The 109,392-nt window shown below is 73.0% G+C and carries 118 protein-coding genes and 1 pseudogene; 61 read left to right on the top strand and 58 right to left on the bottom strand.

What is annotated here, in order from left to right:
- Positions 1-225: 225 nt before the first annotated feature.
- From J4709_RS00005 to J4709_RS00025, 5 genes are all read right to left on the bottom strand, one after another.
- The gene (locus tag J4709_RS00005; RefSeq protein WP_208235574.1) at positions 226-885 is read right to left on the bottom strand and encodes a hypothetical protein; all 660 of its coding nucleotides are present in this window, start codon (positions 883-885) and stop codon (positions 226-228) included.
- Positions 886-1,171: 286 nt separating this feature from the next.
- Entirely contained in the window at positions 1,172-1,615 is a 444-nt protein-coding gene (locus tag J4709_RS00010; protein WP_208235575.1) for a VOC family protein, read from the bottom strand.
- Between the two features lie 249 nt (positions 1,616-1,864).
- Positions 1,865-2,596, bottom strand: a complete 732-nt coding sequence (locus J4709_RS00015) for an HAD family hydrolase (protein WP_208235576.1) — start codon at positions 2,594-2,596, stop codon at positions 1,865-1,867.
- Positions 2,597-3,429: 833 nt separating this feature from the next.
- Positions 3,430-3,729 carry a hypothetical protein gene (locus J4709_RS00020; RefSeq protein WP_208235577.1) on the bottom strand — a complete coding sequence of 100 codons (300 nt, stop codon included), beginning with the start codon at positions 3,727-3,729 and terminating at the stop codon, positions 3,430-3,432.
- Between the two features lie 857 nt (positions 3,730-4,586).
- A complete protein-coding gene (locus J4709_RS00025; protein ID WP_208235578.1) occupies positions 4,587-5,663 on the bottom strand; it encodes a hypothetical protein in 1,077 nt (358 codons plus the stop codon).
- A gap of 668 nt (positions 5,664-6,331) precedes the next feature.
- Here J4709_RS00025 and J4709_RS00030 point away from each other — a divergent pair.
- The gene (locus J4709_RS00030) at positions 6,332-6,496 is read left to right on the top strand and encodes a hypothetical protein (RefSeq protein WP_208235579.1); all 165 of its coding nucleotides are present in this window, start codon (positions 6,332-6,334) and stop codon (positions 6,494-6,496) included.
- Between the two features lie 305 nt (positions 6,497-6,801).
- Here J4709_RS00030 and J4709_RS00035 read toward each other — a convergent pair.
- Positions 6,802-7,691, bottom strand: a protein-coding gene (locus J4709_RS00035; RefSeq protein WP_208235580.1) for an IS5 family transposase whose coding sequence is annotated in 2 segments (ribosomal slippage) — positions 6,802-7,334 and positions 7,334-7,691 — 891 coding nt in all. Because the reading frame shifts where the segments join, the coding sequence is not laid out codon by codon here.
- A 36-nt stretch (positions 7,692-7,727) separates the two neighbouring features.
- Between J4709_RS00035 and J4709_RS00040 the strand changes: the two genes are divergently transcribed.
- A complete protein-coding gene (locus J4709_RS00040; protein WP_208235581.1) occupies positions 7,728-8,357 on the top strand; it encodes a class I SAM-dependent methyltransferase in 630 nt (209 codons plus the stop codon).
- Between the two features lie 170 nt (positions 8,358-8,527).
- On the opposite strand, the gene J4709_RS00045 is transcribed toward J4709_RS00040, so the two are convergent.
- Complete coding sequence (locus J4709_RS00045; RefSeq protein WP_208235582.1) at positions 8,528-9,091, bottom strand: dihydrofolate reductase family protein; 564 nt, start codon at positions 9,089-9,091, stop codon at positions 8,528-8,530.
- Between the two features lie 725 nt (positions 9,092-9,816).
- A complete protein-coding gene (gene rox, locus J4709_RS00050; RefSeq protein WP_208235583.1) occupies positions 9,817-11,259 on the bottom strand; it encodes a rifampin monooxygenase in 1,443 nt (480 codons plus the stop codon).
- A 241-nt stretch (positions 11,260-11,500) separates the two neighbouring features.
- On the opposite strand from rox, the gene J4709_RS00055 reads away from it, so the two are divergent.
- Positions 11,501-12,187: a hypothetical protein gene (locus tag J4709_RS00055; protein ID WP_208235584.1), complete on the top strand. Its 687-nt coding sequence runs from the start codon at positions 11,501-11,503 to the stop codon at positions 12,185-12,187.
- On the opposite strand, the gene J4709_RS00060 is transcribed toward J4709_RS00055, so the two are convergent.
- Positions 12,168-12,848 carry a TetR/AcrR family transcriptional regulator gene (locus J4709_RS00060; protein WP_208235585.1) on the bottom strand — a complete coding sequence of 227 codons (681 nt, stop codon included), beginning with the start codon at positions 12,846-12,848 and terminating at the stop codon, positions 12,168-12,170. The genes J4709_RS00055 and J4709_RS00060 overlap by 20 nt on opposite strands.
- Here J4709_RS00060 and J4709_RS56345 point away from each other — a divergent pair.
- Positions 12,771-13,652: a poly(ethylene terephthalate) hydrolase family protein gene (locus J4709_RS56345; RefSeq protein ID WP_443608284.1), complete on the top strand. Its 882-nt coding sequence runs from the start codon at positions 12,771-12,773 to the stop codon at positions 13,650-13,652. The two genes, J4709_RS00060 and J4709_RS56345, sit on opposite strands and share 78 nt — an antisense overlap.
- Positions 13,653-13,671: 19 nt before the next feature.
- Here the strand turns inward: J4709_RS56345 and J4709_RS00070 are convergent, their stop codons facing one another.
- Together J4709_RS00070 and J4709_RS00075 are read right to left on the bottom strand one after the other, a co-directional pair.
- Positions 13,672-14,982 (bottom strand): chloride channel protein, encoded by a 1,311-nt coding sequence (locus tag J4709_RS00070; protein WP_208235587.1) that lies wholly within the window; start codon positions 14,980-14,982, stop codon positions 13,672-13,674.
- A 101-nt stretch (positions 14,983-15,083) separates the two neighbouring features.
- Positions 15,084-15,827, bottom strand: a complete 744-nt coding sequence (locus J4709_RS00075; RefSeq protein WP_208235588.1) for a hypothetical protein — start codon at positions 15,825-15,827, stop codon at positions 15,084-15,086.
- Between the two features lie 607 nt (positions 15,828-16,434).
- Here J4709_RS00075 and J4709_RS00080 point away from each other — a divergent pair.
- On the top strand, positions 16,435-18,009 hold the full coding sequence (locus tag J4709_RS00080; protein ID WP_208235589.1) for a sensor histidine kinase: 1,575 nt from the start codon (positions 16,435-16,437) through the stop codon (positions 18,007-18,009).
- Here the strand turns inward: J4709_RS00080 and J4709_RS00085 are convergent.
- Positions 17,996-18,346, bottom strand: a complete 351-nt coding sequence (locus tag J4709_RS00085; protein ID WP_208235590.1) for a response regulator transcription factor — start codon at positions 18,344-18,346, stop codon at positions 17,996-17,998. The genes J4709_RS00080 and J4709_RS00085 overlap by 14 nt on opposite strands.
- 237 nt (positions 18,347-18,583) lie before the next feature.
- Here J4709_RS00085 and J4709_RS00090 point away from each other — a divergent pair, with 237 nt between their 5' ends.
- The gene (locus J4709_RS00090) at positions 18,584-19,294 is read left to right on the top strand and encodes a response regulator transcription factor (RefSeq protein WP_208235591.1); all 711 of its coding nucleotides are present in this window, start codon (positions 18,584-18,586) and stop codon (positions 19,292-19,294) included.
- Here J4709_RS00090 and J4709_RS00095 read toward each other — a convergent pair.
- Positions 19,251-20,033 carry a hypothetical protein gene (locus J4709_RS00095; RefSeq protein ID WP_208235592.1) on the bottom strand — a complete coding sequence of 261 codons (783 nt, stop codon included), beginning with the start codon at positions 20,031-20,033 and terminating at the stop codon, positions 19,251-19,253. The genes J4709_RS00090 and J4709_RS00095 overlap by 44 nt on opposite strands.
- Positions 20,034-20,571: 538 nt before the next feature.
- Here J4709_RS00095 and J4709_RS00100 point away from each other — a divergent pair.
- The gene (locus J4709_RS00100; protein ID WP_208235593.1) at positions 20,572-21,468 is read left to right on the top strand and encodes a sigma-70 family RNA polymerase sigma factor; all 897 of its coding nucleotides are present in this window, start codon (positions 20,572-20,574) and stop codon (positions 21,466-21,468) included.
- Between the two features lie 41 nt (positions 21,469-21,509).
- Here J4709_RS00100 and J4709_RS00105 read toward each other — a convergent pair whose 3' ends face one another.
- Positions 21,510-22,151 carry a hypothetical protein gene (locus J4709_RS00105; RefSeq protein WP_208235594.1) on the bottom strand — a complete coding sequence of 214 codons (642 nt, stop codon included), beginning with the start codon at positions 22,149-22,151 and terminating at the stop codon, positions 21,510-21,512.
- Positions 22,152-22,648: 497 nt separating this feature from the next.
- On the opposite strand from J4709_RS00105, the gene J4709_RS00110 reads away from it, so the two are divergent.
- Positions 22,649-23,719, top strand: a complete 1,071-nt coding sequence (locus tag J4709_RS00110; RefSeq protein WP_208235595.1) for a hypothetical protein — start codon at positions 22,649-22,651, stop codon at positions 23,717-23,719.
- Between the two features lie 73 nt (positions 23,720-23,792).
- A complete protein-coding gene (locus J4709_RS00115) occupies positions 23,793-24,191 on the top strand; it encodes a hypothetical protein (RefSeq protein ID WP_208235596.1) in 399 nt (132 codons plus the stop codon).
- A 24-nt stretch (positions 24,192-24,215) separates the two neighbouring features.
- Here the strand turns inward: J4709_RS00115 and J4709_RS00120 are convergent, their stop codons facing one another.
- The 3 genes from J4709_RS00120 to J4709_RS00130 form a co-directional block, all read right to left on the bottom strand.
- Positions 24,216-25,574 (bottom strand): hypothetical protein, encoded by a 1,359-nt coding sequence (locus J4709_RS00120; RefSeq protein ID WP_208235597.1) that lies wholly within the window; start codon positions 25,572-25,574, stop codon positions 24,216-24,218.
- A gap of 49 nt (positions 25,575-25,623) precedes the next feature.
- On the bottom strand, positions 25,624-26,049 hold the full coding sequence (locus J4709_RS00125; RefSeq protein ID WP_208235598.1) for a hypothetical protein: 426 nt from the start codon (positions 26,047-26,049) through the stop codon (positions 25,624-25,626).
- A 131-nt stretch (positions 26,050-26,180) separates the two neighbouring features.
- Complete coding sequence (locus J4709_RS00130; protein ID WP_208235599.1) at positions 26,181-26,765, bottom strand: TetR/AcrR family transcriptional regulator; 585 nt, start codon at positions 26,763-26,765, stop codon at positions 26,181-26,183.
- Between the two features lie 161 nt (positions 26,766-26,926).
- On the opposite strand from J4709_RS00130, the gene J4709_RS00135 reads away from it, so the two are divergent.
- From J4709_RS00135 to J4709_RS00150, 4 genes are read left to right on the top strand one after another with little or no spacing between them, the layout of a single operon-like run.
- Entirely contained in the window at positions 26,927-27,091 is a 165-nt protein-coding gene (locus tag J4709_RS00135) for a hypothetical protein (protein ID WP_208235600.1), read from the top strand.
- Positions 27,091-28,026 carry an ABC transporter ATP-binding protein gene (locus tag J4709_RS00140; RefSeq protein ID WP_208235601.1) on the top strand — a complete coding sequence of 312 codons (936 nt, stop codon included), beginning with the start codon at positions 27,091-27,093 and terminating at the stop codon, positions 28,024-28,026. The genes J4709_RS00135 and J4709_RS00140 overlap by 1 nt, the downstream gene beginning before the upstream one ends.
- A gap of 11 nt (positions 28,027-28,037) precedes the next feature.
- The gene (locus J4709_RS00145) at positions 28,038-28,844 is read left to right on the top strand and encodes an ABC transporter permease subunit (protein WP_208235602.1); all 807 of its coding nucleotides are present in this window, start codon (positions 28,038-28,040) and stop codon (positions 28,842-28,844) included.
- A gap of 52 nt (positions 28,845-28,896) precedes the next feature.
- Entirely contained in the window at positions 28,897-30,477 is a 1,581-nt protein-coding gene (locus J4709_RS00150) for a cytochrome P450 (RefSeq protein ID WP_208235603.1), read from the top strand.
- 74 nt (positions 30,478-30,551) lie between these two features.
- Here J4709_RS00150 and J4709_RS00155 read toward each other — a convergent pair whose 3' ends face one another.
- The 5 genes from J4709_RS00155 to J4709_RS00175 all read right to left on the bottom strand — a co-directional run bounded on the left by J4709_RS00155 (position 30,552) and on the right by J4709_RS00175 (position 34,507).
- Positions 30,552-31,943, bottom strand: a complete 1,392-nt coding sequence (locus J4709_RS00155) for an FG-GAP-like repeat-containing protein (RefSeq protein WP_208235604.1) — start codon at positions 31,941-31,943, stop codon at positions 30,552-30,554.
- A 284-nt stretch (positions 31,944-32,227) separates the two neighbouring features.
- Positions 32,228-32,719 (bottom strand): hypothetical protein, encoded by a 492-nt coding sequence (locus tag J4709_RS00160; RefSeq protein ID WP_208235605.1) that lies wholly within the window; start codon positions 32,717-32,719, stop codon positions 32,228-32,230.
- On the bottom strand, positions 32,706-33,191 hold the full coding sequence (locus J4709_RS52755) for a hypothetical protein (RefSeq protein ID WP_208235606.1): 486 nt from the start codon (positions 33,189-33,191) through the stop codon (positions 32,706-32,708). The genes J4709_RS00160 and J4709_RS52755 overlap by 14 nt, the downstream gene beginning before the upstream one ends.
- Positions 33,181-33,711: a COG4315 family predicted lipoprotein gene (locus tag J4709_RS00170; RefSeq protein WP_208235607.1), complete on the bottom strand. Its 531-nt coding sequence runs from the start codon at positions 33,709-33,711 to the stop codon at positions 33,181-33,183. The genes J4709_RS52755 and J4709_RS00170 overlap by 11 nt, the downstream gene beginning before the upstream one ends.
- Positions 33,712-34,009: 298 nt before the next feature.
- A complete protein-coding gene (locus J4709_RS00175; protein WP_208235608.1) occupies positions 34,010-34,507 on the bottom strand; it encodes a hypothetical protein in 498 nt (165 codons plus the stop codon).
- A gap of 237 nt (positions 34,508-34,744) precedes the next feature.
- On the opposite strand from J4709_RS00175, the gene J4709_RS52760 reads away from it, so the two are divergent.
- The 5 genes from J4709_RS52760 (at position 34,745) to J4709_RS00195 (ending at position 40,130) form a co-directional block, all read left to right on the top strand.
- Entirely contained in the window at positions 34,745-35,677 is a 933-nt protein-coding gene (locus J4709_RS52760) for an NAD-dependent epimerase/dehydratase family protein (RefSeq protein WP_232382765.1), read from the top strand.
- Positions 35,674-36,597 (top strand): RNA polymerase sigma-70 factor, encoded by a 924-nt coding sequence (locus tag J4709_RS00180; RefSeq protein WP_307800818.1) that lies wholly within the window; start codon positions 35,674-35,676, stop codon positions 36,595-36,597. The genes J4709_RS52760 and J4709_RS00180 overlap by 4 nt, the downstream gene beginning before the upstream one ends.
- Before the next feature lie 67 nt (positions 36,598-36,664).
- Positions 36,665-37,411 (top strand): hypothetical protein, encoded by a 747-nt coding sequence (locus J4709_RS00185; protein WP_208235610.1) that lies wholly within the window; start codon positions 36,665-36,667, stop codon positions 37,409-37,411.
- A gap of 217 nt (positions 37,412-37,628) precedes the next feature.
- Positions 37,629-39,440 (top strand): S9 family peptidase, encoded by a 1,812-nt coding sequence (locus J4709_RS00190; RefSeq protein WP_208235611.1) that lies wholly within the window; start codon positions 37,629-37,631, stop codon positions 39,438-39,440.
- Between the two features lie 51 nt (positions 39,441-39,491).
- Positions 39,492-40,130: an SIMPL domain-containing protein gene (locus J4709_RS00195; protein WP_208235612.1), complete on the top strand. Its 639-nt coding sequence runs from the start codon at positions 39,492-39,494 to the stop codon at positions 40,128-40,130.
- A gap of 10 nt (positions 40,131-40,140) precedes the next feature.
- Here the strand turns inward: J4709_RS00195 and J4709_RS00200 are convergent, their stop codons facing one another.
- Positions 40,141-41,409, bottom strand: a complete 1,269-nt coding sequence (locus tag J4709_RS00200) for an MFS transporter (RefSeq protein WP_208235613.1) — start codon at positions 41,407-41,409, stop codon at positions 40,141-40,143.
- Positions 41,410-41,484: 75 nt separating this feature from the next.
- Complete coding sequence (locus J4709_RS00205; protein WP_208235614.1) at positions 41,485-42,966, bottom strand: amidase; 1,482 nt, start codon at positions 42,964-42,966, stop codon at positions 41,485-41,487.
- Between the two features lie 96 nt (positions 42,967-43,062).
- On the opposite strand from J4709_RS00205, the gene J4709_RS00210 reads away from it, so the two are divergent.
- Positions 43,063-43,677 (top strand): TetR/AcrR family transcriptional regulator, encoded by a 615-nt coding sequence (locus tag J4709_RS00210; RefSeq protein ID WP_208235615.1) that lies wholly within the window; start codon positions 43,063-43,065, stop codon positions 43,675-43,677.
- 19 nt (positions 43,678-43,696) lie between these two features.
- Here J4709_RS00210 and J4709_RS00215 read toward each other — a convergent pair whose 3' ends face one another.
- Both J4709_RS00215 and J4709_RS00220 read right to left on the bottom strand, forming a co-directional pair.
- On the bottom strand, positions 43,697-44,305 hold the full coding sequence (locus tag J4709_RS00215; RefSeq protein WP_208235616.1) for a dihydrofolate reductase family protein: 609 nt from the start codon (positions 44,303-44,305) through the stop codon (positions 43,697-43,699).
- 110 nt (positions 44,306-44,415) lie between these two features.
- The gene (locus tag J4709_RS00220; protein WP_307800820.1) at positions 44,416-45,855 is read right to left on the bottom strand and encodes an MFS transporter; all 1,440 of its coding nucleotides are present in this window, start codon (positions 45,853-45,855) and stop codon (positions 44,416-44,418) included.
- A gap of 264 nt (positions 45,856-46,119) precedes the next feature.
- Here J4709_RS00220 and J4709_RS00225 point away from each other — a divergent pair, with 264 nt between their 5' ends.
- The 4 genes from J4709_RS00225 to J4709_RS52765 all read left to right on the top strand — a co-directional run bounded on the left by J4709_RS00225 (position 46,120) and on the right by J4709_RS52765 (position 49,704).
- The gene (locus tag J4709_RS00225; protein WP_208235618.1) at positions 46,120-47,010 is read left to right on the top strand and encodes a hypothetical protein; all 891 of its coding nucleotides are present in this window, start codon (positions 46,120-46,122) and stop codon (positions 47,008-47,010) included.
- 3 nt (positions 47,011-47,013) lie between these two features.
- Positions 47,014-48,579, top strand: coding sequence for an outer membrane protein assembly factor BamB family protein (locus tag J4709_RS00230; RefSeq protein WP_208235619.1), 1,566 nt, complete (start codon positions 47,014-47,016; stop codon positions 48,577-48,579).
- A 60-nt stretch (positions 48,580-48,639) separates the two neighbouring features.
- Positions 48,640-49,047: a DUF6153 family protein gene (locus tag J4709_RS00235; protein WP_208235620.1), complete on the top strand. Its 408-nt coding sequence runs from the start codon at positions 48,640-48,642 to the stop codon at positions 49,045-49,047.
- Between the two features lie 69 nt (positions 49,048-49,116).
- A complete protein-coding gene (locus tag J4709_RS52765) occupies positions 49,117-49,704 on the top strand; it encodes a DUF305 domain-containing protein (RefSeq protein ID WP_208235621.1) in 588 nt (195 codons plus the stop codon).
- A 56-nt stretch (positions 49,705-49,760) separates the two neighbouring features.
- Here J4709_RS52765 and J4709_RS00245 read toward each other — a convergent pair whose 3' ends face one another.
- Positions 49,761-50,900: an MFS transporter gene (locus tag J4709_RS00245; protein ID WP_208235622.1), complete on the bottom strand. Its 1,140-nt coding sequence runs from the start codon at positions 50,898-50,900 to the stop codon at positions 49,761-49,763.
- Positions 50,901-50,956: 56 nt separating this feature from the next.
- On the opposite strand from J4709_RS00245, the gene J4709_RS00250 reads away from it, so the two are divergent.
- A complete protein-coding gene (locus tag J4709_RS00250; RefSeq protein ID WP_208235623.1) occupies positions 50,957-51,538 on the top strand; it encodes a TetR/AcrR family transcriptional regulator in 582 nt (193 codons plus the stop codon).
- A 46-nt stretch (positions 51,539-51,584) separates the two neighbouring features.
- On the opposite strand, the gene J4709_RS00255 is transcribed toward J4709_RS00250, so the two are convergent.
- Complete coding sequence (locus J4709_RS00255; RefSeq protein WP_208235624.1) at positions 51,585-52,892, bottom strand: carbohydrate-binding protein; 1,308 nt, start codon at positions 52,890-52,892, stop codon at positions 51,585-51,587.
- A gap of 150 nt (positions 52,893-53,042) precedes the next feature.
- The gene (locus J4709_RS00260; protein ID WP_208235625.1) at positions 53,043-53,543 is read right to left on the bottom strand and encodes a GNAT family N-acetyltransferase; all 501 of its coding nucleotides are present in this window, start codon (positions 53,541-53,543) and stop codon (positions 53,043-53,045) included.
- A gap of 165 nt (positions 53,544-53,708) precedes the next feature.
- Between J4709_RS00260 and J4709_RS00265 the strand changes: the two genes are divergently transcribed.
- The gene (locus J4709_RS00265; RefSeq protein WP_208235626.1) at positions 53,709-54,020 is read left to right on the top strand and encodes a hypothetical protein; all 312 of its coding nucleotides are present in this window, start codon (positions 53,709-53,711) and stop codon (positions 54,018-54,020) included.
- Between the two features lie 2 nt (positions 54,021-54,022).
- On the opposite strand, the gene J4709_RS00270 is transcribed toward J4709_RS00265, so the two are convergent.
- Together J4709_RS00270 and J4709_RS00275 are read right to left on the bottom strand one after the other, a co-directional pair.
- Positions 54,023-55,429: an MFS transporter gene (locus J4709_RS00270; protein WP_208235627.1), complete on the bottom strand. Its 1,407-nt coding sequence runs from the start codon at positions 55,427-55,429 to the stop codon at positions 54,023-54,025.
- A gap of 97 nt (positions 55,430-55,526) precedes the next feature.
- Positions 55,527-56,402 carry an NAD-dependent epimerase/dehydratase family protein gene (locus tag J4709_RS00275; protein WP_208235628.1) on the bottom strand — a complete coding sequence of 292 codons (876 nt, stop codon included), beginning with the start codon at positions 56,400-56,402 and terminating at the stop codon, positions 55,527-55,529.
- A gap of 87 nt (positions 56,403-56,489) precedes the next feature.
- On the opposite strand from J4709_RS00275, the gene J4709_RS00280 reads away from it, so the two are divergent.
- Positions 56,490-57,062 carry a TetR/AcrR family transcriptional regulator gene (locus J4709_RS00280; RefSeq protein ID WP_208235629.1) on the top strand — a complete coding sequence of 191 codons (573 nt, stop codon included), beginning with the start codon at positions 56,490-56,492 and terminating at the stop codon, positions 57,060-57,062.
- A 122-nt stretch (positions 57,063-57,184) separates the two neighbouring features.
- Positions 57,185-57,946 (top strand): SDR family NAD(P)-dependent oxidoreductase, encoded by a 762-nt coding sequence (locus J4709_RS00285; protein WP_208235630.1) that lies wholly within the window; start codon positions 57,185-57,187, stop codon positions 57,944-57,946.
- 98 nt (positions 57,947-58,044) lie between these two features.
- Here J4709_RS00285 and J4709_RS00290 read toward each other — a convergent pair whose 3' ends face one another.
- On the bottom strand, positions 58,045-58,614 hold the full coding sequence (locus tag J4709_RS00290) for a TetR/AcrR family transcriptional regulator (protein WP_208235631.1): 570 nt from the start codon (positions 58,612-58,614) through the stop codon (positions 58,045-58,047).
- 84 nt (positions 58,615-58,698) lie between these two features.
- Here J4709_RS00290 and J4709_RS00295 point away from each other — a divergent pair, with 84 nt between their 5' ends.
- The 5 genes from J4709_RS00295 (at position 58,699) to J4709_RS00315 (ending at position 62,962) form a co-directional block, all read left to right on the top strand.
- Positions 58,699-59,628 carry an NADP-dependent oxidoreductase gene (locus J4709_RS00295; RefSeq protein ID WP_208235632.1) on the top strand — a complete coding sequence of 310 codons (930 nt, stop codon included), beginning with the start codon at positions 58,699-58,701 and terminating at the stop codon, positions 59,626-59,628.
- Between the two features lie 190 nt (positions 59,629-59,818).
- The gene (locus J4709_RS00300; protein ID WP_307800821.1) at positions 59,819-60,241 is read left to right on the top strand and encodes a lamin tail domain-containing protein; all 423 of its coding nucleotides are present in this window, start codon (positions 59,819-59,821) and stop codon (positions 60,239-60,241) included.
- A gap of 86 nt (positions 60,242-60,327) precedes the next feature.
- The gene (locus J4709_RS00305; protein WP_208235634.1) at positions 60,328-61,128 is read left to right on the top strand and encodes a hypothetical protein; all 801 of its coding nucleotides are present in this window, start codon (positions 60,328-60,330) and stop codon (positions 61,126-61,128) included.
- 14 nt (positions 61,129-61,142) lie between these two features.
- Positions 61,143-62,330, top strand: a complete 1,188-nt coding sequence (locus tag J4709_RS00310) for a sensor histidine kinase (protein WP_208235635.1) — start codon at positions 61,143-61,145, stop codon at positions 62,328-62,330.
- Positions 62,327-62,962, top strand: a complete 636-nt coding sequence (locus J4709_RS00315; protein WP_208235636.1) for a response regulator — start codon at positions 62,327-62,329, stop codon at positions 62,960-62,962. Before J4709_RS00310 ends, J4709_RS00315 begins: the two co-directional genes overlap by 4 nt.
- Here J4709_RS00315 and J4709_RS00320 read toward each other — a convergent pair.
- Positions 62,959-64,149, bottom strand: a complete 1,191-nt coding sequence (locus J4709_RS00320; protein ID WP_208235637.1) for a CaiB/BaiF CoA transferase family protein — start codon at positions 64,147-64,149, stop codon at positions 62,959-62,961. The genes J4709_RS00315 and J4709_RS00320 overlap by 4 nt on opposite strands.
- On the bottom strand, positions 64,146-64,781 hold the full coding sequence (locus tag J4709_RS00325) for a GntR family transcriptional regulator (RefSeq protein WP_208235638.1): 636 nt from the start codon (positions 64,779-64,781) through the stop codon (positions 64,146-64,148). The genes J4709_RS00320 and J4709_RS00325 overlap by 4 nt, the downstream gene beginning before the upstream one ends.
- Positions 64,782-64,806: 25 nt before the next feature.
- Here J4709_RS00325 and J4709_RS00330 point away from each other — a divergent pair, with 25 nt between their 5' ends.
- Positions 64,807-65,748, top strand: a complete 942-nt coding sequence (locus J4709_RS00330; RefSeq protein WP_208235639.1) for a hydroxymethylglutaryl-CoA lyase — start codon at positions 64,807-64,809, stop codon at positions 65,746-65,748.
- A 17-nt stretch (positions 65,749-65,765) separates the two neighbouring features.
- Here J4709_RS00330 and J4709_RS56065 read toward each other — a convergent pair whose 3' ends face one another.
- Positions 65,766-66,089 carry an MBL fold metallo-hydrolase gene (locus J4709_RS56065; protein ID WP_372442026.1) on the bottom strand — a complete coding sequence of 108 codons (324 nt, stop codon included), beginning with the start codon at positions 66,087-66,089 and terminating at the stop codon, positions 65,766-65,768.
- On the bottom strand, positions 66,089-66,502 hold the full coding sequence (locus J4709_RS56070; RefSeq protein ID WP_372442027.1) for an MBL fold metallo-hydrolase: 414 nt from the start codon (positions 66,500-66,502) through the stop codon (positions 66,089-66,091). Before J4709_RS56070 ends, J4709_RS56065 begins: the two co-directional genes overlap by 1 nt.
- On the opposite strand from J4709_RS56070, the gene J4709_RS00340 reads away from it, so the two are divergent.
- From J4709_RS00340 to J4709_RS00355, 4 genes are all read left to right on the top strand, one after another.
- Positions 66,410-66,781: a hypothetical protein gene (locus J4709_RS00340; RefSeq protein ID WP_208235641.1), complete on the top strand. Its 372-nt coding sequence runs from the start codon at positions 66,410-66,412 to the stop codon at positions 66,779-66,781. The two genes, J4709_RS56070 and J4709_RS00340, sit on opposite strands and share 93 nt — an antisense overlap.
- 184 nt (positions 66,782-66,965) lie before the next feature.
- Complete coding sequence (locus J4709_RS00345) at positions 66,966-68,501, top strand: MFS transporter (protein ID WP_208235642.1); 1,536 nt, start codon at positions 66,966-66,968, stop codon at positions 68,499-68,501.
- Between the two features lie 74 nt (positions 68,502-68,575).
- Positions 68,576-69,550: a GlxA family transcriptional regulator gene (locus J4709_RS00350; protein WP_208235643.1), complete on the top strand. Its 975-nt coding sequence runs from the start codon at positions 68,576-68,578 to the stop codon at positions 69,548-69,550.
- Positions 69,551-69,611: 61 nt separating this feature from the next.
- Positions 69,612-70,214: a cysteine hydrolase family protein gene (locus tag J4709_RS00355; protein WP_208235644.1), complete on the top strand. Its 603-nt coding sequence runs from the start codon at positions 69,612-69,614 to the stop codon at positions 70,212-70,214.
- Between the two features lie 147 nt (positions 70,215-70,361).
- Here the strand turns inward: J4709_RS00355 and J4709_RS00360 are convergent, their stop codons facing one another.
- From J4709_RS00360 to J4709_RS00385, 5 genes are all read right to left on the bottom strand, one after another.
- Positions 70,362-71,933 (bottom strand): purple acid phosphatase family protein, encoded by a 1,572-nt coding sequence (locus tag J4709_RS00360; RefSeq protein ID WP_208235645.1) that lies wholly within the window; start codon positions 71,931-71,933, stop codon positions 70,362-70,364.
- Between the two features lie 274 nt (positions 71,934-72,207).
- Positions 72,208-73,152: a hypothetical protein gene (locus J4709_RS00365; RefSeq protein WP_208235646.1), complete on the bottom strand. Its 945-nt coding sequence runs from the start codon at positions 73,150-73,152 to the stop codon at positions 72,208-72,210.
- 68 nt (positions 73,153-73,220) lie between these two features.
- Positions 73,221-74,540, bottom strand: a complete 1,320-nt coding sequence (locus tag J4709_RS00375; protein WP_232382766.1) for a phosphotransferase family protein — start codon at positions 74,538-74,540, stop codon at positions 73,221-73,223.
- Complete coding sequence (locus J4709_RS00380; protein WP_208235647.1) at positions 74,537-74,947, bottom strand: nuclear transport factor 2 family protein; 411 nt, start codon at positions 74,945-74,947, stop codon at positions 74,537-74,539. Before J4709_RS00380 ends, J4709_RS00375 begins: the two co-directional genes overlap by 4 nt.
- A gap of 11 nt (positions 74,948-74,958) precedes the next feature.
- The gene (locus J4709_RS00385; protein WP_208235648.1) at positions 74,959-75,612 is read right to left on the bottom strand and encodes a TetR/AcrR family transcriptional regulator; all 654 of its coding nucleotides are present in this window, start codon (positions 75,610-75,612) and stop codon (positions 74,959-74,961) included.
- A 129-nt stretch (positions 75,613-75,741) separates the two neighbouring features.
- Between J4709_RS00385 and J4709_RS00390 the strand changes: the two genes are divergently transcribed.
- The 7 genes from J4709_RS00390 (at position 75,742) to J4709_RS00420 (ending at position 79,832) form a co-directional block, all read left to right on the top strand.
- Positions 75,742-76,323: a VOC family protein gene (locus J4709_RS00390; protein WP_208235649.1), complete on the top strand. Its 582-nt coding sequence runs from the start codon at positions 75,742-75,744 to the stop codon at positions 76,321-76,323.
- Positions 76,307-76,954, top strand: coding sequence for a carboxymuconolactone decarboxylase family protein (locus tag J4709_RS00395; protein WP_208235650.1), 648 nt, complete (start codon positions 76,307-76,309; stop codon positions 76,952-76,954). Before J4709_RS00390 ends, J4709_RS00395 begins: the two co-directional genes overlap by 17 nt.
- On the top strand, positions 76,954-78,123 hold the full coding sequence (locus J4709_RS00400) for an acyl-CoA dehydrogenase family protein (protein WP_208235651.1): 1,170 nt from the start codon (positions 76,954-76,956) through the stop codon (positions 78,121-78,123). The genes J4709_RS00395 and J4709_RS00400 overlap by 1 nt, the downstream gene beginning before the upstream one ends.
- Positions 78,124-78,186: 63 nt before the next feature.
- The gene (locus J4709_RS00405) at positions 78,187-78,567 is read left to right on the top strand and encodes a hypothetical protein (RefSeq protein WP_208235652.1); all 381 of its coding nucleotides are present in this window, start codon (positions 78,187-78,189) and stop codon (positions 78,565-78,567) included.
- Between the two features lie 59 nt (positions 78,568-78,626).
- Positions 78,627-78,881 (top strand): hypothetical protein, encoded by a 255-nt coding sequence (locus J4709_RS00410; RefSeq protein WP_307800824.1) that lies wholly within the window; start codon positions 78,627-78,629, stop codon positions 78,879-78,881.
- Between the two features lie 81 nt (positions 78,882-78,962).
- On the top strand, positions 78,963-79,391 hold the full coding sequence (locus J4709_RS00415; protein WP_208235653.1) for an ATP-binding protein: 429 nt from the start codon (positions 78,963-78,965) through the stop codon (positions 79,389-79,391).
- Between the two features lie 72 nt (positions 79,392-79,463).
- Positions 79,464-79,832, top strand: a complete 369-nt coding sequence (locus J4709_RS00420) for an STAS domain-containing protein (protein WP_307800825.1) — start codon at positions 79,464-79,466, stop codon at positions 79,830-79,832.
- Between the two features lie 25 nt (positions 79,833-79,857).
- On the opposite strand, the gene J4709_RS00425 is transcribed toward J4709_RS00420, so the two are convergent.
- The 3 genes from J4709_RS00425 to J4709_RS00435 form a co-directional block, all read right to left on the bottom strand.
- Entirely contained in the window at positions 79,858-80,508 is a 651-nt protein-coding gene (locus J4709_RS00425) for a choice-of-anchor P family protein (protein WP_208235654.1), read from the bottom strand.
- A gap of 111 nt (positions 80,509-80,619) precedes the next feature.
- Positions 80,620-81,465 carry a L,D-transpeptidase gene (gene ldt-CoaP, locus J4709_RS00430; RefSeq protein ID WP_307800826.1) on the bottom strand — a complete coding sequence of 282 codons (846 nt, stop codon included), beginning with the start codon at positions 81,463-81,465 and terminating at the stop codon, positions 80,620-80,622.
- A gap of 288 nt (positions 81,466-81,753) precedes the next feature.
- The gene (locus J4709_RS00435) at positions 81,754-82,227 is read right to left on the bottom strand and encodes a MarR family winged helix-turn-helix transcriptional regulator (protein ID WP_208235655.1); all 474 of its coding nucleotides are present in this window, start codon (positions 82,225-82,227) and stop codon (positions 81,754-81,756) included.
- A gap of 75 nt (positions 82,228-82,302) precedes the next feature.
- On the opposite strand from J4709_RS00435, the gene J4709_RS00440 reads away from it, so the two are divergent.
- On the top strand, positions 82,303-83,565 hold the full coding sequence (locus J4709_RS00440) for a PP2C family protein-serine/threonine phosphatase (protein WP_208235656.1): 1,263 nt from the start codon (positions 82,303-82,305) through the stop codon (positions 83,563-83,565).
- Here J4709_RS00440 and J4709_RS00445 read toward each other — a convergent pair.
- The 3 genes from J4709_RS00445 to J4709_RS00455 are packed head-to-tail and all read right to left on the bottom strand — an operon-like array spanning position 83,549 to position 86,863.
- The gene (locus J4709_RS00445; protein WP_208235657.1) at positions 83,549-83,986 is read right to left on the bottom strand and encodes a response regulator; all 438 of its coding nucleotides are present in this window, start codon (positions 83,984-83,986) and stop codon (positions 83,549-83,551) included. The two genes, J4709_RS00440 and J4709_RS00445, sit on opposite strands and share 17 nt — an antisense overlap.
- Positions 83,979-85,667, bottom strand: a complete 1,689-nt coding sequence (locus J4709_RS00450) for a sensor histidine kinase (RefSeq protein ID WP_208235658.1) — start codon at positions 85,665-85,667, stop codon at positions 83,979-83,981. Before J4709_RS00450 ends, J4709_RS00445 begins: the two co-directional genes overlap by 8 nt.
- A complete protein-coding gene (locus J4709_RS00455) occupies positions 85,664-86,863 on the bottom strand; it encodes a PP2C family protein-serine/threonine phosphatase (RefSeq protein WP_307800827.1) in 1,200 nt (399 codons plus the stop codon). The genes J4709_RS00450 and J4709_RS00455 overlap by 4 nt, the downstream gene beginning before the upstream one ends.
- A 211-nt stretch (positions 86,864-87,074) precedes the next feature.
- Between J4709_RS00455 and J4709_RS00460 the strand changes: the two genes are divergently transcribed.
- On the top strand, positions 87,075-87,683 hold the full coding sequence (locus J4709_RS00460) for an RNA polymerase sigma factor (protein ID WP_307800828.1): 609 nt from the start codon (positions 87,075-87,077) through the stop codon (positions 87,681-87,683).
- Complete coding sequence (locus J4709_RS00465; RefSeq protein ID WP_208235659.1) at positions 87,680-88,846, top strand: CU044_5270 family protein; 1,167 nt, start codon at positions 87,680-87,682, stop codon at positions 88,844-88,846. The genes J4709_RS00460 and J4709_RS00465 overlap by 4 nt, the downstream gene beginning before the upstream one ends.
- Before the next feature lie 125 nt (positions 88,847-88,971).
- Here J4709_RS00465 and J4709_RS00470 read toward each other — a convergent pair whose 3' ends face one another.
- Positions 88,972-89,322: a hypothetical protein gene (locus J4709_RS00470; RefSeq protein WP_208235660.1), complete on the bottom strand. Its 351-nt coding sequence runs from the start codon at positions 89,320-89,322 to the stop codon at positions 88,972-88,974.
- A gap of 83 nt (positions 89,323-89,405) precedes the next feature.
- Positions 89,406-90,956 (bottom strand): pentapeptide repeat-containing protein, encoded by a 1,551-nt coding sequence (locus J4709_RS00475; RefSeq protein ID WP_208235661.1) that lies wholly within the window; start codon positions 90,954-90,956, stop codon positions 89,406-89,408.
- 192 nt (positions 90,957-91,148) lie between these two features.
- On the opposite strand from J4709_RS00475, the gene J4709_RS00480 reads away from it, so the two are divergent.
- The 3 genes from J4709_RS00480 (at position 91,149) to J4709_RS00490 (ending at position 94,753) form a co-directional block, all read left to right on the top strand.
- Complete coding sequence (locus J4709_RS00480) at positions 91,149-91,715, top strand: hypothetical protein (RefSeq protein ID WP_208235662.1); 567 nt, start codon at positions 91,149-91,151, stop codon at positions 91,713-91,715.
- A 73-nt stretch (positions 91,716-91,788) separates the two neighbouring features.
- The gene (locus J4709_RS00485; protein WP_208235663.1) at positions 91,789-93,876 is read left to right on the top strand and encodes an RNA degradosome polyphosphate kinase; all 2,088 of its coding nucleotides are present in this window, start codon (positions 91,789-91,791) and stop codon (positions 93,874-93,876) included.
- Positions 93,869-94,753 carry an NUDIX hydrolase gene (locus tag J4709_RS00490; RefSeq protein WP_208235664.1) on the top strand — a complete coding sequence of 295 codons (885 nt, stop codon included), beginning with the start codon at positions 93,869-93,871 and terminating at the stop codon, positions 94,751-94,753. The genes J4709_RS00485 and J4709_RS00490 overlap by 8 nt, the downstream gene beginning before the upstream one ends.
- A 58-nt stretch (positions 94,754-94,811) precedes the next feature.
- On the opposite strand, the gene J4709_RS00495 is transcribed toward J4709_RS00490, so the two are convergent.
- Positions 94,812-96,323, bottom strand: coding sequence for a CYTH and CHAD domain-containing protein (locus J4709_RS00495; protein WP_208235665.1), 1,512 nt, complete (start codon positions 96,321-96,323; stop codon positions 94,812-94,814).
- Positions 96,324-96,433: 110 nt separating this feature from the next.
- Here J4709_RS00495 and J4709_RS00500 point away from each other — a divergent pair, with 110 nt between their 5' ends.
- Positions 96,434-97,132, top strand: coding sequence for an HAD family hydrolase (locus J4709_RS00500; protein ID WP_208235666.1), 699 nt, complete (start codon positions 96,434-96,436; stop codon positions 97,130-97,132).
- Positions 97,133-97,136: 4 nt separating this feature from the next.
- On the opposite strand, the gene J4709_RS00505 is transcribed toward J4709_RS00500, so the two are convergent.
- Positions 97,137-97,769 carry a TetR/AcrR family transcriptional regulator gene (locus J4709_RS00505; RefSeq protein ID WP_208235667.1) on the bottom strand — a complete coding sequence of 211 codons (633 nt, stop codon included), beginning with the start codon at positions 97,767-97,769 and terminating at the stop codon, positions 97,137-97,139.
- Positions 97,770-97,867: 98 nt separating this feature from the next.
- Here J4709_RS00505 and J4709_RS00510 point away from each other — a divergent pair, with 98 nt between their 5' ends.
- A complete protein-coding gene (locus J4709_RS00510) occupies positions 97,868-98,797 on the top strand; it encodes a zinc-binding dehydrogenase (RefSeq protein WP_208235668.1) in 930 nt (309 codons plus the stop codon).
- Position 98,798: 1 nt separating this feature from the next.
- Here J4709_RS00510 and J4709_RS00515 read toward each other — a convergent pair whose 3' ends face one another.
- Positions 98,799-99,359, bottom strand: a complete 561-nt coding sequence (locus tag J4709_RS00515) for a TetR/AcrR family transcriptional regulator (protein WP_208235669.1) — start codon at positions 99,357-99,359, stop codon at positions 98,799-98,801.
- 255 nt (positions 99,360-99,614) lie between these two features.
- Between J4709_RS00515 and J4709_RS00520 the strand changes: the two are divergent.
- From J4709_RS00520 to J4709_RS00535, 4 genes and pseudogenes are all read left to right on the top strand, one after another.
- Positions 99,615-99,827, top strand: a pseudogene (locus J4709_RS00520) (nuclear transport factor 2 family protein); the annotation flags it as partial.
- A 28-nt stretch (positions 99,828-99,855) separates the two neighbouring features.
- Entirely contained in the window at positions 99,856-100,506 is a 651-nt protein-coding gene (locus J4709_RS00525) for a TetR/AcrR family transcriptional regulator (protein ID WP_307800829.1), read from the top strand.
- Positions 100,507-100,538: 32 nt separating this feature from the next.
- Positions 100,539-100,940 carry an ester cyclase gene (locus tag J4709_RS00530; protein ID WP_208235671.1) on the top strand — a complete coding sequence of 134 codons (402 nt, stop codon included), beginning with the start codon at positions 100,539-100,541 and terminating at the stop codon, positions 100,938-100,940.
- 42 nt (positions 100,941-100,982) lie between these two features.
- Complete coding sequence (locus J4709_RS00535; protein WP_208235672.1) at positions 100,983-101,528, top strand: GNAT family N-acetyltransferase; 546 nt, start codon at positions 100,983-100,985, stop codon at positions 101,526-101,528.
- Here the strand turns inward: J4709_RS00535 and J4709_RS00540 are convergent.
- A complete protein-coding gene (locus J4709_RS00540; RefSeq protein ID WP_208235673.1) occupies positions 101,507-101,971 on the bottom strand; it encodes a GNAT family N-acetyltransferase in 465 nt (154 codons plus the stop codon). The two genes, J4709_RS00535 and J4709_RS00540, sit on opposite strands and share 22 nt — an antisense overlap.
- Positions 101,972-102,078: 107 nt before the next feature.
- Here J4709_RS00540 and J4709_RS00545 point away from each other — a divergent pair, with 107 nt between their 5' ends.
- Positions 102,079-102,405: a hypothetical protein gene (locus J4709_RS00545; RefSeq protein WP_208235674.1), complete on the top strand. Its 327-nt coding sequence runs from the start codon at positions 102,079-102,081 to the stop codon at positions 102,403-102,405.
- Positions 102,406-102,440: 35 nt separating this feature from the next.
- Here the strand turns inward: J4709_RS00545 and J4709_RS00550 are convergent, their stop codons facing one another.
- Positions 102,441-103,655, bottom strand: coding sequence for an NsdA family TPR-like regulatory protein (locus tag J4709_RS00550; RefSeq protein ID WP_208235675.1), 1,215 nt, complete (start codon positions 103,653-103,655; stop codon positions 102,441-102,443).
- Positions 103,656-103,782: 127 nt separating this feature from the next.
- Between J4709_RS00550 and J4709_RS00555 the strand changes: the two genes are divergently transcribed.
- Together J4709_RS00555 and J4709_RS00560 are read left to right on the top strand one after the other, a co-directional pair.
- Positions 103,783-104,058: a hypothetical protein gene (locus tag J4709_RS00555; protein ID WP_208235676.1), complete on the top strand. Its 276-nt coding sequence runs from the start codon at positions 103,783-103,785 to the stop codon at positions 104,056-104,058.
- Positions 104,052-104,330, top strand: a complete 279-nt coding sequence (locus J4709_RS00560; RefSeq protein ID WP_208235677.1) for a hypothetical protein — start codon at positions 104,052-104,054, stop codon at positions 104,328-104,330. The genes J4709_RS00555 and J4709_RS00560 overlap by 7 nt, the downstream gene beginning before the upstream one ends.
- Positions 104,331-104,474: 144 nt before the next feature.
- On the opposite strand, the gene J4709_RS00565 is transcribed toward J4709_RS00560, so the two are convergent.
- Positions 104,475-104,924, bottom strand: coding sequence for a GNAT family N-acetyltransferase (locus tag J4709_RS00565; RefSeq protein ID WP_173101392.1), 450 nt, complete (start codon positions 104,922-104,924; stop codon positions 104,475-104,477).
- A gap of 157 nt (positions 104,925-105,081) precedes the next feature.
- Here J4709_RS00565 and J4709_RS00570 point away from each other — a divergent pair, with 157 nt between their 5' ends.
- Complete coding sequence (locus tag J4709_RS00570; protein ID WP_173097163.1) at positions 105,082-105,411, top strand: WhiB family transcriptional regulator; 330 nt, start codon at positions 105,082-105,084, stop codon at positions 105,409-105,411.
- A 16-nt stretch (positions 105,412-105,427) separates the two neighbouring features.
- Here J4709_RS00570 and J4709_RS00575 read toward each other — a convergent pair whose 3' ends face one another.
- Positions 105,428-106,354 carry an NADPH:quinone oxidoreductase family protein gene (locus J4709_RS00575; protein WP_208235678.1) on the bottom strand — a complete coding sequence of 309 codons (927 nt, stop codon included), beginning with the start codon at positions 106,352-106,354 and terminating at the stop codon, positions 105,428-105,430.
- Positions 106,355-106,461: 107 nt separating this feature from the next.
- Here J4709_RS00575 and J4709_RS00580 point away from each other — a divergent pair, with 107 nt between their 5' ends.
- Positions 106,462-107,082 (top strand): rhomboid family intramembrane serine protease, encoded by a 621-nt coding sequence (locus J4709_RS00580; RefSeq protein WP_208235679.1) that lies wholly within the window; start codon positions 106,462-106,464, stop codon positions 107,080-107,082.
- Here J4709_RS00580 and J4709_RS00585 read toward each other — a convergent pair.
- Both J4709_RS00585 and J4709_RS00590 read right to left on the bottom strand, forming a co-directional pair.
- Complete coding sequence (locus J4709_RS00585) at positions 107,066-108,487, bottom strand: hypothetical protein (protein WP_208235680.1); 1,422 nt, start codon at positions 108,485-108,487, stop codon at positions 107,066-107,068. The genes J4709_RS00580 and J4709_RS00585 overlap by 17 nt on opposite strands.
- A 91-nt stretch (positions 108,488-108,578) precedes the next feature.
- Complete coding sequence (locus J4709_RS00590) at positions 108,579-109,340, bottom strand: SDR family oxidoreductase (protein ID WP_208235681.1); 762 nt, start codon at positions 109,338-109,340, stop codon at positions 108,579-108,581.
- Between the last annotated feature and the right edge of the window lie 52 nt (positions 109,341-109,392).

Here is a 109,392-nt window from a genome sequence, read left to right on the forward strand (position 1 = left end):
ACGCGCGACGCCCGCAAACGAACACGCGACAGCCAAGCCGAACAGGCACCCGTCAAGCATGTGATGGGACAGAGGTGTCAAGCATCTCCCGGGACAGGACACAGGTGTGATGTCTGGGCCGGACGAGAACTTTCTTTACGTCTTCAAGGGCGCCCGCCCCGGCGCGCCGGGCGTGCGGCCTGTACCGTCCGGTCCCGCCGCGCCGCGTCGCCCGTCCGCCAATGCCTAACGGCGCTTTCCCTGACCGGGGAGCCCACCGTAGATGATCCGTGGATCCCGGCCGCGCCATGGAGGAATGGGCGCCTTGGTCTCCGTAGTCCACCCGCGACCTTGCGCCAAGGGGTCGGCAACTGTATGAGTTCGACGACGAGTCCTCGGTTTGCCGAAGCGGTCCCGGTCGCGATCGCGTTTACCAAGAACGCGACTAGCCTCCGCGTAATCTCGGATGCCTGTGAGACGGCACGTGGCCTCTTCTACGAGCACGTCCAGGTCCCACACAAGGTCAGGATCACTGGGAAAAGGCATCGTGTAGGCATCGTCAAGGTGGTGCTCGTCATCGCGACGACCACCGATGGTGACCTTCTTGTCTCGATGCGTGAGCCGATACGGCAGTACAGGCCACCCGGGTCGGGAAGCGGCATCCACACATAAAAGAGAGGTGTCCTCCATTTCCAGGATGGATACACCACGCATGTAATCGGACTGTCCCGTAAGTAGCTGCACAGCAGTGCGGGCGACGACACCGAGCCATACAAGCGGACGCGGTTCGTTAGTGATCAACGCAGTTACTTCTATGCGGCCAGGCGAAGCGGTGAAGGCCAGGGTGTCGTCTTGGGGATGGCGTCCAAGCCACACTTGCAAGTTCGGCCAGTCGGGGTCGGTCATACATCCGCACGATAGCGTTGATGGAAGACAAACCACCTGTTCTGGCCGCGCTCGGCCAGGAACGGACGATTAACGTATACCTGGGCATGATTTCAGGCTCGGCGTGCCTGAAGCGGGGGCTTCGCGGCCCCCAGCCCTCGCGAGCCGGGGCACTCGTTCGCGCGAAACCCTCTGTCACGGGGTTGCGCGCCGTTCGCGCGAACAAGCACCCCGGAGCATCGTGCGTCAGTGCGGGACGGTGCCAGGCTTAAGGCGATGAATGCTCGTAGGCGGCGCAGTAGCGCTCCTAGTCGCCCTCGTACGCGTTCTGGGGGCGGTGGAATAGTTCGAGCGCGATGCCGTCGGGGTCACGGAAACTGAGGGCGAGGCCACCGCGGCCCGCGTCGGCGATCGGCGAGTAGTCGACGCCCAGTTCGGCGAGACGTTCCTGCCACTCCTCCAGTTCGGCGAGACGTTCCTGCCACTCCTCCAGTTCGGTTCGGGTGGCGACGCCGAGAGCGAGGTGGTCCAAGCCTGGCCGCCGCTCGTCGAACCTCTCGACGGCGCCGGGGAGATGTTGTTGCAGGACGAGGATTGCGCTGCCGTCACGGTGCATGCACAGGGTGCGAACCCAAGACGGCCGATGCTGTGTAGCGGTCGGCTCGAACCCGAGAACCTGCTCGTACCAGCCGACACTGCGATCGTGGTCGGTCACCGTCAACGTCACGTGAGCCCAGCCGAGAATGGCCATGGCGACCATCATAGGGAATCTTGTTGCTATCGGTGGTGGCGTGGCTTCCAGCGGGGCCGAGCTTAAGCGGCTTCCGGATTCAAGTGCACGCCTGATGTCGACGGTGACAGCGTTGGATGAATTCGCGACGTCGTCTACCGTTGGGACTTGGATGAGCGGAGTTGAGTCGGCGACCCTCGTGCGATCGGGTATGCAAGGGTGCGCTGGCCTGCCAAGGCGATCACCATGAGCGATCGGCGAACAAACGCCTCAGGAGGGAGGTTTATGTGTTGGGCTCAATACGATGTCGACGGTGGCTCGGAGGCTGACGGCGTGTCTTGTAGCCCTTTGTGGAGGGTGTAGGCCATTGCGGCAGAGAAGGATTCCGCGAATGCCGTTGCGTTCTGGTCCAAGGGCATCCGCTTCTTCGCTATCACCGATCATCCACAGGTCCGTGGCGGTTGGCAGGATGTTCCGCGCCGCTGCGTAGGAACCTGGATGGGGCTTCTCGAAGCCGATGAGCGCGGAGGTCAGAATAGCGTCGAAGTAGTCGGCGAGGCCGAGATGCCCGACCAGGGCGGGCAGTTCAGGGCTGTGGTTCGACAAGATCACTTGACGGCACTGCAGATCTCTGAGCCGCTGTAGTTCGTGTCTGACCTCAGGGAACACACGCCAGCCTATGCCGGCGTCAATGTAGTGTTCGTGAACGCGCGATGCCAACTGCCGTGCGGTAGTGGGCGAGAAGCCGAGCCGGTGGAGGACACTCGCCAGGAGGCTGGTCATCTCGCGCCACCAGGCGTTCGGCTCGCACAACTGTGGATGGGGGCGCTCGGGGGTGTGCCATGGAAATCCGGTGTGCATGAGTGCCGCGATTTCGGAGCGGCTGATACCGTGATGGGGATCATGGTCGGAGATGATCTCCAGCAGGCAGCCCGACCACAGTCCGGGCCGTTCGGCCAGAGTTCCGTCGAAATCCCAGATGATCCCCACGTCCCTCGACATGGTTCCCCTTCTCTGCAGCCGGCACAGCGAGCCACAGCGTTGCGTCGGAGCACGTTTCTGCCAAGCCCATGTTGCCAGTGATGGACTGTTGGAGTCCGCGAGTTGGCCACACGCGGGCACAGGCCGCGAGGAGCCACCGATCGAGTCGGGGGTCACTCACCGTTCGAGCCTCACATTGAGGAGGGCGGCGACGAGGGATTCGCCGCCCGGAGGTTGGTGGGCAGTACGGGCGTAGCGGTCTGTCATTTTTCGAGATCATCGGATGCGAAGGAGGCCGGCCAACTCACCGCGATCCGTCCCCGTGACGGCTACCGAAGACCGGGTGATGGGAAGGCTGAGACGGCTGGAGCGCCGCAGGCCAGCGAGTGGGTGGCGTGCAATTAGCCAGGGTGATCAAGGGGCAACCGCGGTGACTTACGGTACGAGCGGAGGCCTGGTCAGCCGCTATGACGGCCCCGGATCGGTTTGGTTCCCAAGCTGACAGCGCGGATTCGATTCCCGTCGCCCGTTCACCGTAAAGGCCCAGGCCAGGGACATGATCCCGCCCCTGGGCCCTGATCGTTTTTATGGCCGGCATCGACTGCCGCGCGGCTTCCGGTGCTCGGGCCGTGGCCGGCCCTGCGCTCCGGGGCCACTCGCCCTCCTGGTGACCGGGGTGCTCGGTGCGTTCGGACTGGTAACGGCAGCGCTAGCAACAGTCCTGGATCGGGTCGGGGTGGTATGCGCAGCGATGCTTCCGTGGTGGGCCAGCGGACGAGCACGGACGATCGTGGACGGGGCTGATCTTGATGCGGATCAAATGTGCCACGAGATCGAATGATCTCGTAGAGGGTTCACTTGTTGATCAGGAACCAGGCGGCCTCTCGTCCTGAGTGCTCACCGAGTTGGTGCGTGACGGTGGCGATCACGGCATCGGCGATATGGCTGTCGAACTCACCCTCGAAAGAGATCTGCCAGCCTGGGGGTTCACCCGAGAACGCGATCTCAACTTCACCGAGACGGAGTCGATGGTCGCCCCATCCGTCAACTGGAGCGCACTCCCATCCGGCAGGCGTGAGCACCTGGGCGAGGTCGTCATGGTGAAACGCGATCCAGCCATCCCCAGTCCGCGCCTGGATCAAATACTCTCGCATTCCTCCATCGTGGCAGACGGCGGACGATTCGATCACTGTAGGCCGTGCCGCTGCGTGCCCGTCACGTCGGTCGCGATCGGTCGGCAGCGGTCGTTGACGGTCTTGTGGATGGGAGCGTGCTGGTCAGAGAGGCAGCTAGGGAGGGCACGGCTGGGACAGAATTCCTAAGTTGACAGCGCGGGTCCGATTCCGTCACCCACTCACCGCAAAGGCCCAGGCCGGGGGACACGATCCCCGAACCTGGGCCTTGATTGTTTTCGCGGTCGTCGTTGGCGGGTCATGAGGTCACCGGCACCAGTGCCCTGACCTCGTTGCCCGGCCGCCCGCCGATCGGAGAAGCGTGGCCGAGCGCTCAGCAATGACCTGGTCGGATGTGTCGAAGGTCATGGATGTGCAGGTCCCGCACACCTCACCATCGACGACCGCCTAGGCGCAGCTGTCAGCCTCGCCGACCAGACCGCGCTAGCCCTCGCCAAGCTCATCTCGTGATCCGGCTTGCCTGACGGTGCCACGCGGCCCTTGGCGCCGGGTGCTCTATCGCTTCAGTGCGCGATAGCGCCGGAGTAGCGCAGTCACCTTCTGGTAGTCCGCATCGCCGTTGAGTTCGGCGAGAAGGTCGTCTGGGCACAGCTCGTACACGTCGCCCCACCACTTGCGCCCGCGGTTGTCCCAGATGCGGTAACCGCCAGGGACGCCGCGCGCGACGTACCGCCGCCTAGCCACGTGTCACCTGATCGAGATCCACGGCCCGCATCACCGCCCAGCTCACGAGACCGAGGGTACGAGCAGCGACCGAGGCAGGCCAACGGATCTCTTTGAGGCTTCCGCTACGCGGGCGCCGACGGTAGCGAGCGAGATCAGCGTTCGCGGGGGGTGCTGAGGCGCAGCGCTGTGCGTATCATCGCGGCGCGCTGGCCGGGGCAGTGCCACAGTGCTTCGTCCACCGGCTCGTCATCGTCGAAGCGCATCGGCTTGTACAGGTACACAACTCCCGCAAGCCACGCATCGGGGTCGACGTCGTGGCGCTCGCCATGCGCGCACGCCGGGTCCGCGGCGACCCGGGTGAGAACCTCCCGCAGGTGGGTCGGGACGGCCGGCGGTGCGGTCGCGTCCTGTCTGACCAGGGCGAAACAGGCCGCCGCCGTCAACGGCAGCAGTTCGCTCTGTGGAACGTCACCGAGCAGCCTCTGGGCTGCCCAGAGGCTCGCGACCTGCGACGGCGTTTCCTGAGGATCAGAGCCGACGTTGATGGCGAGCTCGATGACGTCCAGGGTTCCGTCGACCACGTACGCAGGCGCCAGCAAGCTGAAATCCGGCATTCCGAACTCGGTCGGGCGCCGTGCCAGCAACGCCCCCATGGTCTCCTGGGCCATCAACCGGAGCCAGGCCGGGCAGGAGAACAGTGCGATCTCGTCGCGGTCCGCGAGTCCGGCGGCGGCGGCGACCTCGGGGTCCTCGATCGCCGGGATCCACCGCACGATGCGTTCGAGGTCGTCGAGATCGGCGTTGCCCGGATGGTCCTCCTCGCAGGTGTCCAGTGTGGCGTCGGCCAGCGCCGCCGCGGCGATCAGCGAGTCGTAGATCCGCTGGTCGCGGAGCCGGTGGACGGCCCAGAACCTGGTCGAGTAGAGCGCGAGGACCTGCCCCGCCCGCATGCGGGGATCGGGGTCCTCGGCGAGGATCTCGGCGACCAGCTCCAGCAGTCCCGCCGGATCGCCGGTCGGATAGTCGTTGACGATCCCAAGCAGGTTCTGGACGAACCCGGTCGTGGGAGGAAACCGATTCATCGACATGGGATGTCGGCCGCAGCGCCGAGGTTCCCCATCGTCATGATCCGATCGGGCACGTGGTCCGACGAGGAGCACGGCCAGGCCGATGCCGGTGCCGATTGTCGCCGCAAGCCACATGCCCAGCCCATCCACGAGGCGCGGCATGGGTCAACTCGCCATGCCCGTTCAGCGGGACGCCGGGCGAGCAACTGGTCGAGGGCGCGACGGGCACGCAGGCAAGAGGCTGCTCGGCGGGCAGTTAGCGGGCGTTTGGGCAGGATGATCAAGTTGCCGTAGGGGGCACTTGCCGTACGACCGAACGCCAGGCCAGGGCGGCTGGGGGAGGCGGATCGGTTCGGTTCGGTTCGGTTTCCGAGCTGACAACGCGGGTTCGATTCCCTCGCCCGCTCCACGCCAAAGGCCCATTCGCGCCAGCAGGTTCTTGGTGGAGAAGCCCATGTCAGCGGCGAGCTGGTTGCCCGTGTGCCAGGGGTCGTGAGAATGCGGATTCGGCACACACGGTGCGGCCACCACATGTCGCCGTTCGTGACCTTGTTGAACCCCCTCCGCCCGGCCGTGCATCGGTGCGCGGCCGCGCCGCCGCTCGGCCTCACGCATCGGTCACGATGCGGGCCATGTCAGCCCAGAAACCGCCGACACCCGCGGGCGCCGATGCCTGAACTCGCGGGCCGAACTCGCCGCCTGAGTGTTCTAGATCATTTTTGCTTGCCGAGCGAGACAAGACGCGGACTGTACCTGGTGCCGCGAGCAAGGTTCGCGGTGCGCCAAGGGCTGTGGCCTACGGCGCGACAAAGCGAGCAAAGGACACAATCATGCAGTGCAGCAAGGGCCACCAGATGTTCCAGCCCGGCGGCAGTGGCAGCGGCTCCATGTGGGTCTGTCCGACCTGTGGAGAGGTCAAGCAGAGCTTCGACGAGATGCCCCAGACCTGGAGCGTCTTCGCGGAGCGGATGATTCGGCTCCTGCTGGTCGGCTAGTCGGCTGACCCAGCAGGGGTAAACCCCTGCCGGCCGTCCCTGGGCACCCCCAGGGACGGCCAGTTCTCTGTGCTGCGATGCTGCCGGCCGCGGACCAGCAGCTTCAGCGCGCGCGACCGGGGAACTTTGTGGCTCCCGGCCAAAGTCGATCTTGAGAGTGGTTTCCTAACTGACGGCGCGGGTTCGGTTCTCGTCACCCATTCCACGACGAGGGTGCAGGTCAGGACGCGAATTCCGATCCGGGCTTCGATCTTGTTAGAGCCCTGAATGAGCCCTCGTGCCATTAGGGCCTGTCTGACAAATGATCACCTGGCCGTTTCACGGAGCCAGAGGATCATGGAGGCCAGGACAACTCCCGCGCGGTAGCGGTCCGCAAGCTTGTCGAACCTGGTTGCGATCGCACGGAACTGCTTGAGGCGGGCGAAGCATCGTTCGACCACGTTGCGGTCGCGGTAGATCTCCGTGTCGAAGGCGGGTGGCCTGCCACCGCGGCGCCCTCGGCGGCGGCGGTTGGCCACCTGGTCGCGGCGCTCGGGGATCGTGGCGGCGATGCCCCGACGCCGCAGCAGATGGCGGATGACCCTGCTGGAGTATGCCTTGTCACCCAGCACACGGTCCGGTGTCGTGCGCGGGCGGCCCGTGCCGGCGCGCGGGGTGCGGATCCCGTCGAGGACGTCGGCGAACGCGGTGGCGTCGTTGGCGTTTCCGGGTGTGAGCACGATCGACAGCGGCAGCCCCCGGCCGTCGACGGCGAGGCGGACCTTGGTGGTCAGCCCGCCCCGGGACCGGCCGAGGGCCTGGTGCACCTGCGAGCGGCCCGGATCTTCCAGTTCGTCCCCGTCCGCGTCCCCCTTTTACGGGCGCCCGCGGCGTGCTGGTGGGCCCGGTTGACCGTGGAGTCGACGGCGACAGTCCACTCCACCTGGCCCACCGCGTCGTCACGGACCTGGACGTGCTCCAGCAGCTTCGCCCACGTGCCATCGGCCTCCCAGCGGGCGAACCGCTCGTAGACGGTCTGCCACGGCCCGTACCGCTCGGGCAGGTCGCGCCAAGGAGCCCCGGTCCGCAGCCGCCACAGCACCCCGTTGACCACCTGCCGGTGATCACGCCACGGACGTCCGCGTCCGTCCACCTGCGGCAACAGGGGCTCTATTCGCTCCCATGCCGCATCCGTCAACTCACCTCGACCTGCCATAAGATCAATTATCAGACCGGCGATAGAGTCCTGCCCGTGGCGAACCATCAGGACGAGACCAGTGCGGCCTACGACGGAGTCGTCGAGCTGTACGCATCGCTGTTCGCAGACCGGCTGGAGACACAGCCGTTCACCCGGGCCATGATCGGCACCTTCGCCGAACTGGTGCGCGCGACGGGCAACCTGCGGGCAGCGGACGTCGGGTGCGGGCCCGGACATCTGACGGCCATGCTGCACGAACTGAGCCTGGACGCCTTCGGACTCGACCTCTCCCCCGGCATGGTCAACCACGCACGGCGGGCCCATCCGGCGCTGTGCTTCCAGGAGGCGCGGATGGAATCCCTTCCGATCAAGGACGGCGCGCTCGGCGGCGTACTGGCCCACTATTCGATGATCCACACCCCTCCGGGAGAACTGCCGGAGCTGCTCGCCGAGCAGGTACGCGTCCTGGCGCCGGATGGCCTGCTCCTGGTTTCCTTCTTCGGGACCGACGGACAAGAACCGGTCCGGTTCGATCACAAGGTGGCGCCTGCCTACAGCTGGCCGGCGGATCGCCTCGCTGAACTGCTGGCCGATGCCGGGCTCGTTCCCTTCGCCCGGCTGCTCCACGATCCGGCCTCCGAGCGAGGCTTCCTCGACGCCCATCTGCTGGCCCGCCGATCGTAGGTCTTGCCCGGTAATACCCGCCAGCCGGTCGGCGCACCTCCGGACTGCCAGCTCGGCGGACGCTCGCTGATCCGACTGGAATTGTCAGACAGGCCCTAGGCCAACCGGCACCAGGCGACCATGGGTGGCCCAGGCCCTCGCGTACGTCGAGTGGTGGGACGAGATGGTACTCAGCGCTTGGTCTCGTACCTGGTCAGGAGTACGCCGTCGGGGAACGTCCGGGTCTCGACGAGGGTCAGGTTCACCCAGTTGTCCAGGGCCGTGAAGAACGGCGTGCCGCCGCCCAGCAAGACCGGTGCGGTGACCAGCACATACTCGTCGATCAGCCCGGCCCGCATCGCCGCTGCCGCGAGGGTGGCGCCGCCGATGTCCATGGGGCCACCGTCCTCGGCCTTGAGCCGGGTGATCTCGGTGACCGCGTCGCCGGTGACCAAGCGGGTGTTCCAGTCGACCGTGTCGGTCGTCGAGGAGAACACCACCTTCGGCATGTCCCGCCAGCGGCGGGCGAACTCGACCTCCGCCGGCGTGACGCCGGGCTGTTGGTCGGCGGTCGGCCAGTGGGAGCTCATCGTCTCCCACAATCTGCGCCCGTACAGCGCCAGGCCCGTCGCCCCCACCCGGTCGGACCACCACTGGAACAGTTCGTCGCTCGGCACGCTCCAGCCGAGGTCGTCACCGGGCGCGGCGATGTAGCCGTCCAAGCTCAGGTTCATGGCGAAGGTCAGTTTCCCCATGGCGTCAGCCTCCTGTGAGTCGGTACCCGGCGTACAGACCAGCCCGGCGCGGAAAAATCACCGGTCAGGCCACACCGAGGGCCGGTTTACCTGTCAAGCGGATGCTGTGGACGGGAAGGCGTTGCACGTCGACCTAGGCTCCCGGCAATGACGTGGCGTTCTTCGCTTCCGGAGCCTGTCACGTCCTCGCCTGCGCGTTCACGGAGACCTACCCGGACGTCGGATTGGGGGCACCTGCCGCGACACCATCGACTGCACCACCACGACCATCGCTCTGCGACGAGCAGGCGTTGCCGGTTCTACGTCTAGGCGCCGTCTGACGGCCGGGGGACTAGGGGCTTGAGGTGGCCGCTTCCTCCGGGCGACCTATCAACTCCGCCAGGCGGATCAAACGGCGCATGTAGTGCGCCCCCTCACCGCTCAAGCGGAGAAGGATCTTTTGAAGGTCGCGGGCGCGGTCCGGGATATCGCCGGGGACGTAGTTTCCGATCATGCCGCACCGGGTGGTCATCAGGTTCCACAGCGGAGACGAAGACTCCCTCACTCTTGGCCGCTGGGGCGACGCGGCCGTCGCCGAGTTGGTGAACGACCTTCAGGGCAGCCGTCATGAGAACGGCAGCGGCACCGCGCATGATTGCGGGAGCGGTTTCAGTCCCGATTCCTACTATCAGTGCCCTGATGCCCGCCTCCGGCCGCATGCCCCGCGGGGCATGCGGCCGGGCAGGTCAGGCGGCGGGGGCGCCGAACCAGCGGGACAGGTGGGCTTCCAGGTCCTGCTGGTCGTCGCCGATCCAGGCGACGTGGCCGTCGGGGCGTAGCAGGACGCACGGTGCGTCCAGTGCCGCGGTGGGGTCCGCGAGGTGGTCGACCCGGTCCGTCCAGCCGGCCGTGGTCAGGCGTTCAGTGCGGTCGAGGAGGAGGCCGCGGCCGCGGTGCAGCAGGTCGTAGAGGCGGCCCCGCTTCAGGTCGAGGTCGCGCATGCGGCGGCCGAGCAGGTCGGGGCCTTCGCCGAAGTCGTAGCGGATGTCGATCGCGGTGATCTTCTCGATCAGGTGGCGGTTCACCTCGTTGAAGTCCATCAGTTCGGTGAGCAGCCTGCGCAGGGCCCGCGGGCCCGGTTCGGTCGAGTGCAGTTCCGTCTGGGCGCGGGTGTTGTCCAGGACGTCCGCGGCGACCGGATGGCGTTCGTCGTGGTAGGTGTCCAGCAGGGTGCCCGGCGCCCAGCCGCGGACCTGCGCGGCCAGTTTCCAGCCGAGATTGAACGCGTCCTGGACGCCCAGGTTGAGGCCCTGGCCGCCGGCGGGCGGGTGGATGTGCGCCGCGTCGCCGGCCAGCAGCACCCGGCCGACGCGGTAGCGATCGGCGAGCCGGGTCGCGTCGCCGAAGCGGGACAGCCAGCGCGGGGAGTGGACGCCGAAGTCGGTTCCGGCGATGGCGCGCAATCCCTGCTTGAAATCGTCGAGGGTGGGTGATTCCGCGCGGTCGCCGACTCCCGGGACGGGGACGACGACGCGATAGGCGCCGCCGGCGAAGGGCCTGAGGCTGAACACCTTGTCGGTCTTCTGGATCTCGGCCACCTTGGCGGCGATCTCCTCCTGCGGCGCGCCCGCTTCCATCTCGCCCATCAGCGTCTCGTTCCGCGACGGCTCGCCGGGGAAGCCGACGCCGAGGAGTTTGCGCACCGTGCTGCGCCCGCCGTCACAGCCGACGAGGTAGCGCGAGCGGAGTCGCTCCCCGCCGGCCAGCTCGACGGTGACGCCGTCGTCGTCCTGCGAGATACCGGTCACCGCGCGACCGCGCCGGACCTGCGCGCCCAGGGCGACCGCATGTTCTTCGAGCAGGCGGTCGACGACCGGCTGGGGGATGCCCAGCAGGTAGGCGTGCGCGGAATCGAGGCCCTCGGGGACGGGCTTGTCGATGGCGGCGAAGAAGCCGCCGGCCGGGCGCCGCCGTCCGTGTTCGAGAAGGCGCTCCAGGAGTCCGCGCATCGCCATCAGTTCGAGGCTGCGGATGTGCAGGCCGACGATGCGGACGAACGACGCGGGCTCGGTCTCCTTCTCCAGGACGAGGACCCGCACGTCGTGGAGGCGGAGTTCGGCGGCCAGCATCGCGCCGGTCGGCCCGCAGCCGGCGATGATCACGTCGGCGTTGAACTGCGGAGAGTGCATAGGTGTTGCCTTTCGGGAGTGCCTGTGGTGAGGCGCTCCCGGCGACACCTACGTCAATCGCCCGGCCGTGACGGGAGGGGGAGCACCCACAGCGATACAGCGTTCATGGGTCTCACCTCCTCGGGCGGTGTCACGGGCACCTGCAAGCTACAAGCCCGAGCGTCACCTCGTCCAATCCTTTCCCCGCCGGCCGGGAGGCGTGCGCGGTGGAATGTCGTCGAGCGGTGTTAGGTTCGCGCGCGTGAGCACGAGATACCTGTCGTGGGACGAGGCCGTGGAGCTGTTCGAGCGGCGGGGTCTGCCGAAGAGCGCGTACGAGAACCTGTACGAGGAGGAGTACATCCTCGTGGAGGGTCCGGTCGTCGTGGACGGGCACCTGCCGCTGGACGATCACGACCAGACCCCCTGGGCGCGGGACACTCCCGACGCCGCCACCGGATACATCGTCGACGGGGACCTGACCGTCGAGGGGAACCTGGTGGACGTCGACGACGGGTCCGCGGCGCTGATCGTGCTGGGGAGGCTCACCGCGCACGACGTCTACTTCGAGGGGGACGTCAAGCTCATCACGCTCGGGGACGTCGCGGTCCGGGCGTTCGTCGGCTACATGACCGAGAAGCTGGTCATGATCCACGGGGACCTGCGCACGTCGGTGGCGGTGTTCCTCGACGAGTTCGCCCCCGACCTGGTCACCGGCACCCTGGTCGGACGGCTCATCGCCCCCGGTCATCTGGACCTCGCCGGGGCGCTGTCCGACCCGTCCGCTGGCAAGCCGCTGGCCGACCTTGTCGTGCCCGAGGTTCTGGCCGCGGACGGTTCCGCTCCCGGCGACTTCGCCGGCTTCGCGAAGGTCGGGCTCGACGGGCAGGCCGTTCGCGACCGCGTCATCGGCGGTCTTCCTCTCTCCCTCACCCCGGTCGCCGGGTAGACGATCGCTCGTGTCGTTCCAGGAGGAACTGCTTGTAGACGATCTTGAAGAGCGTCTTGCAGACGTCGGTGAGCTCGTCGATGTCGGTCGAGTGCTGCCGGGTGGACCAGTGGTTGATGAGCTGCCGGACGGCTCCGATGATGGCCAGTGCCCCGTACTCCATGCGATCGGTGCGGGGGGCGGGGCCGTCGAGGTGCTCGGCGAGCAGGGCCAGGACGAGGTCGGACAGTTCGTGGATGACCTCGTCGGCGCGGGCGCGTAGCGCCGGGCCGCTGCTGATCGACTCGAGGAAGACGATCCGGGCCGTGCGGGCGTCGGCGGTGAGGCCGTCGACGAACAGCGCGACACCGGTGTCGATCTGTTCGTCGATGCTCATACCGGGCCGGGACAGGGCCGTGATCAACCGGTCCTTGAGCGGTTCGATCTGCGCGTCGTAGACCGCCCTCAGCAGGGCTTCGCGGTCGGTGAACGACTCGTAGAAGTAGCGCTTGGTCAGTCCGGCGCGCTCGCACAGGGCCTCGATGGTGGTGTCGGCGTACCCGGCGGTGCCGAAGAGTTCGAGACCGGCCTCCATGAGCGCGTCATGGCGCTGCCGGCGCCGTTCGTGCGCCTCCTTGCCGCCGTAGCGGCGACGACCATTACCTGGGGCAGTGCCGGTCACCGAGTTTTCGTCCTCAGGTTCGTGGTTGCGCCCGGCCCGCATCTGACACCGTTCCGTATCACATCATCTGATACGCGGGGGTGTCAGAACGGATCGAGGTGGACGTGTGCCGCTCGCGGGAGCGGCCCCGGATTCGGGAACGGCACGATCTACTACCCGACCGACGACAGCCAGGGCACCTTCGGCGCGGTCACGGTCATCCCCGGCTTCCTCGGGTGGGAGGGGACCCTGCAGTGGCTCGGCCCGCGGCTGGCGTCCCAGGGCTTCGTCGTGATGACCCTCAACCCGCTCACCCCGCTGGACCCGCCGTTCACCCGCGGCGACGAGCTCGTCGCCGCGCTCAAGTACCTGACGGGCAACAGCCCGGTCAAGGACCGGATCGACCCGCACCGGCTCGGCGTCATCGGCTGGTCGATGGGCGGCGGAGGCGCGCTGAGGGCGGCCGCCGCCGACCCCGACATCAAGGCCGACGTCGCCCTGTCCCCTTGGGACATCGGCGGCGTCGCCGGTCAGGTGAGCACACCGACCCTCGTCTTCGGCGGGGACTGGGACGCCATCGCCCCCACCGGCGTCTTCGGCCGGCCCTTCTACGACGGGCTCAAGACCAAGGACAAGGCGCTCATCCAGCTCAGGAACGCGACCCACTTCCACTACATGGTCCCCAACACCCCCACGGCGGAATACTCCCTCGTGTGGCTCAAACGGTTCATCGACGATGACACGCGCTACGACAAGTTCCTGTGCCCTGCCCCCGGCACCGGCGACGCCATCTCCGAATTCACCGTCCAATGCCCGCTGCCCTGAACCTCGGAGTGCGAGGCGCCTACGCGCCGGACGGTTCCGTCTCGCGGGCCGGAAGGAAACGCGTGCGGCGCGAGGGGCTCGCCGGCTGGCTGGGGTAAAGGGTCCTGTCTCCCATGATCAGCGTCGCGAGGGCGACGGCGATCGCGGCCGGTAACAGGTGCCCGACGGCGCCGGACATCTCGACGGCCATGATCATCGCGGTCAGGGGCGCGCGGGCGGCGGCGGCGACGCAGGCCGCCATTCCCACGATGACGAAGGACGCGGGCCGCCCCGCCGGGCCGCCCGCCATCTCCAGGAGCCGCCAGGACGCCGCCCCCGTCGCCGCGCCGATGACCATCGCGGGTCCGAAGACGCCGGCGACGCCGCCCGACCCGACGGTCAGCGACGTCCCCGCGATCTTGGCGAGCGGCAGTGCCAGCAGCGCCCACAGCGGAACGCCGAGCAGCCACCCGGCGTCCGTCGCCGACTGGATCATGCCGTAGCTGGTGCCGAGTACCCCGGGCAGCAATAGGCCGAGCAGGCCCACGGCCAGACCGCCGACGGCGGGCCTGGCCGCCCGCGGGATCCTCCGCCGCGCGTCGAAGAACGCCTTCGTACGGTGGAGGGTCCAGCAGTAGCAGCGGGCGGCCAGCCCGGCGAGCACACCGAGGAAGAGGAAGTACGGCAGCCGGACGAGGACGAGCGGTCCGGCCGGCTGGTCCCCGAACATCGGCCCGAAACCCAGGACCGCGGCGAACTCCGCGTACGCCACGGCCGACGCGATCAAGCCGGGGAACAGCATCTCCGGGGCCAGGCCCCGGCGGTAGAGCAGCTCGGCGCCGAGGAGCGCCCCGCCGAGTGGTGCCTTCAGGAGCGCGCCGACACCGGCGGCCATGCCCGCCGTGGCCGCGATCCGCGCGTCGGCGTCGCCGAGGCGGAAGACCCGGGCCGACACCGACCCGAAGGCCGCGCCGATCCGGGTGATCGGTCCCTCCGTCCCGCCGCAGCCGCCGGTTCCGAGGGTCAGGGCCGAGGCGGCCGTCGTCACGAAGGCATCGCGGCCGGTCAAGCCGCGAGGCCCCTGATGCACGGCCCTGATTGTCGCGTCCGTGCCGAGCCCGCCCGGGGACGGCGCCAGCCGGTGGCCCAGCACGGCGCCGAGCACGGCGCCACCTGCGACCAGCGCGGGCACGGCCTCGGGAACGCCGATCCCGCTCGCGGGCGCCACATGCCCGTCGCCCGCGTCCGTCGCCGGGGAGAAGCCGGCCAGCATTCCGAGCGCGCCGTGGGTGATCAGCGCGAGCAGCTCGTGCAGGGCGAGGGCGCCGAGCCCCGCCGCGGCCCCGATCACCGCCCCGATCGGCAGCCATTTGAGCAGATAGGGCCAGTCGCGAACGGGAGTGCGCCACCAAGTCCGCGCGGTAGCGGGACGGCCCGGGTCCGCGCGGGCGATCACCCGTGCCGGTTCCCTCCGGCGGGGGAGGCGGACGGTGCCGGCGGGGGAGGCGCCACCGAGGGCTCCGGCGCGACCGTCGGAGCATGACCGATCCCGTCGTCTCCGGACTCGAGTATCCGCAGCGCCCTCTCCGTCAGCAGCCCGCCCGCCCGCCGCTCGACGGCGGGGGCCAAAAGGTCCTTTTCTCTGGCCAGGCGGACCCAGTTCGCCGCGACCCGCCATTTGCAGTCACAGGCGTCCGCCAATTGACGTACCGGGTCGCTGTATCCGGAGTCCACGTACCAGGAATAGACAGCGGCGACGAGCGCGAAGAATTCATCCGGCCGTCCGGCGCGCCCCGGACGTGGATTCTCCTGCACTTCCCGGCCGATTTTCTGGGCCATGCAGACAATGGCCTCCGCGAGCGCGTCGCCTCCTTGCGCTCTCGATACCGCGCTCGATATCGCCCTTGCCTCACGGGAGAGCTGCGTCAGCGGGATGGCCCGCAGAGTGCTGACGGTGATGCCGCGTGTGGTGGCATCGGACGAGGTCGCCGGCGCCGGCTTGATGGTCATCTCCGTCGGCCCGCCCGTGACGGCCGAGGACCAGCGCATGGTGATCTGCCACGGGCCGATGACCAGATCCTGCTCGACGCCGTCCATTGGTTGCTCTTGCTCGCCGCCGCCATCCTCGGCCGCCATCTCCGGAGAGACGCTCCCGGAATTGACGACCGTCCGTTCCAGGCTCTGCAACATGCTCATTTCTGCTCCCCATGAACGGGCCGATCGACCTGGGTCTTCTCCCTACAGTCCTGGCGGATGCCTGATCGGCAAGTACGGGTCCTCGGCCCGCGCCGACAAAGCGAATCCGAGAATCGGCCGGCGGCGCGGCGGAAGCGGCCGCGCCCGCCGCCGCGACGCCGCGGCGGGCGGCGAGCACGCCGGGCGGCCCGGCGCGGGCCGGATCCGGCGCGGGCGGTTGCGGGCCCGGCCGACCGCAGGACGATCAGGTACGTGCGCCCCGGCTGCAGACGGAAACGGGAGGGATGAGCGCCTCATGGCGATCAGCGACCGGAACGGCGTCAGCGGGTGCCTTCGGGCGGGTCGCTCGCCTCGCACACCGCCACCGCGTGGCACAATGACCGCAACCTCGAGCCGGTCTCCCGGCCCGGTATGCCGCAGCAAGGCACCCTTCGCCGAATCGGGCGCGCCACATCGTGGTCTTCAGCGTCCTCGCGAGGCGCATTTCCGATGCCGCCTCTGCCCACGTGTCGGCAGACATCTGCGATGAGCACCGCCAGGTGCATCCCCTGACCGTCCCCGACCCCGCAAGAGGCACCATGGCATTCCAGCGAGGAGCGGTCGGCCCATGATCGTCGCCCGTCCCTACCCCTTGGCCGCGCCGCTGATCACCTGGCGGGGCGCGCACCACACCGCATGGCGCCTGCTCCAGCTGCCGCACCTGGTCGCGCTGCGCGGGACGACCGCGCGGGACCTGGTGCCGCTGGCCGACCACGTCCGCCGGATCCTGCACGCCGACCGGCTGTGGATCGACGTCGACCTGCCGTCCGGGCCGGCCGTGGTCGACGCGCGGCCCGGCGGCGCCGACGAACGCCCCGCGCCTCCCGGCGGGCTGCTCCGGAGCGGTTGCCCCGTCCGCTCCGAAGGCCCCGTCCGGATCCCGCGCGAGGCGCTGCCCGCCGGCTGGCGCGCGGGCGTGCTCGTCCCCCTGCGCGCACCGGACGGGCGGCACGCCGGCCGGCTGCTGCTCGGCTGGACCCGGTGGCCCGGCCGCTGGGGGGCCGCCCGTGCGACCGGCGCGGTGCTGAGCCTGGCGCTGATCAGCACGGCCCGGTCGATCGGCGCGTTCTGGGCCAACGCGTGGGCGGTGCACGAGGCCGAGCAGAAGCGCTCCAAGCTCAAGGGGGCCATCGACCACTGCGACGCGGCCTTCGTCGTCCTCACCCCGCAGGACCGCGTCGCCGTCTGGAACGCCACGATGGCGAAGCTCACCGGCGTGCCCGCCGAGCACGCGGTCGGCCGGAGCCCCGGCGAGCTGTTCACCCTCACCGACAAGGACGGCCTCCCGCTGTCGCTGGCCGACGCGCCCCAGGGCGGGGTCGAGCTGACCACGCCGTCCGGGCGGCGCCTGTGGCTGGAGGTCTTCTCCTCGCCGTCGGCCGACCGGTCGGCCCACCCGATGACCGCGCTGTTCGTGGACAGGTCGGCGAAGCGGCAGCTGGAGGACATGCGGCAGCTGATGCTCGCGTCCATCCACCACGAGCTGCGCGACCCGCTCACCATGATCCGCGGGCACGCCGAGCTGCTGGAGACGATGGTCCCGGCGGAGGAGGCGCGGCCGTCGCTGGAGGCGATCGTGCAGGCCGTCGAGATCATGAAGCACGTCATCGGCGACCTGGACCACCTCGACACCGACCCGCTGGCCCCGTCGGCGGCGCAGGCGGAGGCCGTCGAGGCGGGCCCGCTGCTGCGCCGGACCGTGGCGGGCGTCCCGTCGGCCGCCTCGCGCACCACCGTGTCACCGGAGCCGGGGCTGGTCCTGCACGCCGATCCGATCCGGGTGCGCGAGTGCGTACTGCTGATCCTCGGCAACGCCGAGAAGTACGCGCCGAAGGGCCGGATCGAGATCACCGCGCGCCGGGCCGGCGGGTGCGGCGTGATCGCCATCGCGGACGAGGGGCCCGGCATCCCCGCCGACGAGCGGCCGCTCGTCCTGCGGCCCTACTACCGGCTGCCGACCACGCGGGACCTGCCGGGCTCGGGGCTCGGGCTGCACATCGCCGACCGGATGATGAAGGCGATGGGCGGCCGGCTCGAACTGTCGGAGTCGCCGGCGGGCGGGCTCGAGGTCGCGCTCCGGCTGCCGCTCGCCCCGCCGGACGGCGACGAGGGACCGGCCGAGGAGGAGGTCAGGGAGCGGTGAGCGCGGTGATGACCCGCTTCAGCTCGGCGAGCTCGAACGGCTTGCCGAGCACGCGCGTCCGGACGCCGTCGTCGAGGTTCCCGGACGCGCTGGCCGCCGCGGTGAGCACCAGCACCGGCACCTGCGCGGTGCGGTCGTGGCGGCGCAGCCGGGTCAGCAGGTCGGCGCCGTCCATGTCGGGGAGCATGCGGTCGAGGATGAGCAGCTCGGGCGGGTCGGGGGCGTTGAGCTCCAGCCAGCCGTCCTCGCCGCACTCGGCGACGACCGGCTCGTGCCCGTCGCGTTCCAGGATCATGCGGAGCAGCTCACCGACCCTCGAATCCTCGACGATGAGCACCCGCAACTTTCCTCCCGGCCCTCCGGACCTATCGCCGTGCAGATCGAACGAGGCTACCAGTCACCGCGCGTGACGCCCCGGCCGAAAGACGTGACTCTCCGGCCGGATCAGGCCACGGCTCCGACTCCGGCCGGCCGCGCCGGACCGGTCCGGTCTGTACCGGAATCGGGGCGTGTTCCACCACTCACCTCGCTTTATACCCGTCCCGGAATCTTGTGCGGCGATAACATTGAGCGTGTGGCGCGCGTACTGGTGGTCGACGATGATCCGAGGCTCGTCAAGGTCGTCGCGAGCCTGTTGCACAAGCGCGACCATCAGGTGGAGTCGGTGCCGAACGGTGAGCTGGCCCGCCAGGCCCTGCGCCGCGGCGGTGTCGACATCGCGCTGCTGGACGTCAACCTCCCCGACATCAACGGGCTCTCGCTGGTCTTCCAGCTCCGCGAGGAGGGCAACACCACTCCGGTCATCCTGCTGACGGTCCGCACCGAGGTGCAGGACCAGGCGCTGGGGCTGCGGCTCGGCGGCGACGACTATGTCGCCAAGCCGTTCAACCCCGAGGTGCTGCTGGCCCGGATCGAGGCGGTGCTGCGGCGCAGCGCCGCGGGCGCCGCGCCGCGGGCCGATGAGACGCAGAGCGGGTACCTCGAGATCCCTCCCGTGCTCGTGGACCTCACCGCCCGGCAGGTGTTCAAGGACGGCACCGAGGTGCGGCTCGCGCCGCTGGAGTACGCGGTGCTGGAGTTCCTGGCGACCAACCGGGGCCGGGCGGTGTCGAAGGAGGAGTTGATGCTGCGCGTCTGGGGCACCAGCCGCGGGGTGTCCCGGACGCTCGCCGAGCACATCTCCCGGCTGCGCCGCAAGCTCGGCGACGGCCTGATCGTCACGCAGACCGGCTACGGGTACCTCATTCCGGCGCCTCCGGGGGATCGCGCAACCACAGCTCGGTGACGAGGGTGTCCTTGCCCTCCAGCCGGGACCACACCTGGTGCCCGTGCGCCTGCATGGTCGCGCGCCAGCGCGCCAGCCCGAGGTCCTCGCCGACCCCGCCGCTGACCTGCGTCGGCCACGGCAGGCCGACCCGCGTCCGCACCTGCTCCAGGTCGCGGCGCCCCGGCCGCCGGGACACCGAGCGGACGGTGTGCACCGTGAAGCCGGCCTGCCGCCGCACCGACACCCGCTGGGACATCGCGCCGCCGAGCAGCGTGTCGTGGGTCCGCATCGCGTCGGCCACGATCATGCTCCGGCTCTCCTCGGCCCGGCGGATGTCCTGCAGGTCGGCGAGCAGCCGGGCGAGCCCCTCGACCGCCGAGCCGAGCATCGCCGCGTCCTCCCCGGCCTGCGCCGCGGCCACCTCGCCGAGCAGGCCCGCCGTCACCGAGGCGATGGTCAGCTCGACCGCCATCCGGTGGGCGAACCCCCGGGTGAACCGGTCGTGCCAGCGTTCCGGGTCCGTCGGGTCGGGCTGGTGAAGGGCGACGGCGGACGACCGCGTCAAGGGGACGGCGACGAGCGGCCCGATCACGTACGGCGACCGCCAGATCATCGCCTGGCCCGCGGCGATGAGCACGACGGGGTCGACGGGCGCGCCGTCGCCGCCCATCAGGTCCTCCAGGCCGCACGGCGGGACGCCGCCGCGCGCGTGCACGAGCACCGGGTGCGTCAGGTCCGTCCCCACCTCAGCGCGCATCCGCGACCCGTGCTCCGGCCAGGACACCGTCCAGCGCCGGGTGCGCGGTCACCGTCGTGCCGGCGAGCGGGGGCTGCGGACCGAGATCGCTACGGATCGTTCGCACCGTTGTGTTCCTCTCGTTCTCTCCTGCGGGTCGACGTCGCTCGGTCCGGCCGCGCTCCGAAGCGTGAAACCCCTCACCTCTAACGTCCGTCGGTGTGCGGATCGGCAAGCCCCGGCGGGGCTTCAGCTGTAGCGAGAAGCACACCGATGAGGCACCGCACAGGCACCGGTAGTTCAACATCGCTTCCACAGAAGATCAATTCCATGTCAACGAGCGCCTGGCGCGGCTCCGCGACGCGCCGCGGCCGGGTTCCGGAACAGTGCGCTGACCTGCCCGTCTGCCGGTCCTTTCGCAGGTCGGCCGGGGCGGTACGGACATTGCCGTGCAACTTCCGCTATGGACAGCCCCGGGAGGATGTCAATAAACGCCCCTGTTCAGACCGTTTTCGGCCATCGTCGCATCAACCCCGCGCCCCCGCGTTGAAGGAGACAGATGGACACCGCGCAGCCGGCCGGCGCCGAGTGCTCTGCCGCCGACGAGTTCCGGACCCGCAACAACGCCCTGTTCGCCCGCCGCAAGGAGCTGCTGGAGCGGATCGGCGCGTTGCGCGCCCGCATCGACGCGAACGCCGCCGACATGCTCTGCGAGCTCACCCTCCGGCGGGCCGAACGCGAGCTGGAGAACCTCACTCACGAGATCGTGGTCGCCAACTACGGGCTGGTCCGCCGTTACGTGGCGATGTTCACGGCCCGCTCCACCGAGCACAACGAGGATTTCGAGAGTGCCGGGAAGGTGGGGCTGCTGTGGGCGATCTCCTCCTATGATCCGGCGCGCGGGCCGTTCGCGAGCTGGGCGTTCAAGCCGATCCAGCGTGAGGTGCTGCGCGCCGTCCGCGACGCCGACCATCCCAACCTCAACCTCGGTGACTTCGAGAAACGCCCGGCCATCCTGGCGGCCGAGCAGGCGTTCCTGGAGGACAGCCAGCCCGACGCCCGGCTGGACTACACCGACATCGCACGGCGGGCGGGGGTGACCGAGGCGCAGGTGCGGCGCGTCCTGGACGCCCCGCGCCTGGACAGCCTCCAGGCACCGGCCGGCACCCAGGACGGCGACACCGTCCCCTGGGAGGACCGGCTGGCCGACCCGTCTTTGAGTCTGGAGGAGGAGGTGCTGCTGCGGTTCCATCTGGGCACGGTCGTCGCCGAAGGGTTGCCGACCCTGGACCCCCGCGAACGGTACGTGCTGACACGCCGGTTCGGGCTGGACGGCGAGCCGGAGCAGTCACTGCGCGCCATCGGCGAACAGCTCGGCCTGTCCCGCGAAGGAGTACGGCAGATCCAGCAGAAGGCACTGGCCAAACTCAACGAACCCATCGCCGACGCGGTCTGAGGACGGTCTGCGAACGACACAAGGTGTGCTGGTCCACGGGGTCACCCGGGCCCGGTCGCCGCGGACTCCTTCCAGAGCCGCTCCATGGCCTGCCTGGCCTCGTCCGGGGATCCGAAGACGCGCGGCGCCGACCTGAGCACCCGCCGCACGTCCCGTGCCCCGCACACCAGGACGCCGGACGCGGTGAACGGCCGGTTCGTCATGCCCGGCACGCACACGACGGCCAGCACGTCCGCGCCGTCCAGCCGGTGCGCCAGCCACCGCGCCCGCTCCGCCGCCTGCCGTGCCGGGTCCCCGTCCAGGACCCGCATGCCGACCCGGATCGCGTCGCCGTCGGCGGTGACCCGCCCGTCCCCGGGCCTCACCTCGACGGCCGCCGCGCCCTGCCACCGGGTGGCGACCACCGCGCCGCAGTCGCCGTCCCGGTCGCCGAGCGCGACGCCGTACGCGGCGGCGCCGGAGGCCGTCCGCCGGATCGTGGCCCGTGCCCTTCGCTCGGGCCGGGCCAAGACCGCGGCCCGGCCGGCCGGGCGCAGTGTCCGCGCCGACCAGCGGGACGCGACCGCGCACCCGGCCCCGGCCGCCACCGCGAGCAGTGCGCCGAGCGCCCGCTGCACAGGCGGGACCGCCAGCGCGGCGAGCGCTACGCCGCCGGCCGACGCGGCGCCCAGCGCCAACGTCACGGCGGCGAGGAGCGCGCCACGGCCGTGGCGCCGCCATGCCCGCTCGGAAACGAGCCCTCCGGCCCGTCCGACCTCGTACATAGGGACCTCGCGCATATCGCGGCCGGCCGAACGGCCGGCCCCTGGCGACCGGCCCCCGCCCGCACGGGCAGAGGCCGTTACTCCCTGTTCGCGGGCGTCCGCGACCCGAGGCCGTGGACGTGTTGTGCGCCGGGACCCGTGGCCTCGACGTCCCGCGGCGGTCGCCGCGGACATGAAGGACCGTCCGGAATCGCGGGCCCGCCGCAAGCCCGTGTTGCGTTCGTCACGCCGATGCGGCACCGGGACAGCCGCGCTTCGAGCCGCCGCGGCGCGGCGGCATAAGCCCCGATTCCGGCGTCCGCCGTACTACTGTTTCGGGGTGAACCGGATGAGCGAGTGTCGGAGAACGATTGCAGATGCCCTGTGAGCGTGCACGGTCGTCCATGTGACGATGGGGCACATCACAAAGGAGAGCTGTGAACGAGTTGACCGACTACGTCCTCGCCGTTCGCGTCACAGGCTCGCCGTCCGCCCCCGAGGGTGTCAAGTCCGTCGACGTGACGCCGCCCGCGGGCACCGGTGACATCACCGCGGCGGCCGTTGAGGGTCTGCGGGCCGGTGGGCTGACGCCGGCCGACCTCCGCTCTCGGGTGATCTTCATGGCGCCGGACGACCCGGGGTGCCTGGTGTCCTACGCGGCCCTATGCGGATTCGCCGGCCGTCGCGTCGACGCCTACGCCGGTGGAGCGGTCCTAGAGTTCTCCCGTCTGGACCCCGACGGAAGCACGTTCGCGGACGCGGGACGGCCCGACGGGCACCTGATGTGGGCCCAGGCCGGCGGCCCCGGCATTCAGGACGCGCCCGAAATGCCGACCGTCCGGCTGGCCCTGAACACGCCCGGCCTCGCCGAGCCCGAGGCTGTGACGGTGATTCGCTATGCGGCGCGGTTGCGGATGGTCGCGTCGGCGGCGGTGCGTGATGCGCTGGCGATGCTGCTGCTCATCGCGGCGATCCGGCGGCGCGGCGAGGACCGCTTCCCGTACCTTTCCACTGGTACCGAGCCTGCGCCCACGACCAAGGACGACCCGACCCAGGGCATCGACCTGGAGAAGATCCGCCGTGCGGCCGCCGAGCACCGCAAGGCGCTGCGGGCCGGCCGCAAGGGCGCCGAGATCGTCCCGGCGGTGCCGGTCGGGGCGCACGACCAGCGGATCGCCGACGCCAACAAGACCTCCGTCACCACCGTGCTGACCAGGCTCGGGTCCACCGCCGACGCCGCCGGGCGCTGGAGCTGCCCCCGGCCGGACCGGCACGGCGACGGCGACCGGGACCTGTCGATGAAGATCTCCGGGGACAACCGCGTCCGCTGCCGGCGCTGCGACGGGGAGAAGGCCGGACCGGTCCGGCTCGTCGTCGACGTCCTCGGCCTCACGCCCGACGAGGCCGCGGCCTTCATCCTGGACTCCACGCAAACGCTCGACACCCGGAGTGGCTGGGGGCCACCCGGCGAACGAACCGGGGGACGAACAGATGCCGTCAGCGCATGACCGGCTGGGCACAGTATTGATCTTGGTCGACGGGGCTGCGGCCGGTTCGGTCCATCGCAGTGTGCTGGACCGGGTGAGCGAGATCGGGGGGAGGCTGGGCTGCTGTTCGGCCGCCAGGCTCGGGGGGCTGCCGGCCTCGTTCGGCGATGCCGGGCTGCGGCGGCTGCGGCGTGATCTGGAGGAGGTCATGGCGTTCGCGCAGGCGGCCCGGCGTACCGGCTGGGTGCTCGGCGACCTGGTCGCCGCTCCCGGGGACGCTCCGGTTCCGGTTCTGGACACCCCGGACGGCCGGCTGTGGGCGAGGTCGACGCGCGGCTTCGAGCTGCACGGCCCCGGCGGCGTCCGGCAGGTCACCGAACTCCCCGGGACGCCCGGGACCGCGACGCGCACCGCGTTACCGCTCCTGATCGCCCCGCTCGCCCAGGCCGCCGCCCGCGCGGAACTCCTGGAGGTGGCGGAGCCGGCGAGCTGACCCATGTCGTGGCCCACCGGATCGTCAGTGCAGCGCGACCTTCTCGGGGGCCAGGGATCTGCCGGTGACGACCAGCCGCACCGCCGCGGGGAACTGCGTCTCCGGATTCGCGATGAGGGCGCCGACCTGCCCCGCCGCGGCCATGTCCTCCGCCACCGAACCGGGCCGGACGCCCGTCACGTAGTCGGCGTCCAAGGGTCCCTTCGCCGCGATGCACCCGCTCGGCAGCACCATGAAGGGCCCCACGAAGACCCGGCTCCCGGACGGGACGAGCGACGCGAACGCGCGGACGACGATCCGCGCGGCCGGTCCCGTCACCGTGACCGCCTGCAGCCGCTGCAGCGCGTCCCGGACCCGGTCGAGCAGCTCCTGCGTGACGACCCCCGACGCGAGCAGCGACTCCGCGCCGGGCCCGGTGTCGTAGGGGCGGCTCACCACGTAGGAGTCCCCGACCTGGGTGACGATGGCGCCCAGTTCGGCCTGCGCGCCCTCGATCGCCGCGACGGCCTTGCGGGCGCTCGCCCGGCTCGGGAAGCCCGGCACCTCGTACACGCCGTCCGCGGCGCACACCGTGACCCGCGTGCCGCGCACGTGCACCTCGTTGATGCGCTTGTCGAGCCACAACTCCCCGAGCAGATGCTGGCCGCGCAGCACCTGGTAGACCCGGCCGGCGAGGACGCGGTCGCCGTCGGTGTGCCGCATCAGCACTTCCAGCCACGTCTCGGACAGCCGCGCCTCGGCCGAGGCGGCGATCCGTTCCGCGGCGACCCACGCCGGGTCGGGCGGCGGTCCCGCGTCCGCGCCGCCGCTCGGCACGGGCGGCACCTTGGGCCCCGCCTCCTGCGGCGCGACGCGCTGCGGCCCGGTGTTCTCCGCGGCGATGTTCTTCGGTCCGGTGTTCTGCGGTCCGGTGTTCTGCTGCCTGGTGTTCTTCGGTCCGGTGTTCTGCGGTCCGGTGTTCTGCTGCCTGGTGTTCTTCGGTCCGGTGTTCTGCGGCCCGGTGGTGTTCTGTGCTGGGATGTTCTGCGGTCCGGTGTTCTCCGGCTCGGCGTCCTGCGGCTCGGCGGTGTCGGCGATATCGGCGGGACCCTGCTGGACCGGCGCTTCCGCGGGAGGCTGCGCCGGCGGCGCCTCCTTCGGCGCCTCGGGCGCCCGGATCCCGTCCGAGAACATGGACGCCCATTCCGCCTGGGCGCCGGACGCCGCCGGCCCTTCATCGGCCTGCGCCGCCGCGGCCTCGCCGTCCGCGGTGCCGGCCACCCAGCGATCCGGCGCGGACGGCGCGGGCTGCTGCTCCGCGGGCTCCTCCGGGGGCTCCTCCACGGGCTTGCTGTCGACGCCGAGCGTCGCCCAGAAGTCCGTCCCGCCGGTTGTCGCTGCCATGGATCGTGTCCTTCCGAATGGGTGGGTCGGTGTTCCGGTGGCGGCCGCCTCACCGGCCGCCGCGCACCTCGATCGCCACCGGAGGGAACACGCGGATCCGCACGGGTTCGACGACGGTCCGCGGTTCGGCGGCGACCTCGACGGCGGGGAGCTTCTCGTCGCGGCCATAGGGTCCGCGGACCGCCTCGATCGCCGCGACATGCCCGTGCCCGGCCCTGCGCTCGCACGCGTAGGAGAAGATGTCGCCCGTCGCGGCCTGGGCCTGCATCACCTCGAGGCGCGAGGACTGCTGCCGAGCCGTCGCGTAGTCGTGCAGCCAGATCCCGCGGCGGACGGCGGCGACGAGTTCCTCTTCCGGCAGGTCCATCGCGCGCGCCTCCGCGTACCCGGCGGCCCGCCCGCCCCAGAACAGCAGCCAGGTGGTCCGGCGCACCCGGGCGCCCGACTTCCAGGCGCCGATCAGCTCGTTGAGCACGGCCTTCCACCTCTCCACCGCGATCCGGAGTCCGCCCGGAATCGAGCCCTTCGCGGAAGACCGTCCGCCGCCGTGCGTCACCGGCAAGGGCCTACGCGCCGGTAGGGAGAAGGAGAGGCGCCGCCGGAACGCTAGGGCCCGGTGTCCGTGGGGCGGAGTGCGGTGAGGGTGGTCCGGACGAGGCGGTGGACGGCGTCGGGGTCGTCCAGGTCGCCGGCGGCGGCGAGTGCGTGCAGGCAGTAGAGGGTGAGTTCGCCGGTCGGGACGTCCGCGCGCACCGCGTCGGCCGCGGCGGCTTCGCCGAGCAGGCCGTCGACGAAGTCGCGCAGCCGCCGGTGGGCCGCGGCGACGTGTTCGCCGCTGTGGAGCCGGCCCGCGAGGTCGCCGTCGTGCCCGCGGCGGTGGAACAGCATCCCGGCGTAGGCCGCCAGCACCGCCTCCAGGCGTTCGGCGGCGCCGGTGGTCCGGTCGCGGGTCCGGAGCAGTTCCTGCAGGTGGTGGTCGATCTGGCGGTCGTGCCAGGCGCGCAGGATGGACTCGACGTCGGGGAAGTACTTGTAGAGCGTCGCGCGGCCGATCCCGGTGTCCTTGGCGATCTGGGACATCGTCACGCCGGTCAGCCCGCGTTCGGCGACCAGCGCGGCGGTGGCGTCGAGGGTCGCCTCCCGGACCGCGTCGCGGTGCGCCTCGATCGTCTGGCTCCAGATCCTCGGCATGCGGACCAGCCTACGCCGCGTCGCCGTCTCGCCCAGATGCCTTGAGGGCGACGATCCATGCGCTTAGTAGACAGTATGGCTTGACATAGACACTATGTATCGCAAAAGTTGGGGCACGGCGCCGCTCGGACGGCGCCGTCCCGGATGACGAGGAGCGCGCGATGCCCGATCTGCCGTCCCACCCCGAGACCGAGGGCCCCGGCGGGCCCGCGATCGCCGCCCGGCCGCGACGCCGCAGGGCGCTCGCCATCGCCGCCGCCGTCGGCGTGGTCCTCCTGGTCGTCGTGCTGCACCTGACCGGCGTCATCAGCATGGGAGAGCACTGATGATCGAGGTCGACGGGCTGGTCAAGCGCTACGGCGGCGTCACCGCGGTCGACGGCCTGTCGTTCACCGTCCCGCCCGGTTCGGTGACCGGGTTCCTCGGACCGAACGGCGCGGGGAAGTCGACGACGATGCGGATGATCCTCGGGCTGGACGCGCCCACCGCGGGGTCGGTCACGGTCAACGGCCGGCCCTACACCGGGTACCGCCGCCCGCTCCGCGAGGTCGGGGCGCTCCTGGACGCCAGGGCCGTGGCCGGCGGACGGTCCGCCCGCGACCATCTGATGTGGCTGGCGCTGAGCAACGGCATACCCCGGTCGCGGGTGGACGAGGTGCTCGGGCAGGTCGGGCTGGCGTCGGCGGCGCGCAAGCACGCCGGCGGCTTCTCGCTCGGCATGGCGCAGCGGCTCGGGATCGCCGCGGCGCTGCTGGGCGACCCGCCGGTGCTGATGTTCGACGAGCCCGTCAACGGCCTGGACCCCGACGGCGTCGCCTGGATCCGGACGCTGCTGAGGTCGCTGGCCGCGCAGGGCCGCACCGTGTTCCTGTCCAGCCACCTGATGAGCGAGATGGCGCGGACCGCCGACCGGCTCGTCATCGTCGGGCGCGGCAGGCTCATCGCCGAGACCACCGTCTCCGGCCTGCTCGCCGACGGCGGCGACGACCACGTCCGGGTCCGCTCGGCCGAGGCCGGCGACCTGGCGCGGCTGCTCGCCGAGCACGGCGCCGCCGTGGCACGCGACCCGGACGGCGCCCTGCGGGTCACCGGCGCCACCGCCGGCGAGATCGGCGGCCTCGCGCGCGCTCGGGGGATCGGCCTGCTGGAGCTGTCGCCGCAGCGGATGTCGCTGGAGCAGCGCTACATGGAGCTGACCCGCGACGCCGCCGAATACCGGGCCGGCGATCCGGTGCCGGCCCCGACGGGTTCCGCGAAGTGAAGGGCACCGCAATGATCGTTGCCACCGCGCCGTCCGGCCGCCGCCGAAGCGACTTCGTCGATGTGCTGCGGGCGGAGCTGTGCAAGCTGCGCACCGTCCGCTCCACCACGTGGGCCCTGCTGGTCGCGTTCGCCTCGAACATCGGCTTCGCCGTCCTCGTCGCGACCGTCCTGGTTCCTCGGCTGGACGCGGGTGAACGCGCCCGCGTCGACGTCGTCCAACTCGCGCTGGCGGGCGTGCACCTGTCGCAGATCGCGTTCGGCGTGCTCGGCGCCCTGACCATCACCGCCGAGTACGGGAGCGGAATGATCCGCACGACGCTGGCCGCCGTCCCGCGGCGCCGCACGGTGCTCGCGGCGAAGGCGCTGGTGTTCACGGGTGTGGCGCTGCCCGCGTCCATCGCATCCGCGTTCGCCGCCTACCTCGTCTTCCGAGCGGCCCTGCCCGCGCACACACTGGCCGGCACGTCGCTGGCCGCCCCCGGCGTCGCCCGCGCCGTGGCCGGCGGCGGCCTCTACCTGACCGCGCTCGGCCTGCTCGGATTCGGCCTCGGCGCGATGCTGCGCTCGTCGGCGGGCGCGATCGCGACCCTGTTCGGGCTGCTGTTCATCCCCCCGCTGCTGCTGGACCTGCTCCCGGGCACGTGGAAGAGCACCGTCGGCCCCTACATCCCGATGCAGTCCGGCGACCAGATCTACGTCGCCGCCCACCGCGAAGCGGCCGCCCTCGGACCGTGGACGGGATTCGGCGTGTTCTGCCTCTACGCCGCGGCCGCCCTGGCCGCCGGCTTCGTCCTCACCGACCGGCGCGACGCCTGAAGCCGTCGTGAACGACCCGCGCCAGACCGTCCGACCAGGAAGGACGTCACGCATGCTCGCATCCGAGGCCCGCGTCCCCACGGACCGCGCCGACCGCTATCTCAAGCAACTGTGCAAGCACGTCGACCAGATGGGCGCGCTTGCTCCCCGGCACGGCCACGACCTGGTGCGGCACACCGAGGGCGTCATCGAGTTCGGCACCGGGCGCTGCACGCTGCGGGCCGACGGCGAAGGGCTGACGCTGCGCGCCGAAGCCGCCGACCGGCGATCCCTCGACCGGCTCCAGGACGCCATCACCGGGCGCATCCGGCGCATCGGCCGCCGCGACGCCTTGGCCGTCACCTGGACGCCGGCCGGAACGGGCCCGGAGAGCGCGGCGGCGATCGTCGGCGAACTGCTGACGCCCGAAGGCCGCGCCGACCCGTTCCCGCTCTACGCCCGCGCGCATCGCCTCGGGCCCGTCTCCGAGATCGCGGACGGCCGGTTCCTGGTCTGCGGGTATGCGGCGGTCGACCGGGTCCTCCGCGATCCCGGCTTCGGACCGGCGGCACGCCCGCCGAAGGACCCCGGCGGCGCGGCCGGCCGGTCGCCGTCGATGGCCAGGTCGATCCTCTGGGCCGGTCCGCCCGACCACGGGCGCATGCGGTCGCTCATCTCCCAGGTCTTCACCGCGCGCCGCGTCGCGGCCCTGCGGCCGGCGATCGAGGACGCCGTCGACGCCCTGCTCGACGGCCTCGCCGAAGCCGGCGCGGACGGCCGCCCGGCCGACTTCATGGACCGGTTCGCCTTCCCGCTGCCCGTCACCGTCATCTGCGAGCTGCTCGGCGTCCCGGCGGCCGACCGGCACCGCTTCCGCCGGCCGGCCGCCGACCTGACCGGGGCGCTCGAACTCCCGGCCCTCGCGTCCCCGCCCGGCGCCCCGGACGGCCCGGACGCGGACGGCCCGGCCGGCGCGGCCGCACGCGAACTGGCCGGATACTTCACCCGGCTGATCCGCGAGCGCCGGGCCGCCCCGCGCGACGATCTCGTCAGCGCCCTGGTGGCGGCCCGCGACGCCGGCGACGGCCGGCTGTCGGACGAGGAGCTGCTCGCCAACCTCGTCCTGCTGCTCGTCGCGGGCTTCGAGACCACCGCCGGCCTGCTCGGCAACGGCCTGGCGATCCTGCTGGACCGGCCGGACGTCCTCGCGGGGCTGCGCTCCGGCGGGATCGCCGTGCCGGGATTCGTCGAGGAGGTCCTGCGCTACGACAGCCCGGTGCAGGTCACCACGCGCGTCGCGCGCACCGGCGGCCTCACGGCCGGCGGCCTGCCCGTCCCCGAGGGCGGCGAAGTGGTCCTGCTCATCGGCGCCGCCAACCGCGACCCCGCCCGCTACCGCGACCCCGGCCGTTTCGACCCGTCCCGTCCCGACGTCAGACCGCTCAGCTTCGGCGCCGGCCCGCACATCTGCCTCGGCAACGGCCTGGCCCGCCTCGAAGCCGCCGTCGCCCTGCCCCGGCTGCTCGCCCGCTTCCCGGCGATCTCCGCCGTCCCCGGCGCACCGCGCACCCGCCGCGACCGCCTCGTCCTGCGCGGCCACGAGACCTTCCCGGTACGCCTCGTCCCGGCACCCCCATCCGACGACGCCCGATGACCGAGGCGATCAACAGCAAAGCGGCCCCGCGCCACGGAAGTGGGGCGGGGCCGCGGTGCGGCTTGCGGGGAGGGTCAGCCGTTCCAGCCGGAGGTGAGCTGCTGGCGCGCGGCGAAACCGGTCGCGCGGCCCGCGTAGACGTACATGACGCCGGTGTTGCTCTGCACGCCGATCAGGTCGGCCTTGCCGTCGCCGGTGACGTCGCCGGTGTAGGTGAGCGAGCGGATGCCGCCCCAGCCGGAGCCGAGCTCCTTGCGGGTGCCGAGCGCCTTGGACGCGCCGGGGTAGACCCACAGCGTGCCCTCGGAGATCCGCACCGCGATCAGGTCGGCCTTGCCGTCGCCGGTGATGTCGTTGACGCCGACCAGCTTCGTCATGCCGTTCCAGCCGCTGTTCCCGATCTTGATGCGGGAGCCGAGCGCCTTGGACTTGCCCGGGTAGACCCACAGCGTGCCGTCGGACGTCTTCGTGGCGATGAGGTCGGGCTTGCCGTCACCGGTGAGGTCGGGGATGGAGGTGAGGTCCTTCATCCCGTTCCAGCCGCCCGTACCGATCTTGATGCGGGTGCCGAGGGCGTTCGTGCCGCCGGGGTAGAGCCACAGGGTGCCGTCGGACTTCTGCACCGCGACGAGGTCGGCCTTGCCGTCGCCGGTGAGGTCGCCGATGCCGGTGAGCTCGGTCATGCCGTTCCAGCCGCCGGTGCCGATCACCTTGCGGGCCGACGCGGCCAGCGCGGGGCCGGGGTAGAGCCACAGCTTCCCGGTCGCGCGGTCGACGCCGGCCAGGTCGGCCTTGCCGTCCCCGGTCATGTCGCCGACGGCCGACAGGTCGGCGTCGGTGTGGCCGGTGACCTTGTCCAGGCCGTAGGACTGCGCGTCCGCGGCGAGCTTGGCGGCGCTGATGGTGTGCGAGCCGCCGGTCGGCTTCCACGGGTCCCAGACGGTGATCGTGCCGGCCTTGGTGTCGTAGCCGTAGGCGATGATGGCGTGGCCGACCTTGGAGCCGGACATGCCGGCGTTCCAGGGCAGCTTCTCCATCCACACGCCGAGGACGGGCGCCCGCTTGAGCACGCCGATGTCGTAGGAGACGTTCGCCATCATCTTCGACGCCGTCGAGACGTCGGTGAAGCCGTAGCTGTAGCCGAGCGGGTCCACGTACCCGTTCATGACGGGCAGCGACTGGTTGCCGGTGGTGCCGTGGGCCGCCGTCGTGCCCATCTGGGTGGCGAGGGTGTCCTGGCTGACGGACACGCCGAACGTCGACAGGCTCATCGACGCCGAGGTCGGCACGCACTTGTAGTTGGTGTTCTGGTACTGGCCCTTCAGGGACAGCTTCGCCGCGGTGGGCGCCGCGGCGGCGGCCGCGGCCGAGACCTTCGGCGCCATGAGGGTCTTGTTCGCCTTGACGACGGCGTCGCCGCGCGGCGGACGGGGAGCCGGGGACGCTTCGGCCGCGGGGGCCGTCACGGCCACTCCCGCGGCTGCGAGCGCGAGCGAGGCCAAGGGGGCGGCGAATCGCAGGCGCCGGCCTGACGTCTTCATGGGGGGTCTCCTCGCATTCGGGGGGAGCGGCCCGTTCTCCCGGTCACGGGAAGGGAGGCCACGCCTATGGGGGGACGCCGGCGGTCACACGGACCCGCGCCGCCCGGAACTTCGCCGCCGTCACGGAGCGCCATTCCCCCGTAAGCGGCGAAATGGATGTTAGCGGATGATGATCAGTTTTGGCCGAAATGATCGCCGGAGGCTCCGGGTCAGCGCCGTCCGCGCCGGTGCGCCCCGTCTCCGGGCCGGGGCCGGCGCGCCTCCGCGGCGAGGTAGGCGGCGAGGACGACGACGGCGGCCGCTTCGAGGGCGAGGGCCAGCCAGACGGTGGTCCGGTAGCCGTACTCGTGGAAGCCGAACAGCGACGCCTGCTCGCTGATGAGCAGGCCGATGATCGTGCCGAGGAGGAACACGATCCCGCCGAGCGCGACGAGGGCGTGCGGCGCGCGGCCGACGATCGGCAGCGACCCGACGATCGGCATCGACCCGAGCGGCGCGAGCAGCGAGAGGCCGAGCACGACGGCGCTGGCGAAGTTGGCCGCGAACAGGTCGCCGATGATCGGGATCACGCGGTAGTAGTCGGCGAAGTACTCGTACAGGTGCACGGCGCCGACGCCGAACAGCAGGAGCGCGGCCAGGCCGCGCAGCAGGACCGGCGGGAACGGTACCGGCGTGGTCGCGGCGAGGTCAGAGGCCGCCATGGGCGCTCCCCGTGGTCTTGATCTGTCCCTGCGGGGTGAGGGCGAACCAGGGGGAGCCGAACTGGGTGATGCCCTGGCCCTGGGCTTCGCCGCGTCCGGTGTCGGCTTGGTAGTAGTACAGCGGATGCCCCGCGTAGACGAGCTGGCGAGGGCCGTCCGAGCGGGCGATCGTGGTCAGCATGCCCGGCTGGGCCGCGCCGGCGGTGCCGGGCCGTCCCTGGGTCGTCGCCGGAGGCCAGATGCTCGCGCAGGCGCCGAAGCAGGTGGACCGGTTCGGCGGGTCGGCGGCGAACAGGTACAGCGTGCGGCCCTTGCCGTCGACGAGGACCTGCCCCAGTTTCGGCACGGCGGCGGAGGCGACCCGCTGCCGGCCGGGGTGCTGCGAGTTCGTCGCGAACGCGCAGCCGGTCGCGAGCAGGCCCGCGGCCGCGACGGCCGGCCACCGTCGCAGCCGCCGCGCGTCAGGAGCCACCCTTCCCGACCTTCGTCCCGGCCGAGGACACCACGAACCACCCGGCGCCGAACTGGTTGAGCCCCTGCCCCTTCGCGCTGCCCTTCACCGCGTTGTCGGGCGTGTAGTAGTACAGCGGGTGCCCGCCGTAGGTGACCTGCTTCTTGCCGTCGCTCCTGGTCGTGGTGCCGAGCTTCGACGTCTTGGCGTCCGAGCCGGCATGCGGCGTTCCCGTGCTGGTGACCGGCGGCCACACCGCCGCGCAGGCCCCGGTGCAGGAGGACTTGCCGCCCTGGTCCTTCTCGAACAGGTACACCGTGCGGCCCTCGCCGTCGACGAGGACCTTCCCCAGGTTCCCGACCTTCGCCGTCGCGATCGTTCCGCCCTCGTCGGAGGTGTTCGGCGCGGACGAGGCGGCCACCGGCACCGCGTGGCGGTGCGCGCCGCCGGATCCGCCGCACGCGGCGGCCGCCACCAGCAGTGCCGCGAGCGGCACCGCGAGCCGCGCCGCCCCGGACGGGCGCAAAGACGTTCGGGACACCGCAGGACGTCCTTCCTCGGAGAGCCCCGGCACCGGCCGTCCCGATGCCGTCCGTTCTGGCCCGCCCGTACCCGGGCGAGCGGCGGCCGAACGGACTTGCCAAGACGCTGACCTGCCCTTTCTTCGCCGGCGAACCGGCGCTGGCGAACCCTTGGGACGGCCCCCGGCCGACCGGGGCTCAGGGGGCGCGAACGGTCCGCGCACCTGGCGCGGCTCATCCTCGACGGGCTGCGTCCCCCGCGCTGACGAAGGTTCGCCGCCGGGACGGGGCCGTCCCGGCGGCGTTGGGCGGCCGCGGTCAGTACCCGCCCGGCTTGCTCGTGGTCGGCGCCGGCGACGCCGGTGCCTTGCTGGTGCCGGACGGCGACGGGCTCGCGGGTGCGCCGCCGCCCGCACCGCTGACGGTGATCTGCGTCTTCATGCCGAGGGCCTTGTGATTGTCGACCGGGCACCACATCTGGTAGGTCCCGGCCTTCAGGGGGACCTTGAGGTCCGCCGAGGAGCCGGGCTTGACGCCCTTGATCTCCTTGGTGCCGCTGATGCCGGGTCCGGAGATGGCGAGCCCGTGCATCATCGTGCCGGCGTTCTTGGCGACGAAGGTGTACATCCCCGGCTTGAAGGTGGTCGTGGACAGCGACAGCGAGTACTCCTTCTCGGTCACGGTGACGGTCGTCATGCCCTTGGTGGACGGGCTGCCGCTCATGGTCGTCTTGCCGCCCGGGCTGGGGCTCGTGGTCGCGTGTGCGGCGCTGACGGGCAGCAGGGCGCCGGCCGCCAGCAGCGCGGCCCCCGCCATGGTGGAAATGGTGGTTTTGTTCATAAATGTCGGGCTGCCCGCCGCGCTCCCGGACTAACCGAGCGGCTGTCGCCGAAAGCGCAGGTCAACGGCGTGTTGAGGGAAGGTCGGCTGACCGGCCCAAGCCCGCCGCCGCGCGGCGATCCCGCCTCTCTCTCCGCCCCCGTGTCACAGCCGGGCGGGGCTGTCTCGTCTCGGGTCCGAAAGCAGCGCCCTGAAGCGGGAAAGGTGATGGTCATGAGGGTTTTCGTGGCAGGCGGAAGCGGCGTCCTCGGGCGGCGGCTGGTGCCCCAGCTGGTCGCCGGGGGACACCAGGTGACCGCGACGGCGACGAGCGCCGCCAAGCTCGGCGCGCTGGAGCGGCTCGGCGCCGAGGCCGTCGTGATGGACGGGCTGGACGCGGCGTCGGTCGGCGAGGCGGTCGCCGCCGCCCGGCCGGACGCGGTCGTCCACCAGATGACCGCGATCTCCCGGGAGCACGCCGGCAAGCCCGACATCAAGCACCCCGACCGCTGGTTCGCGCTCACCAACCGGCTGCGCACCGAGGGCACCGACCACCTGCTCGCCGCCGCCGAGGCGGCCGGCGTGGCGCACATCGTCGCGCAGGGCTACGCGAGCTGGAACGGGATCCGCGAGGGCGGCTGGGTGAAGACCGAGGACGACCCGCTCGACCTGCTCGAAGGGACGGCGGCGCAGGTCGGCATGGAGGCGATGCAGCACGTCGAGGACGCGGTGCTCGGCGCGGGCGGCGCGGTGCTGCGGTACGGGGCGTTCTACGGGCCGGGCGCCATCGACGACCAGGTGGAACTCGTCCGCAAGCGGCAGTATCCGCTCGTCGGGCGCGGCACCGGGTACAGCTCGTGGATCCACCTCGACGACGCGGCGAGCGCGACCGTCCTGGCGGTGGAGCGCAAGGCGCGGGGCGTGTTCAACATCGTCGACGACGAGCCCGCTCCGGCGAGCGAATGGCTGCCCCATCTGGCCGTCTGCGCGGGGGCGAAGCGGCCGATGCGGGTCCCGGTGTGGCTGGCCCGGCGGCTCGCCGGGGACCAGGCCGTCATCATGATGACGGAGGGGCGGGGCTTCTCCAACGCCAAGGCCAAGCGGGAGCTCGGCTGGGAGTTGCGGCACCCGTCGTGGCGGCAGGGCTTCAAGGAAGAGCTTTCGTGAGCGGGACCGAAGAGGATTTCCAGGAGCTGCGGCCGCTGCTGTTCTCGATCGCCTACCGGATCCTCGGCAGCGTGAGCGAGGCCGAGGACGCGGTCCAGGAGACCTGGCTGCGCTACGAGACGGCCGGGGCCCGGCCCGCGTCGGCGAAGGCGTACCTGGCGGCGGTCGTGACCCGCATCTCGATCGACGTGCTGCGCTCGGCCCGCGTCCGGCGGGAGCAGTACGTCGGGCTGTGGTTCCCCGAGCCGCTGCTCGCCGACCCCTACGAGGACCCGGAGCGCTCGGCGGAGCTGGCGGACTCGCTGTCGATGGCGGCGCTGCTGCTCCTCGAACGGCTCAGCCCGCTGGAGCGGGCCGTGTTCGTGCTGCGCGAGGTGTTCGGATTCGGTTTCCGGGACGTCGCGTCCGCGGTGGGACGGTCGGAGGCGGCGTGCCGTCAGCTCGCCGTGCGCGCGCGCCGCCACATGGATGCGGGACGTCCGCGCTTCGAGGCGGACCGCAGCGAGCGCGAGGAACTGGCCGGACGCTTCTTCGGCGCGTTCATGGAAGGCGATGTCGAAGGGCTGAGGGAACTGCTCGCCGCCGACGTGCAACTCGTCAGCGACAGCGGCGGCAAGGCCCCGCGCTGGGGCGAGGGCCTCGTCGGCGCGGAGAAGGTGGCGCGCGCGCTGATCACCCTTGTGCGGCCCTTCACGCGGATCGGCGGCGTCGTCGAGCCGTGCGAGCTGAACGGCCAGCCGGGCGCGGTGTTCCGCGACCGGGACGGCAAGGTCGTCAACACGTGGTCGCTGGACATCCTCGACGGGCGGATCCAGGCGATCCGCACGGTGCTCAACCCGGACAAGCTCGGGCATGTGGGGCCGGTCGCGGACGCCTGGGAGGTCGTCCAGGAGACGGCGCGCGCCCACCGGCCCACCTGAGACGGAACCCCCGCGCGGCCCGGCCCGTCTGATTCCGGCGTCCGCGAGCACAGTGGGGGGAACCGGGATGAGGGTCCGCGAGGTGCTGCTCCGGCGAAGCCGGCTCCCGTGGGTGATCGCCGCGGCCCTGGCCGTCGTCGCGGCGGCGGCGGTGCTGGTGGTGGCCGTCCTCGACGAGCCCGCCCGTCCCCACTACTGCAGTTGCAAACCGCCGCCCGACACCAGTGCGGTCAAGGAGGTCCCCCGCGACTGGCAGGCCGCGGCGAAGCATCGCGACGCCGCGGCGGCGTGGCGGCTGCTCACGCCCGATGCGCAGCGGCGGTACGGGACGCCGGGCCGCCTGCGCGCGGCGCTGGCCCGCATCGCCCCGGACCCGCGCGGCCCCGCGGAGTGGCGGCTCGTCGACATGGTCACGCAGGGCCGCGGCACGCCCAGCGCGTTCCTGTACCTGCTGGTCGAGAAGCGGACGCTGCGGCCCGCCGGGGCCGTCGTCGTGCACTCGATGGCCGCCGGCGGCGCCGACGGGCGCGTCGATCCGGCGCCCGCCGCGACCGTCCGCATCCTCGAACCGGCGGCGCACGCGAAGCTCGGCGACCGCCCGCCGATGCGCGCCGCGACCGCCGATCCGCCCGAGTACGTCGCGGTGCAGGCCGGCCGGCTGACGTCCGGCACCGCCGGCGCGATCCGCGGCCCCGACGGCCGCGACAAGCCGTTCTTCGAGCCGCTGCACCCCGGGCCGACCCTGATCGTCGCCGTCCAGAGCGACGGGAACGGGCGGTTCACCTGGGGAAGCGTCAAGGTCACCATCCGCTGACGCCGGTCCCCAGCCTGGCCTGGTCCGCTCGATGACGCAGGCCGCCGCGGGCGAAAAACCTCACCCGGCCGGTCATGTAACGCTAACGCGCGGCCTCGCTACTCTCTGTGCCCAGAGGTGATCGGGAGGGTGCTGGGGCCCCTGCGGCGCTCGGCGGCCCGGTCCGGCCGCCTCCCCGCTGCGGATCAGGTGATTCAGCCGACCCTGGAGGGCCGCCATGCCCGGCTACCGCGACTTCGTGCCCCGACAGGGCTTCCAGCCGACCCTGGCGCTGTCCCCGGACGCCCGCACCGCGGCCTACTCCAGCAACGCCGGCGGGCGGTTCGACCTGTGGACCGTCCCCGTCGCGGGCGGGACGCCCCGGCGGCTGACCCGGCTCACCGACCAGGCCGTCCGCCGGATCGCCTGGGCGCCCGACGGCAGGAGCCTGGTCTTCGCCGCCGACCGCGACGGCGACGAGCAGTACCGGCTGTACCGCATCGGCCCGGACGGCGGCGACCTCGTCGAGATCGGCGCGGGCCCGCGGTGCCAGCGCGTCCTGCCCGCCGCGCCGTTCGACGCCGAGGGCCGCCGCCTCGTCTACGCGGCGAACGACCGCGACGAGACCGTGCAGGACGTCCTCGTCCGCGACCTCGTCGACGGCACCGAGCAGCGGTTCGTGCCGCCGCCGGGCGTGGTCTTCCAGCCGGTCGGGATCTCCTCGGACGGGCGGTGGCTGCTGACCGGCGGGTTCCGCTCCCACACCGAGGTCGCCGCCTACCTGACGGACCTGCGGGACGCGTCCGCCGCGCCGGTGTGCGTCACCGCCGACCACGGCGGCGGGCTGTTCGAGCCCGGCCCCTGGGCGGCCGACTCCAGCGGCTTCTACCTGCGCACCGACCTGTGGGGCGAGTTCGTCGCCGGTGCGTTCTACCGGCTCGCCACCGGCACCCTCGAACCCGTCGCCCAGCACGACTGGGACGTCGAGCGCATCGAGGTCGCGGGCGGCACGCTCGTCTGGTCGGTGAACCAGGACGGCCGCTCGACCCTGTACGCGCGGGACGGCGACCGTCCGCTGCCGCTCCCGTGCCTCCCGCCGGGCGTCGTCTCCGCGCTCGCGCTCGCGCCGCGGGCCGAGCCGCTCGTCGTGCTGCTCGACACCGCGACCCGTCCCGCCGAGATCGCGGTCCTCGACGCGGCGGACGGCGTCCGGTACCTCACCGACGCCCGCCCGCGGGCGTTCACCACCGGCATGGCCGAGCCCGTCGAGCCGGAGCCGGTCGTCTACCCCTCGTCCGCCGGACGGTACGTCCACGCGCTGTACTACCGGCCGCACACGCCTGACCCGCACCCGGTGCTGCTGTCGATCCACGGCGGCCCGGAGGCGCAGGAGCGGCCCGCCTACCTCCGCTCGGGCCTCTACCAGCACCTTCTCGCCCAGGGCATCGCGATCTTCGCGCCGAACATCGCCGGGTCCACCGGCTACGGCGCCCGGCACCAGAAGCTCGTCCACCGCAACTGGGGCGGCTTCGACCTCGACGACCTCGACCACGCCGTCTGCCATCTGCGGGCGGAGCCCGGCGTCGACGCCGCGCGCATCGCCGTGATGGGCGGCTCGTACGGCGGGTTCGCCGCGCTGTCCTGCCTCGCGCGGCTGCCGTACCGGTGGGCGGCGGGGGTGTCGCTGTGCGGGCCCGCGAACCTCGTCGCGCTCGCCCGCGCCTGCCCGCCGACCTGGAAGCACTTCGTCGCGGCCGTCCTCGGCGACCCCGAGACCGACGCGGGGTACCTCACGCAGCGCTCGCCGATCACCTACGCCGACACCATCACCGCGCCGCTGCTCGTCCTGCAGGGCGCCCGCGACCCGCGCGTCCCCCGCGCGGAGTCCGACCGGCTCGTCGCGCGGCTGCGCGGCCGCGGCGTCGACGTCCGTTACGAGGTCTTCGAGGACGAGGGCCACGGGTTCACCGACCGGGAGAACGAGCTGCGCGCCTACGAGGACATCGCCGGGTTCCTCTGCGGCCACCTCCTCGCCCCGGCCCCGGGCTGATCGTTCGGGAGTCTCGCGCCCCACGTTGGCTGAAATGGTTGGATCACCGGTATGCAGATGGTGGAACGGCCCTGGGGAGTCACCGCGTACGGCGCGGCGAGCGTGAAGGCGATGCCGGACCTGGTGCGCGCCAGGTTCAAGGTGGTCCGGGTGGAGCAGACGCCGTCGCAGGCGTTCGCCGCTGCGGGCGACGCCGTGCAGGCGGTGCGGCGGACGCTGCGCGAGCACGGGGTCGCGGACGCCGCCGTCGAACGGTCCCGGCTCGATCTGAAGAGCTCCTGGGCCTACGGATCGGAGCGCACGTTCCTCGGCTACGAATGCCAGGCGGCGTTCACCGTGGAGTCCGGTGACCTCGACGACGTCCAGGCACTGCTGGTGGACCTGGTGGCCGCCGGCGCCAACGAGATCGAGTCCGTCGGCTTCGACGTCAGCGGCAAGGGGGAGATGCGGGCGGAGGCGCGCCGCGAGGCGGTCGCGGCAGCGCGGCGGAAGGCCGGGCTGTACGCGGAGGCCGCCGGGGTCCGGCTGGGGGCCGTCCTGCACATCGAGGACGTCGACCCGGACCGGGTCGGCTTCGAGCGGTACCGCGGCCACGGCGGCGGTGGCGCCGCGTCGGCGCAGGACCTGGCGCCCGGTCATGTCGTCGTGTCGGCGGCGGTGACCCTCGGCTTCGCCATCGCCCGCGACTGACCCTGCGGCGTCACGCCGGTTCCGGGACGGGCGGCGGGGTGCGGTGCAGGCGGCGGGTGCGGAGGAGGGGGCGCGAGCGCAGCGGGATCATGCACAGGGCGGCCGTCGCGGCGGCGGTGACCATCGCCGCGCGGAGCCCGAACACGGACCCGACGACCCCGGCGATCGCCGAGCCGACGGGCAGCGCGCCCCAGGTCAGGAAGCGGTGCACGGCGGTCGCGCGGGTGGCGAGGTCCGGCGGCGTGGCCAGGTGCCGGATCGTGATGGCGTTGACGGCGAAGACGCCCTGCCCGACGCCGTTGACGAAGGTGCCCGCCGCGAGCACCACGGCGGGCCACGGCCCGGCGGCCGCCGCGCCCACGGCCAGGCCGAGCACGGACGGGACGCCCGCGAGCGTGAGGGACGGGCCGATGCCGGCGCGGTCGGCGACGCGGCGGGCGATGAGGCTGCCCAGCGGGAACCCGGCGCCGCCGAGGGCGAGGGCCGCGCCGAGCGCCCACGCGTGCAGGCCGAGGTACCGGACGCCGAACACCGCGATGAGCGAGTCGTACATGGCGACGCCGAGGTTGTAGAGCGCCCCGCACACCATGATCGGCCGCAGGACGGGGTGCCGTGCGACGAACCGCAGCCCGTCGCCGACGTCCCGCCGGAGCGTGCGCCCTTCCAAGGCGGGCCGCGGCGGCGGTTCGCGGTGCCGGATCAGCGCGAGCGTCAGGACGCTGACGGCGTAGCTGGTCGCGTCGGTGAGCAGCGCCCGGACCGCGCCGAGGGCGGTGACGACGGCGCCGGCGATCCCGGGCCCGGCGAGCAGCGCGGTCGACTCCGACAGCGACAGCCGGGTGTTCGCGGCGTGCAGCCGCCCGTCGTCGGTGATCAGCGTCGGCGCGTACGACTGGTAGGCGACCTGGAAGAACACCATGCCGACCCCGGTGACCAGGGCGGCGATCAGCAGGTGCGGCAGCGTCAGCGCGCCCGCCCACGCGGCGGCCGGCAGGGACAGGACGGCGAGGGCCCGGACGAGGTCGGCGCCGAGCATCGAGCGGCGCATGCCGAGCCGCGCGACCCAGACCCCGGCGGGCAGCCCGATCAGCAGGAACGGCAGCTTCCCGAGCGCGGCGACGAGCGCGATCTGCAGCGTGCCGGCGTGCAGCTCCTGGAGCGCGGTGAGCGGCAGCGCGAGGAGGAACACCTGGTCGCCGAGCAGGCTGACGCTCTGCCCGCCCCACAGCAGCCGGAAGTCCCGCCAGGCGCGGCGGCCGTCCCGGACGTCGTTCGACATGCGTCCAGGATCGTGACCGGTCGCGGGGCCGCGGAAGCGGCGTGAACGCCGATGACCGTCAAGATCCCGCCACCGTCAGAGCGGCGGTTCGAGGTGCGCCCAGGGCCGTTCCGCTTCGAGCTGGGCGGCCAGCGCGAGCAGGGCGCCCTCGCCGCCGAGGGGGCCGACGAACTGGACGCCGAGCGGCAGCCCGCCGGGCGTCCGGTAGAGCGGGACGCTCATCGCGGGACGTCCGGTGATGTTCGCGAGCTGCGTGTAAGGGACCGGCGCGAGGTTGGCGATGACGGCCTCCCGCCACTGCTTCGTCTTCGTCAGCGGGCCGGCGAGGCCGAGCGCGAGGGCGGCCTTGCCGATGGCGCGCAGCGGGGCGGGCGTGTCGAGCTCGCCGATGCGGACCGGCGGCCTCGCCAACGTGGGCGTGAGCAGCAGGTCGTAGCGGGAGTGGAACGCCGCGAGCTGCCGGTTGTAGGTGTTCCAGCGCTCGTGGGCGGCGAAGTAGGCGGGCGCGGACTGGACGCGTCCGGCCGCCGCGACGAGGTGGGTGTCGAGCTCGAACGCCTTGCGGGACGCGCCGGTCGCGCGGCGGATCTCGTCGACGGTGAACGCGAGCTGCGTGGACCACATCGCGAGGAAGTCGAAGGCGAGGCGCCGCTCGTCGATGCCGGTCTTCGCGGGTTCGACGTCGTGGCCGAGGGCTTCGAGGAGCTTCGCGGCATCCTCGACGGCGGCGACGGCCTGCGGGTCGACGTCGGTGCCGAGCGGGGAGTCGGTGGCGAAACCGATCCGCAGCCGCCCGGGCGCGCGCCGCGCCAGCTCGGCGTAGGGGAGTTCGGGCTTGGCGGGCAGGTAGGGGCCGCCGGGGTCGGGGGACGCGGTGAGCACGTCGAGCATCGCGGCGCTGTCGCGGACGGACCGGGACACGACGCCGTCGACGGCCGCGCCGTGCAGGTGCTCGGCGTACGACGGCCCGGCGGGGACGAGGCCGCGGCCGGGCTTGAGGCCGAACAGCCCGCAGCAGGCCGCCGGGATGCGGATCGAGCCGCCGCCGTCGTTGGCGCCCGCGACCGGGACGATCCCGGCTGCGACCGCGGCGGCGGACCCGCCGGACGACCCGCCGGGCGTGCGGGTGAGGTCCCACGGGTTGCGGGTGGGGCCGTTCACCTCGGGCTCGGTGATCCCCTTCGCGCCGAACTCGGGGGTGTTGGTCTTGCCGAAGACGACCAGGCCCGCGTCCAGCCAGCGGCGGACGACCTCGGCGTGCTCGGCGGCGGGGATCTCGCGCAGTGCCCGGTTGCCGCTGCCGGTGGGCAGCCCGGCGTAGTCCTGCGACAGGTCCTTGAGGAGGAACGGCACGCCGGCGAACGGCCCGGCCGGCGGCTCGGCGGCGCGGGCGCGCGCGAGGTCGTGCATCGGCCGGACGATCGCGTTGATCTTGGCGTTGACGGCGTCGGCGCGCGCGATCGCGGCGTCCAGGAGCTCGGCCGAAGTGGTCTCGCCGGCGGTGACGAGCGCGGCCAGCCCGACCGCGTCGCGGGCGCGGTACTCGGCGTACTCCACGGCACCCCTCCATAAAACTAGAAGTCATAGTTTTAGCGTCGGACGGACACTACACTGGCCGCCGTCCGCCGTCGAGAGGGCATGGGGAGGGGACGCATGGGCAGGCCGCCGCGCCGGCTGGTGACCCGCGAGGCGATCATGCGGGCCGCCCTCGCGCTGGTCGACGAGCACGGCGCCGCCGCGCTGTCGGTCAACCGCGTCGCCGCGGACCTCGGCGTGAAGGGCCCGTCGCTCTACAACCACATCTCCGGTCGGGACGAGGTCGTCGACGGCATCCGCGAGCTGATCGTCGGCGAGATGTCCCTCGACCCGGCCATCACGCCGTGGACCGCGGCCGTGGACGGCTGGGCGCGCTCCTACCGCGCCGCGTTCGCCGCGCACCCGAACGCCGTCCCGCTGCTCGCGGCGCGTCCCGTCCGGTCGCGGGCGGCGCTGCACGCCTACGCCGGCGCGTTCACCGTCCTGCGCCGCGCCGGCTGGCCCGAGGACCGGCTGCTGCCGCTCGTCCACGCCGTCGAGTACTTCCTGCTCGGCTCCGTCCTCGTCCTCGACGACCCGCCGGACGGCCCCCTGCCCGGTGAGGACGTCCCGCCCGGCCTCGAGCCGATGCTGCACGCCCCGCCCGGCCACCGGGACCTGGCCTTCGAGGCCGGGCTGGCCGCGCTGATCCAGGGCTTCGCCGCCGAGCTGGACCGCCTGCACCGCGCCTGACCGGCGGCGAGAGCACCGGTCAGCGCGGGAACCGGTAGGTCAGGTGGGTGACCATGTCGGTGGACGTGACGCCGGCCGGCACCAGGTCGAGGTCGCCGACGCCGGTGAACAGCCGCTCGCCGGCGCCGAGGACGACCGGGGAGACGTGCAGCCGCAGCTCGTCGATCAGCCCGGCGGCGAGGTACTGGTTCACGGTGGAGGCGCCGCCCGCGATCGCGATGTCGGCGTCCCCGGCCGCCTCGCGCGCCTGCGCCAGCGCGGACTCGATGCCGTCGGTGACGAAGTGGAACGTCGTGCCGCCCCGCATGGCGAGGGGCTTGCGGGCGTGGTGGGTGAGGACGAACACCGGCGCGTGGTACGGGGGCTCGTCGCCCCACCAGCCGGTCCAGTCGAGGTCCCACTCGCCGCGGCCCGGGCTGAACATGTTGCGGCCCATGATGAAGGCGCCCGCCGCCGTGATCGCCTCGATCTCCTTCGCGTTCGCCTCGGGCCGCTCGAACATCCAGCGGTGCAGCCGCTCTCCGGCGTGCCCGCCGGCGATCTCGCCGATCGGGTTCTCCAGGCTCTGGTTGGGGCCGGCGACGTAGCCGTCCACCGACATCGCGATGTCGCAGGTGATCATGCCCATGGGTCCGTCTCCCTCGGTGCGCGGCGCCCCGGCGGCGCCTCTCACCCGTTGGTCGGTGCCCGCCCCGCGTTCTCTACATGCCCGCCGGGTCTTTTTTCGCGTGCCCCCGGCTACCGGGCGGTGAGGGGCCGCGCGATGTCCTCCAGGCCCTTGCGCTCGGCCTTGACGCCGATGACGGCCTCCACCAGCCCGGCCGCGATCATCAGGACGGCGCCGATGGCGAACGCGATCGCGGTGTCGCGGGGCACGCCCGTCCCGACGAGCTTGGCGAAGATGAGCGGCCCGGAGATCCCGCCCGCCGCCGTGCCGATCGCGTAGAAGAACGCGATGGCCAGCGCGCGCGTCTCCATCGGGAACACCTCGCTGACCGTCAGGTACGCCGAGCTCGCCCCGGCGGACGCGAAGAACAGCACCACGCACCAGCAGGCCGTCAGCGTCGTCGCGGTCAGCCGCCCCTCGTTGAACAGCCACGCGGTGAGCAGCAGCAGCACACCGGACAGCACGTACGTCCCGGCGATCATCGGCTTGCGGCCCCAGCTGTCGAACAGCGGCGCCAGCAGCAGCGGGCCGAGGAAGTTCCCCACCGCGATGACCGCGTAGTAGTAGCCGGTATCGGTGTCGATGTGGAAGAACGTCCTGAGGATGTCGGCGTACCCGAACGTGATCGCGTTGTAGAGGAACGCCTGCCCGATGAACAGCGCGAAGCCGAGAATGGAGCGCTTGGGGTAGCGCCGCACCAGCGTCCCGGCGATCGTCCCGAACCCGATGCTCCGGCGCTGGTGGATGCGGATGCTCCCGGCCGGCTCCGGCAGCCGCTTCCCGGTCTCCGCGCGGACGGTCCCCTCCGCCTCGCCGACCAGCCGCTCGGCCTCGTCCGTCCGGCCGTGGATGATCAGCCAGCGCGGGCTCTCCGGGACGTGCCGCCGCACCAGCAGCACGACCAGCCCGAGCACGACGCCGAGCGCGAACGCCAGCCGCCAGCCGACGTCCACCGCGAACTCGCCGAGGATCGGGATCGTCAGCAGCGCGCCCGCCGCCGCGCCGATCCAGAAGCTGCCGTTGATGACGATGTCGATCCGGCCGCGGTGCCTGCTCGGGATCAGCTCGTCGATCGCCGAGTTGATCGCCGCGTACTCGCCGCCGATGCCGAACCCGGTGATGAACCGGCACAGGAAGAACCACCACGCCGTCCAGGACAGCGCGGTCAGCGCGGTGCCCGCCAGGTAGACGAGCAGCGTGATCATGAAGAGCCGCTTGCGGCCGAACCGGTCGGTCAGCCAGCCGAAGAACAGCGCGCCGAGGCACGCGCCCGTCACGTAGACCGCGGCGCCGAGCCCCGACACCTGCCCGGAGGTGATGTCGACGCCGCTGCCCGGCTTGGCCAGCTGCGGGGCGAGGTTGCCGACGATCGTGACCTCGAGGCCGTCGAGGATCCAGACGGTGCCGAGCCCGATGACGATCATCCAGTGCCAGCGCGCCCACGGCAGCCGGTCCAGCCGCGCCGGGACCTTCGTGTCGACGACGCCCTGTTCCGTCCGCTGCTCTGTCACGGGGACACCGATTGCCGAATGCGGGAAGATCAAACTCGCCGCCGCGCCGGGCTCCGGGAAACGGCAGGTCATTCGCCGTGCATTGGTGTGCGCGGGCAGCCCGCGACGGCCCGCGCATTGGGCGCGGGCGCAATGCCGGGCGGCCGGTGGTTTCGCCGATGGCGGGACGCGGAGGCGGCCGTACGTTCGGGCCGCACGCGATTACGGGGGAATTCGCGCCGACCCCAGAACGAGGTGATCGAATTGCACCGGAGAATCCGGCGGATGATCTTCGTGGTGGCCGCTTTCGCGGCGGCCCTCGCATGGACCGGGAACGCCGCGGCGAAACCGGCCGCCGCCGCGGCGACGCAGACCGTCACGGTGAAGTACGGCCCGTGGACGATCCCCGGCGGCACCATGGACCGTCCCGGCGAACTGCCGAACGTGGTGACCGCCGCGCCGAAACCCTGCTCGAACTGCGACATCGTCGGCGAGAAACCCGACCTGGTGTACGCCGACGGCAGCACCGCCGACATGAACACCGGCCCGATGCTGCACCACTTCGTCATCTCGAACCTGGCCGCGCACGACACCGTCTGCCCGTTCAGCCCGCTCGGCGACCGGATCTGGGCGTCCGGCGACGAACGCACCGAGAAGACGATGCCGGACGGTTACGGAGTGCCGGTGAAAAGCCTCGACCGGTGGGCCATGCTCACCGATCTGATAAATTACTCCGCCGCCCCGAAGACCGTCTACATTTCCATCACCTACACCATTGCCGGCGCCGGATCGACCACTCCGGTGCGGTCGCTGTGGCTGGACGCGGGCGGCTGCCTCACCTCCGACTACAGCGTCCCGGCCGGGCCGAGCACGCACGCCTGGACCTGGACGTCCACGGTCGGCGGGCGCGTCGTGTTCGCCAACGGCCACCAGCACGCCGGCGGCGTCCACGTGACGGCCTCCGACGCCACGACGGGCGCGCTGATCTGCGACTCTCCCGCCACCTACGACACGATGGGCGGGATGCGGACCATCGTGAAGATGGGCACCTGCTCCGGCGACCCCCTCGCGACGGTCTCGCGCGGCGACCGGCTCACCGTCACCAGCTACTACGACTCGCCCACCGCGAAGAACGACGTCATGGGCATCGTCCACGCCTACATCGCGGAGGGCTGAGCGATGGCCCGTGCACGCATCCGCCGCAAGGTCCTCGCCGGCGCCGCCGCACTCGCCGCCGCGGTGCTCGCGCTCCCGTCCGCGTCGGCGGCGCCGTCCGGTGCCGTCCCGTACGTCCCGGGCTGGACGGTCGCGGGCCAGAACCTGGCCAACACCCGGTACGCCGCGACGGAGACCGTCATCTCGCCCGGCAACGCCTCCCGGCTCAAGCCGCGCTGGACCGCGACGCTCGGCGGGAACGTGTCCGCCACCCCGACGGTGTCGCTCGGCACCGTCTACGTCCCCGACTACGGCGGGAAGCTGTCGGCGGTGGACGCGCTCACCGGCGCCGTCCGCTGGCAGCGCCCCGTCTCCGACTACAGCGGCGTGTCCGGCGACGTGTCCCGGACGAGCCCGGCCGTCGCCGGCACCGAGATCGTGTTCGGCGACGGCGTGTCCAGCGTGCCCGCCGACGGCGGCGCCCGCGTCATGGCCGCCGACCGGCTCACCGGCGCCAGGCGCTGGAGCACGCTGATCGACGCGGACCCGGCCGCGATGGTGACGACGTCGCCGGTCGTGGACGGCGACACCGTCTACGTCGGGACGGCCAGCCGCGTCGAGTTCGGCGACGGCCACCCGGTGCGGTTCCGGGGCAGCGTCGTCGCGCTCGACGCGGTGACCGGCGCCGTCCGGTGGCGGCGGTACATGGCGCCCGACGGGTACACCGGGAACTCGGTGTGGGGCAGCTCGTTCGCCGTCGACAACGCCACCGGGCGGCTGTTCGTGACGACCGGCAACAACTACACCGTCCCCGACGGGATCTGCACGCGCCCCGGTGAAACGGGCTGCGAGCAGGGCCCGGACGACAACTACACCGACTCCGTCGTCGCCCTCGACCTGCGGACCGGCGCCGTCGACTGGTCGTTCAAGACGCTCACCGCCGACGTCGGGACCGAGGACTGCGACACCTGCGGCCCCGACTTCGACTTCGGGTCCGCGCCGAACCTGTACCAGGTCGCCGACGGCGGGCACCTGCGCAGCATCCTCGGCGTCGGCCAGAAGAGCGGCATCTACTGGGCGCTCGACCCCGCGACCGGAAAGGAGATCTGGCACACCCAGGTCGGGCCCGGCAGCGACCTCGGCGGCATGGAATGGGGCTCGGCGACCGACGGGAGGCGCGTCTACGTCGGCATCGGCAACTCCGAGCACGAGGCGTACGACATCGTCGGCGCGGACGGGACGAAGACCACCGTCCACGGCGGCTCGTGGGCGGCGCTCGACGCCGCCACCGGCAAGATCCTCTGGCAGGTCGGCGACCCGTACGGCACGCTCGACATCGGGTTCCTCAGCGCCGCCAACGGCGTCGTCTACGCCGGTGGCATCAACGGCAAGGCCGACACGATGTTCGCGCTGAACGCCGCCAACGGCGACATCCTGTGGCGGTACAACAGCGGCGGCGCGGTGATCGGCGGCGCGGCCGTCGTCGCCGGGACCGTCTACTGGGGCTCCGGATACTGGTTCGGGCTCTGCTCCGACGGCACCTACGACTGCGCGCAGAACAACAAGCTCTACGCGTTCTCCCCGTCCTGACCCCGCCGCGTCCCGCCCTAGCATGAGGTCCGGAAGGACTTGCGTGACGGCGGGGAGACGGTGGCACCACTGAAGCGGGCACGGCGGCGTTCCCATCGCGGAACGCCACTGTGCCTGCTGCTGCTCTTCTCCGGGCTGATGGCCATGCACGGCCTCCAGGCGTCGCCCGGCCCGATGGAGATGGCCGCCGCCCCGCTGGCGAGCGTCGCCGACGCTCCGCCGACCGGCGTTGTGCACCACCACGTCGTGGTCGGCGACCCTCCCGGCGACCACCACCCCGACCATCCGAGCGGGCAGATGTGCCTGGGGATGCTCCTCGTCTCCCTGCTGGTCGCGCTGCTGTTCGGCCTGTTCCGGGTGATGCGGGTGGCCGTCGCGACGCGGCGTCCCGTCCGGACGCCCGTGTCGCGCGGCGGACGCTCCCCGCCCGGGCCGTCCCTCCACCGGTTGAGCGTGCTGCGGCTGTGACAGGCCGGTGCGCCGCTTCGGCGCGCCGCGAAAACCTGTCATGAACCGGCACACGAAAGGCTCGAACCAGTGAAACGCGCCATCGCGCTCGTCGCCGTCCCCGCCCTGGCCTTCGCCCTCGCGGCGTGCGGCGACTCCGGCGACAAGGACGCCTCCGACCCGTCTCCGCTTTCCGCCTCCGCGACCGCGCAGGGGATGGTGGAGCAGAAGCCGCACAACGAGCAGGACGTCATGTTCGCGCAGATGATGATCCCGCACCACCGGCAGGCCGTCGAGATGGCCGGGCTCGCCCCGTCCCGCGCGTCGTCCGCGCAGGTCAAGGCGCTCGCCGCGGACATCGAGAAGGCGCAGGCACCGGAGATCGCGAAGATGACCGGCTGGCTGGAGGACTGGGGCGCCCCCGCCGCGATGTCCGGGATGCACCACGACATGCCCGGCATCATGAGCGAGAAGGACATGACCTCGCTCAAGGACCTCAAGGGCACCGCCTTCGACAAGGCGTTCCTCCAGATGATGATCAAGCACCATCAGGGCGCCGTCACCATGGCGCGGACCGAGGACCGGTCCGGTCAGAACCCCGATGCCAAGGCGCTCGCCACGAGCATCGTCCGGACGCAGTCCGCCGAGATCGCCAAGATGCGCGGCCTCCTGAAGTAGCGCGGAACGGCGGCCGGGCGGGGGCCTCCCGTCCGGCCGCCCAGGACTTCGGGCCTCTAGGCCGTCGGGCTCAACACCCGGCGGGGGCGCAGGGCCGCGGCCGTCGCGAGGGCGCCGAGGGTGGCGGCGATGGCGGCGGCGAAGGCCGTCCGGTAGCCGAGGTGGGCGGCGATCTGGCCGCCGAGCGGCCCGGCGGCGAGGATGCCGAGATCCCAGAAGGACGTCATCGTGCCGACCGCGGCGCCGGGCCGCAGCGCCTTCGTGCGGCCGAGCGTGATCGTGGTCGTGCAGGGGTAGACAAGGCCGAGCCCCGCGCCGGTGACGGCGACACCGGCGAGCGCGGCGGGCGCGGACGCCGCGGCCGTGAGGACGGCCAGTCCCGCCGCCTCGACCAGCAGGACGATCCGGACGACGGCGGCGCCGCCGTACCGGTCCACCAGGGGGCTGCCCGCCGAGCGCGCGAGCAGGAACGGCACCGCGAACATCGCGAGCCCCGCCTGCTGTCCGCCGAGGTGCCGGTCGCCGAGGTACAGGACGAGCAGGGCGGTCAGGGTGCCGTAGCCGTAGGCGGCGAGACCGAGGCACAGGCCCGGCAGCCCGGCGCCGCCGGGCAGGAGGTCGTGCCACGATCCCGGCCGCCGCTCCTGCCGCGAGCGGGTGGTGGCGACGAGGGTGCTCGACACGAGCGGCAGGGCGATGACGGTCCACCAGACGGCGTCGGCGCCGCCGAGCCGGTGGACGAGGACGGCCAGCACGGGACCGGCGGACAGGCCGCCCCACATCGACAGCCCGAACCATCCCGCCAGCCGGCCGCTCCGGCCGCCGGTGGCTCCGGCGAGGACCCAGGGCAGGGCGCCGGAGAACAGGGCCGCCTCGCCCGCGCCCATGACGAGCCGGGCGGCGAGCAGCACCGGGAGGCCCGGGGCGAGCAGGTGGCCGGCGGCGCCGGCGGCGGTGAGCGCGCCGCCCGCCATCACCACCGGGCGGGCGAGTCCGGCGTCCCCGGCGCGTCCGGCGAACGGGCGGACGAGCGCGGTGGCGGCGAACGCGGTGCCGACGGCCAGTGCGGCCGCCGCGGTGCCCCGTCCCAGGTCGCCGGTCACGTAGCCGGGGAGTTCCTGCAGGGTCGCGCCGAGTGCGAGGTAGCCGCAGAGGACCGCCGTCCAGAGTCGCCGTATCGGCACCGATCCGTCCATGCGGGAAGACAGTACAGTTCTGTACTGTGACAGTACAACCCGGTATCGTGGCGGCCATGGCCGAGACGATGACGGCGGGCCAGGCCGCCACCCGCGCACGGATCCTGGAGGCGGCCACCGAGCTGTTCTACGAGCGCGGCGTCCACGCCGTCGGCGTCAACGAGATCGCCGCGCGGGCGAGCGCGTCCAAGCTCAGCCTGTACCGGTACTTCCCGTCCAAGGAACTGCTCGTGCAGGCCATGCTCACCGAGCACAGCGACCGCATCCACGCCTGGCTCGACCGCGGGACGGCGGCCGCGTCCGAGGCCGCCGGGCCCGGGCGCGTGCTGGCGGTGTTCGACCTGCTCATCGACTGGTTCGCGCAGCCCGGCTACCACGGGTGCACCGTCGTCAACACCGTCACCGACACCCGCGCGGACATCGAGATCGCCGCCATCGCGCGCCGCCACCTCGTCCGGTACCGCGCGCTGCTGGAGGACCGGCTCGACGGGCTGGGCCTCGCCGACCCGGCGGCGGTGGCGCGGCAACTGCTGCTGCTGATCGAGGGCGCCAGCGTCGTCACCGCCATCGACGGCGCCCCCGCCGCGGGCCAGGACGCGCGCGACGCCGCCCGCCGCCTCCTCCGGGCCGCGGACTGACCGCCGCGGAAGGACGGGCCCGGCGGACCGGGCCCGTCCTCCGGAGTCAGCGGCCCTGCAGGGAGCGGGCGTTGTCGCCGAACGTCCAGCCCTTCGACCCGTCCCAGTTGATGGACCAGGTCATCAGGCCCTTCAAAGCGCCGCTGAAGTGGTTCCACGCCTGGCCGACCAGGTCCGGCGACATGTAGCCGCCGCCGGCGCCCGGCTGCGCGGGCAGGCCCGGCACCTGCTTGTCATACGGCACCTTCACCGTCGTGCCCTGAATGGTCAGGCCGCTGTTCAGGCACTCGGTCTGCTTCACGAAGCCCTCGACCGTCCCGGCGGAGTACGAGTCGCCGGAGCAGCCGTACATGCTGCCGTTGTAGTACTGCATGTTCAGCCACCACAGCCGGCCGTTGTCCGCGTACTTCTTGATGATCGGCAGGTAGGCGCCCCAGATCGAGCCGTAGGTGACGCTGCCGCCGGTCACGTACGCGGTCTCCGGCGCCATCGTCAGGCCGAAGTTCGACGGCATCTGCGCGAGCACCCCGTCGATGATCCGGATCAGGTTCGCCTGCGACGCCGAGAGCTGCGTGATGCTGCCGCTGCCCGACAGGCCCGTCTCGATGTCGATGTCGATCCCGTCGAAGTCGTACTTCTTCAGGATCGGCACGATCGTCTGGACGAACCTGTCCGCGACGCTGCTCGAACTCAGGTCGATGCCCGCGGCGGCGCCGCCGATCGACATCAGGATCGTCGCGCCCGCCGCCTTCGCCGCGCACATCTGCGCGGGGGTGGCGACCTTGACGCCCGAGTCCATGCCGTCCTCCCACAGGACGGTGCCGTCCGACCGGATCACCGGGAACGCCGCGTTGATCACGTTGTAGCCGTGCTGCTTGAGCACCGGGTTCTCGATCGGCGTCCAGCCGAACGGCGGGTGCACGCCGTTGGACGCACCGTCCCAGTTCTCCCAGTAGCCCTGCAGCACCTTGCCGGCGGGCCGCGACTTCACCGCGCACGTCTCGTCCCCGGGCGGCGGCGTGGTCGGCGGCGTCGTCGTGGGCGTGCTGGACGCGTCGCACGCGCCCATGTCCCGCCACAGCGTGGGCGTGGACGCGGGGTTCCAGTTCGCGCCCGGGTAGGCGGTGTGCGCGACGAGCGCCTCGTAACCGTCGCCCTTGTAGGTGACCTTGTCACCGGCCTTGTAGGCGGTGCCCTCCGCCCACGCCGCGTACGTGCAGGCGATCGACGGGGCGGACCGCGCCGACGACGGCGCCGACAGCGCGACCAGCGCGCCGAGCGACAGGACGACCGCCGCGGCGGCCGAGGCCAGCGCGGCCGCTGCCGCGGACCATCGCTTGTGCTTGAACTGCATCGGGACGACTCCTCGGTAGAACGGGACACAGAGGAGCCGATGTCAGAGCCGAACCGTCCCGCGAACGGGACCCTCCCAAGTCGAGGCGCAAACGACCGGCACGGACGCCATGCGAAGGGTAACCCCGGCGGCGCGGGCCGGGAAGGCCCCTTAACCGCCGCCGAGGGGACGCTGCATCAGGATCGTCCCGATCCACCGGCCGTGCTTGAAGCCGACGTCGTCCAGCCGGCCCGCCTCGGCGAACCCGAACCGCCGGTGCAGCGCCACCGACCCGTCGCCGTCCGCGTCGGCGATGACCGCGATCATCTGCCGCATCCCCGCCTCCGCCGCCCGCTCCACCAGCCCGCCGAGCAGCGCCGTCCCGAGCCCCTTGCCGGTGTGCTCCGGCGCGAGGTAGATCGTGTCCTCGACCGTGTACCGGTACGCCGGTTTCGGACGCCACGGCCCCGCGTACGCGTACCCGGCGACCTCGCCGTCCACCTCGGCGACGAGGAACGGCAGCCCGCGTCCCGCCAGGTCGCCGAGCCGCTCCCGCCACTCCGCGACCGTCTGCGGCACCTCCGCGAACGTCGCCACGCTGCTCACCACATAATGCGCCGCAATCCCCGCGACCGCCTCCAGATCGTCGTCCCGCACACCCCGCACCACCATGCCGTCCTCCTCAAGCCCGGACCGACATCGTCCCGGGTACGGAAGGTGCGCGGGAAGGCGCGGGGCCCGGGCGGGCATGGTGATCATGGTTTCACGGGGGGTGGGTGGCGTTGGGTGTAAGCATGGGAGGGAAGGACGAGGTCGCCGGGTGGGAGGAGCGACGGTATGAAGCTCACGAAGTTCAAGGCGCTGGTCTCGCTGGACGCGCAGGCGGACGGGGCCGAGCTCCCCGCCGAGGGCTGCCCGTTCACGCTGCGTGAGAAGGGCGCCGAGCACAGGCTGAACGCGTTCCACAAGGTCGTCATGTCGACCGACGACGGGGAGCCGCTGCGGCCGGGCGATGTGAACCATGTGGTGACGATGACGCTGCTGACCGGGAAGACGGGGGCGGACGAGCTCGCGGCGGGGTGCCGGTTCGACCTGTGGCACGGCGACAAGGTGGGGCACGGGCTGGTGTCGCGGCGGCTGGTGATCTGAGGTCACGCGGCGGGGAACCGCCGCTCGGACTCCATCGCGGACGCGACGTCCGGCGCGTAGCTGCGCCGGGCCCGCAGCAGGATCAGGCCGTTGACCAGCAGCGGGATCAGCGCGATCAGGAACACCCGGTCCAGGCCGGTGCCGGAGTGGTCGCCGGGCGCGAACACGCCGGACAGCCAGCCGAACAGGACGGGCGCGATCGCCTCGCCGATCATGCGCAGGATGGTGCGGATGCTCTCGGCGCGGCCCCACAGCCGGAAGTGGACGACGTCGAGGCGGACGGCGTCCAGCGGCGGGTTCGCGGCGGCGAGCGCGGCGGCGGCGAGGAAGAACAGCGGCAGCGCGATCCACGGCGAGGCGGTCAGCAGGCCGGGCAGGAACAGCAGCGCGGACGCGGTGTAGGCGACGCTCGGCACCAGCACGCGGGCGGCGATCCGGCCGCGCCGGACGAGGTGGTCGGCGAGCCGTCCGGCGGTGAGGACGCCGGCGAGCGCGCCGGCGCCGATGACCGGGACGAGCAGGCTCAGCTCGGCGCGTCCGACGCCGTAGCGGTGCCGGACGAACACGATCGCGAAGGTGCGCAGCCCGGCGAAGAAGAAGTAGCCGATGGCCGACGCGACGATGATGATCACGTTGGTGCGGATGTGCAGGACGTGCCGCGCGGCCTGCGGGAACGTCATCCGGGACGGGTCGGTGCGCAGCACGTTCTCGGGGCGCGGCCGCACGTCCGACTCGTCCACCGCCTGCCGGGCGGCCTCGGACTGGCGCTCCTGCACCCGGGCGCGGCCCTGGGCGCCGCGCCCGGGTTCGGGCAGCAGCCGCCAGACGACGGCGGCGAGCGCGAGGCCGAGGACCGCGACGAACCAGAACGACAGCCGCCAGCTGAGGGCGGCGGCGACGTTCCCGCCGACGACCAGGCCGAACCCGGCGCCGATCAGCTCGCCGGCGAGGATCCGCCCGTAGATCCCGGCGCGCTGCCCGTGCGGGAACAGGTCGCCGGTGAGGGACGCGACGGTGGGCCCGGCGGTCGCGGTGACGGCGCCGAGCGCGACCCGCGACGTCAGCAGCCATTCGTAGGACGTGGCGAGGCCGCCGACGATCATGGCGGCGCTCCACAGCAGGATGCTGCCGGCGAGCAGCGGGACGCGCGGGACGCGGTCGGTCAGCATCCCGACCGGGACGGTGGCGACGGCGCCGACCAGCGACGGCGCGGCGGTGAGCACGCCGACCTGGGTGTTCCCGATGTGCAGGGAGCGGCGCAGCTCGTCGACGATCGCGCCGATGACGCCGGAGTCGGCGGTGTTGAGCGCGAGGACGCAGGCGAGCAGCAGCACGATGCGGGCCTGGCGCGGTCCGCCGAGCCGCCGCGTGAGGGCGTTCACCGCCCACCGGACCCGCTCCTTGATCACAACTACACGTAGTGCCCGCTCCCGCCGCAGGTATGTGGCGGCGGTGGGGGCCGGGACCCCGGTGAACGCGGGTCCCGGCCGGCGTCCTCGAGGCAGGTCAGAAGTAGTGGCCCTGGTCGAGGTCCTCGATCAGGGTGGGGTGGGCGGGGTCCCAGCCGAGGAGCTCGCGTGTCCCGGCGTTGGGCATCGTGATGTCGTAGGTGACGAACGGGAAGCCCTTGAAGTGGTCGGCGGCCTGTTCGGCGGGGATGCTCACGGCCGGGACGCCCAGGTGGCGGCCGATGGTCTCGGCGATCTCGCGGACCGGGATGCCCGGTTCGGCCGCCGCGTACAGCTGCGCGCCGGCCGGCGCCTCGTCCAGGGCCAGCCGGTAGAGCCGGGCGAGGTCGAGGGTGTGGACGGCGGGCCAGTGGTTGGCGCCGTCGCCGACGAAGCCGGACACGCCGGTGGCGCGGGCGATCTCGATCATCCGGGGGACGAAGCCGTGCCGGTCCCGGTCGCTGTGCGTGACCGGCGGGATCCCGACGAGCAGGGACCGGACGCCGCGCCCCGCGAGCCCGGCGACGGTGCGGGCGGAGGCGGAGCGCGGGTTGGCGTTGATCGTCGCGTCGTTGGCGGCGTCGCCGGTGGGCGTGAAGCCGATGCCGATGAGGGTCTTGCCGGTGCCGGCCAGCGCGTCGCCGAAGGCCTGGACGACGGTGTGGTCGGCGGCGGCCGCGCGGGCGAAGGCGTCCGGGGCGACGCTGGCGTGGTCGAACGCGAGGTGGACGACCGCGTCGGCGGCGGCCGCGGCGTCGCGCAGCCCGTCCAGGTCGTCGAGGTCGCCGCGGCGCACCCGGGCGCCCAGGGCCTGGACGGCGGCGGCGGAGGCGTCGGAGCGGGCGAGGCCGGTGACCTCGTGCCCGGCCCGGAGCAGTTCGGGCACGACGGCGGATCCGATGTGGCCGCTCGCACCGGTGACGAAGACGCGCATGAGGGACTCCCCTGCAAGTGATGTGACTCGGTACCGTCACCGTACCAGTAGTGACGGTACCAAGTAACATCACCTATGCTGTCCGCCATGGCCCGATGGGAACCGAACGCGCGGGAGCGGCTGGTGCGCGCCGCCATCGACCTGTTCGCCGAGCAGGGCTACGACGCCACCACCGTCACCGGGATCGCCGAGCGCGCCGGGCTGACCAAGACCACCTTCTTCCGGCACTTCCCCGACAAGCGGGAGGTGCTGTTCGCGGGCCAGGAGCTGCACAGCCGGACCCTCGGCGAGGCGGTCGCCGCGGCCCCCGCATCGGCCACGCCGCTGCAGGCGGTCGCCGCCGCGCTCGACGCCCTCGCCGCCACCTTCACCGACGACCGCCGCGACTTCGCCGCCCGGCTCCTCACCGTCATCGCCGCCAACGACGAGCTGCGCGAGCGCGCCGCGTTCAAGCACGACCAGCTCGCCGCCGCCATCGCCGGCGCGCTCCGCGAACGCGGCACGCCCGGCCCGGCCGCGGGCATCGCCGCCGAACTCGGCGTCCGCGCCTTCGACGCCGCCTACGCCCGCTGGTCCGACACCTCCGTTGCGCGGACGCTCGCCGACCTCGCGCGCGAGGCGCTCGACGAGCTGCGATCCGCGCTGGCCGCCCTCGGCTAGGTGCCCGGCTTGGACATCAGCGCGTTCGCGAGCACCGTGAAGACGTCTGCCATGGCTCCTCGTCGGAACCCGGTTTCCCTGCCCCCACGTCCACCGCAAAACGCGGTGGTACGTTCCGATCCGTGGAGCCTTCCTACGTTGTGACCGGCGGCGGGCGCGGCATCGGGCGCGCGATCGCCGAGCGCCTCCTCGCCGACGGCGGGCACGTGGTGGTGGTCGACCTGGATCCGTCCGCCGTGGCGTGGGCGACCGGCCCGCGCGTCTCCGCGGTCGCCGGCGACGTGCGGGACGAGGCCGTCGCGGCGCTGGCGGCGGACGCCGCGCAGGCCATGGGCACGCTCAAGGGCTGGGTCAACAACGCCGCCGTCTTCCGCGACGCCGCCGTGGACGTCCCGGGGGCGCGCGAGGTCATCGACGCGGTGGCGCTGAACCTCGACCCCGCCGTAGTGGGGTCGCTGACCGCGATCCGCCGTTTCCTGGACGCGGGCACGGGCGGCGCTGTCGTGAACGTGTCGTCGCACCAGGCGGCGCGTCCCGTCCGGGGATCGCTCACCTACGCGACGGCGAAGGCGGCCGTCGAGGGCCTCAGCCGCGCCCTCGCCGTGGACTACGGCCCGCGCGGCGTCCGCGTGAACGTCGTCGCGCTCGGCTCGATCACCACCGCCCGCTACGAGGCGTTCCTCGCGGACCAGGACCCCGCGTCCGCCGCGCGGATCGAGGACCAGATGCGCGCCCTGCACCCGGTCGGCCGCGTCGGCCGCCCCGACGAGGTCGCCGCGACCGTCCGGTACCTGCTGTCGGACGAGGCGAGCTTCGTCAACGGCGCCGTCGTCCCCGTGGACGGCGGCCGCTCGGCCCAAGGCCACGACCCCGAGGAAGCCTGACCCTCACGAGGCGGCCAGTCGTCCGGCTCGACGACGAACGTGCCGCGCCCGACGACGCCGTGCACGAGTGGCACCGCGCCGACTCCTGATTCAGCGGGTCAGCAGGAGGCGCCGGCCTCCTGCAGGTCGCGGAGGGTCCGCCGGGCGAGTTCGCCGAAGTCTTCGGCGTTGGACGTGTCGCTCCAGCGCTCGAACGCGATCTTCATGGCGAGCGCGCCGAGCTCCGCGGCGACGCGCGCGGTCAGGTCGGGGACGCCGCGCCGCTGGAGCGCGCCGGCCATCGCGGCGGTGAGGGCGAGCCCCTTCAGCGCCTCGCGTTCCTGCAGCTCGGGGTGGGTGGCGATCACTGCCCGCCGACGGGCGGTGAACGCGCGGCGGTCGGGCGTGAACGCTTCGCGGCCGACCGCGTCCAGGGCGTGCGCCACCGCTTCGAGCGGGGCGGCGGCCGCGGGCGCCGCGGCGATCCCGTTGGCGAGGAGCCCGGTCATCGTGTCCCTGCCGAAGAGGACTTCCCGCTTGTCGGGGAAGTGCCGGAAGAAGGTGCTCTTCGTCAGGCCGGCGCGCTGGGCGATGTCGATCACGGTCGTGTTCTCGTAGCCGCGCTCCGCGAACAGGTCGAGGGCGGCGGCGACGAGTCGCTGCGACGCGTTGGGCTGCCAGCGGGCCATGCGGACAGTGTACGGCACTTGGTCCCATCACTCGTGTACAGTGATAAGACCAAGTCCCATCACTCGTCCTGCGGGAGGTCCGTCATGAGCCGAGCCGTCATCCATGAGACGTTCGGAGGTCCCGAGGTGCTGGAGTTGCGCGACGTCCCCGAGCCGCACGCGGGCCCGGGCGAGGTCCGCGTCCGCGTGGCGGCCGTCGGGCTGAACCCGATGGACTGGCTCCTCGCCGCGCGGCCCGAGTCGGCGGCGCGGTTCGGCATCACCCTGCCGTCCGGCTTCGGGTCCGACTTCGCGGGCGTCGTCGACGAGGTCGGCGACGGCGTCACGGGTCTCGCCGCAGGCGACCGCGTCTACGGCGGGGCGGTGGGGAAGGCCGCCGCCGACTTCCTGGTGATCAAGGTGCCGACGGCGACGCCCCAGATGCTCTGGCACGCGCCGGACGGCATCGGCGACGAGGTGGCGAGCACGCTTCCGGTGGCCGGCCTGAGCGCCGCCGCCGCTCTGGCGGCGATCGGCCTGCGGTCCGGCGACACCGTCCTGATCGGCGGCGCGGCGGGCGGTGTGGGCGTGTTCGCGGTCCAGCTCGCGAGGCTGGCCGGCGCCACCGTCATCGGCACCGCCTCGGAGGGCACCTTCGATTTCCTGCGGCGGCTGGGCGCCGAGCCCGTGGCCTACGGCGACGGGCTGGCCGACCGGGTGCGGGCGCTGGCCCCCGGCGGCGTGACCGCGGCGACCGACCTGTTCGGCACCGAGACGGCCGAGACCGCGCTCGCGCTCGGCGTCCCGCCCGAGCGGATCTCCACGATCGCCGCGGGGCCCAACCCTCCCGGCGGCGCGCGGGCGACCGGCGGCTTCGACGCGCGACCGGACGCCCTGGAGCACATCACCGGCGCGATCCTCGCCGGCGAGCTCACCGTGCCGATCGCCGCGACGTTCCCGATCGAGAAGGTCCGCGACGCCGTGGCGCTGCAGGCCGGACGGCACGTTCACGGCAAGATCGTGATCACGCTCTGACGGCGCCGCGACTTCGGGCTTCACCAGGGAAAACACGGGGTCCCGGGGACGCTTGAGAGGGCCTTGCGGTTGCCATCGGACCCACACATGGCCACACCCCACCATGTGTACGCGAATACCGGTACAAATAGGCATTCGCTGATCGACGAAAGGGGTTCCCGGGGTGAAGAGGCTTGTTGTTTCGGGGGCCGTGGCCATCGCCGGAGCGGTGGCGGCGGGGCTGCTGGCGGCGGCGCCGGCGGAGGCCGCGAGCCCGGTGCAGATCTACCGGGTCTACTTCGACTCGCCCGGCAAGGACACGCGGTCGAACGCGTCGCTGAACGCCGAGTGGGTGCAGCTGTACAACACCTCGAAGACGTCGAAGCAGCTCAAGGGCGTCACGCTGCGCGACAAGTCCGGGCACACGTACAAGTTCGGCTCGTTCACCCTCAAGGGACACAAGTCGGTCTACGTGCACACGGGGCGGGGGACGAACACCGCGACACACCGGTACTGGGGCTCGAAGGCCTACATCTGGAACAACACCGGTGACACCGCCTACCTCCGCTACCCGAGCGGCGCTGCGGCGGACTCCTGCTCGTGGGGGAGCAGCGGCTCGTCCAGGTACTGCTAGGCCGGTTGTCAATACGCCGCAGGTCATCGGTTCGGGGGACCTGTAGGAGACGTGCGGGCGCGAGCGCGGCGGACAGCCTTGGGCGCATGAGAGAGCTCACTGTTTCCAGGGCACTGGTCGCGGCGGGCGTCGCGGCGGGGATCGCGGCGCTCGTCCCGCACCAGGTCACCTACGACAAGGGCTTCGCGCCGCCGTGGGCGACGCTGGCCGGGGCGGTGCTGGCGGTGGCGTTCGCGCTGCGCGGATCGGAGTGGACGGGCCGGATCGCGCTGGTGCTGCTGCTGTGGGCGGGCGGCGGGGCGGTGCTGGACGCCTTCCGCGCGTTCTTCTGGGCGACCGGCATCCCGGCGGGGGAGTTCGCCCAGGTCAACTGGGGTGGTGCGAGCATGCGCGCCGCCGGGCTGCTGGCCGCCGGGCTGGTCGTCGCCGCGCTCGCGCGCGGCGCGGAGGGGCCGTGGCGGGAGCGGCCGTGGCTCGGGTACGCGGCGTTCGCGCTCGCGTTCCCGTACCCCCTGCTCAAGCTGTACTGGTCGCTGGGCGGGACGATCGCGCGCCCGGACCCGTACACCGAGGGGTTCCCGTACATGGAGTCGGCGATGCTCGCCGGAGGCGCGGTGCTGTCGCTGGCCCTCGTCCAGGGGTGGGGGCGGCGCCTGCCGCGGCGGGCGGTGCTGGTCCCCGCGTGGACGGCGACCGGCGCGCTGGTCAGCATGGGTGCGCTCGCCGGTTTCGGCTCCCTTTCCCAGGCGCTCGGGCTGACGGACGGGCCGGTCGACTTCGGCGACGCGGCCTCCGTCGCGATGGTCGGGACGGTGTACGGGTCGTGGCTGCTGTTCGGGCTGGCGCTGGGGGCCGCGACCCTGACCTACCAGCGGCTCACCCGCTGACCTACCCTCACGCCATGCGCACAGGCCCGAAACAGCACGGCGTCGACCGCGCGGACGTGACGCTGGCGTTCGTGGCGGGCGTCCCGCTGGCGGGCCTGTCGGCGGTGGTCGCGGTGCTGTCGGTGCCGGGGGCGCGCGCGGCGATGCTGCTGGCCGCTGCTGTGGCCGCGCACGTCGCGCTGGCCGGCCGCCGCGCCCGCCCGATCGGCTCGCACACCGCCGTCTGCGCGATGCTCGCCGTCCAGGCCGCGGTCACCGGGCTCTTCCTGGTACTGCCGTCGGTGCTGGTCTTCCCGCTGTCGCTGTACGCGGTCACCGCGTACGGGCGGCGGACGTCCGGCCCGGTCACCGGGGCGGTGACGGGCGTGCTCGGGTCCTGCCTGGTCGCCGCCCGGTTCGCCGCCGACGCGAGCGTGCACGCCGCGCACCTGGGCCCGAACCCGTGGACGCTCCTGGCGCTGCTGCTCGCGATCGCCGCCGCCACCTGGAGCATGGGCCTGGTGCGCCGGACCCAGCTGGCGTCCGCGCGGGCCGCGGCGGAGCAGGCCGCCGCCCTCGCCGCCGAGCGCGCCCGCCACGAGGAGCGGACCCGGATCGCGCGCGAGATGCACGACGTGATCGCGCACTCCCTCGCGGTGATCGTCTCCCAGGCCAAGGCCGGCCGGTACGCCCCGGACCACGCGGCCGGCGCCCTCGCCGCCATCGAGGACGCCGGACGCGCGGCGCTGACCGACGTGCGCGGGCTGCTCGGCGTCCTGCGTCCCGCCGGCGACCCGCGGTCCGGTGACGGTCCGCAGCCCGCGCTGCGGGACCTGCCCGCCCTGCTGGACCGGGTCCGGTCGGCCGGGCTGGACGTCCGCCGCACCGACCGGGGCGCGCCGCGCCCGCTCAGCCCGGCCGCGGAACTGGCCGCGTACCGGCTCGTCCAGGAGGGACTGACCAACACCGTGAAGCATGCGGGCGTCCGCGCGAAGGCGGGCATCGCGCTCGTCTGGGGCGCCGACGCGCTGACGATCACCATCCGCGACGACGGCCCGGGCCCGGCGCCCGGCGGGGCGGGCGGTGCGGGCGGTGCGCCGGGCCTCGGGCTGGCCGGGATGCGCGAACGGCTCGGCGCGCTCGGCGGCGCGGTCAGCAGCGGCGCGGGCGAGACGGGCGGGTACGTGGTCGAGGGCCGCCTCCCCTACCCGGCGGCGTCATGACCATCGGCGTGCTGGTCGTCGACGACCAGGACCTCGTGCGCACCGGGACCGCCCTGGTGGTCGACTCCCAGCCGGACATGCGGGTGGTCGGCCAGGCCGCCGACGGCGCCGCGGCGGTGCGCCTCGCGGCGGGTGCCGACGTCGTCCTGATGGACGTCCGCATGCCGGTGATGGACGGCGCCGAGGCGACCCGGGAGATCTGCCGCGAGGGTGAGGCGCGGGTGCTCGTGCTGACGACGTTCGACCTCGACGAGTACGCGTTCGCCGCGCTGCGGGCCGGGGCGTCCGGGTTCCTGCTGAAGGACGCCCCCGCCGAGGAGATGCTCGCCGCGATCCGGACCGTGCACCGCGGCGACGCGGTCATCGCCCCGTCCACCACCCGCCGCCTCCTCGACCATGTCGCGCCCGGCCTGCCGGAGTCCGCCGGTCCCGACCCGCTCACCGACCGCGAGCGGGAGGTGCTCCTGCACCTCGCCCTCGGCCTGTCGAACGCCGAGATCGCCGCCCGGCTGTTCATGGCCGAGGGGACGGTGAAGACCCATGTGGGCCGCATCCTGGCGAAACTCGGGGTCCGCGACCGTGTCCAGGCGGTCATCTGGGCCTATGACCACCGCCTGGTCCGCCCGGCCTAGATGGTGCCGGCCTTCTGCAGGGACGCGATCTCTTCGGGGGAGAGGCCGAGGAGGCCGCCGTACACCTCGGCGTTGTGCCGGCCGAGGGACGGGCCGAGCGTGCGGACCTCGCCGGGGGTATCGGACAGCTTCGGGAACACGTTGTGCATCGGGAAGTCGCCGAACTCGGGGTGCGCCATCCGGATGATCGCCTCGCGGGCCTTGTAGTGCGGGTCGGCGAGCATGTCCTTCGCGCGGTAGGTGAGCCCGGCAGGGATGCCGTTCTCGTGCAGGAGCTCCAGGAGCGACTCGGAGCTCTGGCCGGCGGTCCAGGCGGCGATCAGCTCGTCCAGTTCCTCCGCGTTGGTGCCGCGGGCGCCGTGCGTGGCGTAGCGCTCGTCGTCGGCGAGTTCGGGACGGCCCATCAGCGCGGCGAGCCGCCGCCAGATCGTGTCGCGGTTCGCGGCGATGAGGACGGGGCCGTCCAGCGTCGGGTAGACGTTGGACGGCGCGATGTTCGGCAGCACTGACCCGGTGCGTTCCCGCTGGTAGCCCGCGATCTCCCACTCCGGGACGAGCGACTCCATCAGCGCGAGCACCGCCTCGTAGAGGGCCGAGTCGACGATCTGGCCGCGGCCCGTCCGGTGCCGGGCGTGCAGGGCGACGAGGGTGCCGAGCGCCGCGAACGTGCCGGCCAGCTCGTCGCCGAGCGAGATGCCCGCGCGGGACGGCGGCTTGTCGGGGTCGCCGGTGACGTACCGGATGCCCCCCATCGCCTCGCCGATCGAGCCGAACCCGGCGCGCGGCGCGTACGGGCCGTCCTGCCCGTAGCCCGTGACCCGGGTGATGATCAGCCGCGGGTTGTCCCTCTGCAGGTCGGCGGGGGCGAGGCCCCAGCGCTCCAGGGTGCCGGGACGGAAGTTCTCCACCAGCACGTCGGCCTGCGCGATGATCCGGCGGGCGAGGGCCTGGCCCTCCGGCGTGCGCAGGTTCAGCGTGACCGACTTCTTGTTGCGCGCGAGGATCGGCCACCACAGCGACATGCCGTGCGGCTTCTCCCGGCCCCACTCGCGCATCGGGTCGCCCGACCCCGGCGGCTCGATCTTGACGACCTCGGCGCCGAAGTCGCCGAGCAGCTGCCCGCAGAACGGGCCGGCGAGCAGCTGGCCCATCTCCACGACCCGGAGGTCTCCCAGCGCACCTGTCATGTCTCTTCCTTCGTCAGGTTGGCCGCGGCGGCGCGGATGTGGGCGCGCATCACCGACTCGGCCCAGTCGGGGTCGCGGGCGGCGAGCGCGGCGACCAGCTCCCGGTGGTGGTTCATGCTGCGGGCCATCTCGCCGGCGTCGTACCGGCGGAACGTCCCGACGATCAGCGGGGCGTGCATGACCGACGTCAGCATCGCGGGCAGCCGCCGGTTCCCGGACGCCTCGATGAGGGCGGCGTGGAACAGCGAGTTCAGCTGCGCGACGCGGGTGAAGTCGCCTTCGGCGACGGCGGCCTCCATCGCGTCGCACCGGCCGAGCAGGTCCGCGAGGACGTGGTCGCCGGGCGCCGTGCGGGCCGCGCGGGCCGCCGCGTAGGGCTCCAGCAGCGACCGCAGCTCGAAGATCTCCTCCAGGTCGCGCCGCGTCCACCGGACGACCCGCGCCCCGCGGTGCGGCAGCACCTCGACGAGCCCGTCCGCGCCGAGCCGCTGCAGCGCCTCCCGGACGGGCGTGCGCGACAGCCCGAGCGTCTCGGCCAGCTCTGCTTCGCCGAGCCGGGCGCCCGCCGCGGCCTCGCCGGACAGGATCATCCGCCGGACCGCGTCGTACGCCGCGTCGGTCGCCCGCGCCATCGCGCCCCCTTCCAGGCTTGATTGCATGCAATATAGTCATAACAGGGTCGAAACTCGCAAGGTGGAGGCGAAGTTGCATACAACAGTCCTCGAAGTGGGCCCCCGCGACCGGCTGCAGAACGAAGACCGCGTGCTCGCCCCCGACGAGCGGATCACCTTCATCGCCCGCTGCGTGGACGCCGGGGCCCGCCGCATCGAGGCCGTCTCGTTCGTGAACCCGAAGCGCGTCCCGCAGATGGCGGGCGCCGAAGAGGTCATGGCGGGCGTCCCGCGCCGCGACGGCGTCTCCTACAGCGGCCTCGTCCTCAACCGGCGCGGCCTCGACCGCGCCCTCGACGCGGGCGTCGACGAGGTGAACGTCGTGCTCGTCGCGTCCGACACCTTCTCCGTCCGCAACCAGGGCAGCACCATGACCGAGATGCTGGACGCCTGGGACGGCATCGCCGCCGCCGCGCATGACGCGGGCGTCCCCGCCGGCGTCACGATCGCCGTCGCGTTCGGCTGCCCGTTCGAGGGCGAGACGCCGCCGGAGCGCGTCGCCGAGATCGCCCGCCGCGCGCACGCCGCCGGCGCCTCCGAGATCGCGATCGCCGACACGATCGGTGTCGGCGTCCCGGCGCAGGTCCGCGACCTGACCGCGCGGGTCCGCGAGGCCGCGCCCGGCACCCCGCTGCGCTTCCACTTCCACAACACCCGCAACACCGGCTACGCCAACGCGCTCACGGCCGTCGACCTCGGCGTCACCACCCTCGACGCCAGCACCGGCGGCTTCGGCGGCTGCCCGTTCGCGCCCGCCGCCACCGGCAACATCGCCACCGAGGACCTCCTCTACGCCCTCCACCGCTCCGGCGTCGAGACCGGCATCGACATGGCGGCCGTCACCGAGACCGGCACCTGGCTCGCCGGCCTCCTCGGCAAGCCCGCCCCCGCCCTCCTCGGCCGCGCCGGCGGCCACCCCCCACGTTGACTTGCGGCGTGTCGGCCTTATCCGGGGTCTTTTAAGGCCGACACGCCGCAACTCAACGAAGTTAGGCCGCGTCCGGCAGGCTCGCCGACCTCGGTGTGAACGGCGCCGATGTGCTCGACGACCGCGGGCGGGCAGCCGATCGCGGCGACCGCGTCCCGGTGGAAGGCCTCGTGGACGAGGACGTCGGCGCCCGCCGCCAGCCGCGGGACGTTAGGCGTGCGGGCGGTGTCGCCGGAGAAGACGACCACGCAGTCCTCCGTCTCGATCCGGTACGCGAGCGCCGGGAACACCGGGCCGTGCGGGACGAGGATCGCGGTGACCTTGAGGTCGTCGTTTTCCATCACCGGGAACGGATCCATGCGCGGCGCGGTATCCGACGCGCTCGCTCCGGCCGCCGCGGGCGGCTGGATCTCGTGGACCCGGACATAGTCGGCCGGGTCGCTGCCCATGTGCTCGGCGATGAAGCCGTTCGTGGAGTAGGCGAACGCCGCGTTCGACAGCCGCAGCAGGGCCGCGACGCCGGGGACGGGGGCGTCCGCGTCGACCCAGTGGGAGCCGGGCGGCGGACCGTCCGGCAGCCGTCCCGCCGACCCCGGCCCGTACACCTCGATCGGCTTCTGGAACCCCTGCTTGCCCGCCACAGGTCCACGGTGTGGTCGGCGTGCAGGTGCGTCACGAAGATCCCCGCGAGGGACGGCATCGACAGCCCGGCCCGCATGAACTGGGTGACGGCCCCGCGCCCGGCGTCGATCACGTAGGTGCGGCCGTTGACGACCAGCGCGGACGCGATGCCGGTCCGGGCGGCGAGCGGCGGCGGCCCGCCCGCGGTGCCGAGCAGGACGAGGTCCGTGCCGCGATGGCCGGGCAGCCGCCCGCCGGGCGCGGCCTGCGAAGCGGGCGCGGCTTGCGCGGCGGGTGCGGCGAGGCCCGCGAGCGCCGCGGCGCCACCGCCGAGAACGGCGGCGCGGAGGACCGTCCGGCGCCCGGCGGCGCGGGGCGCCGGGGCGGCCTCTCGCCACCAGACCGCGGGTGATCGTTATTCCGGATCCCTGCCATCGACGGGATGGATGGCTCCGCGTCCCGCGCCGCCCGCGCCGCCCGTCATCCGCCGCACGGATGATCGGCATCCAGCGAATCTATTTCTCAAATCAGGCCGCCCGTCGTCACATTAGGGGCCACTGCGGAGCGGAGAACCGCTCCCTTGCAAGGAGTCCCTCGTGAACCCACCCTCACGGCGTTCCGGCGGCGGGACGCTCGCCGCCGCCTGCCTGGCCATCATGGTGTCCCAGATCGCCAACGTGGCCCCGGCGCCGATCAACGGCACCATCCAGGAGTCGCTCGGCGCCGACGGCGTCGCGCTCGCCTGGGTGACCTCGGCGTTCCTGCTGCCGACCGCCATCCTCGAACTGTCGTTCGGCGTGCTCGGCGACCTCCTCGGCCGCCGCCGCGTCCTCATCGGCGGCACCGCCGTCCTCGCGGCCGGGGCGCTGGTGTCCGGGTCCGCGCACGGCGTCCACCAGCTGTGGGCCGGGCAGGCGCTCGCCGGCATCGGCGCCGGCGCGCTGATCCCGACGTCGCTGGCCATCGCCGTGGCCGGCGCGACGACGGCCGAGGAGCGCTCGCGCGGCGTCGCCACCTGGACGCTCAGCATGTCGCTCGGCACCATGCTCGGCGTCATGGTCAGCGGGGCGCTCGCCGAGAACGTCTCCTGGCACGCGTCCTTCTACCTCGTCGCGCCGCTCGCGGTGCTGAGCCTCGCGGTGACGGCGCTGTTCGCGCGCGAGTCGAAGTCCCCGGAGGGGCGGTCGCTGGACTGGCCGGGGCAGGCGTCCATCGCCGTCGGCATGTTCGCCCTGCTCTACGGCATCGTCGAGGGCGCCGGGAACTCCTGGACGGCGCCGCGCACGATCGTCGCGCTCGCCGCCGGCGTCGCCGGGCTCGTCGCGTTCGTGCTGGTCGAACGCAAGGTCGCCGCGCCGATGCTGCACCTGGCCGTGTTCGGCATCCCGGCGTTCTCCGCCGCGGCGGTCGCCGCCGTCATCGGCATGTTCTCCTTCCTCGGCAGCGTGTACGCGCTGAGCATCAGGATCGGCGCGTTGCAGCACAAGACCGGCATCCACGCCGCGGTCTTCTTCGTCATCCTGCAAGGGGTGCCGTGCCTGCTCGGACCCGTCCTGCCCCGCATGATGCGGCGGTTCGGCGCGCGGCGGCTCGTCACCGGCGGGCTGCTCCTGCTGGCCGCCGGCGAGTTCTGGCTCGCCGCCCTGCCCGTGCGGGACGCGTCCCTGGCCGTCCATGTCGGGCCGCTGCTGCTGGAGGGCATCGGCTTCCTGTTCATCGTGTCGGCGATGACGTCGGCGGCCATCGACGCGGTGCCGCTGTCCTACACGGGCATGGCGAGCGCGGCCATCAGCACCGCCCGCGACTTCGGGATGTGCATCGGCCCGTCCATCGTCAGCGCGGTCGCGCTCAGCGCGGCCATGGGCGACCTGCCCGGACGGCTGGCCTCGGCGGGGACGCCGGCGCCGCAGGTCGCCGCCGCCACGGGCGCCGCCGGCAAGGGCGGCCCGTTCGCCGTCCTCGGCATCCCGGGACCGCCCGCGGAGGCCGCGCTGAACGCGCTGGCGCACGGCTTCTCCGTCGGTCTGGTGCTGTGCGCGGCGGCCTCGCTGCTCGCCGCGCTGGCCACCGCCCTCTGGCTCCGCGAGTCCAGCGAGCGGCGCGTGCTCGCCGAGGTGCCCGCCGCGGCGTAAGCCATGGGGGCGTGTCCGGATGTGCCAGAACATGGTCATGGCGGTCATCGGGGTGCGCCGGTGACAATGGGGACATGCCCGCTCCGCACCGTGTCATCATCGCCGTGTTCCCCGACGTCGACCTCCTCGACGTCACCGGGCCCGCGGAGGTCTTCGCGGTCGCGAACCGGGAGATGTCCGGCGGCACGCCCTACCGGGTGGTGCTGGCCGGGCCGGACGGCGGCCAGGTGCGCACCAGCGCCGGCGTCCGGCTCGCCACCGACCTGACGTTCGAGCAGGTCGGCGACCGGGTCGACACCCTCGTCGTGCCCGGCGCCGTGGACCGCGCCGGCGCGCCGGTGATCGACCCGGACCTGGTCGCCTGGATCGCCGGCACCGCCCGGCACGCCCGCCGCGTCGCCTCCGTCTGCGTCGGCGCGCACCTGCTCGCCGCCGCGGGCCTGCTCGCCGGCCGGACGGCGACCACGCACTGGGCGACCGCCGGCCGGCTCGCCGCCGACCACCCCGACGTCACCGTCGACCCCGACCCGATCTACGTCCGGTCCGGGGACGTGTGGACGGGCGCCGGCATCAGCGCGTGCATGGACCTCGCGCTCGCCCTCGTCGCCGAGGACCACGGCGAGCGCCTCGCGCTGAAGGTCGCGCGGCAGCTCGTCATGTACCTCAAGCGGCAGGGCGGGCAGAGCCAGTTCAGCGTGCCGCTGTGGCAGGCGCCCGCCGAGCGCCGCGACATCGACGAACTGCGCGCGTGGATCACCGCCAACCCGTCCGCCGACCTGTCCGCGGCGGCGCTCGCCGAGCGGATGCGGCTCAGCGAGCGGCACTTCGCCCGGGTCTTCCGCGGCGAGACCGGCGCCACCCCGGCCGCGTTCGTCGAGGCGGCGCGGGTGGAGGCGGCGCGCCGGCTGCTGGAGGCCACCGACGAACCACTCGACCGGGTCGCCGCGTCCTGCGGCCTCGGCTCGGTCGAGACGCTGCACCGCGCGTTCCGGCGCCGGCTCGGCACCACCCCCGCCGCCTACCGCCGGCGGTTCCGCACCGCCGCCTGACCCCGTTTCCCATGCCCGGCCGGTGAGGCCGGTGCTCGACCCTGCCCTCCTGGAGGACGAGATGACCGTTTCGACGACCCTGCGCGACGTGATCGGCCTGGACGGCGCGCTGCCCGCGCTGTCCGGCAGCACCCTGATCATGATCGACTTCCAGAACACCTACCGGACCGGCGTCATGGCCCTCCCCGGTGCGGGCGCCGCGCTGGACGCCGCGTCCCGGCTGCTCGCCCGGGCCCGCGCCGCCGGGACGCCGGTCGTGCACGTCGTCAACGACGGCGGCGAAGGCACCCCCTACGACATCCGCGCCGAGATCGGGCGGATCGCCGACCCCGTCGCGCCCCTCGACGGCGAGCCCGTCGTGGTGAAGGGCTTCCCGAACTCCTTCCACGACACCGATCTGGCGGACGTGCTGCGCCGCATCGACGCCGGGCCCGACCTGGTGCTGGCCGGCTTCATGACCCACATGTGCGTCCAGTTCACCGCCCAGGGCGCCTTCAACCTCGGCTACCGGCCCACCGTCGTCGCGGAGGCCTGCGCGACGCGTCCGCTGGCCGCCCCGGACGGCGCGCCGATCCCCGCGGACGCCCTGCACGCCGCCGCCCTGACCACGATCGGCGACCTCTTCGGCCTGGTCGCCCCCCGCGTCGACGACCTCCCCGCCTGACCCTCGCCCCGTGCCGGCGGCCCCGTCTGCCGGACGGTCGTCTGCCGGGCGGCCGCGTCTGCCGGACGGTCGCCTGCCGGCGGGCGGGGCGGTCGCCCGGGCGGGGCGGGCGCCCGGGCGAAGGGGTGCGCAGGCCCGGCGCGGCCGTCAGGCGCGGGAGGGCCGGGCGATGGTGAAGCGGTCGATCTCGGTGCCGTTCTCGGCCAGCGCCCGGACGGACAGCGTCGCGGTGCGGCCGCGCGGCGCCGGGGCCACGTCGACCCGGATGAACGAGTAGCCGGTGAACCGCACCCGCGACCAGTGCACCGTCTCCGGCACCTTGTTGCGGTCCTTGTCCCACACGTAGGTGGCGACGGAGTCGAGCGGCTTCTCCTTGCCCTCGTAGGAGTCCGGCACCGGGAAGCTGTAGAGGCTCTTGCCCGCGCCGCCCGCCGTCACGTACACCACGCCGTCGCTCTCCGGACGGGACGTGCCGCCGATCGGCAGCTGCTTGCCGACCGCGTTGCCCTTGATGGCGTCGGTGCGCTCGTAGACGTGGTTGTGCCCGTTCACCACCAGGTCGACCTGGTACTTCTCGAACAGCGGCACCCACGCGTCGCGCGCGCCGCCCTCGGAGGCGTGCTGGTTGGTGGTGGAGAACGCGCAGTGGTGGAAGAACACCACGATGAAGTCGATGCCGCGCCGCGCCCGCAGCGACTTGAGCTGCGCCTCCAGCCACGCCGTCTGCTTGCCCTTGGACAGGCCCTGGTTGGCGGGGATCTCGTAGGAGACGTCGTTGGCGTCCAGCGAGACGACGGCGGTGTTGCCGTAGACGAACGTGTACACGCCCGGCAGGTTCTTCGGGTCCGGGCCGTTCTCGGGAAGCTGGAAGCGGGCCTCCTCGCCGCCGTACCCGTTGGGCGAGAACCAGGCCTCCATGTCGTGGTTGCCGTAGCCGACCATCCACGGCACCTGCTTGGCGACGGTCTCGGTCTGGGCGAGGAACTGGTCCCACACCCGGACGTCGAAGGTGTCGCTCGTCTGCCCCGACCCGGACGGGTCGGCGTAGCAGATGTCGCCCGCGTGCAGGTGGAACGCCGGGTTCTGGCCCAGGATCAGGCTGTCGTTGGCGAGCGCGTGGTAGCTGACGCCCTGGTCGCCGAACGCGGTGAAGGTGAACTTCGACGACCGCGCCGGGGCGGTGGTGAACGTCCCGACCGTCCCGGCGAGGTGGGAGCTGGCCGGGTCGAAGCCGTCGTGGCCGACGCCGTAGTAGTAGGTCGTGCCGGGGTGCAGCCGGTCCAGCCGGACGTGCAGGTAGTACTGGGTGAAGTCGGGGCTCGACCCGACCCCGGCGGGCGTGTGGAGGCTGCGGACCTCGGCGGGGATGCGCTGCGACAGGTGCCAGGGGTGGGTGCCGATGCGCAGGAACGGCTTCTTCACCGGGACGGGGACCTGCCAGGACACGGTCATCTGCGTGCGCGGGTCGGCGCCGAACGCCAGGTGCCGGCCGATCGGCGCGACGAGCGCGCCGTCGACGTGCTCGGGGGACGGGGCGAGCAGCGGGAGGGCGGCCGGGGCCGACGCGCTCGCGGTGCCGGTGAGCAGGCCGCCCGCCGCGAGGGACCCGGCGGCGACGGCGCCGCCGCGCAGCAGGCCGCGGCGGGAGAACTTCGACTGGAGGTATTCGTGCTGCTCCGCCATGCTCATGCGCTCGGCGAGGCGCTGGGGGATGCCCATGCGAGGAGTGTTCACGGCCGTCAGGGTGGCGAACGATTCGTGCGCCGGGGCGTCCGCGACATGAACGGACGGCGTACGCCCTGCGGCGAGAAGATCACCGCCCGGCGAGCCCCGCAGGTCACGGCCCCGCCGCCCGCCCGGCCCGCCACCGCACGCGAGCCGAGCGCGGGGCTATCCGAGGCTGAGGGCGGCGATCCAGAAGAGGATCTGGGTCACCAGGAGGAACGCGCCGAGGACGCAGACCCCCACCGGCAGCCGGTAGGCGGGCCGGGGGTCAGCTTGCCTGGGGTACCAGGGAGAGCCCTGCTCGGCGGGCCTGTTCGACGCTGTCATGGAGGGCCTCCTCGATCTGCCGTGCCCGCTCGGTCAGGTCGTCGATCTCGGCGATGGCCAGGTCGTCGCGGACCGTGCGGGCCAGCAGGTCGCGGTAGGCGTCGTTGCCTTCGGCCAGGTTGTGCAGGGCGCGCAGCTCCAGCAGCGCCTGGTCGGCGGCCCGTGTGCGCGCGGCGTAGCGTTCGAGCGCCTCGACGCGCTTGATGACGGACTCGGTCGCCAGGTTCAGCGCCTTGCGCTGCGGGCGCAGCGCCTCCTCGACGCGCGGCGTGCTGAGCCCCATCGTCCGCTGCAGCTGCTCGTCGTGCAGGCGGGTCAGCTCGGCGAGCGTCCGGGCGATGTCCCAGAGCTGCCGCGGCAGGGTCACCGTGTTCCGCACCTCGTCCAGGAGACCCTCCTGGTTGACCTCGGAGCGGATCACGCCGTTGGCGGCCGCCTGCGCGCGCAGCAGCAGGTCGGGGGCGGGGCCGTCCAGTTCCTCCGGACGGATATAGCCGTCCTTGTGGCGCCGGATCAGTTTCGGCAATTCCGGCTCACCCGAGAGCAGCAGCACGACCAGGAAGGCGATGATTTGGAGCGGTACGCCGAGCACCATGTTCAAGGCGAAACCGGTCAGGCCGAAAAGGGCGATGGGCGTGATGACCGCCGCTTCGGCGGCGATGCCGACGAGCCGCGCCCATTTCCCGTACTGCCAGCACGCGACGGCGGGCAGGTAGACCCAGATCGGCGCCTGGATCGCGGCCAGCGTGGCGGTCTGGAAGCCGCGCCCGCCGAAGCGCGGGGGCGGCGGCGCGGCCGACGGATGCGGCAGCAACGGCGCGTTGGCCGCGAGGACGTCGCGCGCCGCTTCGGGAATGTCCGGGTCGAACACCACTCGTGGCATCACGCTGAAATCCTCCACGAGTCGGCGGATCCCCCACAAGGGGATGGCGCAATTGTGGATAACCTCGCCTGTCAGCCGGGAAGTGCCAGGTGGCGCGGGTTGGCGACCGTGAGCTTGTCGATGATCGAGGCGCGGATCGCGGCCACGACCTCGTCGCGGCGGTCGTCGAGGGCGCCGTCGCGGACGGCGGCCGCGAGGTCGGCGTCGGACGCGCAGCCGAGTCCGCGCAGGCGAGCCGCGTGCGCGGCCCGGTGCGCCTCGCCGAGCAGCAGTTCGCGGCGCGCGATGCGCAGCGCGGACGCGGCGACCCGGGCATGGAACCGCAGCCGCTCGTCCGGCTGCTCGGCCTCCAGCAGGAACGCGCCGGCGGCGTCGATGAGCGCGGCCGCGTCCGGACGGTCGTGCGCCGGCGGCCCGGACGGGGCGCCGGGCGCCGCGGCGAGGGGGTCGGCGACGGTGACGGGCGACGTCAGGCCGAGCGCGAGCAGCATGTCGTGCTCCTGCTCGCAGACCTTCCGGCCGAGCACCGCGTACTCGATGGAGGTGTCCGTCCCGCTGAGGAAGCGTTCGGCCTGGTGGCGGCAGAGGACCGTCCAGCGGAGCGTCCCGTAGACCTCCCACCAGCGCAGTTCCTCGACGGTGGGCGGCGTGCCGCCGGCATCGGCGTACCCGGCGAGCAGGTCCTCGCGGGAGCCGAACCCGCCGGCGGGGTGCGGGGAGCCGAACCGCCACGCCTTCACGCACAGCCAGCCGAGGTCCTCGGCGGGGTCGCCGAGGTGGGTGAGCTCCCAGTCCAGGACGCCGGTGACGCCGTCCGGCGCGATCATCAGGTTGCCGTTGCGGAAGTCGCCGTGCACGACCGCCCGGCGGCCGGACGCGGCGGGCCGGTGCTCGCGCAGCCAGCGCAGCGCCAGCTCGACGGCGGGGCGCGGCTCGTCGAACGCCTCGTAGTAGGCGGTGATCGCGGTGAGCGGGTCGTCGGCCGGCAGGCCGGGGACGGGCTCCATCGTGTGCAGCCGGGCGAGGACGGCGCCGAGGTCGCGGGCCAGCCGGGGCCGGACGGCGGCGAACGCGCCGTCGCGCAGCAGCCGGCGCGGGATCGTCTCGCCGGCCAGCCGTTCCATGATCAGGAACGGGGTGCCGGCGAGGTCGGGCCCGTGGTCGACCAGGGTCGGGACGGGCACGCCGGCGCGGGCGGCGGACGCCAGCAGCGCCGCCTCGCGCGCCATCGCGTCCGGCTCGGGCGCCGCCGGCGGGTCGCGGCGCAGGATGAGGGCGCGGCCGCCCGCGTCGAACGACCAGGTCTCGCGGCTGGCGCCGCCGGAGAGCCGGTGCAGGTCCGCGACGTCCGCGCCGAGCCGGGCGGCGAGCGCGGCCTCCAGCGCGCTCATGCGCGGGCCGCGCGCTGGGCGGCGGCGAGGTCGCGGAGCGGGTCGCTGCCGCGCGTGTCGGCGTACTCCTCGATGCGCGCGATGCGCCCGGAGCCGTCCACGGTGACGAACAGGCAGGCGGCGATCTCGAGGGGCGATCCGTCCGGGAGCGTCCCGCGCAGGACGTGCCGCTGGACGTACCCGCCGGGCAGCGCGTCGCGGCGGATCTCCTCGTAGCGGAAGTCGCCGAGGTTGCGCGACAGCCAGCGGAGCGTGCGGAGGTTGTCGTCGACGCCCTGCTCCGTGCCGCCGCCGGGGCCGGGACCGTTGTGCCAGATCAGCGCGCCGGGCGCGTAGAGGGAGCGGAGCGTGTCGACGTCGCCGCCGGTGATGGCGGCCATGAAGCGGTCGGCGAGTTCCTCGTGCACGCGGGTCTCCTTCAGGGGGACTGCTCGGGGGCGGGGCGCAGGCCGAGGGCCCGGACGTTGAGGGCGTCGAGGGTGTCCAGGAGGCGATCGGTGTCGGACGGGTCGTCGCCCTGGACGAGCCAGAGGTACAGGGAGTGGTCCACCATGGCGGCCAGCGCGCGCGCCGTCATCTCCGGGTCGATGTCAGGGCCGACGAGTCCGGCGCGCTGCCAGCGCTCGATCGCCCGCGCGGACCGTCCGACGGACTCGGCGCGGTGCTTGCGCCGCATCTCCTGGAACTCCTCGTTGAACGTGGAGACCTGCTCGATGATGGCCATCATCTTGGCGTTGCGCCGGTACGCCTCGTAGTAGGCGCGGTTGGCGTTGCGGACGCGCGCGGCGGGTTCGGCGGCGGCGGAGTCGGCGCCGGGGGTGAAGGAGTGCCGGGTCATGTCCTCGAACAGCCGGTCGGCGACCTCGAGGAAGACGGCTTCCTTGGAAGGGAAGTAGGTGTAGAAGGAGCCGTAGGCGACCTTGGCGTGCCGGGCGATGTGCGCGACGCGGGTGTCGAGGAAGCCGCGCTCCTCGAAGACCTCGCGGGCCGCGGCGATGAGGCGCTCCCTGGTGCGCGCGCCGCGCTCGGTCAGCGGCGCCTGCGGGCTCTCGCCGGCCCCCGTCTCCGCCATGCCCTGCTCCCTTTCGCCCGCCCCGCGAGGCCCCGGCGGGGGTTGACAAGCCAATGCCCGCGGGAACAGTATCCGAGCATCGAGCAAGTTGATATGACTGTCAAGTCAACTTCGGGGAAGGGGCCCCACATGCCCGCGAACAGCGAGTTCGAGCTCGGTGGGATCAACCACCTCGCGCTCGTCTCGTCCGACATGCAGCGGACGATCGACTTCTACTCCGGCGTCCTCGGGATGCCGCTCATCAAGACCCTCGACCTGCCCGCCGGCATGGGCCAGCACTTCTTCTTCGACTGCGGCGGCGGCGACTGCGTCGCGTTCTTCTGGTTCCCCGACGCGCCCGACGGCGTCCCCGGGATCTCCGCGCCGAAGACCCGTCCCGAGCAGGGCGAGCTGCTCAGCGCCGTCGGGTCGATGAACCACGTCGCGTTCCACGTCCCGGTCGAGAAGTTCGAGGAGTACCGGATCCGCCTGCAGGACAAGGGCGTCGAGGTCAGCCCGATCCTCAACCACGACGACAGCGAATGGGGCGTCGCCCCGACGTTCGACGACGGCGTGTTCGTCCGCTCGTTCTACTTCCAGGACCCCGACGGGATCCTGCTCGAGTTCGCCTGCTGGACCCGCACGTTCGGCGAGTCCGACGTCTCCCACGAGCCGAAGACGGCCGCCGACCGCACCGTCACCAAGGAGAAGAGCAATGCCGCGTCTGCGTGAGGTCCCCCGCGCCGAGGTCACCGACGAGCGCATCCTGTTCTTCTACGACCACCTGTTCGCGCCCGACCGCGACCCGGCCGTCGACCACGGCACCGCGACCGGCTCGCCCGGCGACTGGTGGACGGTGTTCGCGCAGGACCCGGACGTGTTCAACCACGCTGTCCGCGGCTTCGCCCTCTACCGCAACGCCGCGCTCGACCCGGTGCTGCGCGAGCTCGGCCAGTGCCGGGCCGGGTGGGCGCGCGGCAGCCAGTTCGTGTTCTCGCAGCACTGCAAGCAGATGCGGGCGCTCGGCATGTCCGAGGACCGGATCGAGTCCGTCCCGCACTGGCAGACCGCCGACTGCTACTCGGAGCTGGAGCGGGCCGTCCTCGCCTACACCGACGCGCTCGTCCTGGAGGGCGGGCGCGTCCCGGACCGGGTGTTCGAGATCCTGCAGAAGCACCTGTCCGACAAGGAGATCCTGCAGCTCACCTACATCACCTGCATGTACGAGATGCACGCGACGATGTCGCGGGCGCTGCGGCTGGAGTTCGACGACCGTCCCGAGCCGATCGTCGAGGTGGCCGCGCCCGAGGGCTACGGCAACCGCGACATCTCCGACGACCTGACGGGCGGGGGACGGGCCTGATGCTGTTCCCCGTCCCGGACCGGGTGCGGGGCGTCCGCGACGCCGTCCACGCGTTCATGACCGAGCGCGTGGAGCCGGCCGAGCCCGCCCTGAACGCCGGCGACCGCGACACCCTCCTCCGCCTCCGCGACGAGGCGAAGAAGGAAGGGCTCTGGGCGCTCGGGCACCCGAAGGAGCTGGGCGGCGGCGGCCTGCCGTTCCTGGACTACGTGTACGTCAACGAGGTGCAGGGACGCAGCGAATGGGGGCAGCTCGCCCTCGGCACGTTCACGCTCCAGGACTCGCTGATGCTGCACAAGTACGCGAGCCCGCGCTGGCGCGACCGCTACCTCGCCCCGATGGTCGCCGGTGAGGTGTCGCCGAGCTTCGCGATGACCGAGCCCGACCACGCGGGCTCCGACCCGACGCAGCTGCGGACGAAGGCCGTCCTCGACGGCGACGAATGGGTGATCACCGGACGCAAGTGGTTCACCACGGGCGCCGCGCAGGCCGCCTACACGACCGTCATGTGCCGCACCGAGCCCGACGGGACGGCCCCGCACCGCGCCTTCAGCATGATCATCGTGCCGACGGACACGCCGGGGTACCGGATCGTGCGGGAGACGCCCGTCCTCGGCCTGAACGGCGGGCACTACGAGGTCGCCTACGAGGACGTCCGAGTGCCCGCCGACCACCTCCTCGGCCCGCGCGGGCACGGCTTCGTCATCGCGCAGGACCGGCTCGGCCCCGGCCGCATCTTCCACTGCATGCGCTGGCTCGGCCAGGCGCAGCGCGCGTTCGAGCTGATGTGCGCGCGGCTCGGGACGCGCGTCGCGTTCGGCGAGCCGCTGTCGGCGAAGCAGCTGATGCAGCAGCATGTCTTCGACTCCTACACCGAGATCCAGGCGTCCCGCCTCCTCACCCTCCAGGCCGCCGAGCAGATCGACGCGGGCGACCATGGCTTTGGGGCGGATGCACGCATCGAGATCGGCGCGATCAAGGTCGTCGGCGCGCGGATGCTGCACAACGTCGTCGACCGGGCCGTCCAGGTCCACGGGGCCGCCGGCCTCACCGACGACCTGCCGCTGTCGCGCATGTACCGGCACGCCCGCGAGGCCCGCCTCTACGACGGCCCCGACGAGGTCCACATCCAGAGCACCGCCCGCCGCATCCTGAAGGCCATGCCCTGAGCGTCCTCACCCGGCCGTCAGGGGGACTTGACGTCAGGGGGACTTGACGGGAGGGTGGAGAGCATGATCACTCCGGATGGGATCGAGAAAGAGTTCACGCTGCTGACGGCCGCCGGGCGGCACGACGAGCTGTGGGTGCGCGACACGATGGGCGACGTGCCGCTGCTGCGCGAGGAGGCCCTCGAACGGCTCGCGCTCGGCGAGGTGATCGCGCGCAAGGCGGTGTACGGGCGGCAGCTCGCGGTGCGGACGGCGCGCGAGGCCGGCGCGTCGTGGTCGCAGATCGGCGCCGCGCTCGGGATGAGCAAGCAGGCCGCCTGGGAGGCGCACGCGCGCTGGATCGACGACCAGGAGGAGCAGCGCCGCGGCTGCGACTACAAGGGGATGGACGAGGCGCAGGTCGCGCGGGCCCGCGAGCTGGCCGGACGGGTCGAGGAGGGCTGACCTCGCCGTGTCCGCGCGGCATTCGTGATCTTGGTGGGGCGGGCGGCCTAGGATGCGGCGTGAATCTGCTTCACCGGGGGACGCGGATGGGCATGGACGAGGTCGTCCGGCAGTTGCGGATGACGATTCACGACGCGCAGGTCGCCTTCGACTGCATCGGGCTCGGCGAGATCGAACGGGCCGGGAACTGCATGATCACCGCGCGCGCCGCGCTGGAGGCGGCGGAAACGGTGCTGCGCCACGATCTGCGGCGGTTCCCGCTGGCCGAGCTGGCCGGCGAGGGCGCGAAGGTGATGGCCGCGATGGGCGACTAGCGAGCCTTGCCGGAAGGCCGGAGTTTCCGGAGTGCGGTACTGGGAATTCTTGCCACTAGCGAGGGAACGGAGGCGCATGGTATGGAGGTCGTCCTCGAGATGACCCTGCCGAGGAACGCCGAGAGCGCTCCGCTGGTCAGGCATACGCTCGACGCCTCTCTGCGCGGGCTCGGCGTCACGCCGGAGGTCCGCGCCGATATCGCGCTCGCGCTGGGCGAGGCGTGCGCGAACGTCATCCAGCACGCCACCGCGGGCAAGGACTATGAGGTCAGGGCCCGGATGGACGGCGCGCGGTGCGTCGTGGAGGTGATCGACGGCGGCGCCGTCGTGAGCACCACCGGGCGGCGGGAAGGGGTGCGCGCGAACTGGGACGCGCCGCCCGCGCCGCCGAGCGCCGAGCACGGCCGGGGGCTGCAGTTGATGCGGGCGTTGACGGAGGAAGTCCACATTCTCGATCGCGTCCAGCGAAACGGGGCGATCGTGCATTTCGAGAAATCGCTCGCCGGCTGACGCGGGATTTTCCGCGCCATTCGTGCGGCCCGGTCGCTTCGGCCGGTGCCGCGCGTCTGGTAGGCAATTACGGTGGACTTCACTGTGCGCCGTTACGGCGACCGGACGATCGTGGCGGTCTCGGGCGATGTCGACGTGGGGAGCAGTCCGCGGCTGCGGGTGTTCCTGCTCGGGCTCGTCGAGGACGGCGCCCGCGACCTGGTGATCGACCTCGGAAAGGCGACGTTCCTGGACTCGACCGGCCTCGGCGTGTTCATCGGGGTGTCCCGTCGGCTGGGGGCGTTGAACGGGGAACTGGTCTTCGCGGGCGGCTCGCCGCGGGTGCGGGAGGTCTTCGAGGTCACGCACCTGGCGAAGGTGTTCGCGCTGTACGGGACCGTCGAGGAGGCGGTGGCACGACGGCCCGGCGGTGTCCGCACCGCCGGGCCGTCGCCGCTGTGATCTCCGGCCGCTGACCGGGTGGCCGTCAGCCGGTGACCGGCAGGTCGTGGTGCTTGACCGGCTTCGGCGCCGGCGCCTCGACGGGGCGCTGCGCCGCGGTGCGGCCGCAGGTGGCGGACGCGACCCGCAGGGCGCCCTTGCCGCCGGGCAGGTTCAGCTGCATGGCGGTGACGGCGAGCCGCCCGTTGGGCAGCCGCTGCTGCTTGTTGAGGACGAGCGACGTCCGGCCGACGCCCTCGACGTCCACCGGGACGGTCGTGTTCGGCGGCGGCGTCGCGTCCAGCCGCTTGCCCGCGACGGTGGCCTGCGTGAGGTGTGCGCCGCCCTGGCCGTCGTGGCAGGTCGCGGTGACCGCGTTCGCCATGAGCTTGGCGGTGGGAACGGCCAGGCCCGCGACGTTGGAGCGGGCGTTGGCGGGCGTCGCGTCCACGTTCAGCGCCGACGCGCGGACGGCCTTGAGGCGGTTCTCGTTCAGCAGGCTCTTGTGCGCGGCGCCGCCGTCGGACGAGACGGCGGGCACCGGCGGGACGGCGCCGAGCGGCCCGGTCGCGGCGAGCCCGAACGCCGACCCGGACCCGGACGGGTCGGGCGGCGCGGCGAGCACGGGCGCGGCGGCCGCGGCGGTGAGGCCGCCGGCGAGCAGGGCGGCGGTGGTCAGGCGTGTGAAGGCGTGCATGGATCGTCTCCGATGGTGTGTGTTCCGAGTGAAGGGACGGCCGTGGCCGTCGAGCGGGGTTCGCGATGTCCGGGCCGGCGCCGCCGGAGGTGCGCCGGGGCGCCGCCGGGCTCAGCCGTCGATGAAGACGAGGCTTCCGAGCGGGACCTTGGCGAGGGCCTGCAGCACGTCCTGGGGCACGCGCACGCAGCCGTGCGTGACGGCCTTGCCGAACACCGAGCGGTCCGGCCAGCCGTGCAGGGCGACGGTTCCGGGGCCGCCGCCGAAGGTGTCCAGGGTGGCCGAGTGCGTGCCGAGCGGCAGCACCAGCGGGCTGGGCGTCTTCTTGGCGGGGGCGAGGTTGGCCAGCATGAAGGTGCGGCCGGTGGGCGTCGGGGTCTTGGCGCCGCCGACCGCGACCGGCCAGGCGCCGGCGGGCTTGCCGGACTTCAGCAGGGTGAGCCTGCGCCGCGACAGGTCGACCTTGACGGTGTAGGGCGTGTGCGCGGTGAGCAGGCCGCTCGCGCTGCCGGAGATCCAGCCGGTGGCGCCGTTGGGGCGGCTCGGCAGCAGCACGCGGCGCCAGTCCCCGGAGCTCTGCACGACGGGCACCCAGGTGGGGCCGCCGAGTTCCTGGGCGGGGAGGGTGGCGACGGTCCGCCCGCCGGGCTTGTCCAGGACGGGGACCGGGGCGGCGGGGTGCACGACGAGCCCGCCGGTTGCGCCGTCCGGGGCGTCGTCGTGCGGGACGCCCTTGAGGCGGGCGTACGTGGTGGCCTCGGGCGCGCCGGACGTGCCGGCCGGCGCCTGCGCGGGGGCGGTGCGCTTGGCCCCGTCCCCGGCGGACGCGGTGTTGGCGGGCGAGTGCCCGCAGCCGCCGAGCAGCAGTCCCGGGCCCGCCAGCAGCGCGCCCGCCGCGAGGACGGCGGGGACGCGCGTCCGCGCGGCCGATGCGGCGCGCGGGCGGCGGGCGGTCACCGCGGCCCCCGGGCGGTTCTCCCGGCCGCCGGACCGCGCCGCCCGGGAAAGGCGCGAAGATCGAGAAAGGCGTGATCGGGAAGGGCATTGTCTGTCGCCATGTCGCCGGATGCTAGTAGTGGTACCGGCGTCCGTTCGGTAAACGGCGAAAAAGAGCGCGGCGTGTCCGCGGAAGCGCCCGAATAACTGCCGCCTGCTTTCCGTTTAACGGGAGATTTGGCAAATGCGGGGTTTTGTGGGTCTGAAGGGCGGTTTCCCGGGGGATGATGGACCCGGGGGAGAAGGGGGTCAGGCCAGCATGGGGAACGAGCCGCCGCCGGCGTCGCGGTCCGACGCCGCCTCGTGGAACTCCGCGAGGCCCCACAGCAGCGCCTCGCGCGCGGGCGGCGGCATCGCGTCCAGCACCCCGGCGAGTTCCGCGCGGCGCCGCACCCGGAGCCGTTCCAGCAGCGCCTGGCCGTCCGCGGTGAGCCGGACGGTGACCTCGCGGCGGTCCCGGCCCGGGTCGCGGATCAGCAGCCCGGCGCCCTCCAGCCGGTCGCACAGCCGGCTCGCCGAGGACACCAGCGCGTCCAGCCCGGCGGCCAGCCGGCTGATGTTGACCGGCCCGCGCTCCAGGATGAACAGCGCCCTGAGCTGTGTGGACGGCACCGGGACGTCCGGCGCGTTGTGCGCGTGCGACCATACGCTCATCAGCGTGAACGCGGCGTCGTCGAGGGCGGCGGCGGACCGGTCCGCCCCCTCACCCGACGTGTCCACCATGCCCTCCACTGTTACACACGACGTCTCCGGCGGCATCCCGGGCCGGTCGCGTCCCGGCGCGAGATGAGGGACCCGATGGATTCCCGATCAGGGCCCGGTGATGCGCTCACCGCCTTCCAAAAGGCGATCTGGTCCGCCCGGCCGGACGAGCTCGCCGGCACGGCCACCGCTGAGCTGGCCCGGCGGTGGCCCGGCGCGCGCGCCGAGATGCTGCTGATCGACTACCGGCAGGCCTACCTCGTCCCGGTCGTCCCCGGACTGGCGGAGGTGTTCGGGCGCGACGCGGACGGCGAGGACGTCCCGATGGACAACACCGGGCCCGGCCGCGCGTTCGCCGGGCAGCGCCCCGACCGGGAGCGGTCCGGGCGCAACGGCGCGCTCCTGCTCCACCTGCCGCTGACCGTGCAGGGCGAGCGGCTCGGCGTGCTGACCGTCCGGGTCCCCGGCGAGCCCGGCGCCGAGGAACCGGAGCCGGCGTGGCTCGTCCCCGCCGCGGCGGCCCTCGCCCGCGCGATGAAGATCGCCGAGTCGGCGACGGACCTGTTCCGCCGGATCCGCCGGCGGACCCGGCTGACGGTCGCCGCGGAGATGCAGTGGGACCTGCTGCCCCCGCTGTCGCGCGACACCACCGGGTTCCACCTGGCGGGGCAGCTCGAACCCGCGTACGCGGTGTGGGGCGACAACTTCGACTGGACCTCGTCCGCAGACCGGCTGACGCTGACGGTCAGCAACGGGATGGGCACGGGCACGTCCGCGGCGGCGCTCACCCACCTGGCGGTCAGCGCGCTGCGCAACGCGCGCCGGTCCGGCGCCGACATCGCCGAGCAGGCCGTGCTCGCCGACCAGTCGGTGTACGCGCTGCACCGCGGCGAGCGGAGCGTCGGGACGCTGCTGATGGAGTTCGAGCTCGCGACCGGCCGGGTGCGGGTGGTCGACGCGGGCTCCCCGAAGCTGTACCGGATGCGCGGCAACCTCACCGAGGCGATCGAGTTCGACGAGCAGCTGCCGCTCGGCATGTTCGGCGACAGCCGCTACGCCGTCGAGGAGTTCGCGGTGGAGCCCGGCGACCGGCTCGTCATCGTCAGCGACGGCGTGCACGCCGCCCTGTCGCCGGACGGCGAGCCGTACGGGGCGGTCGCGCTGCTGCAGGCGCTGCGCGACACCCGGCTGCAGCAGCCGCCGGAGGCCGTCCGCACGCTGATCCGGCACTACCTCGCCTACTACGAGGGCGGTGAGCCGTCCGACGATGCGGTGATCGTCTGCATCGACTGGGACGGCCTGCCCGGCCCCGCCCCGGAGCCGGCGGCCGGCCCCGGGCCGGTCAGCGGGGAAGCTTGACGACCGTCACGAAGAAGTCGTCGATCCGGCGGACCACCGACACGAACTGCTCGAAGTCGACCGGCTTGGTGACGTAGGCGTTCGCGTGCAGGTGGTAGCTGCGCAGGATGTCCTCGTCGGCCTCCGACGTGGTCAGCACGACGATCGGGATGCTGCGCAGGTCCTCGTCGGCCTTGACCTCCGAGAGCACCTCGCGGCCGTCCTTGCGCGGCAGGTTCAGGTCCAGCAGCACCAGGTCGGGGCGCGGCGCGCCCTCGTACTCGCCCTCGCGGCGCAGGAACGCCATCGCCTGCTCGCCGTCGTTGACGACGTGCAGCTTGTTGGCGACCTTGTTGTGCTCGAACGCCTCGGTGGTCAGCAGGACGTCGCCCGGGTCGTCCTCGACCAGCAGCACCTCGATGGGGCGCGCCCCGTCATTCATCGCCGTCTCCGATGGGAAGGGTCCAGTGGAAGGTCGTGCCGGGGTCGTCCGCGCCGCGCTCCTCGCCGGCCAGCCAGATACGGCCCCCGTGGTACTCGACGATCTTCTTGCACAGCGCCAGCCCGATGCCGGTGCCGGTGTACTCGTCCCGCGGGTGCAGCCGCTGGAAGATCAGGAAGATCCGGTCCGCGTAGCGCGGCTCGATGCCGATCCCGTTGTCGGCGCAGGTGAACTGCCAGTCGTCGCCGTCCCGGCGGACGTCGATGCGCACGTGCGGCGCCGCCTCCGGCCGGCGGAACTTGATCGCGTTGCCGATCAGGTTCTGGAACAGCTGGGTGAGCTGGGTGCGCTCGCCCGGCACCACCGGCAGGTCGGCGACCTCGACCCGCGCGCCGGTCTCCTCGACCAGCGAGGCGAGGTTGTCCAGCGCCTGCCCGGCGACGTCGTTCAGGTCGATCGCGTCCTCGGGACGCGCCATCCGGCCGACGCGGGAGAAGCCGAGCAGGTCGTTGATGAGCGCCTGCATCCGCTTCGCGCCGTCCACCGCGAACTGGACGTACTGCCGCCCGCGGTCGTCGAGCTGGTCGCCGTAGCGGCGTTCGAGCATCTGGCAGAAGCTCGCCACCTTGCGCAGCGGCTCCTGCAGGTCGTGGCTGGCGACGTAGGCGAACTGCTCCAGCTCGGCGTTGGAGCGGCGCAGCTCCCCGGCCTGCTCGTCCAGCCGGACGGCCCGCTCGGTGCTGGTCCGCCACTCCTCGATGATCCGCCGCCGCATCGCGTCGATGATCTCGGCCAGCTCGTTGATCTCGGCGGGGCCGGACACGTCGAGGCGGTGCGCGAAGTCGCCCTGCGCCACCTCGCGGACCTGCGCGCCCAGCGACGCGACGGGCCGCACCACCGTCCGGCGGATCACCAGCGCCAGCGCGAGCACCGCCACCGCGGCGACCAGCAGCGCCGCGCCCACCGACCACAGCGCCGCGTTCGCGCGGTCCCGCAACCGGTCGGCCGCGTGCCGGTGCAGGGCGGTGATGCCGCTCTGCAGCGGCGTCATGCCGCCGCGGGCGCGGTCGAACAGCCCGCCCGCCTGCCGGCTCTCGCCGCCGCTGAGCCCGCCGCCGCCGTGCCCGGCCGCGATCCCGTCGGCGAACCGCGCCCGCCACTCCCGCGAGCCCGCGGTGACCTGGTCGAGCAGGCGGGTCACCCGGGCGCCGCCCGAGACGCCGGCCAGCAGCCGGCGCATCGTCGCGGCCGACTCCGCCTCCTGCGCGACGGCCCGCCGGTACTCGGTGAGCCGGTCCCCGCCGCCCTCCTCGGTGTAGCGGCGGATCGCGGTGTCCTGCGCGGCGATCGCCGACGACAGCTTGTACTGCTCCAGCGCGACGGGGTCGACCCGGTCGACGAGCGTCTCGCGGGCCTTCCCGGCCTGGTACAGCGCCGTCCCGGCGACCGCGAACGCCGCGAGCAGCAGGATCCCGAGGACGACGGACCCGACCCGGTAGATCTGCAGGAGCCGGACGCGCCCGATCCCGTGCGGGGCCGGCAGCTCGGCGTCGGGCGGGACGACCGGCGGCGCGAGCAGCACCTTCGGCGCGTCGAGGGCCTCCGGCGCCTCGGGCGCCTCGGGCGTCTCCTCCGCGGCGGGCTCGTCGGCCCCGGTGGCCGGTGCGGGCTCGCTCGTCACAGCTCCCCCCGGCTCAGCAGCAGTACCGCCAGGTCATCGGACAGCACGTCCCCGTTCAGCCGCTCGGCCTCCGCGATCAGCCCGTCCACCAGCACGTCCCCGCGCTCCCCGCGGGCATGCGCGGCCTTCGCCAGCTCCTCCAGCCCGGTGAGGTCGAGCCGCTCGCCGCCCTCGCCGACGCAGCCCTCGATCAGCCCGTCGGTGTAGAGCATGATCCCCCACGCGTCGCCGAGGTCGAGCTCCTCGGCCGGCCAGTCCGCGCCCGGGATCAGCCCGAGCGCCGGGCCGTGCGGGCCGTCCGGCAGCGCCTCCACGCCGGACGGGCCGAACAGCAGCGGGCAGGGGTGCCCGGCGCGGTGCAGCCGGGCGGTGCGGCGGTCGGGCGTGATCGTGAGCATGCACAACGTGGTGAAGATCTCCTCGCCCCAGCGCTCGTGCTCCAGCACGGTGTCGAGCGTGGACAGCAGCTGCTCGCCGGTGTGCCCGGCCAGCACCAGCGTCCGCCACGCCATGCGCAGCCGCACCCCGAGCGACGCCTCGTCCGCGCCGTGCCCGCTGACGTCGCCGATCACCGCGTGCACGGTGCCGTCGCCGGTCTGCACGGTGTCGTGGAAGTCGCCGCCGAGCAGCGCCCGGTCGCGTCCCGGCCGGTACCGGGTGAGGTGCCGCAGCGAGTCGTCGGCGAGGATCGGGACGGGCAGCAGCCCGCGCTCCAGCCGCGCGTTCTCCCGGCCGACCGCGCGCGCCTCGACCAGCTGCCGCTCCGACTCGTCGGCCCGCTTGCGCTCGATCGCGTAGCTGATGGCGCGGCCGAGCAGCGCCCCGTCCACGTCCTGCTTGACCAGGTAGTCCTGGGCGCCGGCGGCGACCGCCTGGACGCCGACGTGCGCGTCGGCGAGGCCGGTGAGCACCAGCACGGCGGTGGTGGGCGCGCGGGCGATCACCTGGCGCAGCGCGTCCAGCCCGGACGCGTCCGGCAGCGACAGGTCGACGATCACGCACTGCACGTCGGGGCGCAGGCGCTCCAGCGCCTCGGCGAGCGTCGCGGCCACCGTGATCTGCACGTTCGGCTGGACCTCGGTGAGCAGCTCCTCGAACAGGAACGCGTCACCGGGGTCGTCCTCGACCAGCAGGAGATGAGGGGAGCCGGCCACCCCCGGAAGGCGTTCGGCACCGCGACTGTGCATCGCGGTCATGTTCAGCTCCTTCGCCCCGGGAGGGCCCCGCGGTCGGGGGCGGCGTTGGTTGCCATCGAGCAAATGTTACGGGCAGTCCGGCGGTGGCACGACCGGCACCGGGGCATTGTCGCCACGGCGGCACAATGGGCGCCCCCTCACACGGTAACGATCGTCATCCCCGGGCCACTACCTGGTGATGGACACACCAGGACGGACGGAGGAGCGCGCGGTGGCAGACCCAGCCCCCCGTGAAAGGGCCCCCGACGAGAGACGCTTCACCGCGATGTACGACGACTGCAGGCAGCGCGTGTGGGCCTACGCCGCCGCGCGCGCCGGGCGGCAGATCGCGGACGAGGTGGTGAGCGAGACGTTCGCGGTGGCGTGGCGGCGGATCGCGGACGTCCCCGACCCGCCGCTGCCGTGGCTGCTCGGCGTCGCCCGCAACGTGCTGCGCGACGGGTACCGCGCGGAGGCGCGGCGCGAGGCGTGCACGGCGGAGCTGGCGCGCTGGGCGCCGCGGCCGTCCGGTGACATCGCCGAGGACGTGGCGGAGCGGCTGGCCGTGGTCCGCGCGATGGCGGCGATCCCCGAGGCCGACCGGGAGATCCTGATCCTGGTCGCCTGGCAGGGGCTGAGCCCGCGGGAGGCGGCCCGGGTCGTCGGGTGCTCGCCGGCGGCGCTGCGGGTCCGGCTGCACCGCGCCCGCAAGCGGCTGCTGCGCGCCGCCGACGCCGGCGCCGAGCCGGCCGCGGGGCCGGCCGCGGGGCAGGCGGCGGCCGATGCGGGGGGACGCCCGGTGCGTCCGCAGATGGGAATCGTCAGTGAGGAGAGGGCATGAACGACGTGCTGCGGACGCTGCGCGAGGCGAGGCCGGCGGAGCTGAACCCGGACGTGCCGGTCGGTGACGAGGTCCGCCGGGCGGAGCTGGCGCGCGCGATGGCGGCGCCGGCGGGGTCCGGCGCGCGGGAGGCGCGGGTGCCGCGCCGGTCCCGGCTCCGGCCGATGTGGGGGCTCGGCCTGGCCGGGGCGGTCGCGGCGGCCTCGGTCGGCGTCGTGGCGGTCACGTCCGGCGGGGACGGCGGAAAGGCGCCGGGCCGCGGGATCCAGGCGGCGCCGGAGCGGCCGATGGACTCCCGGACCATCCTGCTCGCCGCCGCCGAGAAGCTGGACGGGGCCACCGAGACGACCGGCGCGTACTGGCACAAGTCGACGGTCGGCACCAGCTCGTGGCTGGTCCAGGGCCAGGGCAAGGAGCGCTACACCGTCCTGCTCATGGAGAAGTCCGACGAGTGGGCGCCCGGCAGGCCCGGCGGGAAGATGATCGGGAGCCAGCAGCGGCTCGGCGTGAAGCCCGCGACCAAGGCGGACGCGGCGGCCTATGCGCGGGCGGGGTCGCCGAAGTCCCTGTCGCTGCAGGTGCCGATCCAGCCGCGCGGCAAGGGCACCTACAAGGCGATGAAGGTCTCGACGGGGCCGGGCCGGGTGGAGACGAGCAGCACCCCGCTCGTCGGCGGCGACAAGGTCTACTGGCTCGGCCGGAACGTGACCATGAAGCAGCTGCAGAGCCTGCCGGCCGATCCGGCGCGGCTGAAGAAGGAGGTCATGCGCTGGTACGGCGGGCACGACACCGAGGCGTCGAGCGTGCCGATGAAGGCGGACGCGTGGCTGTTCCGCGTCGCGGGCAGCCTGGTCACCGAGCTGCCCGTGCAGCCGAAGGTGCGGGCGGCGGCGTTCCGGATGCTGGCCGGGCTGAAGACGGTCGACTCGGTCGGTAAGGTCACCGACCCGCAGGGGCGCACCGGCGACGCGATCGGGATGACGGAGAAGGACCCGAACGGGGTGGTCCGGCACCTGCTGGTGATCGACCCGGCCACCGGAAAGGCGCTCGCCGACGAAAGGGTGCTGCTGACCCCGGCCGCGAACGATCCGCGGGCGGCGGGAACGGTGCTCAGTTCCAGCTCCGTGATGACCATGGAATGGACGGATTCCGCGCCGAAGTGACGCGTTGGCAAGGGCGGGCGTCCACGCAGGGGCCGTGTGCCGGGGAGGGACGGTGCGGTGGCCTTGCGGGGCCGTGCGCCGTCCCTTCCGCCGCGTCCGGAATCGGGGCCGTGATCGGGACGTGATCAGGCGCTCTTGGGGGTCTGGCGGGCGGTCTTCTGGGCCGCCCGCCGCTGCGCGGCGGCGGTGCGGGCACGGTTCAGGCTGTCGCGGACGCGGGCGGCGCCGCGCATTGCGGTGGCGGAGTCCTTGACGCGTCCGGCATAGGCGGCGAGGACCTCCCCGACGGGCGGCGGCTGCCATTCCTCCTTGGCGGCGACCGGCGGAACGGCCACTGCGGCGGGCACGGGATCGGGCGCCGAGTCGGGCACGGCGGCGGGCACCGCGGCCGGGGCGCTATTTCCGGGAACGGGGACGAGCGCGAGATGGGATCGGCAGTGCGGGCACTGCACCCCCGGATGGCTGTCTCTGCTCATAACAAGAATCATTACCCAAGGCACTGACAAAACAGCCGCGCGCCCTTTTGACGATCAATCGCGCGCGTCCGGACGCGCCGCGGTCAGGGCGTGAGGGGCCGCACGCCCCGGCGCGGCGCGGGATGCGCCGCGCGCCGCCCGAACGAGGAGAACGGCTGGTGGGGGCGGGTGCGCCCGGACGCCTCGGCGTGCTGGTGGCGGACGAACAGCAGCCCGCAGCACACCAGCGCGATCGCGACCGCCAGCCAGGCCGCCATCCGGCCCGCGCGCAGCCCGTACCCGCTGGTGATCCACAGCAGGTGCAGGATCCAGCGCCGCCACTGGTGCGGCTCGCTGCGGCGGCGCATCTCCAGCGCGCTGTAGCGGAAGTCGCGGGACAGGCGGGCCCGGTCGGAGCCCGCCGTGGCGCGGGCCAGTTCCCGGTAGAGCGCCTCGAGCCGGTCCTCGCCGCACGCCGCGTCGTCGGCGTTGCGGGCCAGGTCGTCGGCGAGCACGGCGCGGCCGGCGCCGCCGTGCCCCCAGGGCCGCCAGCGGCGCCGGTCCGGGACCGTCGCGAACGGGCAGTCGCCGCTGATCCGCAGCCGGTCGGGGCGGGCGAGCCCGAGGAAGCTGCACCCGCTGAGGTCGACGTCGGCGAGGTGCAGGTGCGCCGCGTCCACCCGGCGCAGCGACACCAGCCGGACGGCCGCCGGACCGGTCCACGCCGCCGGCTCGGCGAGCCCCTGGATCGGGTTCGGCAGCGACCGGACGTGCACCGCCGCGTCGAAGCTGGCGCCCTCCAGGTCGAGCTCGGCGCGGCGCAGCCGGAACTCGGCCTCGCCGCGGACCGTGACGGCGCGGGCGGTCACGGCCCGCGCCGCCGCGTGCACGCGCAGGCCGCCGCGCGCCGCGGCGTCCGCGAGGCCGATCCGGCCGCCGGCGACGAGCGGGCCGAGCCACAGCCCGCGCCGGAACCGGGTGCGCTCGAACCGGGCGTGCCGGGCGACGTGCACGCGCCGGAACGACACGGCCGCGCCGAAGCACGCGCCCTGCATCGCCGCGTCCCGCCCGAACCGGGCGCGGTCGAAGCAGGCGGCGCCGAAGAACACCGCCTTGCGGAACGCGGCGTCGGCGTGCCAGACGGCCTCGCCGAACAGCGCGTCGCCGGTGAACACCGCCTCCTCGAACGAGGCGTGCCGGTGGAACCGGGCCTCGTGGAAGGAGGCGTTGCCGCCGAACCGCGCGCCGCGGAAGGAGACGTGGCCGAAGAAGCGGGCGTCGAAGAACGAGGCGCCGCCGAGGAAGCGGGCGCCGTCGAACGAGCTGTCGCCCTCCACGCAGGCGCCGCGCAGCACCGCGTGCGAGGGCAGCACGGCTCCGTCGAAGCGGGTGCGGCCGAGGTGCGGGCGCCCGTCGGGGCCGGTGACCGCGTCGAGCACCGCGTCCAGCAGCCACGCGGGGATCGTGACGCCGCGCAGGTCGAGGTCGCCGCCGGGGCGCAACCCGGCCGCGAACCGGGCGAACTCGGCGGGCCGCAGGTGCGCGGCGCAGCCCGCGAACCCGCCGGCGGCGCGCCCGCTGCATCCGTGGACGGCCGAGCACCGCGGCCACAGGACCGCGGTGGGGGGCGGGGGCGAGGGCTCGTGAGGGGTCACGGTCCCGTTGTACCCACCGCGGGTTCCGGCGGGAAGCTCTCCCGGCGGTAGGTCGTTACTTCCGCATGGTTACTGTACGCAGGGGAACGGCCACACTAGGACGTTGATTGGCCGTTTACCTCGCCTGTCACCGGTTTCGCGCAAGTCCCTGGTTCTTCTCCGGGTTTGTCCGCCCCGACGTACTGTGAGCGCATGGGGCAACGGAGCCGCTGGATCGCCGACCTCGACGCGCTCGCCGGCGACGCGCCGGACCTCGCCGGCCGGGTCCTCGCCCGCCTCGTGGACGCCGGGGTCGTGGTGGCCGAGCGGACCGACTGCGTCCTCGGCGACGTCCCCGGCGGGTACGCGCCGGGCCCCGCCGCCGGGTCGGCGGCGGTGGGCGACCCGGCCGGCTTCCCGGACGTGTGGCCGAACGGCCTGGAGCTCGACGTCGGCCGCGGCGCCTACTACGGGACGATGCGCGAGGACGACCGGGTGCGGTGCCCGAACTGCGGCGCGTGGCTGCCGTTCGAGACCGTCCTGGACGCGGTGGAGGAGTGGCTGGAGGGCGGCCCGGACGGGCTGGCCTGCGCGCGCTGCGGCGAGCGGACGGGGTTCAACGGGTGGCGGTGGCCGGTGCCGTGCGCGTTCGCGGAGCTGGGGCTGCGGTTCTGGAACTGGCCGCCGCTGGCCGGCGCGTTCGTCGCGGACCTGGCGTCCCACCTCGGCCACCGGCTGGTGACCGGGTCGTCGAGTGATCAACGGGAACCGCGGGCATGATCGACGTATCTGACTTCTCGTCGAAACATCAGCGTTCCACCACTGTTCACCTCGGTCAGGAAAAATTGGGGACATGACCGTCAACCCGGGACATCATCATCCTCGTGCCACCGAAGCGCTGCCCGACGACCGCTTCCTCGATCGCGAAGAGAGCTGGCTGCGGTTCAACCAGCGCGTCCTGGAGCTGGCGGAGGATCCGGAGCTGCCGCTGCTGGAGCGGGTCCGGTTCCTGGCCATCTTCGCGAGCAACCTCGACGAGTTCTTCATGGTCCGCGTCGCCGGCCTGGCCCGCCGGATGGCGACCGGCCTCGCCGTCCAGTCCGCGAGCGGCCGGCAGCCCCGCGAGGTGCTGGAGCGCACCGGCGAGGTCGCGCACGAGCTGATGCTCCGGCACGCCGCCTGCTTCCGCGAGGAGGTGCTGCCCGACCTCGGCAAGGAGGGCGTCGACATCCTGCGCTGGGACGAGCTGGCCGAGACCGAGCAGGAGCGGCTGCGGCGGCTGTTCCGCGACCGGATCTACCCCGTCCTCACCCCGCTGGTCGTCGACTCCGCGCACCCCTTCCCCTACATCTCCGGCCTGTCGCTGAACCTCGCGGTGATCGTCCGCGACCCGGAGACGGACGCGACGATGTTCGCCCGGGTGAAGGTGCCGCCGCTGCTGCCGCGCTTCATCGAGGCGTCCCCCGACCGGTTCACCCCGCTGGAGGACGTGATCGCCGCGCACCTCGGGCAGCTGTTCGTCGGGATGGAGGTCGTCGAGCACCACGCGTTCCGGGTCACCCGCAACCAGGACCTGGAGATCGACGACGACATCAGCGAGGGGCTGCTGCAGGCGCTGGAGCGCGAGCTGCTGCGCCGCCGGTTCGGCCCGGTCGTCCGGCTGGAGGTCGAGGAGTCGATCTCCGCCGGGGTGCTGGAGCTGCTCACCACCGAGCTCGGCATCGAGGAGCGCCAGATCTACCGGCTCGTCGGGCCGCTGGACCTCGGCGGCCTCGGCGCCATCGCCGACCTCGACCGGCCCGAGCTGAAGTACCCGCCGTTCGTGCCGTCGAAGGAGGCGCTGCCCGAGGACGTCGACATCTTCTCGGCGATCCGCGAGGGCGACGTGCTCGTCCACCACCCCTACGACTCGTTCACCACGACCGTGCAGCGGCTGATCGAGGACGCGGCGGCCGACCCCGGCGTCCTGGCGATCAAGCAGACGCTGTACCGGACGTCCGGCGACTCCCCGATCGTGGACGCGCTGATGGGCGCCGCGCGGGCGGGCAAGCAGGTCGTCGTGGTGGTGGAGCTAAAGGCCCGCTTCGACGAGCGCGCCAACATCGCGTGGGCGCGCAAGCTGGAGGAGGCGGGCTGCCATGTCGTGTACGGGTTCGTCGGGCTGAAGACGCACTGCAAGCTCGCACTGATCGTCCGGCAGGACCCGGACGGCGCGCTGCGCCGCTACTGCCACATCGGCACCGGCAACTACCATCCGAAGACCGCCCGCCTCTACGAGGACTTCGGGTTGCTGACCTGCGCCGCCGACGTCGGCGAGGACGTCAGCGCGCTGTTCAACCACCTCACCGGCTACTCCCGGCAGGGCTCCTACAACCGGCTGCTGGTCGCGCCGAACAGCCTGCGCGCCGGGCTCGTCCAGCGGATCGAGCACGAGATCGACAACCGCCGGGCCGGGCACGCCGCGCGGGTCCGGGTGAAGTGCAACTCGCTGGTCGACGAGGTGATCATCGACGCGCTGTACCGGGCGTCGCAGGCCGGGGTGCCGGTGGAGGTGTGGGTGCGCGGCATCTGCGCGCTGCGGCCGGGCGTGCCGGGGCTGTCGGACATGATCCGGGTCCGCAGCGTCCTCGGCCGGTTCCTGGAGCACTCGCGGGTGTTCGCGTTCGAGAACGGCGGCGAGCCGGAGGTGTGGCTCGGCAGCGCCGACCTGATGCACCGCAACCTCGACCGCCGCGTCGAGGCCCTGGTCACCGTCACCGACCGGACCCAGCGCGACGAGCTGATCGCGCTGCTCGACCGGGCGATGGAGGAGGGCACGCACGCCTGGACGCTGGCGGGCGACGGCACCTGGACGCGCAGCGAGGCCGGCCCCGGCGAGACGCTGCTGGACATCCAGACCCACCTGGTGCGGAGCCGCCGCTGGAGGACCGTCGATGGCTGACTCCCCCGACCTGATCAGGGCGGCGGGGGCACTGCTGTGGCGCGACGGCCCGGACGGCCCCGAGTTCGCCGTCGCGCACCGCCCCCGGTACGACGACTGGTCGTTCCCGAAGGGCAAGCTCGACCGGGGCGAGCACGTGCTGCGCGCCGCCGTCCGCGAGATCGAGGAGGAGACCGGGCTGGTGCCGCGCCTCGGCCGGCGCCTGCCGACCGCCGAGTACCGGCACGGCGACCGGCCCAAGCAGGTCGACTACTGGGCGGCGCGGCCCGTCGCGGAGGCCGCGTTCACGCCGAACGAGGAGGTCGACGCGCTGGCGTGGCTGCCCGCCGGGGAGGCCGAGGCGCGGCTGAGCTACCGGCACGACGCCGACCTGCTGCGCGCGTTCCTGGACGGGCCGTCCCGCACCTGGCCGCTGATGATCGTCCGGCACGGGTCGGCGGGGGACAAGCGCGGCTGGCGCGAACCCGACGAGCTGCGCCCGCTGGACGAGGCGGGCCGGGCGGAGGCCGCCGTGCTCGCCGCGCTGCTGCACGCCTACGGCCCGGCGCGGGTGCTCGGCTCGGCGACGGCCCGCTGCCTGGAGACCGTCCTGCCGTACGCGCGCCGCGTCCGCGCCGATGTCGTCACCGACGCCGCGTTCACGGTCGGTGAGACGGGGCCGGAGCGCGCGCGGGAGCGGATGCTCGAACTGCTCGGCGACGGCGTCCCGACCGTCGTGTGCACGCACGGTGAGAACGTGTCCGAGCTGGTCACCGGGCTGTGCCGGGAACTCGGCGAGAAGGTCCCCGACGACCCGGGCCTGCGCAAGGGCGAGTTCTGGGTCGCGCACATCGGCGAAGGCTCCCTGGCCGCCCTGGAACGCCACGCCCCTCGTTGACTTGCGGCGTGTCGGCCTTAAGAGGCGCGTTTTAAGGACGACACGCCGCAAGTCAACGTCAGAAGGAGGGGCCGAGGGTCTGCGACCAGGTGACCGAGAGGCGGTCGCGGGCGGTTTCGGCTTCGCAGCGCTCCCAGCCGTACAGCACGCCGAGGTCGAACGCCTCGGAGGTGTTGCGTGTGCGCGCGGCGGCGGCCTTGAGGTGCTCCATCGCGATGACGCCGTCCTGGTAGCCGCCGAGCACCTCCTGGATGCGCTTGGCGTCCTTCGCCACCCGCTTGGCCGCGACCCCGAGCACGGGCGTCGCCAGCTCGGCGGCGTACCGCGCGCGCTTGGCCGCCTTACGCGTCTCGTGCCGCGCGACCTCCGCGTCCTCGGCGATCGCTATGGACGCGTAAGCGCGCGCCATCCGATCCCATGACCGCGTCACCAGCTCGGGCAGTTCCTTGCGCGCCTTGCGTCCGGCGGCGCTCGCCAACGGCGGCTCCGCGCTGAGACGGTCCAGCTCGTTCAGCAGCGCGAAATACCGGGGCTCTTTAAGGGCGGCGTTCAACCGCTTGTAGGCGACGCGCTCCTGCCGGGCCAGATCGTCCAGCCACGGGGGCGTCGCGCCGCCCAGCCGCTCCTGGAACCGCATCCGCAGCACCTCCAGGTCGCGGACCTCGCCCAGCACCGCCGAGAGCCACTTCAACTCCGGTCCGAGCGGCTCGGTACGCCCGTCCTCCAGCACGGGCCGGTACGCCTTCAGCGTGCTTCGGATCCGGCGGACCGCCACCCGCATCCGGTGCACCGCGTCGTCCTCGCCCAGCCGCGCCTTCGGATCGCCCTCCGTGACCGTCCCGACCTGCGCCGCGAGGTACGCCATCACCGCGTCGCCCGTCGTCGCCGGGCCCTTGCCGTTGTCGATCGCCGCCACCAGCCGCGCCTTGCACGCCGCTCGCGCGCGCGCCGCGTCCGACGGGACGATCGCGTCGCCGAGCAGCCGGCCCAGCTTCGACGACGCCTTGGCCCGCCGCGCCCCCGCCTTCCGCAGCCGCTTGCCCGCCGCCTTCAGCAGCTCCGGCGTCCCGTCGCCGAGCTCGACCTCGATCTCCCGCCACCGCTGCGCCGGGCCGTCCGCCGCGTCGCGCACGTCCTGCCCGGTCACCAGGTCGTCGGCGACCTCCGCGCGCAGCGCGCCGCCCCCGCCGAGCAGCCGGACGACGGTCCGCCGCGTCTCCAGCGTCGCCACCGGACGCAGCGGCTCGCCCCGCGTGTACGCCGCGACCAGCGCCGCCAGCCGCGCCGGCACGACCTTCGGCCGGCCCAGCGGCGCCCGCAGCTCCTGCTTGCCGTCCGGCCCCACCGGCATCTTCAGATGCCACCCGGCGTCGGTCCCGCCGCGCCGCCGCCGCAGCGTGATCCCGTGCGCCGCCAGCCGCAGGTCCGCCGTGTCGAAGTAGCTCGCGTGCAGGGTGAAGGTCTCCGGCTCGCCCGCCGTCGCCACCCCCGGCAGCCCGCCGAGCTCCGGAAGGACGAAATCGGCCCGGGCGTCGTACTTCTGCTCGATCTCGAGATGCCTTTCGGCCACGACCAGCTCCTTCGGGGGACGGCGTCCAACGGCGGCGGGCACACCCAGATGTCCAGCATTTCACGGCAAGGTGAACGGAAGCGGAAATTCGGGCGGCCTACCATTTCCCCGTGCGCACCCTCGTCCTCTGGGACATCGACCACACCCTCCTGCACTCCGGCGGCCTGTCCGTCGACATCTACGCGGAGGTGTTCCACCGCGTCATCGGCCGCCCGCCCGAGCACGTCGCGCCGATGGCCGGGCGCACCGACCGCGCCATCACCACCGACACGCTGCGCCACCACGGCATCGACCCCACACCGGACGTCCTCGCGGCCTTCACCGACGCCCTGGCCCTTGAGTTCCAGGCGCGCGCGCACGAACTCCCGTCCCGGGGCCGGACGCACGCCGGCGCCAGGGCCGTCCTGGAGGCGCTCGCGGCGCGGCCGGACGTCGTCCAGTCCGTCCTGACGGGGAACATGGCGCAGATCGCCGCCTGCAAACTGAAGGCATTCGGCCTCGACGCGTTCCTCGACCTGGAAATCGGCGCCTACGGAATGGACGGCATCGAACGGCCGCCGCTCGTGGAGCTCGCCCGCGAACGCACCGCCGCCAAGTACGGCGAGCGGTTCGGGCCGTCCAGCACCGTGCTGATCGGCGACACGCCGCACGACGTCCGCGCGGGACATGAGGGCGGCGCGCGGGTCGTCGCGGTCGCGACCGGCGGCACGTCCGCCGCCGACCTGCGGCTGTCCGGCGCCGACACCGTCCTGCCCGACCTGACCGACACGGCGCAGGTCGTCGACCTGATCCTCGGCGCCGCCCGCTAGCCCGCTAGTCGGGGCGCGGTGCCGCGGCGAGCGTGAGGGTCCCCGGCAGGTCGGCCATGGCGGCGCGGAACCGCGCGGCGAGATCGGCCACGGACGGCGGGTCCGCGGCGGCGCGGGCCCAGCCGTCGAGCGCGTACCGCCAGGCGGAGACGAGCATGTCGCCCGCCAGGCGGGGCCGCGCGTCGTCCGGCAGGTCGAGCCGGCGGTGCAGGACGTCCAGCACGGCCCGGATGGTGTCGTCGCAGAAGTGCAGGCCGTGCGCGTCCATCGACGGGGTCGCCTGGAGCAGCCGGTAGCTGGCCAGCGCGCGGCACGCCCACGTCTCGTCCGCCACCCGGTCCAGCGCGGTGACCAGCACGGACTCCAGCAGGCCGAGCAGCGGGCGGCCGTCGGCCGGGCACCTCTCCAGTTCGTCGAGGAAGGCCCGCCACATGTCCTCCAGCGGCGCCATCGCGACGGCCTCCTTGCCGCCGAAGTAGCGGAAGAACGTGCGCTTGGAGACCTCCACCTCGGCGCAGACCTCGTCCAGCGTGACCCCGCCGAAGCCGTGCGCGCCGAACAGGTCGAGCGCCGTGTCGATCAGCGCCTGGCGGGTCCGCTGCTTCTTGCGCTCGCGCAGCGACGGTGCCGTGGTCATGCTCGCGAGTGTATCCCGGCGGCGAACGCCACTTGCAGGCTTATGCCTCTCAGTGGCATAAAGGAGGGACTGTTCTCTCCGCTGAAAGGCGACATCCCATGCGCGCTCTGCTCATCGACCACTCGGCAGACTCCGGCCTGCGCCTCGGCGAGACCGCCGCGCCCGTCCCCGCGCCGCACCAGGCGCTGGTGCGGGTGAGCGCCACCTCCCTCAACTTCGGCGAGGTCGAGTTCGGCATCGCCGCGGCGCCGGACGGCGCCGTGCTCGGCTGGGACGCCGCAGGCGTCGTCGAGCGCGCCGCGGCCGACGGCTCCGGCCCGGCCGCCGGCACCCCCGTGGTCACGCTCGGCGGCGAGGGCGCGTGGGCGGAGCTGCGCGCCGTCGACACCGCGCTGCTCGGCGCCGTCCCGGCCGGCGCCGACCTCGGCGCGATCAGCACCGTCCCGGTCGCGGCGGCCAGCGCACTGCGCGCCCTGGGCCGGATCGGCCCGCTGCTGGGCAAGCGCGTCCTCGTGCTCGGCGCCACCGGAGGCGTGGGCCGCTTCGCCGTGCAGCTCGCCCGCCGCGGCGGGGCCCGCGTCGTCGCCTCCACCGGCGACCCCGCCGCCCGCGGCGACGCGCTGCGCGCCCTCGGCGCCGACGAGGTGATCGCGCACCCGGAGCGCCTCGACGGCCTCGTGGACGGGGTCGTGGACAACGTCGGCGGAGCCCAGCTCGTCGCCGCGTTCGGCAAGCTCGCGCCGCACGGCACGCTGATCGCGCTCGGCCACGGGTCGGGCGAGGCGGAGACGTTCCCCTACGGCGCGCTCTTCGGCAACGAGGGCCGCCACGACCGGTCCCTCGTCACCTTCTACCTGCTGGACGGCGCCGACCTCGGCCGCGACCTGGCGTGGCTGGGCGGGGAGGTCGCCGCCGGGCGCCTCGACCCGGGGATCGCGTGGCGCGGCGGCTGGGACCGGGCGGACGAGGCCGTCGCCGCCCTGCGGGAGCGCCGCCTGCACGGCAAGGCCGTCCTGGAGATCGGCTGACTCACCCCGCCAGGACGGCGCGGCAGGCGGCGGTGATCAGCTCGTCCACCTGCGGCGGCGGGGGCGTCCGGTCGAGCAGGTGGCGGCGGACGGCCCCGTACGGGACGTCGATCGTCGCGAAGACCAGCCGCTCGCGATCGAGGCCCGGACGCTGCGCCACGAAGGCGTCCAAAGCGCCGCTCACCTGCGCGTTCAGCCCGCCGAGCTCGTCGCCCAACTCGGCGGGCCACGCGGCCGCCACGTCCTGGCGCCGGTGCAGCAGGAGCAGCGCGGCCTCTTCGGGGTGCGACCGGCACCAGCGCGGCGTGTGCAGCGCCGCCGCCTCCGCGTCGCCGGCATCCAGTGCCGCGACGAAGCCGCGCTGGAACCGGCGGATGGCGCGCGTCCACAGCGTCGCGAGGAGCAGGTCGCGCGACCCGAAGCGGTGGTAGAGCGAGCCGGACGGGGCGCCGAGCCGCCCGGCGATGGCCGCGACCGTGGCCGCGCCGGGCCCGTCCTCGGCGGCGACCGCCAGCGCCGCGTCCAGGATCTCCTCCTCGCTGAACTTCGGCGGTCTTCCCAACGCGGGCTCCTCCTGGTAGTAGTGGGTTCATTCTAGAACATCGTCTCTAAAACTGGGAGGGCGGCATGCCGGACGGACGCGACGTCGTCGCGGGCTTCTACAGCGCCACGCAGGCGGCCGACGCGGCGGCGATCCTCGCACTGCTCCATCCGGAGTTCGAGGCGCACACCGCGCCCGGCCTTCCGTGCGTGAGCCGGCGGCACGTTCCACGGGCCGAACGAGACCCTCGAACGCGTCTGGGGCGCCGTCTTCACCGAGTACGACACGGCCCCCTACGCCGAGACCTGGCACGAGACCCCCGACGGGCTGGTCGTCGTCACCGGCCACTACCGGGGCACCGCGCGCGCGACAGGACGCGCGTATGAGGCCGAGTTCGTCCACCTCTGGCGGGTCACCGACGGCAAGATCTCCTGGCTGCACCAGTACACCGACACGGCCCGCTGGTGGGACGCCCTCGCGGCCGCCTGAAGACCCCGGCGGTGGGACACTGCCCGACGTGAGCGAAGGAGAGGGGACGGCCCGGCGCGGCCGGCTGACCCGCGACCGCATCGTCGCGGCGGCGGCGCGGATCGTCGGACGCGAGGGCAGCGCGGCGCTGTCGATGCGGAAGGTCGCCGACGAGCTGGGCAGCGCGCCGATGAGCATCTACCGGCACGTCCGCGACAAGGACGAGCTGCTGGTGCTCGTGCTCGACCGCATCGTCGCCGAGCTGCCCCGCCCCGACCTCCCGGACGCGCCGCGCGAACGGCTGCTGACCTTGCTGGCCTGGGAGCACGACGAGCTGGCGAAGCGTCCGTGGATCGCCGGGGTGCTCGCCGGCGGCGACCTGATGGCGCCCGCGATCGTGTGGCTGCTCGAAGAGATCTACGCCGCCTGGCGGGCGTGCGGGCTGACGCTCGCGCAGGCGGCCGCCGCCAACCGGATCGTCTGGGGCTTCCTGCTCAGCGACCTGCTGCGCCGCGCGGACGCCCCGCCCGGCCGGGCGCCGTACCAGGACGCCGTCCCCGCGACCGCCGACCCCGCCGTCCACCCGAACCTCGCCGCGCTGGCCGGCTACTGGACCGCGCCCGGCCGCCGCGACCACTTCGCCGCCGACCTGCCGTCCCTGGTGGACGCGCTGATCGCCACGCCGCCCGCCGCCGTTTGACATCGATGCGTACGCGTACGCACCATGGGTCCATGGACACGCGAACCCTGTACCGCCGCTGGCTCTTCGACGCCTGGACCGGCGACTACGGCGTCCTCGACGAGATCCTCGCGCCCGGCTTCGTCGGCCACTGGCCGGGCATGGACGTCCACGGCCCGGACGGCGCCGCCGAGCAGATCCGCCGCTCCCACGAGTACTTCTCCGACATCGAGACCACCCTGGACGTCGGCCCCCTCGCCGACGGCGACCTGGTCGCCGCCCGCTGGACCTTCCACGGCTCCTATCAGGGCGGGATCCCCGGCGCCACGGCCGCGCCCGGCACCCGCATCGCCTTCGCCGGCCACGACCTGTTCCGCGTCGAGGACGGCCGGTTCGCCGAGTACTGGCCGGTCTCCGACGGCCTCGGCATGATGCAGGCGCTCGGCGCCGTCTGAACCCCTTTGCGGGGCTTCGCCGCCGCTTGTAGAACTCTGTCCATGCCCCCCGAACTCGTCCGTCCCACGACCGCCGTCCAGGCCTCCTTCGTCGCCGCGATGGCGGAGTTCCGCGACGAGGGGCGCGGCGGCCCCGGCGACCGCAGCCAGATCGGCCGCGACCTGCGCGACCCCGGCCTCGGCGAACTGGCCGACCCGGGCGTCTTCGCCGCCTACGTGGCCCGCGTCAACGCCGACGCGCTCCCGGAGTCGCCGCGCCCCCGGGGCTTCGTCCCGTCCACCACGTTCTGGCTGGTGGACGGCGACGAGTACCTCGGCCGCATCCAGGTCCGCCACCGGCTGACCGCATGGCTGCGCGACGTCGGCGGGCACATCGGCTACGACGTCCGCGAGTCCGCCCGCCGCCGCGGGCACGCGTCGCTGATGCTCCGCGAGGTCCTCCCGCACGCCCACCGCCTCGGCGTCGACCCGGCCCTCGTCACCTGCGAGGAGACCAACATCGGCTCCCGGAAGGTCATCGAGGGCGCCGGCGGCGTCCTCGAGGACGTCCGCGACGGCAAGCGCCGCTACTGGCTCCCGACCGCCTGAAGGGCGAGCTTGAAGCCTTCGTGGCTGCGCGCGAAGCCCAGCGAGTCGTAGAAGCGGTGCGCGTCCTCCCGCTGCTTGCCGCTGGTCAGCTGGACGAGCGCGCAGCCGCGCTCCCGCGCTCGCGCGATGGCGCGTTCCATCAGCGTCCGCCCGAGCCCGCCGCCGCGCCGGTCCGCGCGGACCCGCACCGCCTCGATCAACGCCCGTTCGGCGCCGCCCCTGCCGAGCCCGGGGATGTAGGTCGCCTGCAGGCAGCCGACGACCGTCCCACCGTCCACCAGCACCAGCACCTCGTTGCGCGGGTCGCCGTCGATCGCCGCGAACGCCCGCTCGTGGGCGTCCGTCACCACGACCGACGCCGGGTCGACGATCTTCTCCTCGTCCGCCAGCAGAGCCAGCACCGCGGGCAGATCGGCACGCGCCGCCAGACGTACGCAAGGCATGGCGCCGACCCTAGCCTCGGCGCCGAAAGTCGTCGCCCCCAGGCCGGTCGATCCGCCCGGGCCGCCGTGTCAATACAGGTGACAGCGACCCGAAGAAAGGACCAGCGATGCAGAGGATCGCCGTAGTGCAGTACAAGGCGCGCCCTGAGCGCGCCGACGAGAACCAGCGGCTGATCGAGGACGTCATGGCCGAGTTGGGACGCGACGACCCCGGCGGCGTCCACTACGCCGCGTTCCGCCTGGACGGCGACGCGTTCCTCCACCTCGTCTTCAACGACGACGACCGCGACGTCCTCCCGTCCGTCCCCGCCTTCCAGGAGTTCCAGCGCGAGCTCCCCGACCGCCTGATCCCCGGCACCCTCATCCGAACCACCGCCACCCTGATCGGCGCCTACGCCCTAACCCCAACCCCCCACCCAACAACCACCCGCTGACCCCACCCAGGGGTGGGCCCCACGAAGGCCCACCCCTACCAGCCGCAAACCTCGCGATACGCCTCCCGCAGGTCACCCACCCCCGGCACCCCCAACCCGTCCACCGCCGCCACGACCTCCGCAGCCCGCCAGTAGTTGGACGGCACCAGCCGCCCGCTCGTCACCGCCTCAAGAGCCCGATGCGCCGCCTCCTCGGGTTGTTCCGTGGCGATCAGTGCCAGCGCCAGGTCCAGCCGCGCGGAGGCGGCCCGCCGCGGCCGCGCCGGTCCGCTCGCCGGCGCTTCCAGACGGGCGAGGACACCCCGCGCGTACGGCTCGGCCGCCGGATCACCGAGCCACGACAGCGTGGTCGCCGTATAGGCATCACTTTTCGCCGGGTCGTAACGGAAGTGATGCTCCGGCAGCGTGGGCACCGCCAATGGCGCGACGAGTCGCTCGACACGTCCAAGCGCATCCCGCGTCTCCGGTCCGGCGCCGAGCCGCGCCCACGCCCGCCCCTCCTGCGCCGTCGCCTGGATGAACGCCGACCCGCCGTGCGGCGCGATCTCCTGAGCGCCGCGCGACAGCGTGACGGCCTCCCGGTAGTCCCCATCGGTGACGGCCTGCCACGCACGCGTCTCCACCGTCCACGCGACGATCTCCGGATGCCCGGCGTGCTCCGCGAGCTGCGCAGCCGTCCGCAACCGCGCGGCGGCCGCCGACCGCCGCCCGAGGTCGATGTCGCACGTCGCCGCAAGCAACGACAGCCACGCTCCCACCACCACGAGCCGCCGCCGCTCAGCGAGCGTCATCTGTACGTCCATGAGCCGCCCGACGTACCCGAGATGCCGCCGCGTCCGCCCGAGCAACGCGTCGGGCGCCGACCGCGGATATGCGGACGCCAACTCGTCCACCGTCAGCTCCAGCGCGACAAGTGTCTCCTCGCCCACATCGCTCGCCGCCACCCGCCGCGCCAACTCCAGTGCCTCCACCTCGTCATCCCCGTCCACCGAGGAGGCCCGCATGCCGAAGAGGGATTCCTCGGGGGTGTTGAGGGCGGCGGCGTAGAGGAGGCGGTAGCGGGGGCCGACCGCGTGTTCGCCGGCTTCGTGGCCGCGGATCGTCCGCTCGAGGTCGCGGAGGGACGGGAGGCGCTGCCGGACGCGGTCGGACGCCACCTCGCGGAACCGTTCGGCCAGGTCGGCGACCGTCAGGCCGCGGGCCTTCCGGGCCGCCCGCAGCCGCGCCCCAACGCGCTTCTTCTCGGACACCGCAGTGCACCTCGTTCCGGATATCCGCGGAGATGGTCCGTGTCCACGCTCATCTCCGATTATCACGGTGACCTGCGCCACCCGTCATCGATTCACTGAGAGTGACCGATTCGGCACCGGACGAGGAATGGCGGGCGACGAGATGACGGGCGCGAAAAGGGGTGGACCGCCGACGCTGTTCGCGTGGGATGTCGTCCTGCGTCAAGGAGGCGAGTGCGGTGTCACGGACGACCAGGTCGCCGCGCTCCGGCACGTCCGGCGGGTCCTTCAGGAGGCGGACGCGGGGAGCCGGGGGAAGGTGCGGCGCGTCACGGTGGGGCTTTCCGGGCGTGTGGAGTACGTCGAGTTGGGCGTCGTTGCCGAGGCCTGGCGTGATGGCGTGGCGGTGGTGTGGGCGTGGTGACGGACGTCGAGCACCTGGAGCGGTTGGCCGCCGCGCTGGACGCGGCGGGCTGGACGGTCGGCCGACGCCATGAGGGGACGCCGTTGGTGCGGGTCTCTTCGCCGAAGGCGCCGCACATCGGGGACAGCGTCCGCGTGAAGGACGGGGTGGGCGGGGTGCCGTGGTTCGTGTCGTCGTGCGGCGACCCGGTGGCGCCGTGCCATGACGTGCGGCGAGCGTGTGCGGAGGTCGGCGAGCTACTGGAATTGTTCGGGGCGGCGCAGGGGGCTTAGGTGGCGCGCGGGCGCGTTGTCTGAGGGGTGGGGGCGATGCCGGAGGCGAGCCCCCGCCGCGAAGCTCGCGAAGCGAGGTCGCGCCCGCCCAAGAACGGTCAAGGCGCGAGCCGCTAGGCGAGCGCCTTGGGCCGGGCTTGAAAACTACAAGTGGTACTTCATGCCCATGTGGGAGGGGCGGAAGCCGATCTTCTGGTAGAAGCGGATCGCGTCGGGGCGCTGGCGGTCGGTGGTGAGCTGGACGAGGCGGCAGCCGCGGGCGCGGGCCTGGTCGATGGCCCAGTTGATCATGGCTTGGCCGAGGCCGCGGCCGCGCTCGTCGGGGGCGATGCGGACGCCCTCGATCTGGGCGCGCTCGCCGCCGGTGTAGGTGAGGCCGGGGATGTAGGTGAGCTGGAGCGTTCCGGCGACGGTGCCGGCGACGTCCGCCACGATGAGGTGGTTGCCGGGGTCCTTCTCGATGGCGGCGAAGGCGGTGACGTAGGCCTCGGGAATCTCCTCGGCGAGTGTTTCGCGGGCGGCGCCCAGGGGATCGTCGGCCAGGAGCCGGACGATCTGGGGAAGGTCGTCGGCCGTCGCCTCGCGAAAGGTCACTTCTTGATCACGCTGCACGTCACAAGGTTATCCGGGCGCTAAGTTGCAATGTTCACAACGACTTGTAGTACTACCGCTCGTAGTACTACGTTGGGTGGAGACCACCCCAGAGCGAACCGCCGGTGGCCTCCTCACCATGCCCCGCAGGGAGAAAGCCATGCACAACGACGAGAACGAGGAACACTGGACCGACCACGCCATCTGCCGCGGCGCCGACCCCGACCTGTTCTTCCCGATCGGGTACTCGGCGGAGGTGCTGCGGGAGCAGATGGACGCGGCCAAGGCCGTCTGCGCGAACTGCCCGGTGAAGGCGGAGTGCCTCGCCTGGGCGCTGCGGGTGGGCGAGCCCGACGGCATCTGGGGCGGGACGACCCCGGAGGAGCGGCGCTACCTGCGCCGGACGGCGGAGGCCCCCGCGCGGCGGCGGCTGCCGGTCATCGTGGTGCGCGGCGACGCGTCCGAGTCGGAGCACGCGTCCGCGGCCTGACGGCCCGGCCGCCGCGCTAGGGGAGCAGGGCGACCTTGCCGACGACGCGCCGGCCGAGGAGGTCGTCGAGGACCCGCGGCGCGGACGCGAGAGGTTCGGTGCGGGGGGCGACCGGGTCGAGGCGCCCGTCGGCGACCATGGCGAGCAGTTCGTCGAGGAGGGCGCGCTGCTCGGCCGGACGGGTCATGGACCAGGCGCCCCAGTCGACGCCGACGACGGCGCGGTTGCGCAGCAGGACCTGGTTGAGCGGGAGGGACGGGATGTCCCCGGACGCGAAGCCGATCACGGCGTAGCGGCCGAGTTCGCGCAGGGAGCGCAGCGCCGGGTCGGCGAGGGCGCCGCCGACGGGGTCGTAGACGAGGTCGACGCCGCCGTCGGACCAGGCGCGGGCGGCGCTCTTCACGTCGGTGGCGTCGACGGCGGAGTCGGCGCCGGCGGCGAGCGCGGCGGCCCGCTTCTCCTCCGACGAGGCGACGGCCAGGACGCGGGCGCCGAGCGCGGTCGCGACCTGCACGGCGGCGAGCCCGACGCCGCCGCCCGCGCCGAGGACGAGGACGGTCTCGCCGGCGGCGAGGCCGGCGCGGTCGCGGAGCGCGAACAGGGCGGTGCAGTAGCTCTGGGTGAAGGTCGCGGCGCGCGGGAAGTCCAGCTTGTCGGGGATCGGCACGGCCGCGGCGGCGGGGACGGCGACGTGCGAGGCGAAGCCGCCGAGCCCGCACATGGCGAGGACGCGCGTCCCGTCGGGGAGGGTGCCGGCGACCTCGCTGCCGGGGACGAACGGCAGCGGCGGCTTGATCTGGTAGCGGCCCTGGACGAACAGGGCGTCGACGTAGTTGACGCCGGCCGCCTCGACGGTGAGCAGGACCTGGCCGGGGCCGGGTTCGATCGGGGCGGTGTCCTTGACGGCGACGGAGCCGAGCTCTTCGCAGATCGCAGCGCGCATCCGTCCACTATGCCGGAAACCGAATCGCGTTCACCATCGGGCACCTTCCCGGGGGCGCGCGCGTTGACCCCGGTGACGGCAGGATCGATCGGTCATACGGTGGCGACATGAGCTACACCCCCGACAGTCGACGCTCCGAGGGGCTCGTCCAGGCCGGCACGCGCGCGCTGTCGGCGGCGGTCCTCATCGGCTCGGTGACGGTCCTGATGTGGGTCCTGGAGGGCATCGACGTCCTCGACAACGGCGCGCTGGACCAGTTCGGCATCCAGCCGCACGACGTCGACGACCTTCCGGACATCTTCACCGCGCCGTTCATGCACGCGGGCTTCCCGCACCTGATGGCGAACACGGTCCCGTTCATGATCCTCGGGTTCATCGCGGCGGCGCGCGGGATCGCGAAGTTCCTGGCCGCGAGCCTGATCATCATCGTGGTCGGCGGTCTCGGCGTGTGGTTCTTCAGCTCGGCGAACACGCTCGGGTCCAGCATCCTGATCTTCGGGTTCTTCGGGTACCTGGTCGGCCGCGGCGTCTTCGAGCGGCGGGTGCTGGACATCGTGATCGCGGTGCTGGTCGTCGCGGTCTACGGGACGATGCTGGTCGGCGTCGTCCCGAACGACCCGACGATCTCCTGGCAGGGGCACCTGTTCGGGCTGATCGGCGGCGTGCTCGGCGCGTGGTTCCTGCGCCGGGGCAAGGTCGAGGCGCCGCGCCTCACCCCTGGGGCGTGAGGTCGGCCGTCTCCACCTCGACCCGCGAGGGCAGGGGGCGGACGGGCTCGTCGGGACGTTCCGCGGTGCGCGCGGCGGTGAGCGCGGCGAGGCCGAACGCGACGGGGATCCACGCGACGGCGGACAGCCGCTCCATCTCGTCCGTGATCGGGTGCATGGAGGCGACGGCCGCGCCGGTGAGCCCGGCGGCGGCGAGCGGCCAGGCGGCGTCCCAGCGGACGCGGGCGATCAGCCCGGCGGCGGCGAACAGGAACGCCGCCGGGATCAGCGGGTTCTCGAGCATCCGCGGGCCGATGTCACCGCTCCACAGGTCGCCTGAGGCGTCCCAGAGCCGATGCCACGGGTCGGGCACGTCGGGATGCTTGAAATGCCAGGTGAAGGTGTCCTGGAGCGTCTCGTCGATGCCGGGCAGGCGCAGGGCGGAGCTGATCCACATGTCGCCCGCCAGGACGAACGCCGAGATCCCGGCGACCGCCAGGAACAAGCGCCGCGCCGCGAAGAACCGGGCGAGCAGCACCCCGCCCGCGGCGAGCGCGGCGGCCAGCGCGACGCCGTTGGCGGGCTTGATGACGCACAGCATCGCCAGCCCGCACGCCAGCAGCCCACCGGCGGCCACCACGGCACGTCCGCGCAGCAGCAGCGCGGCGCCCGCCAGTGCGGCCATCAGGCAGAGCATCATCGGTGCCTCGGCCAGCAGGCGGCTCGCCCACAGGCCCGTCGGGAGCAGGAAGAACAGGGCCTCCGCCACCAGCGCCTGGACGGGCCGCAGCCCGATGGCGAGCGCCAGCAGGACGGCGGCGACGCCGCACGCCACCCCCAGCGCGGCCGTCCCGGCGATGAACCCGCCCGCGCCCATCGCCCGCACGAACGGGGCCGTGAGCAGCGCGTAGCCCGGACGCGAGGTGAAGATCCGCTGGAACCGGACCGGCGCGTCGCCGGGCAGGACGGTCCGGAACCGCACGCAGTCGGCGTACGTCCCGGCCGGGCGCGGCCGGCCGCGCATGAAGGCGCCGCAGGTGATCTCCGCGGCGGCGCGGTCGGCGGCGGGCTCGGACCAGCCGGCGTACCGGAGCGCGTCGCGGGCGTACCAGAAGGTGTCCGGCGTGGCCGTGGACGCGCCGCCCGACCAGCGCACCAGCCACAGGCCGGAACCGAGCACGCCCGCGATCGCGATGAGCGCCGCCGCCCGCGCCCAGGGCCGGTCGCGCAGGCGCGGCGCGGACGCGTCCGCGTACCGCGCCCGCCGGGACGGCCACGGCGCCGGGCGCCACCGGCGGCGCCAGGTCCGCGGCAGGCGGAACGGCGGTTCGTGGGTGCCGGCGGGGTCCGGGCCGTCGCCCGGGACGGGGCCGTCACCGGGGACCGGGCGGTCGGCGTCCTCGGGCCGTGAGTAACTCTGCGTCACGGCGAACGCACTGCCCGCTCACCCGGGCGGCAAGCGGGTTATGCGGATCTATCGGAAATAATTGGACATCCCTATAGCCGCCCGCGCGCCCCTAGTTCGGCCGGACGGTCACGTCCGACACGACCGCGTCGCGGGGCGTCTCCAGCGCCGCGACCAGCACGCGCGCCACGGTGCCCGGCGCCGCGAAGTCGTCCTCGGCGTACGGGTGGCCCTCCTGCGCGCGCACCTTCCGCTGCATCTCCGTCGCCGTCCGCCCCGGGTAGACGGTCGTGACGCGCAGCGACGGCTCCTCCGCGCGCAGCGAGTCGGCGAGCGCGCGCAGCCCGAACTTGCTCGCCGCGTACGCCGACCACTCCGGATTGGCGCGCAGCCCGGCGGTCGAGTTCACGAACACCACGTGGCCCGCCGCGGTGCGCAGCGCGGGCAGCAGCAGCCGGGTCATCTCGGCGGCCGACACCAGGTTCACCGACAGGTGGTCCATCCACTCGTCCGCCTCCAGCGCGGCGACGGGCGACAGGTGGACGACCCCGGCGGCGTGCACGACCCCGTCGAGCCGGGCGGGCAGCTCGGTCGCCGCCAGCACCGCCTCGATCCGGCGCGGCTCGGTGAGGTCCAGCGGGATCGTCGTGATGGACGCCCCCGTCCCCGCCGCGGCGGCCGGCGGCGCGCCCGGCGTGATCGCGATGGACTGGGTGGCGGCGTGCGCGGCGCCGGTGCGCAGCTTGCCGGCCAGCGCGTCCAGCCGGTCGGGGGAGCGGCCGGTGAGGATCAGGTCGTGGCCGCGCTCGCGCAGCAGCTCCGCGACCGCGGTGCCGATGCCGCCGGTCGCCCCCGTGATCAGATACGTGCCCATGGAGCCCCATTCTGGTCGATCGCCGTACCCCCATGGACGCGCGGGGCGCATC

It is taken from the genome of Actinomadura violacea (assembly GCF_017573465.1).
GTDB classification, from domain to species: Bacteria; Actinomycetota; Actinomycetes; order Streptosporangiales; family Streptosporangiaceae; genus Spirillospora; species Spirillospora violacea.

Excerpts from the sequence above, each read along its gene's own strand:
- J4709_RS00320 (WP_208235637.1), bottom strand. The coding sequence starts at position 64,149 with ATGACAGGTGCGCTGGGAGACCTCCGGGTCGTGGAGATGGGCCAGCTG.
- J4709_RS00435 (WP_208235655.1), bottom strand. The coding sequence starts at position 82,227 with ATGGTGGACACGTCGGGTGAGGGGGCGGACCGGTCCGCCGCCGCCCTC.
- J4709_RS00120 (WP_208235597.1), bottom strand. The coding sequence starts at position 25,574 with ATGGCAGCGACAACCGGCGGGACGGACTTCTGGGCGACGCTCGGCGTC.
- J4709_RS52760 (WP_232382765.1), top strand. The coding sequence starts at position 34,745 with ATGAGGGTTTTCGTGGCAGGCGGAAGCGGCGTCCTCGGGCGGCGGCTG.
- J4709_RS00490 (WP_208235664.1), top strand. The coding sequence starts at position 93,869 with ATGGCTGACTCCCCCGACCTGATCAGGGCGGCGGGGGCACTGCTGTGG.
- J4709_RS00405 (WP_208235652.1), top strand. The coding sequence starts at position 78,187 with ATGATCACTCCGGATGGGATCGAGAAAGAGTTCACGCTGCTGACGGCC.
- J4709_RS00260 (WP_208235625.1), bottom strand. The coding sequence starts at position 53,543 with ATGGTGGTGCGGGGTGTGCGGGACGACGATCTGGAGGCGGTCGCGGGG.
- J4709_RS00245 (WP_208235622.1), bottom strand. The coding sequence starts at position 50,900 with ATGGACGGATCGGTGCCGATACGGCGACTCTGGACGGCGGTCCTCTGC.
- J4709_RS00140 (WP_208235601.1), top strand. The coding sequence starts at position 27,091 with ATGATCGAGGTCGACGGGCTGGTCAAGCGCTACGGCGGCGTCACCGCG.
- J4709_RS00400 (WP_208235651.1), top strand. The coding sequence starts at position 76,954 with ATGCTGTTCCCCGTCCCGGACCGGGTGCGGGGCGTCCGCGACGCCGTC.
- J4709_RS00445 (WP_208235657.1), bottom strand. The coding sequence starts at position 83,986 with ATGAATGACGGGGCGCGCCCCATCGAGGTGCTGCTGGTCGAGGACGAC.
- J4709_RS00030 (WP_208235579.1), top strand. The coding sequence starts at position 6,332 with ATGCAGTGCAGCAAGGGCCACCAGATGTTCCAGCCCGGCGGCAGTGGC.
- J4709_RS00305 (WP_208235634.1), top strand. The coding sequence starts at position 60,328 with ATGAGAGAGCTCACTGTTTCCAGGGCACTGGTCGCGGCGGGCGTCGCG.
- J4709_RS00225 (WP_208235618.1), top strand. The coding sequence starts at position 46,120 with ATGATCTTCGTGGTGGCCGCTTTCGCGGCGGCCCTCGCATGGACCGGG.
- J4709_RS00510 (WP_208235668.1), top strand. The coding sequence starts at position 97,868 with ATGCGCGCTCTGCTCATCGACCACTCGGCAGACTCCGGCCTGCGCCTC.
- J4709_RS00150 (WP_208235603.1), top strand. The coding sequence starts at position 28,897 with ATGCTCGCATCCGAGGCCCGCGTCCCCACGGACCGCGCCGACCGCTAT.
- J4709_RS00135 (WP_208235600.1), top strand. The coding sequence starts at position 26,927 with ATGCCCGATCTGCCGTCCCACCCCGAGACCGAGGGCCCCGGCGGGCCC.
- J4709_RS00480 (WP_208235662.1), top strand. The coding sequence starts at position 91,149 with ATGGGGCAACGGAGCCGCTGGATCGCCGACCTCGACGCGCTCGCCGGC.
- J4709_RS00095 (WP_208235592.1), bottom strand. The coding sequence starts at position 20,033 with ATGCGCGCTGAGGTGGGGACGGACCTGACGCACCCGGTGCTCGTGCAC.
- J4709_RS00350 (WP_208235643.1), top strand. The coding sequence starts at position 68,576 with ATGCCCGCTCCGCACCGTGTCATCATCGCCGTGTTCCCCGACGTCGAC.
- J4709_RS00280 (WP_208235629.1), top strand. The coding sequence starts at position 56,490 with ATGGCCCGATGGGAACCGAACGCGCGGGAGCGGCTGGTGCGCGCCGCC.
- J4709_RS00470 (WP_208235660.1), bottom strand. The coding sequence starts at position 89,322 with ATGAGCAGAGACAGCCATCCGGGGGTGCAGTGCCCGCACTGCCGATCC.
- J4709_RS00590 (WP_208235681.1), bottom strand. The coding sequence starts at position 109,340 with ATGGGCACGTATCTGATCACGGGGGCGACCGGCGGCATCGGCACCGCG.
- J4709_RS00555 (WP_208235676.1), top strand. The coding sequence starts at position 103,783 with ATGGCGGGCGACGAGATGACGGGCGCGAAAAGGGGTGGACCGCCGACG.
- J4709_RS00295 (WP_208235632.1), top strand. The coding sequence starts at position 58,699 with ATGAGCCGAGCCGTCATCCATGAGACGTTCGGAGGTCCCGAGGTGCTG.
- J4709_RS00275 (WP_208235628.1), bottom strand. The coding sequence starts at position 56,402 with ATGCGCGTCTTCGTCACCGGTGCGAGCGGCCACATCGGATCCGCCGTC.
- J4709_RS00290 (WP_208235631.1), bottom strand. The coding sequence starts at position 58,614 with ATGGCCCGCTGGCAGCCCAACGCGTCGCAGCGACTCGTCGCCGCCGCC.
- J4709_RS00580 (WP_208235679.1), top strand. The coding sequence starts at position 106,462 with ATGAGCTACACCCCCGACAGTCGACGCTCCGAGGGGCTCGTCCAGGCC.
- J4709_RS00010 (WP_208235575.1), bottom strand. The coding sequence starts at position 1,615 with ATGGCCATTCTCGGCTGGGCTCACGTGACGTTGACGGTGACCGACCAC.
- J4709_RS00575 (WP_208235678.1), bottom strand. The coding sequence starts at position 106,354 with ATGCGCGCTGCGATCTGCGAAGAGCTCGGCTCCGTCGCCGTCAAGGAC.
- J4709_RS00230 (WP_208235619.1), top strand. The coding sequence starts at position 47,014 with ATGGCCCGTGCACGCATCCGCCGCAAGGTCCTCGCCGGCGCCGCCGCA.
- J4709_RS00185 (WP_208235610.1), top strand. The coding sequence starts at position 36,665 with ATGAGGGTCCGCGAGGTGCTGCTCCGGCGAAGCCGGCTCCCGTGGGTG.
- J4709_RS00130 (WP_208235599.1), bottom strand. The coding sequence starts at position 26,765 with ATGCCGAGGATCTGGAGCCAGACGATCGAGGCGCACCGCGACGCGGTC.
- J4709_RS00210 (WP_208235615.1), top strand. The coding sequence starts at position 43,063 with ATGGGCAGGCCGCCGCGCCGGCTGGTGACCCGCGAGGCGATCATGCGG.
- J4709_RS00535 (WP_208235672.1), top strand. The coding sequence starts at position 100,983 with ATGCCCCCCGAACTCGTCCGTCCCACGACCGCCGTCCAGGCCTCCTTC.
- J4709_RS00195 (WP_208235612.1), top strand. The coding sequence starts at position 39,492 with ATGCAGATGGTGGAACGGCCCTGGGGAGTCACCGCGTACGGCGCGGCG.
- J4709_RS00045 (WP_208235582.1), bottom strand. The coding sequence starts at position 9,091 with ATGGGGAAACTGACCTTCGCCATGAACCTGAGCTTGGACGGCTACATC.
- J4709_RS00200 (WP_208235613.1), bottom strand. The coding sequence starts at position 41,409 with ATGTCGAACGACGTCCGGGACGGCCGCCGCGCCTGGCGGGACTTCCGG.
- J4709_RS00570 (WP_173097163.1), top strand. The coding sequence starts at position 105,082 with ATGCACAACGACGAGAACGAGGAACACTGGACCGACCACGCCATCTGC.
- J4709_RS00250 (WP_208235623.1), top strand. The coding sequence starts at position 50,957 with ATGGCCGAGACGATGACGGCGGGCCAGGCCGCCACCCGCGCACGGATC.
- J4709_RS00015 (WP_208235576.1), bottom strand. The coding sequence starts at position 2,596 with ATGTCGAGGGACGTGGGGATCATCTGGGATTTCGACGGAACTCTGGCC.
- J4709_RS00440 (WP_208235656.1), top strand. The coding sequence starts at position 82,303 with ATGGATTCCCGATCAGGGCCCGGTGATGCGCTCACCGCCTTCCAAAAG.
- J4709_RS00145 (WP_208235602.1), top strand. The coding sequence starts at position 28,038 with ATGATCGTTGCCACCGCGCCGTCCGGCCGCCGCCGAAGCGACTTCGTC.
- J4709_RS00455 (WP_307800827.1), bottom strand. The coding sequence starts at position 86,863 with ATGACCGCGATGCACAGTCGCGGTGCCGAACGCCTTCCGGGGGTGGCC.
- J4709_RS00310 (WP_208235635.1), top strand. The coding sequence starts at position 61,143 with ATGCGCACAGGCCCGAAACAGCACGGCGTCGACCGCGCGGACGTGACG.
- J4709_RS00465 (WP_208235659.1), top strand. The coding sequence starts at position 87,680 with ATGAACGACGTGCTGCGGACGCTGCGCGAGGCGAGGCCGGCGGAGCTG.
- J4709_RS00415 (WP_208235653.1), top strand. The coding sequence starts at position 78,963 with ATGGAGGTCGTCCTCGAGATGACCCTGCCGAGGAACGCCGAGAGCGCT.
- J4709_RS00255 (WP_208235624.1), bottom strand. The coding sequence starts at position 52,892 with ATGCAGTTCAAGCACAAGCGATGGTCCGCGGCAGCGGCCGCGCTGGCC.
- J4709_RS00425 (WP_208235654.1), bottom strand. The coding sequence starts at position 80,508 with ATGCACGCCTTCACACGCCTGACCACCGCCGCCCTGCTCGCCGGCGGC.
- J4709_RS00395 (WP_208235650.1), top strand. The coding sequence starts at position 76,307 with ATGCCGCGTCTGCGTGAGGTCCCCCGCGCCGAGGTCACCGACGAGCGC.
- rox (WP_208235583.1), bottom strand. The coding sequence starts at position 11,259 with ATGCACTCTCCGCAGTTCAACGCCGACGTGATCATCGCCGGCTGCGGG.
- J4709_RS00080 (WP_208235589.1), top strand. The coding sequence starts at position 16,435 with ATGATCGTCGCCCGTCCCTACCCCTTGGCCGCGCCGCTGATCACCTGG.
- J4709_RS00020 (WP_208235577.1), bottom strand. The coding sequence starts at position 3,729 with ATGCGAGAGTATTTGATCCAGGCGCGGACTGGGGATGGCTGGATCGCG.
- J4709_RS00530 (WP_208235671.1), top strand. The coding sequence starts at position 100,539 with ATGGACACGCGAACCCTGTACCGCCGCTGGCTCTTCGACGCCTGGACC.
- J4709_RS00025 (WP_208235578.1), bottom strand. The coding sequence starts at position 5,663 with ATGCCGCGCCTCGTGGATGGGCTGGGCATGTGGCTTGCGGCGACAATC.
- J4709_RS00265 (WP_208235626.1), top strand. The coding sequence starts at position 53,709 with ATGAAGCTCACGAAGTTCAAGGCGCTGGTCTCGCTGGACGCGCAGGCG.
- J4709_RS00160 (WP_208235605.1), bottom strand. The coding sequence starts at position 32,719 with ATGGCGGCCTCTGACCTCGCCGCGACCACGCCGGTACCGTTCCCGCCG.
- J4709_RS00215 (WP_208235616.1), bottom strand. The coding sequence starts at position 44,305 with ATGGGCATGATCACCTGCGACATCGCGATGTCGGTGGACGGCTACGTC.
- J4709_RS00505 (WP_208235667.1), bottom strand. The coding sequence starts at position 97,769 with ATGACCACGGCACCGTCGCTGCGCGAGCGCAAGAAGCAGCGGACCCGC.
- J4709_RS00360 (WP_208235645.1), bottom strand. The coding sequence starts at position 71,933 with ATGGGCATCCCCCAGCGCCTCGCCGAGCGCATGAGCATGGCGGAGCAG.
- J4709_RS00485 (WP_208235663.1), top strand. The coding sequence starts at position 91,789 with ATGACCGTCAACCCGGGACATCATCATCCTCGTGCCACCGAAGCGCTG.
- J4709_RS00540 (WP_208235673.1), bottom strand. The coding sequence starts at position 101,971 with ATGCCTTGCGTACGTCTGGCGGCGCGTGCCGATCTGCCCGCGGTGCTG.
- J4709_RS00190 (WP_208235611.1), top strand. The coding sequence starts at position 37,629 with ATGCCCGGCTACCGCGACTTCGTGCCCCGACAGGGCTTCCAGCCGACC.
- J4709_RS00005 (WP_208235574.1), bottom strand. The coding sequence starts at position 885 with ATGACCGACCCCGACTGGCCGAACTTGCAAGTGTGGCTTGGACGCCAT.
- J4709_RS00175 (WP_208235608.1), bottom strand. The coding sequence starts at position 34,507 with ATGGCGGGGGCCGCGCTGCTGGCGGCCGGCGCCCTGCTGCCCGTCAGC.
- J4709_RS00330 (WP_208235639.1), top strand. The coding sequence starts at position 64,807 with ATGCAATATAGTCATAACAGGGTCGAAACTCGCAAGGTGGAGGCGAAG.
- J4709_RS00385 (WP_208235648.1), bottom strand. The coding sequence starts at position 75,612 with ATGGCGGAGACGGGGGCCGGCGAGAGCCCGCAGGCGCCGCTGACCGAG.
- J4709_RS00325 (WP_208235638.1), bottom strand. The coding sequence starts at position 64,781 with ATGGCGCGGGCGACCGACGCGGCGTACGACGCGGTCCGGCGGATGATC.
- J4709_RS00545 (WP_208235674.1), top strand. The coding sequence starts at position 102,079 with ATGCAGAGGATCGCCGTAGTGCAGTACAAGGCGCGCCCTGAGCGCGCC.
- J4709_RS00075 (WP_208235588.1), bottom strand. The coding sequence starts at position 15,827 with ATGAGCATGTTGCAGAGCCTGGAACGGACGGTCGTCAATTCCGGGAGC.
- J4709_RS00375 (WP_232382766.1), bottom strand. The coding sequence starts at position 74,540 with ATGAGCGCGCTGGAGGCCGCGCTCGCCGCCCGGCTCGGCGCGGACGTC.
- J4709_RS00390 (WP_208235649.1), top strand. The coding sequence starts at position 75,742 with ATGCCCGCGAACAGCGAGTTCGAGCTCGGTGGGATCAACCACCTCGCG.
- J4709_RS56065 (WP_372442026.1), bottom strand. The coding sequence starts at position 66,089 with ATGGAAAACGACGACCTCAAGGTCACCGCGATCCTCGTCCCGCACGGC.
- J4709_RS56345 (WP_443608284.1), top strand. The coding sequence starts at position 12,771 with ATGGCGCTGCCGGCGCCGTTCGTGCGCCTCCTTGCCGCCGTAGCGGCG.
- J4709_RS00315 (WP_208235636.1), top strand. The coding sequence starts at position 62,327 with ATGACCATCGGCGTGCTGGTCGTCGACGACCAGGACCTCGTGCGCACC.
- J4709_RS00100 (WP_208235593.1), top strand. The coding sequence starts at position 20,572 with ATGGACACCGCGCAGCCGGCCGGCGCCGAGTGCTCTGCCGCCGACGAG.
- J4709_RS00355 (WP_208235644.1), top strand. The coding sequence starts at position 69,612 with ATGACCGTTTCGACGACCCTGCGCGACGTGATCGGCCTGGACGGCGCG.